Origin of the sequence: Algoriphagus sp. Y33 (assembly GCF_014838715.1) — a bacterium.
Lineage (GTDB): Bacteria > Bacteroidota > Bacteroidia > Cytophagales > Cyclobacteriaceae > Algoriphagus.
This window is the reverse complement of the sequence record NZ_CP061947.1, coordinates 288,356-403,698: the sequence shown is the minus strand read 5'-3', so window position 1 is coordinate 403,698 and position 115,343 is coordinate 288,356. Positions and strand designations below refer to the sequence as shown.

The following is a 115,343-nucleotide window of genomic DNA, read 5'->3' as shown; positions in this document are numbered from 1 at the left end:
ATCATTTTTGCCGATTCATAATCAAATTGCTCTTCAATATTATTTGCGAACTGAATAGAATGAAACTTTTCCAGTTGTTCAGGAACTGCTTTTTTATTCCTTAATCTTTGAAACACCTTGTATTTTACAGCATTATACAAATAGGCTTCAATATCCTCTATCTTAACCTCTTTGTTCCTATTCCAGAGGGAGATAAACACCTCCTGCACAACGTCCTCTGCTTCATTTGTGTCTTTGAGGATATTGACTGATACCTTAAGCAATTTTTCCCAAAAGGCATTGAATATTACCCGGAATGCCTTGTGACTCCTTGTCTCATCGAAAATACCCCATAGGTCATTGTACCCCTCCACAACTTTTCATTAATAAAGATGAAATTATTCTGCAATAAGATTAATAAAAAAACAACAAAAGCAGAACAAAATTGAAATATTTTTAATTGAGGAAAAAAATGTTTTTACCTCGCAAATTTCAATACAACAACTAAATAGCGTGAGGCAGGATACAGAATTCCCGGCCTCTCCACCAAATCTACCCTACCGTACATTTTCTTAACAGCCGATCCTAGGGTGCTTTTCACTTAAAAGCCAGAAAGCCTTACACATTCTAGAGGAAATAGCAGCGTTAGGGGACGGCAGATGGCAAGGTTTGTGTTTACGGATCAGCTCTATCATTACTCATCTACAGGAGTTGATGCTTCCTTTTTTCGGTAACCGCTCACTACATCCATGTTTCCACCAAATGCAGCGTAAGGTGGTTTACTATTCCTGAAAGCAGTCACAAAAACTGCTGGCCACTACCGAAAATATCGATTATGAAATGATTATGATAAAAATGTAAAGTTCATTTTCTGATAATACACCTACCGAATTGATTGCCTGAAATTGCAGTGCTCAATGGTAGTTTATCCGTTTGTTCCTTAAAAACCATTGAGTTCTTTCTTGGCTCTTATCCTTATCGGAGAGAATATAGGGAATTGAAAGAATAAACAAATGGTGTTTCAATTCGGATCTCAAAAATCTGAGGGTCTGTCACATCTTATTATGCACAGTCTGTGGGGCAATATTGAGCTTGGCAGCTATTTCTTCGGCACTGAGTTCCTGAAACCTGCTTAACCTAAACACCTCCTGTTCCTTGGAAGGAAGGCTATCCAGTAGATGGTTTAGTTCTTCATACAGTTCCTCAAATACAAGAATATCCCGGAGATACTTGGACTTCTATCCTGATGCCCCTGTAAGGAATCTGTTAATCTACTGTGCTCAATTTGCCTATAGACTTGTACTTCACAACACTCAGTAGGCAGCCCCTAAGACTGCTCTGAACATTCAATCTGTAAAGTAAGGACCAAACTGATTGATTACATTCAGATCTCCTTCATTCAAAATAAACACATAGAACTCTTTTCCGCCGGGCATCACCCGTATTACAACATGGCCTTTCATGCTTTTGTAATTATCATTGAACCAAGGGCCATAGGTGATCTTAGTCTCCGGATGGATGTAGGTAGCAAAAATATCCCTTTCTTCATTTTGCTTCGATTCGTATACAAGTCTGGAGTACACCTCCTGGCCTGGATGATCAGAGCACCAAGTCTGCTCTACCACAACCTTAGGATCCAGTTTTTCCACAAAATTACTATTGGTAGCATCTCTGTTTCCATGATGATTGAGGGTAGTAACTTCTACTTTACCAACAGCATTTGCCATTGGTGTTTCCACGTCAAACCATTTTGGCAAGCCAAATCCCTGCAGCCCGGTATTATCTCCTCCTGTAAAATAATCAAAGTCACCATAGGAGATTTTAATTGCCAAACTTAACGGGTTTTCATTGTATTTACCCTTATAATAATCCACCATGTCGGTTGCTTGGAAATACTGTAGGGTCTTATTTCCTTCTCCAGTCCAAATCGTTGCACCTGCTTTTACATTTCTTACCTTAAAATCGAATTCTGTGTTACTAAGCAGTACAATTTGATCATCCCTTCCTACCCTAAGAGCTTCTGCGGAAACCTCGTTTTTCTCCAAAAACCGAAGGTATCCCATAAACATTTTATCGTTTTTCAGGTACTCCTTCATATCCAACGGGAAATCGTAATCAGGATAATTCCTGTCGATCATTTTACCAAAAGGAATCAGTTCTCCAAGCGCCACAATACTTCCGTAATGATCACTGTGAAAGTGGGAAATTACACCATAGTCAACCCGGATATCCCTCCCATTTGGACTTACCTTTCTGATGTAATCTGCTATCCATCCTCCGGCAGTTTTCGAGTCATCCGGAAATGTGGATGTCGCCAAAAGGGGAGCATTCTTCTTTTGGAAAGCTTCCTCATCCAAATCGCCTGCATCAAACAACATGGTGGTGCCATCGGGAAAAACCATAAATGCAGCATCCCCATTGCCTGTATTGATGTGATGGATATCCAGATACCCATCCATCCATGGAGGAAGAGACTGGGCATATGCTTGGGATAAAGTAAAAGCGGGTGCTAAAACCAACATACAGGCATACACCTGAAGTGAAAATGGTAATCGATATTTTTTCATGCTTATATATTGAAAATAAGGAGTTCAGGTAAAATCAAACCCGAACCCCTTTTATGGAAAAAAGTCAATAAAGAAAACAAACTGTGACCGGATTGTTCTTTAGTCGAGGCATTGGGACAATACCTAGTTATGCAATCCTCTTGCTCTCAAATAATCAAGTAAAACCCGGGGTCTGTCAGTCTGGATAATATCTATATTATTATCAACGAACCAATCATATACGGTAGGATCCAATGCTGCCTTTTCATCATCATGCCCGCCGTTGTGATGAGCCCAAAGGGAGTTAACCCAAACACTGGCTCCTTTATCCCTTAATTCGCCGAACCGGTTTATAAATGCAATGGTATCCTGTGGTATGGTGAATTCAAAAGCGACAGGTGCCCCGCCAACCAAATAACTATCCACAATCTCATTCAATTTTGGATCATTTAAGATGACGATGGGCATAAAATAAACCCGGTCTAAATACTGACCGAATTCCTCCTCCACCTCTTTTTTTGATTTAGCCCCTTTTATTACTATTTGATTGAGTGTGCCGGTCTTTTCGGCTATTTCAAAGCATTTGTCAAAAATATCATAACTCTTATCCAAGTTGACCAATATTTTACCTTTACACAGTACCAATGCTTCTTCCAGAGTCGGTATTTTATGGGGAGTGACCACTCCCAATCCGTCTTTTAAGCCAAGGCTTTTAAGGCTGTCCAATGTCCAGTCCTTAACCAAACCTGTGCCTTTGGTCGTGCGGTCGATAGAGGAATCATGCATGAGCACAAGTTCTCCGTCTTTGGTTTCCCTCACATCTATTTCCACCATATCCACTCCCATATCGATGCAATTTTGGATGGCCTGAAGTGAATTTTCAGGAGCATTTCTCCAGTCACCCCGATGTGCAACTACGATGACCTCCTTATTTTTAGAATCTTCGAGATTTGCGATTAGACCTTCAATATCAGGAGTACTTCCTGAGGCAACAGAACCGTGCTCTGGCATTGGTTCCGCATTAGGGCTATCCTTGGCTTGACAGGCAAAAAGCGCCAGCGCTACACAGACAGTGGAAAGACAATTCTTTATCTGTCCATTTATGAAAGTAGAGAGGGATCTATGCCCCCCTCTGTTTATACTATTTTCCATCAGTAGCCGGGATTTTGAACCAAAGCGGGGTCTGCGGCAATCTGACTTGCCGGGAGCGGCATCAAAAGCTTATTGTCATCGGTGATGCCCAAAACAGTTTTTGCCCTGCCTTGTCTCAAGAGGTCAAACCACCGGTGTCCTTCCCAAACCAACTCCAGCCTTCTCTGCAAATCGATCTCTTCGAATATTGAATCCTTATCCAGAGAACCGCTATAGGAACCCAACCCTGCACGGTTTCTAATCATATCCACATATGACTTAGCCTCAGATGATTTCCCCAATTCATTTGTAACTTCTGCCAACATCAAAACCACATCAGCATAGCGTAGGACAACCCAGTCACTCGGAGAGTCACTTATGGTAGTATTTGGTGCGGCAATTTTATTGTTAAAAGCCAGTCCGGATTCCAAAATCCCCACATAAGTGTCTTTCCTTTTATCTGTTGTCCGGTATAAGCTGTAAAAATCTCCCTTCAATACACCATGCCCTTTTGTTCCTGCCATATTTCCCACCAGCCTTCCGGTAGGATTGAACATCCTATACGCATCCGAACCCTCGCTGTTGGAATTAATGCCGGAAGCAAACTGTACCGCAAAGATTATCTCCCTGTTCAGTTCATTGTCTTCTGAGAAGATAGCATTCAGGTCTGCAAGCAATTCATGCGATCCGGAAGTGACCACACTTTTTAAGTAAGTTTCGGCGGCTGTATAATCTCCCAACGTCAGAGCCACTTTTCCCGCCAAAGCCTGCGCAGCTGTTTTCACTACCCGCATTTTATTGGCATCCGAGCGTGGGGCAAGCATTTCAATGGCCTCATCCAGATCATTCCGGATTTGTGCATATACTTCTGCTTTGTCAGTTCTGCTCTGTCCAAAAGAATCTTGGGGGTTTTCAATCTCAACGATGACCAGCGGAACATCTCCATAGATTCTCACTAGATTGAAATAAAGTAGGGCCCGTATAAATTTCATCTCCCCAATACGTGATTTCTTGATAGCCCCGTCAACGTAATTGATATCTGCGATTCTATTGATTACAATATTCGCCCGTTGAATCCCGATATAGGAGTCCTGCCAGATATCCTGGATAATAGCGTTTTGGGAAATTACGTTGAACATGTCAAGTTGCCCGTAATTACCTCCGTCATTTGCCGGAGTTTCATCATAAGCATCTTCTCCAGGCAGCTCACTCATGGCCGGTAACCCGGTATCATAAAGCCCGGTGAATTGCAAAGCCGCATAGACAGCATTAACCGCTTCCTCCATTTCTGACTCATTGGAATAGAAGTTATTCGCTGTTTTGGTCGTAACGGGATTTTGAACAAGTTCACTTTCGCAACCCCAAAGTATCATAAGAATGACCGGAATTATATATGTAAATCTTTTCATTTCAATTTTTGGATTTTAATAAGAAATTTTTAATCCTAGAATAAAGGATCTGGCAATTGGATAATTTCCACCGGTATTGTAACCGGAAGTCAAAATATCATTGGAAGTACCATCCGGGTTCCACCCTCTAAAGTCAGTTTTGGTAAAAAGATTATTACCCGATGCATAAATTTGTAGCTGGGATAATTTGAGGGAACTCAAAGCTTCCTGTGAAAAATCATAGGCAATCCGTACATCTCTTAGACGAAAGTAATCCCCGTTATTTTTAGTCACTACCGCTGAGCTTCGGGTAAGTTTTCTTGCATTGGAGAAGTTTCCGAAGTTCGGTTGCCCCAAGAAGCCCTCAGGATTGTTTTCAGGGTGGTATCTATTTTCAAAATAATAGGTGGTTGGAACCGCAAAACCCTCCCCTGCTTCAGTCAATGAAGTCATATCCCCATCCAGCAGAGTTCTTCCGGCAACTCCCATAAAGTTGAATGCAAAAGACACTCCTTTAAGGGACAACTCTGAACCAAACCCATAAGTCATTTTTGGGGCATAGGTGCCTTTGGACACCTTATCATCCACGGTGATAACTCCGTCGTTATTTACATCCTCTACGATTAGATCACCTGTCAATGTACCGTCCAAATGAGGTGTACTATCAATTTCTTCCTGCGTCTTGTAAACCCCTGAGATGTTGTATCCATATATTTCTGCTATTGGACGACCTACTTGTGTAATAAAAGCCTGATCTGTACCGGTAGCAATTCTCTCCTGCCCCGGTCCAAGTGCTACCACCTCATTTTTGTAAGTAGTAAGGTTAGCGTTGAAACCAATTCTCACCTCACCTATTTTAAAGTCATTTGCACCTACCTGCATCTCAAAGCCCTGATTTTCCATCTCACCGATATTTGCCAAAACCGTATTATATCCGGTTTGCTGAGGAACGGGAACATTCAATAATAAATCCTTTGTATTGGTTTTATAATAAGCGGCGCTTACACTCATTCTGTCACTGAAGAATCCGAAGTCAACGCCCAAGTTAAGTGAGGAGGCTATTTCCCATCCCAAAAAAGGATTCGGAGCTGAAGTACTGATATATCCAGGCGCAATAGAATTGCCGAATACATAATTGGAATTAGTGACCAATGCTTGAGAAGAATAATTACCAATTTGATTATTTCCTGTTTTACCCCAGCTTGCTGATAGCTTGGTAAAAGTCAAAAATTCATTTTTAGGAAAAAAGCCCTCATTGCTCATAATCCAACCTGCGGATAAAGAAGGGAATTTTCCCCAACGGTTTTCAGATCCAAAACGCGAGGATCCATCCAATCTTAATGCTGCTGAGAGCAAATATTTTCCTTTAAAATCATACTGTAATCTTCCAAAATAAGATTCCAACGCCCAAACATCAATGGTAGAGGATACGGAATAGGCACTAGCTCCTGCTATGTTCTGAATATTATCGTCAGGAAAGCCAGTCCCAGTAGTTTTTGTATAGTTTCTGTTTTCTTTCTGAAAAGTGTAACCGGCCAAAAGATTGAATTTATGGTCATTGATCTCCCTACTATAATTCAAGGTATTTTCTATCAGGTAATTGACTTTGGTGGAGCGGGTTTCGCTGGCATCGGCATCAGACCTTGGTGCAGGAGTACGATAAGAACCAACATAAGCCGGATAATAATAATTAAGTATAGAAGCATCATAATCACCGCCTACGGAGAGCTTATACTTCAATCCCTGAATAATTGAGGCCTCCAAAAAGATATTTCCAAACCCTCTGAATTGTTGTAGATTGTTGTTGACCTCGTTAGCAGTAGCAACAAGATTTTCCACAGGCGTTCCATTAATTCCTACTCCTTCAATTTTTCTGGTTTCATTGATTAATTGATCACTGATATTTATTGACCCATCTTCTGTGTAAGGGCTGTATTGCGGAAAACTCAATGGAATTAATCCCAATGCTCCTGAACTTCTGCTTCCCTGATCAGAAAAATTTTGATTTGAGTAAGACGGCTTTACATTCAAGCCAACGTTGATCCGGTCAGTTACTTTACTCTCCAAACTTACAGATGCAGAATATCTTTTCAGATCCGTACCGATAACTACTCCTTCCTGATCAAAGTACCCCAATGAGGAGTAGTATTTAGTTTTCTCGTTTCCACCCGCCATAGAAAGAACATAGTTTGACATAGATGCAGTCCTAAATGCCTCATCCATCCAATTGGTATTTGTAAGCCCAGGATTTCCATTCAGATAAGGAATCATATCATCCAAAATCAGCTCTCTCCCATCGATATTCTTACCGTCAATCTTCTTGGTGACACGTACCGAATTCAGATCACTATCACTTCTGTTTGAAGGATCTTTTGACACATATCCCCAGTCTCTGGCCTCAGATAGAAATTGGGCAAATTGGTAACCATCAACCAACTCAACACCTGAAGTAGCTTGCTGAACACCCCTGTAGACATCTAAGGTCACTGTAGTCTTATCGCTGAATGTTCCCCTCTTTGTAGTCACCAAGATAACTCCATTGGCAGCTCTTGAGCCATAAATAGATGCAGATGCCGCATCTTTAAGAATACTTATATCCGCAATATCATTTGGATTCAACGCATTCAACGTGCTTCCTTCGGTCATAGGGAAGCCATCAACAACGATGAGGGGGTTTACCCCGGCAGTCAGTGTACCAATTCCCCTAATTACAATTTGGGCTCCCTCACCGGGTTGTCCGTTGGAATCGTTGATCTGTACACCTGAAAGCTTTCCTGCCAGCTGTTTTTCAAAACTTCCTGAGTTGTATTGCACCAGATTTTTTGAATCGATTTTGGCAACCGCCCCCGTAATATCCGATTTGATCTGAGAACCGTATCCAATTACCACCACTTCGTTTAGGGCAGACATGGTCGAGGCTAGTTGAACATCAAACTTTACTTGATTGCCAATAGACTGCTCTACTGTCTCATAACCAATATATGAAACAATCAAAGTAGCGGCATTGTCCGGAACACTAAGTGTAAATTCACCGTCCAGATTTGTAATCGCTCCTATTGTAGTGCCTTTCAGAAGCACTGCTGCCCCAACAAGAGGCTCTCCGTTTTCATCGCGTATTGTACCTGAAATGGTTTTATCGACATAAACTTTGGCTGAGGTCTTATGGACGACTGTTGACTTGACAACCGAAATATTTTTATTGACCTGCTTAAACTCGACGTGTGCTTTTTCAGAAATTTTGCCCAAAGCTGTAGTAAGAGGAACATGGTCCAAGTCTAAACTAATGCGGGTTGGTTCTTCGAGCACATCATTTGAATAGGAGAAAACAAACCCTGTTTGTCCCTTCAAAATAGCTAAAATGTCTTTCAGTGACTTGTTTCTCACGTGTATTGACACGTAAACCTCGCCGGTATCATTTGCGTAAAGGGTATCCGCAATCAAAAATTGCATACAAAATGTCTGTACTAACAAAACACAAAAGGCAAGTCTGATAGCAAACACTATTTTTTTTGATAAATTTGAATTCATAGATTTAATTCTTAATTCGTTAAGGATTGTTTATTGCCCGAGCTGTTGCAGCAGTTTCGGGCTTTTTTTAGGAAAAAAGCGGCAATCACATAGTTTTTAGTTCATTGGCAGTTATTGGTTACAAGGTGGTCCTGATAGTATTACCCGGTTGTCTGAAGTCTTTGTATAGTTGATTTGTGTGATGAAATGAAGATTTTCCATGATGTTCTCCAATGAATCAAAATAAAATTCTCCGCTAACCCTACAGTTTTTGAGTGCCTCATCTTTGAAAACAAACGTGACATCGTACCATCTTCCAAGTACATTTATCGCTTCCTGAATAGAGAGATTCTCCAACAGAATCAGCTGCTCTTTCCATGAGAGAACATTGTCCAGTGATACCTCATTGACTTCAAGCTTGGTGGAATTTTGATCAACCAGCACCTGCTGGCCCGGGGCTAAGTCAACAAAATTTGACGCTGAAGTAGCCACCTGTACTTTTCCGCTTGCTACACTTACGGCTGTTTTTCCGGAATCCCCGTAGGCCGAAATATTGAAAGATGTTCCAAGTACTTTGGTAGTCACCTTCCCTGATGTTACTACAAAGGGCTTTTGCTCATCCCTTGCCACTTCAAAAAATGCTTCTCCTTTAATAGATACCGCTCTCTGGTTTAGATTTTCAAAACTTATCGGATATGTGATGGAGCTCCCAACATTTAACAATATCACAGAGCCGTCTTCCAGTTCCACGGTTTTCTGCTCTCCTATCCCTGTACTTTGGGTAACGAACTCAATTTTTTCGGTACCGAAAAACTGTTGATAAGCCACAAAAGAAAATGACAAAATCAGCAATAGGGAAGCAGCAATCTTCCAATAAGAAACCAAGGACTTTACTTTTCGCTCAGATTCACCGGATTTTGCAGGGGAAATAGTCTCAGTAATGCGCTGATATATCCTTTCTTGGATTTCCTTATGCTCATCTGCGTCCCAACTGTTGGATATTTCATCCAATTGAACTTTTTCACAATAAGAAATCAGAATTTGCTTCTCCGCTTCAGAACACGTGCCGTTGTTGAATTTGTCAACTAGTTTTAATAATTCCTTCTTGGTCATTTGTATGCTTTTCAACAACAAGACGTACTTTGAAAATTAACTCACGGTGGTATGGCATCAAAAAGCCACAATTAACAAAAGGGTAATAAACACGCCTTTTTAGCTAACACAGACTTAAACTTTGCTTAGCAAATAGTCACAAAAAAAGTATAATGCCACAGGTACCACAGATTCCCTTGCATACTGCCTGATGTATTTCATTGCAATAGTCAACTGATTTTCCACTGTTCTTCTCGAAATGTTCAGGAGTTCAGAGATTTCCGATATCGGGACATACTCTATCCTACTCAGGATAAATATTTGCCTACATCTCTCCGGAAGTTCTTCGGCGGCTTTGACTATAAGTCCCAATTTTTCCTCAATTTCCTGATGTTCTTCAGCTGTTCTGCTCTCACTTGGAAGTCCTTCAATTATTTCCTGCTGCAGTTCTGAAAATTTAACCTCCCGAAGTTTGCTTATTGACTTGTTTCTGACTGCGTTGAATAAGTATGATTTGAAATTTTGGATGCTATCTTTCCCACTCCGTGTCCAAATATTCAAGAAAACTTCCTGCAATACATCTTCAACCATCTGCCCCTCAGATAGAATATTGAAAGAATAATTAAAAAGTGGCTTCCAAAACTCAAGATAGAGATAATCAAAAGCCTTTTTATCTCCCTTTTGAATCAATAATGAAATCTCATAATCGGGCAAAGAAGAGTAATCTATACTATTCATATCGCATTCATTACAGTATCAAAACACGAGAAAGGAACCGGAAAATTGAAATTAAGGAGGTTAATTTTTCATTATTATTCCCATAGAAGTTGGTAGGTTCGTATAGGTAAGAGTAATAAAGGGGCCATTATCAAAATTAAGATCTATATATACTCCATACGGCCATATACCTATAATAGTCATTCTGAAAAATTGCTAACTTCTGTCCCTTTTGCGATGAAGCCGTTTATTCAGGCTTAAAATATTTTGAAGAAATATCACCAAATCCAGTGTTTGAAACCATTATTTTGTTGATCCTATCCTTGACAGTCACATTCTCAAATGATTTTAAACCTATGCGATTTCTTGATGTAGAAGCCGGGCTTTTCAAGATAAGCCAAAAGCCATTGGTTTTTTGTTCCAATGGCTTTTGGGATGAGTTTATTTCAAGTTTTGGTAATCAGTAATTGGTTTTATTAATCCTGTTGTAGTCGGCAACTTCCCCGGGACTCAATTTTTCCAACCTCCCTTTTGGTAAATTTACTCTTTCGGGTGTGAGCTTTGGTAGGTTGTTCTGTGTGTTTGTTCCCTGTATTTTCCAGATTAAAACGACTGCGGACAGCACAAACAGGTTGAGGTTTTTCATGCTTTATCAATAGGTTTTGAATCTTAACCCCAAATTTCCCCATCTTGAATAGTAGGCATCATTCTGTGGTCTCCCATCTCTGAATACATCTGAGATAGGCTGGTTAGTGATGTTGTTGATGCCTACAAACAAACTAATCCTATCGGTAAGTTTTTGGGATGCCGAGAAGTCCAATTGGTGACGCCCTTTTTCCAGAAGATCATTGTTGGGGTCTTCACTCAGTTCTGAATTGAACGTACCATAAAAATACATGGATACCCTTCCCGAAAATCCGTATTTTTCATAGGACAGCGAAACATTGCCCACATGCGGTCTCATTTCCGGAAGCTTTACTTTTCTGGTTGAGTTTTCTCCTGGAACCTCAAACTTGCTGTATACATAGGTGAAATTGGCGTATACACCCAAGCCATTCCAAACGCCCGGCAGAAATGTCAATTGTTGCTGCCATGCAAATTCAAACCCCCTGGCCAAAGCATCAGCCCCGTTAATGGTCTGCCGGACCAAATAGCCGTCGTAAGTTCCTCCCTCTTGGGTAAAGGAGGTGTCAAAGATGTAATTCTTCAGGTTTTTCTGAAACACCCCGCCTGAAAGCAGGCCTACAGACTTGAAATAATGTTCAAACAGTAAGTCATAATTGACAGAGGTAGCCTGAACCAAATCAGGATTTCCTTTTGAGATTCTCAATCTGTTGGTTTCTACTTCTTCCCAGGGAACCAAATCGTAATAGCTGGGTCTTGCCAAAGAGCGGGTCACCGCTGCCCTCAAGTTGGTATGGGGTGTCACGGCAAGTTTTAGATTCAGTGAAGGAAAAAACCCGTCAAAGCTTTTGTCGGTATCGACGGAAACCGTATTGACATAATTCCCGGTATCGTCAAAGTTTACCTGATTTCCATTGTATTTGAATCCGGTGCTTTCGTAGCGTAACCCCGTGATTACTTTCAGCTTTTTGTAGTTTAATTCAGTCATGGCATAATATGCCAGCAGATACTCATTGCCGGTAAAGGAGTCCGGGTCTGTATTTTGTCTGGTGTAGTTGTCATTCACCTTAAACAGTTCAGGATTTTCCTGATAATATCTTTCCATGGATTTGGCTTCCGGAAAATTGAACATCTGATATGCCCCCAGGTAATGGTCGTCTTTTTGGTAGGTGGACAAGTAGTCTGACAGTAAGAATTGGCCGTTTATTAGATCATGCTGAAAATAATTCCTAAACCGGTCATTGTATTTGTACTTCCCCCTGCTTCCGAATTTTAGATTGCCGGTGACTTCACCCAATTTGATTGTCTTTTGAAGATTGATGGAGTATTGACCATCCCTGTCCATGGAAGAGTCATGCCTGTTGATGTACCGGCTTGTCGTATACTCCGTGGGATCATAGGGGTTCTCCTGGGTGAAGTTAACCTGAGGTGCCTTTGGATCACCCAGATCTAAAGTTCCCTGTAAACCATTTCTTACAAATGCAGCACTGTAATAGGTAGGCTGGTCATATTTCCCCAATGAATAAGTTAAATCATAATCCAGTTTCCAATCTTTAAAGAATTGCATTCCACCTATTGAAGCCTGGACCAAATCCCGGTGATAATCCCTCCAGTTTCCGGACTGGGTGATTCTGACATCCTTCAGCCGGCTTTCTGTTTCATAGGAACGGATATTGATGATCCGCTCCAACCTATTCTGGATTTCGTAATATTTGTTGTACGATGCCCTTAAATAAAATGTGGAGCGTTCGGAGGCATAGTATTTAATCTCGCCGTTGAGTGCCAAGTTATCTCTTTTGATCTCGTAACCGTCCAGATCGATGTTGCTGAGCAACACCCGGTCTTCTTCATTAACAGAATATGTTGAATAGCTTTTGTCAACCCGGTCTTCTGCCCTCCAGTTTCTGGAATAACTGGCTCCCGCCAGATAACTCCACTTGTTTTTCCTTTCTCCGTAGGTCAATCCCAAATCATACGTTCCTTTTCCAAGAAGCCCGTTATATCCGCCTGACACCTTGGCATCAACCATCCTTTCATTGATTTTGGGAGATTTGGTTACGATATTCACTGCCCCTCCTGTGCCATCGGCATCTCTGTCAGGGGTTAGGGTTTTTATGACCTCTATACTTTCTATTGAATTGGCCAATATACCGTTGAGGTCCGTTGTCCTACTTCCCGCACCGGTAGATGGAAGTCTGTTGCCATTCATGGTCACACTGCTCAAGCCTTGTCCCAATCCCCTGATAATAACATCTCTTGGAATACCATAGCTATATCCCACGGCTACGCCCGGAACCCGCTGCAATGACTCTCCCACCGTAAGGTCGGGAAAACGCTCTATCTGTTCCTGTGACATCACATATTTTATATTTTCCGCATTCTGCATTTGGCTCAATGCCTTGACCTCTCCCAATCTGATTCCGGAAATGGTTACTCCCTCTAACTCATTCATCTTGGAATCCAATTGAATCCTGATTGGAGGATTTTCCCCGGCATTTACTCCGGTTTTCACAGTTACCGACTCGTATCCCATACAGGACACCTGAATAGTCACCTCACCCTCTTCCAAGTCTCCAAAATAGAAACTGCCATCTTCTTTAGACAATACAGTTTTTTTCTGTTGCGGGAGACTTACCACAACAAATCCCAAAGGGATATTTTCAGGCATTCCGATCAAGTACCCCGAAATACTCCCTTTCAGGACTTTGGCCGATGGCAGCTTGGATTCGGTAATTACCAGCTGGTTTGAAATTACCCGGAAGGAGAGGCCATTGGGAATAAGGACTTCATCTAACAGGGCTTTTACAGGCCGTTGCCCTGAGCCTAGTGTGATGGGTTGTTGCAGTTTTGATTTTAAAGAGTTGTCGTAAGAAAAACCAATTGCCAACTGCTCAGTCAGTTGACTGATAATATTTTCCAAGGGCTCAGTGCCTGACCGGAGCGATATGGTCCGGTCCAATAGATTACCGGCACCGGCGTTGTTTTGTGCAAAAGACTGACTGTAGCCCATACCCAATATCAGGGGAAGGCAACAAAGTAAAATTATCTTAGTTGTGAGTTTTGTAAATAATGTCATATTTTTGATTGCTTTTAAATGTTTGCATTTAGAACTTGGATTTTCCAAAATCCATAATCCGGGTGTGCGCCAACACACTCGGATTTTATCCCGCTTTTACTGATTTACATAGGCTTCCGGTTTACTGCTTGTTTTACATGCTTTGCCTGTGATGGAAATTCTCCGATTGCTCATCGTGTAGTCCAATCCCATGGTATTGCTGATTACTTCCATAATCTGTGAGATATTCATTCTTCCCAGTTTCCCGGAAATTCGGCATTGTTTCAATTCGGGGATTTGAAAACCGACTTTTACCGCATAGGTCCGTTCCAAGATTTTGGAGAGGTCGTCAAGGGACATTTCATTCAGATAGATCTCACCGCTTATCCAGGCCAAATCCTCTTTAAGATCAGCCTTATCTTTCGTAAGGCCCCCATCATTGGCATCAATGTAGGCGGATTCGTTTGGATACAGAATCACTTCATTGAGTCCGCTTTCTATGGCTTTGCCGCCCTGCTGGACCAAAACTTTACCCGACTTCACGGATACGGATGCGCGTTCATCCGGATAGGACTTGACATTGAATTCAGTTCCTAATACCTGTGTAACAAACTGCCCGCTGACGACAATAAACGGCCTGTCCTTGTCATGTGAAATCTCAAAGAATGCCTCGCCTTCCAATTTCACACGGCGTGTAGAACCCTGAAAGTCCCTCGGATGCGATAGCATGCTGGCCGAATTTAAGATAACGGTACTACCGTCGGGAAGAGTAATAGTTGACCTTTGGCCGGCGACGGTGTGATACTCCTTCCATATCTCCTGGCTCCGGCCGCGACTGTCCGATCGGTCGATCAAAATATAGAGGCCTGCAAAAATCAAGAGAAGTACCACAGCCGCAAATTCCAGAGGGATTGTTCGTAAGTGGGTGGCTTTTTGTTCGATTTTCCCGTTTTTCAGGATCCTGCCCCAAATTTTATCCGATACTGCATCCTTATTGCCCATAGACTCCGGATCCCACTCCTTGATGCGAAGTGACTCCCTTTCAAAAAAAACGTCGAGCCGGTTTTTCTCCTTCTCAGAAAGTGAATTGTTGAGATAGCTGTAAAAAGGGTTCTTTGGATCCATGCCCATTTTGGTGGTTATACCTTAGAGAGCATCTTGGCAGGCAAATCACCCACGCAAAAAATCCATTCTGAGCGGAATTAACACAACGTTAAAATTGACCCGAATTCTTTAATGGGAAGGTCTTCAAAAATTAACAGGAAGTAAACGGCCAGCAATTGTGGCATCAACGTTTTCAGTGACTTCAATGCCCTATAAATTTGATTCTCTACAGTCTTGGTGTTAATACCCAATTTTAATGCAATTTCCGGGTTGCTCATGTTTTCGAACCTACTCATCACAAAGATTTCCTTGCAGCGTTCGGGAAGACGGTCCAAATGGTTGAGTATTGCCTGTTCGATCTCCCGGGTATCCATACTGGCTTCAGCCTGGACAAGCAAATCAATGGAATTCAATGCATTAAGATGTCTCTCCTTTAGCTTCTCTTTTTGAAGCACCTTGAACACGGCATGTTTGACGCATGTGAAAAGATACTGGCTTGGTTTTTCAATATTCAAGTCCGTTCTCCTGTTCCAGATTTCCAAAAATACATCCTGAACAATATCCTCAGAAATAGAGGAGTCCTGCAAGATGGAAAAAGCTTTTAAAAAAAGATGTTCCCAATGCCTCTGATAAAATTCATGAAATGCTAGATGGTTGGATTGTTTGATCATTTCGATCAAAATGCCGTCTTGTAGGTTTTTCACGGTTTAGTGCTGAATATGCTACAATTCTAGAATTTTAAATGGGATGGGAGAATTTAAACCGTTTATCAAAACATTAAATAATCCTGCAGATGGTTACGGGAAAATCTTTGTCAAATGCTCTCAAATCTCAAGTATGGAACCAAAAATCAAGGTCAGTTCTCATTACCAATGACGGAACGTATATCCTTTGCTGACTGATATTTCCTTCCTAAAGACCAATAAAAACTTTCTTTTCTATAGCAACCGGGCATTGTCATTTTTGTGGTGTCATTCCCAAAACCTACCGCTGTATTCCTGCAGCCTTTCATGACTAAAGAATCTCTCAACTCATTTTTATCCGAAATTTGAAAACCAAGAATTGGCAGTATTTGAAAGAGAAGTCGGTTCCGGGAATGTTTTTTTATCAGATGGCCCAAAAATGACTTCCAAAATGATCTCAAAGATTTAATTACGATTTAGGTACGGTATTATGAAATTCTATCCATCTACATCCGAAAAAAAGGTCTATAATTCTACCAAGTAGGTCGTGATGGATTTAATTTTTGCTCCTTTGGCTCCATTAAATATGAAAAACTCAGCAAACGCAACTGATTTACCATTCTTCCCAGTGATTTTGCCATTGATTGCTCCCCCTTTACCATGTGACAATACCTGATCAATAACAAGTTCATCAACATTTGCTGATGTTCTTTTCTTCAGTTCATGAATAAAATTCCCCTTGCCCTCTGCTTTCTTGTCACCTACTATATTCCAGACAATTTCATCTGTTACGCTTTCAGTCAGGAACTCCAGATCTTCTTTCACGCAGGCAGTTTTAAACTCTTGTAAGAATGCCATTTTTGGTGAGTTTCCGCAATTTGGATTAGTTATTATGTTAGTCATGTCCAGGTCTATCATGGTTGAAATTTCATGCCCATTAATTTATAAAATTCAAATTTCGCCCAATTGATTAATCAGTTTCTCCGCATGGGCTTTTGCCGTACTTTTTATCTCTTCATGGGTGTAACCATCAGCCTGCGAGGTTCTGAAAGAATAAACAGGATCTATGAAGTTCATTTGGGCAAAATAAGAGGTCTGTTCCAGATTCTTGCAAAATTCATGCACCCTAAAATGATGCTTTTCCAAGAGCGTATAATCTTTTTCTTTACCCCCTACGGTAAAACTCGCCAAGAAATTTTTCCCTTTCAGTTTATCCCCTTTTGAACCGAAAGCAAACTGATGCTCAAATACCACATCAAACCATTGCTTCAAAATAGCCGGCATGTTATACCAATAAAACGGATATTGGAACAACACCGTATCATGCCTCACTAAAAACTCTTGTTCTGCTTTTGGATCAATTTTAAAATCAGGGTACAACTCATGCAAATTCCTGATCTCCAAGTCAAGTTTACTGCGCTGCAACTCCTCAATGATTGTTTTGTTGGCAATTGACTTCTCGAAAGCCGGATGTGCCAGAATGATTAAAGTCATACTATAATTATTATAGTTGCAAAACTATTCCCGGCACTTTACTTTTACAATAACTATCCTTTTCGATAGGTTAATATCAGTGAACGATGAAAACCGAATGTCTAAGTGATCATGTGAGACTAAGCCAAAAAACTTATCCATGTACGGTAAGCCTAACTATGGATTTGGTGGGAGGAAAATGGAAGGCGGTAATCCTGTATCATCTAAAAGACGGAGCCAAAAGATACAGCGAACTTCGGAAGGAAATGCCTTCTGTAACAGAAATGACCTTAAGTTTACAGCTCAAACAATTGGAAAAAGACGGATTGGTATCAAGAAAGGTATATGGCAAAAAGCCTCCCATTAAAGTCGTTTATAGTCTGACTGAAATGGGAAAAAGTTTTGTCCCGATTCTGGAGGCAATCACCGAATGGGGCAACAGGCTAGTCATTGACAGGGGTGAGTTTATCAATGAATAGCCCTACTTCTTTCCTAAAAACCTAACTGAGATGAGTAGGAAATAAACTGATATCCGAACATCCCGGTTTAATACAACACGTTCCCAAAGCAATGATTGCTTCCTACCTTGGAGTTTGCCGGGAAACCCTGAGTCGGTTATCAAATCCCGTTGCCTGGCCTGTGACATACTGAAGCATGATCACAGCTTCACGGAATAGATTTCCCGTCCGATGTCTATGTAGAACGCACCATTACCTTATCCGGTAGAATTCCCGGTTTTTAGTGCCCTTTTTACCGCTTTCTATTTCATCAAACCTGAACTGTGCCCTACCCGTTTCATTGAATCGCTGCAGGATGAAATCGCCGGAAGACATGGTCCGAAAGGGCACAAAGCAGTCGGGAAGTGACAGAGAACCGAAAATTAAAGGTGGGGTTTCGGATCTGATTGAATAAATTGGGTAGGCCTCCTATGGTCTCCCTTCTATCCCAACAATCTATTTATCTCCCCTTTATAAGTTTGGCCGACGGGAATTTCAGCTCCCTTTATTTTGATCCGATTACCTTCTACAGCTTCAATTTTAGCCGTGTTGACTATATAGGACTTATGAACTCTTAGAAAGTGGCCCTTCCCCAGTTTACCTTCCAGCTCTGAGATTTTCTCAGGGCAGATTACCATCCCGTCTTGATGAAACACTTTGCAGTAATTACCCAGAGCTTCTACATATAACACTTTGTGCAGTTCCAACTGTACATGTCTCTTATCCGATTTGAGAAAGATTCTTTCCGGCTCAACTTCATGCTGTAATCCTTCAGGTTTACTGACAGCCACTTTATTTATCGCCTTGATAAATCTATCCAAGCCAAATGGTTTGAGCAGGTAATCTGAAATGTCCAGTTCATAGCCCTGCAGCGCAAACTCCCTGTGTGCGGAAGTGACGATGACTTTGGGAGGATTTGTCAGGGATCTGAGCATCTCAAAACCCGAGAGCTTCGGCATATTGATATCCAAAAAAATCAGATCAGCCTTCGCCGTTCTAAAAAACCCAAGTGCTTCAAAGCCATTATAGAAATTCCCCACTTTTGACAAAAAGGAAAAATTCTCGCAATAGCCCTCTATAATCCGATGCGCAATGGGCTCATCATCCACTATGACATAGTTTAACTCCATAGGATTTCCAATACCAAAGTATAGATACCGTTCTTTTGAGTGATTTGCAAGGAATGTTGGCCTGGATAGGTCAGTTCCAGCCTTCTTTTCAAGTTGTCCAAACCAATTCCCTGCCCCCGTATTTCTGTTTCCAAATCGTAGTTGTTCTCCACCCGAAACCTTAGTTTTTTTTGATCTGCTTTCAAAGCAATTCTAACAAATGCATCCTGGGTAAGCTTTTCCACCCCATGTTTGAAAGCATTCTCAACGGGCACAATAAAGAGCAAAGGGGCAATTTTCAACCCGTTGGCCACATCAATTTTAAACTCTATCTCCGGCATACTTCGGTGTCGCAATTTGTGCAACTCCAAAAAGCTCTCCAGATAATTGACCTCCTTGCTTAAGAAGACCTCGTTTTCCTTTCCCTCATAGATCGTGTATCGCATCATATCCGAAAGCATCAAAACGACCTCCGGAGCAGCATCTGATTTTTCCACACAGAGTCCATACAGGTTGTTTAGGGTATTGAACAAGAAATGCGGATTGATCTGATTTTTCAGCATGGCCAGTTCCGCCGCATGGTTCTGAACTTCCAATTCTTTCATTTTTTTCCATTGCTCAAAAACCCAGAGCAGCAAGAAAAATGGAATCGGAACCAACAAGAGAAAAACAGCCACTTCGTGGTGTTCCCTAAGGTAACGTTCATTTAGCCGAAGTATGGAAAATACCAGCCAAATGAGCCCGTAAGTCACCATAAGGGCGACTTGGTATTTTCTAAAAAATGCCGGTGCTACGAACCTGGCTATCCCCATCCAAAACACAATAAGCAAAAAGATCGAGACCGGATTATCCGGAATAGCAAACCATTGATCTAAAATCAACGTGCCGGAAAGGAAAAGTGCCAGAAAAAAAATCCAGCGCAAACTCCGTTTTTGAAGTCTCACTTTCTTGCTATAGTAGAACACAAGACTGGTCAGCATCCACCAGGATCCCAGAATCAAGATGTTTTCAACATATGCCTTGAAATCGATCAGGATAACTCCCATTCTATGGAGAAGGAAGGTAACGCTCAGGGTAATCCCCAGCCCCCATGCCAAGGCTTTGATTAATGCTGATTTTGGAAACATCCTTCTAAGATAATTTCCCGGACTTTTGAATAAAACAAAGATGACCAACACATCGAAATCCATGACGAACGTCTCAAAAGCCTGACGTACCCCAATACCCTGAATTTCCCCAAGTTCGTCCCCAATTCTGGGCAATTGGACATCTTAATTATTCCAGTCCGGGCAAATAGGCAAGCTTCGTCAATCCGGAAATAAAAGGCTATGAAGAACACTCTTGAAATCAGCAATCTCAGCAAAACCTATCCAAATGGCGTAAAGGCGTTGGATGGTATATCCCTCACTCTCGAAAATGGAATGTTTGGTCTTTTAGGGCCAAACGGCGCAGGCAAATCCAGTCTGATGAGAATCCTGGCCATGCTTCAAGCCACAGAATCCGGAAAAATTCTTTTCAACGGATACAATGCGCACGATCAACCTGAGAAAATCAGGTCTGCGCTAGGCTATCTCCCTCAGGAGTTTGGGGTGTATCCCAAAGTCTCAGCACTTGAATTGCTCGATCACATCGCCATCCTAAAAGGAATTACCAATTCAATTCAGCGAAAAGAACAAATTGATTTTTTACTCCGGCAGACCAATCTCCATGAACATCGTAAAAAGGCCGTTTTTTCCTATTCGGGAGGAATGAAGCAGCGATTTGGGATAGCTCAAGCCCTACTTGGAAATCCCCGGCTAATTATCGTGGACGAACCCACCGCGGGTCTGGATCCTGAAGAGAGAAACCGCTTCTTAAATCTCCTCAGTGAAATCGGTGAAAATGTAATCGTGATTCTGTCCACACATCTGGTGGATGATGTCCTGGAGCTCTGTCCGAAAATGGCTATTATGAATCAGGGAAAAATTCTAATTCAGGGAAATCCTGCCTTGCTCACAGCAAGTTTGGAAGGGAAAGTCTGGTCTAAAAAAGTTTCCAAACCGGAGTTGGCTCAATACCACCGACAGCTGAATATCATCTCTTCCAAACTCATTGCCGGAGAAACCCTCATTCATGTAAAAGCAGATGAATTGCCGGGGGAGAGGTTTGAACCCATCACACCCAGTTTAGAGGATTTCTATTTTTCCACCCTTCACACTTCCAACAAATGAAAGGCTCAAGTTTTTTCTCCTTACTCCGGTTTGAACTTGGTTACCAGCTCAAAACCAAGGCTGTTTACATTTTTGCATTAGGCTACTTTGGATTTGCATTCCTCATGGGAAGCCAAGGGGCTACTCCGGCCGGCGTGAATTACAACTCGGAATATGAGTTGTTTTTGAAGATGGGATTGATAAGCCTAGGTGCAGTATTCTCCATCATGTTTTTCGTCGTCTCCGCAGTACAGAGAGACAGTAAATTTGGGATGGAAGCACTTATCTTTTCCACTCCTCTGTCCAAACCGGCCTTCTTTTTCAGCCGGTTTCTGGGAGCTTGGTTAATAGGAATTCCTGTCTTGTTGATTGCGATACCTGGCTTCCATCTGGGAATTGCCTTTTCTGATCTGGATCCGGACAGAATTACAGCCTTTTACCTGAGAGACAGTATCCCGGTAGCATGGATGCTTTTGATCCCATCGGTGACTGTCTGTACCGTGCTTCTTTTCGCAATTTGCCTGCTTACCAAAAACTCCCTGGCAACCTACGCTATGGCTGTGTTGATCTATGCACTCTATTTCATCAGTGCCCTATTTTTGAATTCACCATTGCTGGCCAATGCTACTCCGGTAACAAGTGATGATCTGGTTATCGCGGCCCTTGCAGATCCTTTCGGTCTTTCGGCCTTTTTTGAGCAGACGAACCTTTGGACACCCTTTCAAAAAAACCGACAACCTATCTCCTTCTTAAGTTTATTGGGTTGGAACAGGATACTGTGGATGAGTATCAGTGGACTGCTTCTTGCGCTTTCCTATTTTAAATTTTCCTTCAGAGCTACTCATCAGCCCCATGGAAAAAAGAAGGGGCAATCCACTAGTGCAAGAGCTAAGTCCGCACCAAATCCTCTCTCATCCCCAATACGGGTTGATATTTGCCTCAACCATTATAGGACAATCTTGCTCTCCCTACTCAGACAAAACCTACGCTTCATTCTAAAAAGTACTGCTTTTTGGGCAGTGATGGGAACTTGGTCTGTACTTGCCATTACCGAGATCTATTCTAAAATCTATGCCGGTGGGGCATACGATGAAAGCTATTTCCCTGCCAGTCAGCTGCTGTTGGAGCAAGTGCAGCAACCTATGTATCTATTCGGTATTTTATTGCTGGTATTTTTCTCAGGGGAACTGGTATGGAGAGCGAAATCCATGAAGTTTCATGAAATCCTAGGGGCAACTCCTACCCCAAACACCTATTTCTTCCTCTCCAAACTTCTGTCACTGATAAGTATGACTGTCCTGATTATTGGGGTGACAGTGGTAATTGCTTTATGTTTTCAACTGGCCCAGGGGTATCTCAGCATGGATAGTTTGGCACTTTTCAGCCTCTTTGCTTACCCGGGATTTCCGCTATTCTTCTATGCGGCACTATTTCTCCTTATTCATAATTTTAGTAAAAGCAATTACCTAGGAATGGGGATCTCAGCCATCGGTTTCGCATTGTTTGCCGGTCCGCTCGGAACAGCGTTGGGGCTTGACCATCCTTTACTTAAAATTGGAGACCTACCTCCATTGAACTACAGTCAGCAGGCAGGATGGGGGATGAACCCGGTTGGCTTCCGGATTCTTGCTTTACTTTGGACATTTCTTGCCTGTAGTGTGATTTTATTTTCGATAAGCAATTGGAGGGGATCACTCCATCGGATAGCAGAAAAATTTAAATGGAACAAATCCATTAGAGCCGGCTTAGCTTCTTTCACAGGATTTATTGCATTGGCTTGCTTCTGCTTTTATCAAATCAATTATGTAGAGGACTATCAAAGCAGACAAGGCATCCTAGATGCAAAACAACGCTACGAACTGAATTATAAGAAGTTCGAAAAAGATGCCGTTTTGAACTATTCTGCTTTGAAAATGAACCTTGCTCTTTTCCCCTCAAGAGGAACCTATCATGCTGTGGTGGAAGGTACTATGAAGAACAACAGCGGTAGTCCCATCAGCAAAATGCTACTTACCGAAAAGCAGGAATTGAAGAAGTTAAGCCTACAAAATGCAGCTGAAATCATAAAAGAAGAAGAGTCCGGAGTTTATCAGGTAGTGTTTGAACTCCCGATCCTTCCCGGGGAGGAGATTGGATTCTCTTTTGAAATCCAGACCAATCCTTCCCTATTTTCCACCAATCCCTCAATCATCAAGGATGGAAGCTACCTTAATTTCAGGGATTTCTCCCCCTATTTTGGCTATTCCAAAGCCCGGGAAATAAGTGACAACCAGGAAAGGAAAAGGCGCGGTTTACCGTTAAAGCCTGACAGTTTCAGTTCTCCCGAACATGAGCTAAGGTTGGAACATAGTTTGATGAAAGTTGATTTTGAAGCAGAGATCAGTACAGCATTCCCGCAGATTGTGTTGACTTCAGGGGATTTGATAGACCAAAAGACCGAAGGAAACCGTACCATTTTCAAGTATAAAAGTGCCAAGAAAATGATGCCCGTGCCGGCCTTTTTCTCGGGAAATTATCATGTAGCCAGTTTGAGATCGGGAGGAAAGCTTCTAAAAGTATATTCACTTCCGGCACATGCATTCGCTTCTACCGAGACACTGGCCATCATGAAAACCAGCCTGGAAATGCTTTCTGGCACTTTTGGCGATTATCCCGATGGGGAGTTGAAAATCGTAGAAGTTCCTTCCTACTGGGGATTTGGAGGCTTTGCGCATCCGGGAATGATCAGCATGGTGGAGGATAATTATTTTCTGGTAAAACCCGAACCACAATTTCAATTTGATTTACGGCATAAGCGGGTCATTCATGAAGTGGCACACCAATGGTTTGGGCATCTATTGGCACCCAGGAACATTCCTGGGGCCACACTTTTTGTTGAGGGATTTGCCAAATATGCCGAGGCCCTGGTGATGGAGAAAGAGCGGGGAAAAGCGGCTCTTTGGCATTTGACGGACAATGCCAACCGGACCTATTTCCGGGGTAGGGCATTCGCCTCGGAAGCTGAGCCTCCGCTCGCCAAAATGCAAAGCCAACATTACCTTGCCTATGGAAAAAGTATTCTGGGTTTATTGGCTATTGAAGAATTGATTGGCCCTGAAAAACTCAAGTCGGTCATCCGAAAAATGGTGGAGGAAAACCGAAACAATCCACTTCCCAACGTACATGTTCAGGATTTTTTGGGAGGATTAAAAGCGATCAGCAGTCCAGCCGAAATTTTGTTGATCGAAGATTGGTTTGAAAAGGTGGTGCATTACGAAATCAAAATCAAAGGAGTAACTACGGATTTGCTAAGCAGTGGAGCGTTCGAATTGAAAATAGCTTATTCAGCTAAAAAACTGGAAACACGCTCCGATGGATCAATTCAAGAAATAGTTATGGATGAACCCATTACCCTATCGTTACTTTCTGCCCATCCTCAAGAAATCACTTCCGGTTCCGAAATCATAGCCTCCCGGCTATATACTTTGCACTCCGGTGATGGCGAGTTGACTGTTGTTTCCAAAGTGAAGCCAAGATGGATTGGAATCGATCCATGGGGGACCAGACCAGATGCCAATCGAAGGGATAATTTTTATAGGATAGATTAGAGAACTAAGGATTAAGGGGAGTTGGAGGTTGGATGCAGAGTGTAGGATAATAGTTAAAGGTTAAAGGGTTAAAAGTTTAAAGGTTAAGGGGCACAGAGAGACACGGAGGGAATGAGAGATACACAGAGAGATTGGAGGTTAAGGGGGTTGGATGCCGGATGCAGGGTGTAGGATAATAGTTAAAGGTTAAAGGGTTAAAAGTTTAAAGGTTAAGGGGCACAGAGAGACACGGAGGGAATGAGAGATACACAGAGAGATTGGAGGTTAAGGGTTAAGGGGGTTGGATGCCGGATGCAGGGTGTAGGATAATAGTTAAAGGTTAAAGGGTTAAAAGTTTAAAGGTTAAGGGGCGCAGAGAGACACGGAGGGAATGAGAGATACACGGAGAGGTTGGAGGTTAAGGGTTAAAAGATTAAGGTTAAAGGTTAACCTGTACAGCGTGGTGAGAACTTGAATTGATTTATTTCATACGCAAGTCCTGTAGAAAAGAAGCCTGAAGCCAGCAAGACAGAAGACGGAAGAAAAGTCCGATGATTGATGATTGATGACGGGTGTCAGGTGATAGGTGATAGGTTAAAAGATTAAGGGTTAAAGGTTAACACAGAGGAAATGTGAGATACACGGAGAGGTTGGAGGTTAAGGGTTAAGGGGGTTGGATGATTGATGACGGGTGTCAGGTGATAGGTTAAAGGTTAAAAGATTAAGGGTTAAAGGTTAAGGGGCGCAGAGAGACACGGAGGGAATGAGAGATACACGGAGAGATTGGAGGTTAAGGGTTAAAAGATTAAAGGTTAAAGGTTAACCTGTACAGCGTGGTGAGAACTTGAATTGATTTATTTCATACGCAAGTCCTGTAGAAAAGAAGCCTGAAGCCAGCAAGACAGAAGACGGAAGAAAAGTCCGATGATTGATGATTGATGACGGGTGTCAGGTGATAGGTTAAAGGTTAAAAGATTAAGGGTTAAAGGTTAAGGGGCGCAGAGAGACACGGAGGGAATGAGAGATACACGGAGAGATTGGAGGTTAAGGGTTAAGGGGGTTGGAGGTTGGATGCAGGGTGTAGGATGATAGTTAAAGGTTAAAGGGTTAAAAGTTTAAAGGTTAAGGGGCACAGAGATTCACAGAGGAAATGTGAGATACACGGAGAGGTTGGAGGTTAAGGGTTAAGGGAGTTGGGGGTTGGATGCAGGGTGTAGGATAATAGTTAAAGGTTAAAGGGTTAAAAGTTTAAAGGTTAAGGGGTACAGAGAGACACGGAGGGAATGAGAGATACACGGAGAGGTTGGAGGTTAAGGGTTAAGGGGGTTGGATGATTGATGACGGGGGTCAGGTGATAGGTTAAAGGTTAAAAGATTATGGGTTAAAGGTTAAGGGGCGCAGAGAGACACGGAGGGAATGAGAGATACACAGAGAGGTTGGAGGTTAAGGGTTAAAAGATTAAAGGTTAAAGGTTAACCTGTACAGCGTGGTGAGAACTTGAATTGATTTATTCCATACGCAAGTCCTGTAGAAAAGAAGCCTGAAGCCAGCAAGACAGAAGACGGAAGAAAAGTCGGGTTCGATTGAAGGATTTGAAAATTGAAAAATTGGAAGATTAGTGGTGTTGTTGGAGGTGGGGTGATAGAAGACCGAAGACGGGAGCCGGAAGAAAAGTACAGTGTCGGGTGTCAGGTGATAGGTTAAATGTTAATAGTTAAATAGTTAAAGGTTAAGCTGTAGTGAGGAGAGAATTTAAGATTGAATAATCTCCCAAAGTCCTGCAGAAACAGAGCAATGCCGTAGGCATGGCAGATTTTATAGCACCGGGTTTTAACCCGGTGAAAAAAAGACCAAAAGGCCATTTCCTCGGACATGAGGTATAGTGATATTACGAAGGCTTATCCCGAGGAGGTCAGCAGAGTATGTGAGTCTATATAAGTGGAGACGGAAGACAGAAGAAAAGTCCGATGATTGATGATTGATGACGGGTGTCAGGTGATAGATTAAGGGTTAAGAGATTAAAGGTTAAAAGTTCACTAGTAGTGTGTGGTAAGAATTTAGATTGATTGATCTCCAAAATCCTGCAGAAATGAAGCACCCCCAGAGGCCCGTCCGAGTGGATTGATCCGGGCGGAGGCGGCAGAGTCTGTGGATTGTCGGATTAGAAATCCTACGATAACAGCGCAACACTTATCGGGAGTCGAGCACCAAGTAGCGTTTGAATTGTAAAGTTTACCTATCAACTAAATCCGGTCCGGAGACTGCATTATCCACCGCATAAGTCAAAAGACTTGCGCGAGTTGGGTATGGAAACAAGGCCATTGTCTTCTACCTACGGTAGACAAGCCTGCCTACATATATCATTTGAAAATGAGAGTCAGTGCAGGAGGTGCCTGCCTACCGTAGGTAGGGAAAAGGGTTTTTGTATGTATTTATCAATCCTCAATTCCTCTATTGGCCAATATCGATAAAGTTGAGGTAGTTTTTCTTCGATACTTTTGAAGAGCAAAAGTATCAAGGCAAAAGCCAATCCGCTGCCTGGCCCAGTCCTAAAATCTTTCACTGAAAGATTTCTCCACGGACTGTCCGACCCGAAATCAGCCTTGAATTGCCTGCGGACAATTCATTTATTGGCTCATAGTCAGGCTAAAAACAAACGGATCTCGCTCGCCCACTCGCGAGCTAGTTTGTTTTTTTAACGCCTTCACCACCCCCAAGCCTGGCCCAAGCCTAAATTCTTTCACCGAAAGAATTTTCAACGGCTTGTCCTCCAATAAACCGGATGCTTCCAAGGGCATTCCCTAAACACTAAACCAAGGTGCTAAAAACATGAACTGTCTTGTGTAGGTAGCACAGATAGAAGCTCAAGCAAGCACTACGCCGCTGTTCGTGTCGTCACGAACGGCTAACGCTAATTCTGACCAGCGTTCTGGAAACCAGCGCAACTCCCCCTTCAGCACATATATTGACTTGGAAAATTATCCCTGTCAAAGGGGGCAAGGGGGATTTTGTAGATGTGCTTGTTTTGGAAAAGAGCGTGTAGTCCGAGGAGTAGCGCGTGGTGGAGCACCGGGCAATTCTTTATCCCCCTAACCTCCCCAGACAGACCGAATCTGAAAAGACTACTTTGGAGGAGCGTTCAGAGTAAAAGGAAAAATACACATATACCCCGCTCTCCCCAGCACCCAAATCCAGAGGTTCCCAGGGCAGTGCTATCATCTGGGTTCCCTGCTTTCTATAGGCTTCACCCTTCACAGAAAATACCCGCTGCGCTGCGGTGTCATAGACTGCCACAAAAGTCTTGTCCCCATCGCGGGCAGAACCATCCCAACTATTGGGTGTCCATGCTATGCTGAAACTCGCTGCTACCAGAGCTCCCAGCACTCCATCCTCCACTCCTGTCAGATCCCCTGAGGAGACCATTGCTTTCTGAGGGTGCAGTACAGGAACACCATCCTGCGGATAAATCCCATTCCGGAGCATCAAGCTCTTGGCCCTGTCTATTCCCCGCTTGGTGCCGATTTTAAATGCTGCGAACCCAATCGCCAACTCTCTCTTCATAGGGGACAAAAACTCCTGTACCAACGCAAAGGCCTGCTGGTTATACGACTGTAGCGCGGATGTGCCGCTTCTCCCTCCTGGCTTAGTTCTGACCAACGTCTCTCCATCTACCTGGTAGAAAACCAGATTTCCCACCTTACCGGAAATCCCGCCCAGTACTCCGTCTGTTACTTTTCCCATGATTGTCAAAGATTACGTGTAAATTATTTCTATTCGGCGAGCCGGAATCTCCCAAGATCGGCCAGGAAGACCCAACTACGTATTTTGCCCAATTAATCTCTGTACCTATTGCAATGCATCTCCGACAGTTTATTGTACCTGCATCGGAGGAGCATCGAAGGAGTATCGGTGAAACCCCGCTTTTAGTACTGTTTTTACAGACATTTATCTATCCGTATTTTTACTTAATTCCCGGAGTTTCCCCGGCCCATTTTTACTTAGAGCATGTAGTTGCGGATGATGTCTTCGGGAATACCCGAGAAGAGGGAAAAATCTGAAACGGTCACAAACTGATGGGGTTCTTTGTTTACGAAAGCACGGACCTTGTGCAGAAGTATCTGGGCATAGCGTTCACTTCTTCCCGTCAGGCAAACCACATCCTTGGGGTAAATAACAGCACGTTTTCTGAACATGATATTCCTCCTTCCATTTAATGACTTCCGGAACTTCCATTGATATATCCCTTATACCTGGAGGTATCCGCCGTCCAGGCTCCACTTCCTCCGGCCAACAGCAAGAGGCTACGGATCCAGTCCCTGCATCCATACGATTGGCTCCACACCTGCCCGGCAAGGAGCAATATCCTTTTTCTAAGGCTGTTTATTTCCTGCTGTATTCGGAAGAGGGCTTCATCTCCCATATCTTCCCTAAGGATCATCACTTCATTGTGGACATCGCCTATTGCCAGCTCCTTTTCATAGGATGCCAGGTCATTGGATAGGCAGATGTACCTCACTGTAGTGTATTCCAACAGCTCGGCTTCGCATGCAAGACCCGCTGTTTTCTTTCTGAGAAACTGCAACGCCAAGTATGCACCGGAGGCAAAAGGCCTGTATAATCTGTATTCTTTCAGTGCCGGAGGGGTGCCGTCCAGCTTAATTTGGATTTCCCATTGCAGGGCTTCCAGGTAATCAAACCAGACTATATCCCATTCCCCTTTGGCCCCGGAAAAAGCATTTTCCTGTTGGATAGCCTGATGCAGCAGCAGAAGCGCGCTACCCAAACTTTGCAGCCTGGCATCGGCATGGAAGGATTTGCCTGCTTTCAGATTCTTCAGAAATTCAATCATGCTAGGCTCCATCCGGATATCCAGCAGATCATCCAGTAAAAAGAGGCAGAGGAAGAATTTCATAATCAATTCCATCCGCTTGGGCATCTCCTCAGGAAAAAGATATCCCGCAAACCAGTTCACCTTCTGCAGTCTGCAACGCTCCAGCTCGGCGGGATCTTCGAACAATCCTGCTGCCCATGCCCACTTGAGCACCGCTACGTCCAGCGACCTGCAATGTCTATTAATGGCTACGGGAAATTCAACGACTGCCTTCATGATTGTTCATTATAGCATATTTATACCGCTCTACTGTGCTGATACTGCAATTGAAAAAGTCTGCCAGCTCCTGATTTTTCAGGTACTGACCTAAGCCGGGATATTTCTGGAGCAAGAGAGGGAAACCCACTTGAAACTTTCTCTTTTTTATTTCTTGCTGCTCCACATTCCGCTTATTTATCCGGTGCGCTACTTCCAGAGCCAGGGAATAGAATTCAGGCTTTTTGGAGAGTAATTCAGTTTCTGCGTCCAGGGTGAATCCTAGGTAAACTGTATCTGACAGGACTTTCAGCATAGTCTTGGAAGGCGTATTGCTTCTGAAGGACAGGTCATCAAATGCCACATCGGATTTGCCGAAAACACTAAAGAGCATATTCCTCTCTTTTTCCTCGTGATACAATCCCAGGTATCCTTCACAGATATAGCGGCTTTTGATATCCACCGTATCTAGCTTTTTGAGGATCTCTCCCCTGGATACTTTTCGTAGGATGAGTCTCTGAAAAACTGCCTCATAAGACTCATCCGAGAACTTCCTGATCCTGTTGTAATCAGCAATAAGCTGGTTCATATACATTCGCTTTTCCATTTTTATAACAGTAAAGTGTACTAAATCAAAACAGTAGGGTGAAAAGCTTTTTTAAGAATCCAGTCAAAAAATCAACTAATTCTTGAATGTTAATTTATTGTTAACTCCTATTCCATCCAAGCAAAAAAGAGAGTTTCCCCAATTTTTAGATCAAAAAACCCTCAAATGAAGGTTTTTTAGGAAGAAAATACCAAACACCCTCATTTGACGTAGCACACTGATAGTCAGATCACTAATTTTCTTATAGCGTTTAGGGGCATCCGGCTAGCTTCCTGGAATCAGGCTTAGGCTTGTTCCCATTTGGGTTGGATGTATGGTTAATTACCTTGCTCCTGCCCTTTCCGATACTCAAACAGAAGCTCCCAAATTCACTTCTGTGCCGGGGATCGACCTTGGGCGGGAGCTTAACCCAACCAAAATGCAGATATAACATCTTTACTATATCCAGTATAAAAATGAAAAGCCCAATATCCCTTACCTCAGTCCTAGCCGAAGGAGCCGCCTGGCTGCTGGCCGCCCTCTTTGCCTATACGGCGGTGAGTAAGGTGTATGATTGGAGCGGAACGCTGAGGGCTGTAAAAGGACAGGTATTTCCGGACTGGATGACCCTACCACTCCTGTATGGCCTACCCATCTTAGAAGTATCGCTTGCGGTGATATTGCTACTGCCAAAGACCAGAAAAGCCGCATTGGGGATAAGCTTTGTGCTGATGGCGGCCTTTACAGGATATGTAGCCCTGGTGCTTACCGGGGTTTTCGGGAGAATACCATGTTCCTGCGGTGGAATACTATCCTCTCTGGACTGGAATGAGCATTTGCTTGTAAATCTGGTTTTGATGGCCATTGCAGCTGTAGGCTGGATAATGCAATCCCATTTAATAAAATCAAAACAACCAAACCCATTATGAATTAGCTAACACCCACAGCCAGTGAACCCACGAGGTGGGTGCCTGGCAACAGCAGGGGGCAAAAAATAACCGGCCACCCCTCTCGGAAGGTAGATCTGTCCGGATCCGAGTCAGACAGATATACCAAAGCGACCGGATATTAAGTTGTAACTATACAAATTTAAACAAATGAAATCGAGCATGATCCCGTACGTACGGGATCACACGGAGAAATAATAATCCGCTATGCGAGATTCCATAAGTCAATTAAAAAACAATTATAATCTTATGAAATTAAATATCCTCAACCTCCTACGCGGAGGTGTATTTTCGCTTGCTGTGGTAGCCGCTTTTGCGTTTACCACTCCTATGAACTCTTCCTTTTACGGAACTACAGATAACGGGGTCACTTGGTATGATGTCACGAACGTAGAAGAAGGTACGAACCCGGATGAATACCAATGTCAAAACGTGTCAGGCCAATGCCTGTACTCAGAAGCCGACCAAGGCGCTCCAATCATGGACGCTACCGGAAGATTCTTACCTGGTTCAGGACTTATTCCAATTCCATAAAAGTAATTGGAATTATGGCCGGGTGACATCACCCGGCCTTTTTTAGGGGTTTATATGATCATTTAAATCCGTCTCCATTTGGGGAATGGGAAAATGCATTGGACTATTTTTTGTATCGAGCCTGTAATTGCGACCCTCTATAACCCTTATAATTTCTTTAGAATAATTGGGGTCAAAACTTAGCCGCTTAAGATCCATCCATCTTAAATACCCTCTACAAATCAATTCCCTTCTCCTTTCTTCTAACACCACATCTAGAACATTTCCATCTTCCCAAGCTAAAGGACTATACTTGCTCTCCTCAAAGCGGCTACTTCTTAAAATTTCCAACGTAGCTATTGCTCCTTCCCCATCCCCTTTTCGGGCTAGACACTCAGCTTTATTCAACAAGACTTCCGAAACTGTGATCCCGTTGAAATACCTAAAGTTACCTGTAAAGTGCCCCACAAAATTATTCCCACCAGTGGACGGATTCAGGTAAAAGAAAACCAGCCTGCGAATATCACCTTCCTTATAGGAGTTAATAACTGTAGTATCCGCGAAAAAATTTGCGTTCGAGAGGTAGCTATCTGACACTAACTGATCAAAAAACACAATCTCCTTATTCATCCTTGGTATCAAGTGCCGGGCAGAAGCCATAGGAAATGAATTTGTGCTTAAAATTTCTTCAAAATCTACCAAGTCATTTCCTATGGAAAGTGATGCCTCAGCATGGAACTCCGCCTGCCCATAATTGCCAATAGAAAGGTAAACTCTACTTAGCATTGCGTGGGCCGCTTGCTTCGAAGGTCTGGTCGAATAGTCAGCTTTATCAGGCAATAATTCCAGAGATCGGTTTAAATCGTCAATTATCAATTGATAATTCTTAGCTAACTCAGCCAAGGCCTGATGGTCATTCACGTTGGAATCAGGCTTGATAGGAACTCCCGGTAATGCTCCACTCCCATTTTCTAGATAAGCTGGTGCAAATACCTGACATAACCCAAAATAGGCATATGCCCTATAGAAATATGCACTTCCCTGTACCTGGTTAAAAGTAGGGCTATTCGATTCAGGATTTTTGTCTAAACTCTCGAGTACTACATTGGAATAAAAGATTTGTTGATAGGGACGGATCCAATCAGAAACGAAGTTTTCACCTATGAATAAATCGTCCTGCCAAATGTAGCCTCTTCGCATCCATTCCGAAGAAAATGCCAGGTATCCGGCATCAACTGTAAAGATGTCATCAGAGGCCAACAGTCCCAAAGACCCGCTGTTGTTCATCACATTTGTGTTGTCCAAAAGACCTTGTAAGTCTTCAAGTTCGGAAGGAACTACCAGAGATTTATCCGGTTTGGCATCCAGGTATTCACTACATGAAGAGAGGAGTATGGAGAATAAGAGAAGTATTGAAAAGATTTTCATGTGTTTATATTTTGATTTTAATGGTCATTACCTGTCCCGATCCGCCGCGGCGGACGGGATGGAATCTCGCATTTTTGATAATCATCCCAGTGTGTGACGTTCTCGTCATGCTCGATTTCATAACTATATAGAATTAATGCTGCCGCATTTGGCAGCGAGTGGAATAGTGATTTTTGAAAGCGCATAATTTTGGTAAGCAGCCTTGTAGGATTGAGGCGGGGTTCCCCAGTCTCGGCTTTCGAATCCCCGCCTTTTATGAGCAATGCTGCTTAACCGGTAAATCTTATAGTGTTAGTATGGGATTACTTAATTAATAAACCATTTACCGGTTCGGTGAGTATCACAGATCCAGTCGAACACCTAAAGCAATACTCCGTAAAGGACGCATACTTGGAAAATCAGGATCGAGCTGATAGTCGGACGCTTTCCAGAGTATTCCTATATTATTGACATAGATATATAACTCTGTTTTTTGGAATGGCAGCCAACTTAGTTTTGATCGGTCTGTGAGATAACCGAACCTGATATCTTGAAGACGGACATGGTCTCCTCTTTCTACCAGTATGGAAGAATTGGAATAGAAGTCCTCCATGCTGAAATCTGCACTCTGGGGCATAGCCGGGATCTGAGTTTTCGCCTCATCTCCCGGTTCTTGCCACCTCATAGCATAATCACTATGGGTTATTTTCCCACTGAGCAGGTCATAGTAATTCACAGACGCTCTCCTGAAGTAATAATCCATTCTAAATGTCACATTCATGGATAGACTAAATCCCTTCCAGGCTACCGTATTCCTAATTCCTCCAAAAACCTGAGGTCTTCCTGAACCATGGAAGACGAGGTCTTCAGGCGTGGTAGCAGCTAATATCTGGCTATATTCTGTACTGGGCTCCTCATTCAGATAGCCCATCGGCAAGCCATTATCCCCATTCAGTCCAGCCCATGGATAGCTGAAAATAGCGTACAAAGGTTTCCCCTCCATTGGGGTAGTTTCTGTGCCCAGGTATTGATACACTGCACTAGGCGTGTCGTACCTGGTGACTTCATCCTTTAAGAAACTAAATAAAAAGTTGGTATTCCAGAGAATCCCCTTGTCTATATTGACCGTATTCAACACTACGTCCCATCCTTTGGTATATGTATCTGCATAATTTCCCCTGAATTGGGTGACTCCGGAAGAAGGAGGAAAGGGCATCAAACCAATCAAGTCAACTCCCCTCTTCGTATAAAATTCAATACTTCCCCCAATTCTACTGTTCTTGGATTCGAAATCCAGTCCTATATTGGTGATACCAATACGCTCCCACTTAAGCTCCGGATTGGGCGGATTGACAATAGATGCATATCGTATTCCCGGCACCGGGGAGGAATTGGTGGTATTGCTATACCTGGCAGATGTCAACGCGCTAACCGAACGGTCTACGTTTCCATTGTATCCGAATGTGGCCCTTAATTTCAAATAGGGCATCCAGTCAGCAGAATAAAAACTCTCCTCGCTGAGTACCCAGGAAACACCTGTAGACCAAAGGGGAACTCCCTTTTGGTTGGTAGACACCCCAAAGATATTGGAGGCATCTTTTCTAAAGCTGGCAGAAAAGAGGTATTTGCTTTTATATTCATACCCAAAATTTCCATAGTAGGAAACAAACCTGTCTATGCTACCGCTATGAGAATGATTGGAGGGGATTCTTGACAAGCCATTGCTATGGGACAGCCTATACTGCGTCACAAAATCCACAGGGATACTCAAGCCCAATGCATCATCATACCCGTAAGCGCGGCTGCCATCTGAAGCCCCCTGCATATCCTTTATTTCAAATCCGGCAAGACCGTTTATTTGGTGGGCACCACTCCAGGAATTTTGGTAGACAGACTGTATCCGCAGGTTATGGCTACGGGACGTGCCGTTAGAAAGATCCATAACCCCTCCTTGTGGAACCGCCTGATACAATTCACCGCTGTCATCAAATTGGGTATACCTGTTTACGAGGTTACGGGCGAAATAACTCTCCTCCGGTCTATGGAATCTCTGCTGGCCCAAACTTCGCCAATACTGATATAAGATTTCTGAACTCCAGGAATCCGTGAACTTATACTTCAGATTTGTATTAATCCTGATATCGGTTAAGTTGCTTTTGTTAGAGGACAAGCCTATTTCATCCATAGGAAAGTACCTCCAGTCTGTGAGTCCACGTTCTTCCGCCTGGCCTAGGAACCGGGTATTATAATCACGTATTATCGGCATGGAAATCCCTTCCTCATCTACCAGACGCTCATACGGATACATCACAGGTAAGTCCGTACCGGACTCCCTGGAAGATGAAACAAAATATATCCCGCCTGAGAAGTTTATTTTGTCATTGAGAAGTTTCAAGTCCTGGCGTGCCTGAAGCGTCACCCTCCGCATGTTGTTTGGCCGGACATTATCCAGATTGGAATCAAACCCTGCTGACAATAAAAACCGCTGACGCTCACCACCTCCTGACACATTCACTGCATACTGCTGATTAAGCCCCCGGTGGAGGAAGTAATCCCTCAGATCTCTACGGGAATCGGAAGTTTTGAAGCCTTCCAACCTGCGTAGTGCTTCGGCCTGGGAAATTCCTCCGGTATTTTCAGCGATGAATGTCTCTACCGCCGGAGAAAGAGGAAGCTTAGAGGCAGCACCAATCAACCCATTGTAATAGCCCCGGTCAAACAATACCTTTTCTACCTCTATGAAATCCGCTATCTCCATCTGAGGACTATAGAAGAGGTCCGGAGCTTCAACTACCGTTAAATTGGAAGTAATAGACACGGTCGTAGGCTGATCATATTTACCCATTTTCGTGGTAATGACAATCACCCCATTTCCTGCTCTGGCGCCCCAGATGGATGCCGCCGCCGCATCTTTCAGCACAGTGATACTTGCGACATCATTTGGGTTGATTGATTCCAGAGATCCATCGTACGGAATATTGTCAACAATAATAAGGGGCATGGCAGAGCCAAAGATGGTACTTCTCCCACGGATGGAAATGGGATCTGACCCACCTCCAAAACGATCTCTATTGAAAATCACACCGGAAGTAACATCCTCCAGCCTATCCAGAATACCTGTACTGACTCTCCTGTCAACCAATTCTTGATCGAGTTGGACAAAAGATCCGGTTGCCCGTTCTTTGGGAAGCTGCTGGTAGCCTGTGGAGACTACCTCGTGCATCCCCAATTCCACTTCGTCTTGCTCCAGCCTTATGACCAACTCATCGGTTGTAGGCAAGGTGACCTGAAGTTCCTTTGACTTAAACCCAATAAAACTGATTTCCAAAATATGGCTTCCGGAATCTAACCAAAGCTCGAACTGCCCTATTTTATCAGCAACTGCCAGTTTATCATCTCCCTTCTTTTTGACGATTGCCCCGGACAGTGGTGTATCTTCTCCTTCAATTAGTACCACACCCCTTACCGACAGGCCGCCGTTCTGCTCTTGGGCATCTACATTCCCAAACAGGAAACATAAGAATATGCTCATCACTAAACCTCTTTTCATTGTTCCGAGGTTAAGTGGCCCTGTAATTTCCCTTCAAGAAGCTCTATCATCCCGGCTGCTGTCTTTGGGAAGTTTCCTGCCTGATTCAGGTTACCATCAGGATCGACAAGCATCATGGTAGGAAAAGCCAATATATTATAATGTGAAAGCAGCTCATGTTTCTTTCCTCCTGTCCAGAGATTGATGTTCTCCGCTGAGGTGTATTTTCCTGTCTGGAGCGCATCGGTCCAGCTTTTCCGGTTCCTGTCAGTATTGATGGTAACGATACGTACCTTTCCATTGCCCTGAAAGTAATCCTCTACTTCAGCCAGGAAGTTCTGATAAAGACCTGCACAGGCGCCGCATCCGGAAATCCAATAATCGAAGAGCAGAAATTTACCTTTTAGGTCCGCGGTATTCAGTGTAGTCCCCTCCGCTGTCAAAAGTTCAACATCAGGAAAAGGCGCCCCCACATTAAAACTGGAATACAGCTCAGCTACTAAATTATACACCCAAGGATCCTTAACACTCTGCAATACTTCTCTGAACTTTGGCTCGGGGTCAGGTATAAGTTTGTGGTATTTGACAATATACTTTGCCATCAACCTGTCTGTAAACTGTGAAGGGAATGTGCGATATAGGTCGAATACGGAAATTTTCTCTACTACAGAGCGCGCGGTACAATATTCAAATATAAAATCCAGAAAGCTGGGAGACGCGAAATGGTTAGCGTTCAGCTCTTCAGGAATAGTCAGCGACATGATTCCTGCACGATACAATGAGTCCATTCTTGGAGAGGATGAATAAACGGCGTTAAATGCACCCACCTTCAAAAGCCCGATTTTGCCGAGCAGTTCAGCTTCCAATATCCTGTAGAAATCAGGCTGAAAGACATCCCTATTGGCTGTGAGAATCCCCCACCCTGGATGGGCTTTGGCTTCCAGCTCCATAACCTTGCCCAAGTAAGCAATAGACCGGTCTGATCGCTCCAGGATTTCCAGCAATGGAAGAATGCTGTTGGACCTGGTATGAGCCCTTTCATAAGAACTCGCATTAGTGCCCCTTTGGAGGTATGATTCTTTGCTTTTGGTAAATAATATGGGTGGCAGGCTGCTCTTGAATTCATTTTGTGCCAGTACAAGATCCTGTTGGATTCTAAATTTCGGTCCGGCAGGACCTGCAAATTCAACTTTAGCACCGATTTGGTCTACCAGAAGCCGGAGACTGTCTCCCGGCTGGATAAGAAACCTGTCAAGGATAACTGCACTACCTATGGAAAGCGAGAGGTAAGCAGTTTCTGAAATGGGAGAGCTGATGAAATCAAAGGTTTTTTTGCCTAATGAACCGTGATAAAAAACCCCTGGAGAAAGCTCAATATCGGAGTCTTCTCCCAGTCCTTTGTCTTCCTGCTGATCGAGGTAATGCCCCCAGAGGGTGACAGTGACCTGATCTTGATCCAGCGGACTTCTAACCTCCCCATAAATAACCACCGGAGCAGCCTCCCCCACCTCAGCAGAAGAGCTCACGCCCTCCTGCCCTTGCCCGGAGTGATCAACCAAACCACTATTCTCCGGCAAAGTATCGGAGCGGGTGACCCCGCCCCGATGGGTGTCTCCTTGTTCAGGGGAGACGATGGGGCCTACCACTGTGTCGAGTGGTAATTCATCAGGCACCTGCTTTACGGCAGGCAAGCCCGACCTATGAAGAAAATCCGCCCCGGGTGAATCAGCAACTTGTGCTGGGAGTGTGCTTGTGGGTACGCATAGGTATCCCAGTAAGCAGATGAGTATTAATTTTTTCATGAGATTTATAATTGTTTTTTAATGGCCTCATGGAATGCCTTCAACTGAGATAGAATTAGACATAGCTATCCTGCTTCAGGCATTTCATGTGCTTTTAATGTTTTTATGCTGGAAGACCGAAGACGGGAGACCGAAGTGAGTACCGTCATTGCGAGGAGGTACGACGAAGCAATCTCAGTCGTCAGTGTGACCGTCATTGCGCCTGTCCGCAGTGGCGGGAGGACGAAGGACGAAGCAATCTCAGTCGCAGTGAGCAGAATAGAGAAGTCAGAAAGCTAAAGTCAGAAATCTGAAAACCAGATGTCGGGTGCGAGCACCGTCATTGCGATCCGCCACAGGCGGAGAAGCAATCTCAGCGTACTCAGCACTAACTTCTATGAGATTGCTTTGTCAAGCCACTCTCCTATCGTCGCGTGTCTTTCCTCCCTCCTTCGGCGGACAGGCGCAATGACGTGCATATTACCAAGTCTTGACTCTAGCTTCTTGACTCTAGCCTCTTGCTACTTGATACCTGCTACCTACCTACGGCAGGCAGGCTTGCTACTTATCACAAGGCATAGTCCTTCCACCTTGCTCCAACCGAGCAACCAGCAATTGTTATAACTAATAACTAAATGGTGTCAGCTCTACCGGCTACTGTGAGCTTGCTGACGTGAGTGCGTGGTAACCGATCTGCTCAGGGATGTGCACCTCCCCTCCCGATAGCTATCGGGACACGGTCTTAAAAGTGAAGCCTTTATATAGGATTCTTGGGCTTCAGGGGATACAGGCGATCTGAAGCGATAATGCCCTGCTCCTCTGGTAATGAATAATAGGCTCCGATAGGTATAGCCCCGATAGCTATCGGGGGAGAACAAACTGACCCGCTTACCAACTGAGCATACGCTCCCATCCTGTGGATCCTACAGGCTACTGTCTGCAACAGAAAAGGAAGTAAATCAATCATGCTCGTTTTCATCAGTAATGAAAAATGGTAAAACGAGTCTTTATAACGATAAAATGGAGCACCATAGCCTGGGCACCTACTTTTACCGCATCACAAGGTTCCGACGCCTTCTAAGAACGATATCGATAGGGCCCAAGAGCTATAGTGCATACGAAAGTACGCATAATAATCCCTTGAGCATTAACCTACCGTCTCGTCCTATTACAAATTGTCGGAATTGCAGTCGAGACTCATTTGATTAATGCCAAGTAGAAGGATAAGTCCTTCACTTTTTCTTAAGTGTCTAAATATAAGTAAAGAATGTAAGATCAAAAACATTTTGACCACTTTTTAGACTAAATAATTTAATCCATTTGGTCATGGATGAAGCTATTAATAAAGTTCTTGACCAGATTTCCGCCCAAAGATTTAAAGAGTTTATAAAATTCTTAGAGCTCACTCCAATTGGAATGGCAGCATTTCTTAAAATTTCCACTGATCATATGTATTCTTTAAGAAAAGGGAGAAGGTCAATTAGTGATTCAATAGCCGAGTCTCTTGCCATTAAACTAGGAATTACTGAGGCCGATGTTTACAATTCAAATTTTAAGCTTAAAAAGACTGAAGCGGGAATCGAATACCTGAAAAATTTCACAACCACTAACGGTCATAACCCAAATTTCTTTGTAAACCTGAAGAATGAGAAAAGTCTCACTTTCAAAATTCGTACTTTACTAGTTGAAAATAAGTACTTTGAATCAGAGAAACGAGTAATTCAAGTAGTGGAAGAACTTAAAAAACAACAAATAAAAGTCATCAGCGAAAAGGCTACAAAAAGCCTTCTTTATCTTGTCGATACTGGATATTTAACTTTCCAAAAAAAGACATTTATCAAAAAGGATGGTACTGAAAGCAAACTATCCGTAAACCACTATATTGAGCCGTAAAAATCTCGCTTTGGCAATTCTGAAAGTCACCGAATAGTCCAGGGCAGAGGTATGTGATAACTGACGAGGGGAAGGGAGTGTTTTGTACCCGAGCCTCTTGGTACTACATAGGCAGGATTGAGTTTAGCTAAAACTCCCCATTATTGCATTCATTTATCCAGTTCCTGTTCCAGACGATTCGATATTTTCCATACTGTTCAGGAGTTCCACCGATAATGTCAACCGTTCTTATTCTTTTGGTCGTGTTTACTTCGATTGTGCAGATCAATTCTGGGATTAATCCAGAACTTCTTAAAGATCTAACTCTTTTATCATCTTGATAGACAAACACACGGATGTGCTTGATTGGCAAATACCTCAATATAGATAGTCGGCTACATTCCTGACGAGAATACCTTTTGACCTTCCTTATAATTTTTTTGAAGTTAGTGCGAATTAAAGATTCAAGTTCAATACAGAAATTTTCTTTAACGACTACGCTCGGATCTTGCACGACCGCAAATTTTCCTTTTGAATGAATTCTAGTTTCTCTTATTAAAAAAGGGTTAGGTGAAATGTTCTCAAAATATGCATTTAATGTCAGTGGTATAATGACTTTTATGGACATCATTAGTGAACCTAATTTGTACAATATTTTAGGCAATTTAATTTTTGGAACGAACATCACACCATTATTCTCCATGATTCCAATATAAGATTCCAGTGGAGAATTGTTCAGAATGTTTTCCTTCATTCTAATCCCATCAAATGCTGCCCACCCATTTTTACCAAAGCTTGAATATTTGGAGTCAAGATGCAGGAAAATGCGCTCATAATTATTCGTGAATTTGGTTGCTAAATATGCAGTTCTGAAACTATTAAATTGAACCTTATTATAGTCCCGAAAGAAATTTTCAACATAAATTATCAACTGGCTCCTGTTATCAATTGTTATGCTTTCTGAGGTTGCAGTTACTTCCCAAGCTGGACCATCAGATTGAAATTTCAATTCCCTTAGAAGTATCGATTGAGGAATTGAGATTGAGTTTCTATCAAAAAAATCTAGATTCGTAAAAATGAAGGCTTGGAAAGCAAGTGTAAAACCATTGCAAATATCTACCAAGTAATCAAATTTTTTGACAATCTCTCTTTTGGAAATTTTAGCGCTATTACCCTTTTTGTCCGTATAAATGAGATTAAAATCTTGAAATATTACGCTCCCATGGGCTATTCCGTTTCTAATTGTATTTTCATAAGCATCTGTTATAAAAGAAGCATTCTTTTCAATTTCTTGAACACAATTGAAAAGGTCTAGTCCTTCATTTTTTTTTCCTCTTTTTGTTCTTGAATACTTTGCTATTAGAGATATGTAAACAAAGTACGGACCCTCTAGTAATCGTAAATAATTGTAGTGTATATCCTTATCAATGAATTTGTATAGCTGAAGATCTCCTTCTGGAAGAAACACATCATGAATTGGCTTCTTGTTGATTTCATTCAAGCTAGTAGTAGCCCGGCTTATTGCGTTTTGATTCTGTGTGATAAATTGTTTTAGAAGTTCTGAATTTGATCTTTTTAGATCAGTCAGAAGTTCCATATAAAACTGGTAAGCCTTTGCCGAGTAGAATTTTTGCGGACTATTTTCGATGTAGTCTATAAATGAGAGAATGTTGCTATCGGAGAATTGAAGTTCAGGGAATCTATCGCTTATTTTCTGATACCAATTATCATGAAGAACTTTTGTGATCGGGTTCGCAAATAGATTCATAGTGTAAGTTTAACATTTTGAAGGATCATTGTGTCATGGAAAGGAATTTCGTCCTCGCTCAAATGGTTCTGACGAACAAATCACAAAACCCTAAATATCAGTTGTTATCCACTTTCATTTTAATCAGTTATTAGTCTTTCAACCAAGTACAAACTTTGCCATACGCAAAAAGCTTGATATAACCACTGAACCACTACTTTTAGGTAGGTGCTTATACAAAGTGATTGATTATTTAAGCAATATTTCCAGATTTTTTAAAGCCCTTTTTATATTGCTATCAGTTCTTAAAAAATCCAACCTGCCAGGAAACTTTTCTACTAAATCAAGTAATTCGATTGTTGAGGCATTAGTTATTTGTGGACGTAAAAAGACTAATAGTTCTTTAAATTTATTTTGGCACAAAGAAAATTGAAGTCTATTAGTAATGTTGTCGTCAAGAAAAGATAATAAGGCAATTGTCGCTTGTCTGCTGTCAAAATTTCTAATGCAACCTAAATAAATTGGCTGTGCATCTCTAGTTACACCATTACCATTTGTAATAAATAATTCCACAATTGATAGTACATATTGCTTGTTTAATTTTTTAGGCACCTTTGGCGGTATTCCAATAACCCTTAATAGTGCTCTCGCGAAGGGTGGCTCATTATAAAAATTATTCATATTTCTATGAGCATTAATCAAATTGATTAAACTATTTTCAACTTCTGGGATTCGCAAATCATCTGGTATATGCTTTTGCCCATTAACTATTTCTAAAAACTCTTTTGCTAACTGTTTTTGTTGTGCTTGGTGATTAGCGGAAAAGTGGGCATATTTAACTCCGAAGCCATCTTTGGTATCATCGTTTAAAGCTCCCCAAACTAAAGGTAATAATAATTTGACATTGTTCCTAATGAATATTTCAGTTTCAATTCTTGTATATATTCCAAAAAATGCGGCTGCGAGCGTGTCAGCTTGATCTTGATGCAGTTCGGTTAAGAACACGCCAATTTCGTCGGCATCACTAGCTTCAATTGCACTTTTGCGAATATTGGAGAGTAATTTTTTAATTTCTACTGCCGCTTTTGGTAATGGAATGGCGATTACTTCTTTTATACAAGTCTCTAACCAAGATATTAACTGTAAACCTGTTATTTCATTTTGATTGGGGTGAGCAGCGCTGGCCCAATTTCGCATGTAGTTTATTAAACTTAAATGTTTATGTCCAATTTCAGATATTAACTCAATTTCTTTAGAACCTTGAATTAGTTCACTATCTTGGAGTTTAATCAAATCTTCTTCAGTTCTAAAATTACTTCTTCTTTCTCCTCCAACTGCGTTATCATAAAAGTATTCAATGTCAAAATGCGCAACTCTTTTTCTTAATTGTAATATCGTTTCATCCCATAAATAATTAAGTGCTGCGTCAAATAACCCTGCGGCAGTTGCTGCTAAATATTTAGATAGGTAAACTGATTTTGATGACAATTGAGGATCTAATAGTTTTATAACATAATCAATATTATTGAATACTCGTAATCTTTCATCAACAGAAACAAATATGCCAGATGTCGGCAAATTATGATTTCCTAAAAAAGTTACTAATCCAGCTTCAAATATTGATAACTGAGCAGGATAATTATGTTCTATTGGGCTTAAGTTGTTATTTTCCATATAGTTGTTTTATCATTGTGCATAACATTTGGCGGCTATAAGAAGTTGGCGATTACGGAGACGAAAACTGTCTGCCAGCACAAAACTTGATACGAAGTTGAAAGCTTCATTTAATTCAAATTTTTTAATCTCGTGAATGACCTTCAGGGTTTTCAACAGTTTTCCACCTACGGTATGTGTTAGTATATTTGTTTCTATAATTATCCATTGATGCTTTAAACTGTCCTATTATCAAAATAGCATCACTATTTGTTGGAAGCGTTTCATCATCAAGTAAGTCTAAAAAGTTTACTGTTGGCTCATCTTTTAAAAATTCTTTTAACTGAGTAAGTACTCTATTAACATTTTTTACCTTAAATGCGTTTAGTGCATCATCAGGTTTCTTCTTGGAAAATTCTTTCATTTCCGTATAAATTGAATCTGCTAGTTCATTAAGCATTTCAAAATTAACAACTTGTTTGTCAGTTGGTAAAGATTCTTTTTTAGCCATTATTTTTTAATATTTTTAGGTGGATATGTTTCTCTTTTGGTGTCATTCCAGTACCAATAAGTTTTATCAATTCTCCCGTGGGAATAGTCAACTTTTGAAAAGATATTTTTCTCGCGAAAACTCTCCATGCAATTAAGGTATTGTGATAACACCAGTGCTACGTCACTATTAGAAGGCAGATCATTCTCATCAAAATTTTCGAAATCAGAAAAAGGTTTATAATCTTTTCCGAGCACTCTATTTGACTGTATTAAAACTTGATTTACAAGTTTGAGTTTGAATGTATTGAGTGCATCATTTTGTGATTTCTTCGATAATATAGAAATCTCAAAATGCAGACTTTCAAGTTGGCTAATTGTTTTTTCGAAAACATCAATCTCTTCATCCTTCATATTCTCCATTTTAAGAAGGACAAGCCCTCGTAAATTCTATATATTTCTTTTTAATTACTTCAATAGGATTTCTTTGCTTACTCTCAAAAACTGTTGTCATCATTTTCAAATCAGAATCATCGAGTACAAGAATACACTTTCTATGAGCAGACCATAAATCTATTATGTTTTTTGTCACTTTAGTTGGAGGTGGATTTCTAGTTATAATCACTCCAAATCTTCCAAACTGCTCCTTAAGGTATCTGTTCAACTGTAAAATATGCTCTTGCTTTACTTCTTTCACATTCTTCAATTCCATAACAATTTGCTTGCAATCATACGTTTCATAAATTTCTTTAAGAAAGTCACTTGTCTGATTGTTATAAAATATCATATCTCTTATTTGCACACCTGAATCTGTTCTGCTCTGCTCCTTTGCAAAATCTAAATGAGGGTATAATAAAGATGCCATTAATAGGCAAACATTATCTTCATACTTTCTATCAGCATTATCTGTTTTCCCGGTAGGTAGTTTTGTAATGGTGGATATTTTCCTTTTAGCAGAAGTTATTGGTATCTGATTAAATAATGGGTCGTTTTTACAATTTTCAATAGTTTTTTCCTTTATTGCTGTATAGGCTTTGACAATGTCATAATTATGCCGATTGAAATCTAAAAGTTTAACCCTTTCAGGAAATTCTTCATTAGGATTATGAATATTTTTGATGTAGTAGTTAGTAAAATAATCATCTGTGTTTATCCAAGGAACGTATTTCAACCATCGCTTAGGCACAAATAGAATTGGTGATTTGGTTTCAGGGTTTACAGGTAAGTGAGTGACCTCCTCACTGAACTTAAAAGATTTGGGACTATAAACATTTTGAAGTGTGACCTTTTCTATTGGTATCCCGAATTTTTCAGATTGTTCAATAGTAAAGTCAATTAAGAATGACTGAATAAAATTACAAGCAATATCACTAACCCTGTCTTTTGAAAAGTTGTCAATCAAAAGCTGAATTTCTTCAAAATGAGTAAATCCACTTTTCTTCAATTCAGGAATTAAAGTAAAAGGGCTTAATACATTTGTTGCCAACTTCTCACCAATTTTTTTACCTGTTTTGCTTTTTGAATTTCCAAGTCCAACTTCGTTACATTCAGATGCCCTTATTAGTAATTCTAAGGCTTCTTTTTCTCTCCCACTAGTAAACAAATATCCCAAATGATTAAAGCTATTTGTAATTAAAAGATGTAAAGAGTTGTCTTGCATTGATGGTGATTTCCAAAGCAAGAATGGGTCAACATATAGAGGTATATCTTCGTCAATGAATGGAATAGCAAAATTGACATCCTCTTGTGTCAAAGGAATATTGTGATAATCTGTCAATCTTGGTCGTATTATGCTCATTCGTTCTTAAATGTTGGGTAACATGTTATAACAGCAATTGCGGTTATTTCCTCAATATCCTTAAAGATAATATTTTATTAAACCTGTCTCTATTCTTTTATTTTGAGGGTATCCGACATTAGCCGCTTAAATATATTTACTATCGCTTTTTACGGTTTACTATCTTTTGACCTTTTTTCTACGTGATCCAACTTAATTCCCATGCTGCCAGCAATAACTACATCCGACAGCAGATTTCCTTGAGCATCTGGAAGTACCTCCTCCCATCCGTCCCGATATCGCTGTGCTCATCGGGACGGGCTCTTCTTGAAGAGGAGGCGATCGGCTCTGCCCCAAATGGGCTAAAGAGTAAGAAGTTGGCTCATACCATTACTGGATTTGAAGAAAGCTACGGTCGCTTTTAATTCTTTTAATTCGCTCATATTATCAGTTTCTTTTTGATCCAAAACTATAGCTGGTATAGGACTGGTTAAAGATGTACTTGGAGAGGTGGATACTAATTGTCGAAGACCAAGAGCCAAACACAACACCCACAGAACTAGCATAAATCCTGGTATCCAGAAAATAAATATCTTATCAGAACTAGGCATAGCGGTGAGAAGCCATTTAGCAATTTTTGGGAGAGGACTGTTTCTATTTCTCAATGGGGAAAGGTGCTGCCTTGTCTCTATGCCGTCAAGATAACGTTTCCGAGCTTTAAAAATATCAAGGTCGTTATCAAATCTTGATTTTATCGGATGCCAAAAATCGATGTCGTCCTCAATAAGTCCAATGCTACTTCTCCAGAAATTGGCTACCTCTTTTGACCTTGCAATAGATACTGAGTGGAGAAAACACATGGCTATGCCAATTACAGATAATACACTTAGGATTATGCTTACCTGAGCAAGCTCACTCTTGGCATTTTGTTGAAATAATAGGCCGTATCCTGCAAAAAAGACACTACTAAATAATAGAAAATTATTTGTTCTATTAAGAGTAATTATAGCTTCGTTAGTTATTAATTGGATGAGATTACTATATGTTTCTTGCAGGCGAGAATACCTTTGGACCTGATGTAGAGGGTCAAGCGCTGCAGAGTCTTTCCTCATGTATTCTCGTCGTGTTATAAGCTCACTAACACAATTAAATTCAAATCCTGTGTGCAAAAGATTATCATCCCTAAGCTTTAAAATTTCCGTAAATGTAAACCACTTAATCTGCGAGATTTCGTTTGTATCATACCAAGTTATATCATTCTTGGGTTTTGCTGCGAATATGCGATACCGCCTATTCCTGTAAATTCTGTCTCCTATGAAAATTAAATCAATTAGCTCTGTCTTAGTCTCTTCATAAATTTCACGTAGCAATGCGGCTTCTAAAGAAGCATCTTCAGGTTGAATTAAGCCACCTAGGAGAGACCATTTCCCGTAGTTTTCTGGCAACGGTTTACTATGTTGCGCAAGTAAATACTTTTCATTTTTGTAGATTACGCATCTAACGCCTTCTAAATGCTCTTTCATAATAAATTTTATGATTTTTAACCTGTATTAAATAGTATGATATAATAATGGGTTCGTTACAAAAATTCAATTTTACCCCCCCTCTCGGTGTAGTCAAAATACTCGTGCTGACTGGGTGGAATTTGCCTGCCCTACAAGCTGGCCCAAGGCTAATTTACAATCGGCATGATTTCCTTGAAAACATCAGTGAATCCAAATCTTTAATTAAGCCCCTTCTGAATCCTTTTTGCTTCAGCTAAATCAATCCTTGCTTTGTGCCCATGTTTTTCAAGTAAGTAAAGTAAGTTTGATCCATTCATTAGAGTAATTGGTTTATTAGAAGCAAATTCATAAGCGTCCGGCCCATAATCGGCTGTGGTAACCAAAATACCTTTAGTAGCCCCTTCATTCAGTACAGTCCCGTATAAATCCCTCACTGCTGCCACCCCCACTGTATTGGTGTACCTTTTAGCTTGGATTACAATTTTACCACCTCTTATGGGATCAGGATCAAAAGCAATAGCATCAACTCCACCATCTCGACTTGCTTGAGTTACCTTTACCTCTCCCCCATTTGAATTGAATTCTTTCCCAAATATTTCCCGTAGAAGGTGTTCAAAATCTTCCCAATCCATGGAAGCCAAATTATTTCCTTCATTAATCCTGTCTGCAACATCATATGAAGAAACAAACCTCTTATCTTCTTTATTGATCTGAGCGATGGGTTGAACTGCTACTATACCACTTAATTTACTGCTTCCTATTCCTTTTAGATTTTTAAAGCAAGTTTTGGGATCTACATGTGCAAGATTTATCTCCATAAACTCTGGTTTCCCAGCTTGAATGGAAACTATACAGTTATTCACTAATTTCCCTGTGGCTTTATTGATTGCTTCAACCCAACCATTAAATATTATCGCATCCAAAGCATCGGCCTGATCCGCTTCAAAAAGCTCATGTATTGTCCTCAAGGTAATTTTGTAAATCGACTCGTCATAAATTCGTGCAACTTGTGCCTCTGACAAATGAGATTCCTTTAGCTCCTTTCTGGTAGCTATGTATTTGACATCTAGCAAAGTTGGAATTTGAGATGGCGACGGTAAAACATATTCTACCAACAGGATTCTTGTTTCGGGGTTGTAGTCAATGTCAAAATCCTTCGGAAAACTATCTGGATATTCTGAGTTATTCAGTACCATTTCACAATACTCAATAACTGACCTTGGATCACAAGAGAAATACCTTCCTTTTAAAATGTCTATATTATCATTATGCTCTTTTTGATTAGCATAATGCTCCTCTTGCTGCAATAGCCATTCTTTTTCCAATTCTTTGAAATGAGACCTTACCTTGTCTTTTCCATCTTCAACAGCTAAAAGTTTTCTTTCGAATTCGGATTGCAAGGAAACATTATAAGCTTCCGTCTCCTGTACGCTTTTCTTCCATGATTCCAACGCCATTTCAAATTCCTGATTTGCTTTATCTTCCTTCTTTTTTCTAAATGACGGAATGACTTTATCAATGAAGGATAACTTTGGACTAAAATAAGAACTTTGCGGCTGAGCACTTTTTTCTCTAAAAACGGGAGGGGTTGGTTCCTTATGCTTTTTCAATTCACTGGTTAATCCATTTATGGGATTAGGTATTTTGAATTTTCTGAAATCCTTCAAACTCTCCCAGTCTACAGTATCATCAATATCCAGTGTATGATGAAGAAGGTTTGAGACAGCATCTTGCAGCGTTTTAGCCTCTAAACTTTTTTCCTCAGCTGTACTTAAATTATTTTCCTTTTCGGAATTTGCTTTATTTCTGAGCTCTACTTTATTCCACTGTTCATCCCACTTAAAAAATTGAGCTTCAATCTTTTTGTCCAGGATGTAACTATCAAGATCCTTTAAAACCCTGTATGTCCCCAAGCCTAAATGCTTAATCTCTGCTATGTATCTAGTATCATAGCTTCTTGTATACTCTGTAGACTCGTCAATTTCGTGAAGACTTGAATAATCGTAACTCATAAAGATTAATTTATTAATGCATTTTTCAGACTACTTCAAACAGGAATAACTTGAATGCTAGGTAGATTAAATGAATTTCCCTGTTCTACCCTATTACTTCTACTTAATTGTATATGACTATATCTCTCTCTACCCCTCATGCTGCCAGCAATAGCTATTTCCAGCAGCAGATTTCCGAGAACATCTAGCTCCTGCCTTTGTGGTGGCTCTGCATTGAGAGGAAGCTGTCTGGGTTGGTTTAGTTTCTTTGCTTGGCTCTACCTTTTTTGGTTCTGATCTTAGCGGGATTGGCTTGGCCTCTCTCGTTTCTGTACTGGAAGGCTTACATACCAAGCAGGCAGTCAAGCCTTTCTTTTTGGCGGTGGCAAGATCCGAAGCCCAGCCTGTTTTGGCGTAGCGGCAGGATTCCTTGTGGAACCTCGCTCCTGTCTTCGTGATATAGACAGTCTGCGCCTGAAGCTGAGCCGCAAGTAGGAAGAAGGCTGTGAACAGGAAGCCTAATAAAACCTTTTTCATCCAGTTAAGAATGGGTGACAGGTGGGTTTCCGGGTTTATGCCCAGAAGGATGCTATAAAAGTTGGCGTAGTAGTTCTCTACTAAAAGGTTACTGCAAGAAAAGGGAAAAATCGGAAGTTTCCCAGCCCGCAGCCTGGCTACTTTGCTAAATCTCTTCACAGAAGAGATTTTTAACGCTCGTACCTCCTGTACAGGGTATATTTTGATTGAAAGACAGAAAGTTATCCACATTTCAGGCTGTGCCAGGGAGTTTCCGGGAGTTGGGGATAGAAGGTGGCCTATTTACTGGCACCGTACTACTGGCACTAATCGAAACGTTTTTCCCAACATTCTCACGGTTCAGCATTTACCCATTCTCCAAAGCCGTTAAAATACTTTCTACTGAGCTTTTGTCCAGTCTGGTAAAGGCAAACCATTTTTTACCCAAATCCTTTAGAGAAGCTCCCAAATGATATACTTCGGTACTATCAATAATTAAAAAGCGGTCATGGCTTTTGGCAAAGGGTTTTATTTCAAAATAGCCGTATTGCTCATCTGCTCTCCTTACATCCAACCCCATCTGCTTCGAGATATTTTTGGAGTACAAAAGGACTTTTACCGATGCTGACTTTTTGCTCAAATGCACTAAGGTGGACTCATCCAAATAATTGTCGATCAGTGTAATACTTCGCACAGCAGAACGAATGATTCTGGAGACTAATTCGTAGGCATCAAACACTTGACCATCAAAAAACACTCCCTGGCGGGGAATAGTATTTTTGCTCTCCAGTGCTTTAAATACCTGCTCAAACTTATTGTCGGTTTCCAGTTGCTTGCGCTCAATACCTTCCATTCGCTGCAATAAGCCACTATGGTTGGCTATGAGTTTACGCATCTCCACAAAAGCACTCATAATTTGTATGCTTACTTTTATGGCGGTATCACTCCGCAAAACAGCTGAAAGCATCGCCACTCCTTGTTCTGTAAATGCGTATGGGTTGCTGGAAGAATGTTTTAGCATTTCAAACCGGTCGCAATTTGCGACAAGTTCATTTTTCTCGGTGTTAGTCAACTGAAAACGAAAGGATTCCGGAAACCGGTGAATGTTTCTTTTCACTTGCTCATTCAATCGCTTTACTTCAACCTCATACATTTCCGCCAAATCACGGTCAATCATTACCTGTGCGCCACGAATGCCGAATATCCGGTTTTCAATTTGTTTTAAGGTTATGGTTGTTTTCTTACTCATAAGCTGCCAATTCAGAATATTTGCCACTATGGGCTTAGTCGCATATCTTGTGCGTCTAGATTGGAATTTGCTTCCTTTCCTCATCCCGTCCTTCCCGATACGCTTCGCATAGGGACGATCGGCTCTGCTATCATTTTACTATCGGATTCAGAATAAAGTGTGTTCCGGATTTAAGCCCGGATGGGTGCTATAAAAGTTGGCTGTTCTATCTCACCCCTCCCTCTCCTTGAAGAGAGGGCGATCGGCAGCGGTGACTGATAGTTTTCAGTATTTAAAAGACATCTGCAAGAAAAGGAATAAAATGATACCATCCCAGCGCGCAGCCTGGCCCCTTCGCTAAAAATGTCCTCAGGACATTTTCTTTACGCTCGGTCCTCCTTCCCTACATGCTGGCCCCTCACTAAAACAGTCCACCGGACTGTTTTCTAACGCTCGGTCCTAGGGTATTTTTTGGGGAAATGGGAGGAAATGTGAAGGAATTGTGGTGTTTTTTGGTCAATCAGCAGAATTATCTGCATCGCTCTGTGGCATTTTGCAGATAAAAACTGAAAGTGAGTCATAGGATTCTGTTCCAGATCTGCAGTGCGGGTGATGGGTCTGGTTCCCTTTTTCTAACAGTGAAGAAGTGTCCTATGCTAGTATTAGAGAGGTAGTCAAATACTACCTGATCACAAGATCACACGATGCGACACAATGGAAGACGATGATCTATTCGTTCTTTAACATTCCGAAGCTCGAGACAGCTTCATAGTGCAAATACGCAGAAACCAACCACAGCAATGGCTTAAGTATGTTTTCGACAATATCACGGAAACCAACATCCAGAAAATACAAGAATTCCTGACGAAAAATTTCAAATTGTCACTAGCGAAAAATCTTAATAAGAACGGGATTGATCGCCTTGATACATTTTAACTGAAAAGTTCAGTTGTAAAAAAACTTGAAAAGTAAAAATAAATGTAATACTTTAATTCCTAATAAGTATTCAGATTATCGCAATAATGGCCAATTTTCAATACTTGCGCCTAGATTGAGCATAAGTGATTGTAAATAAAATGATTCTGTAGAGGAGATACTCGGAAAAGCCGCTCCCTTCCGCCTTGCGCAGAAACTTAGTCGATCAAGCGTAGTTGAAAAAGATTTCCCAGTTAAAAAATCAATTCAATTAAAAACCCCAAATGAAGTCGAAAGATTAGTTCTTAAGATAAACTAATACTAGAAGTAAAGTCGAATTACCTGATTATTTCTTTCAATTCGAATTTAATATTTAAATATCTATGAAGAGACAAGAAATTGCTATAGAGGAACTTAAGCTGCTTCAAACTATAATTTCACGTCATGATGACATATCCTTTAAAATTAAAGGTTGGTGCATAACTCTAAACATTGGAATTATAACAGCAATATATGGAATGCCAGATTTCACATTTCTAAATTCGAAGGCTTTGGCTTTATTTTTACTGCCTCTAGCAAATGTTTTTTTTATTTGGGTCGGAGCTATTTATAGAGTAGCTATGAATCGAGCAATTGAAAGAAGCACTAAGATTGAAAAAGAAATAAGAAATAATAGATTAAAAAAATATCCACAATTAAATATTACTTTAGGAAGAAGAAACAGGCTAAAAGATCAGCTTAATTCATTAAAAAATATTAGAACGACAGCACCATATATAATTATATTCATCATAGATATTCTGGCCATATTTATCAAATACATATAACATATGAAAATCACAACAACAAGTAATGAAATCATTGATATAATTAATAAATTATCCACAGACATTCAAGGCATATATTTATTTGGGTCATACTCAATAGATAATCAATCGATCAATTCTGATATTGACATATTGGTTAAAACCAATAGTGCCATTATGGAAAAAGAGCAACTGCTTTGCAAATTAATACCGGGTTATATTGATTTATTCTTTTTTAAAGAAGACTTGTCAATAATAAATCCTATATCAAGATTCCAAATAAAAGAAGATTCAGAATCTGCTTTATGGAATAGGTTAAAACCTATTCAATTGTGGAACAATATAATTTATAAAACAGCGATAAACAGAACTTTCAAAATATCGGATCTATCAAAAGTTAAATTAACTGGACCTTAGAGATTTTGCAATTAACATTTACACTCTGTTTCCTAAGATCGTTTGCGGAATATTATCCCAATCTGGGTACAGTCAGATCAATCATAATGACTGGGTGGAATTTGTAATTCCACCTTATCCCATCCTTCTCCTTTATGAGAAGACGCTCTTTTGTGCTATCATCTAGATATCAGTCTCAAAAGGTGTTTGATGGTTTCCGGATTTAAGCCCGGATGGGTGATAAAAGTTGGCTGTTCTACCTCACCCCTCCCTCTCCTTGAAGAGAGGGAGATCGGCAGCGGTGACTGATAGTTTTCAGTATTTAAAAGACATCTGCAAGAAAAGGAAAAAAATGATGCCATCCCAACGCACAGCCTAGCCCCTTCGCTAAAAATGTCCTCAGGACATTTTCTTTACGCTCGGTCCTCCCGCCCTGCAAGCTGGCCTCTCCTTAAAAATGTCCCCTGGACATTTTCTTAACAGTCGATCCTAGGGTATTTTTCATGAAAATGGGAGGAAACGTGAGGGAATTGTGGTGTTTTTCGGTAGATCAGCAGAATTTTCTGCATCTCTCTGTGCCATTTTACCAGATGAAAATAGAAAGTGGGTCATGGGGTTCGGTTCCAGATCTGTGATGGGGGTGATTGGTTTGGCTCTATTTCTTGCTCTTTTGTCTTATCGTTGATCAACCCCTAAGCAAACGATAACTGAAAAAATACAGGTGGTCAGTCAGAATGTACAGTACAAGCTGACCAAGCTGGATCAGGATATACATTAATATACGATCAGGACTGATCTCCAAGCATAATATAAAACTCTAGGCCATTTAGCTTGGGCCTGTTGTTCTATTCTCTTTTCTCTACTGTTACCCACGACTTATCAAAACCGATTGCATCTAAGATTTTTGATTTATCAAGAACTTCAGGTTGTTTCAGTTTTAAAATCAAACTACACTTAGGGACTTCTTCTATGATTGTGAACTGAGAGCCATGTGGCTGCCAAACGAAACGTTTATTATCAGTACCTCGATCAAACCCTACTAGATTCCCATTTGTATTCCATGAAAAGTCGAATAGTTCAGGATCATAGCGAATTGTGTCAAATTCAAAAACAGCAACTTGAGATAAGTCATTCGATTTGACAAGTACAACAGTTCTTAAATGCTTATACTTTTCCCTTATTGAAGACACCCTTTCGTTCCAAATTTCCAGCACTTGGCCTCCAACTTCATTTGGATCAGCCGAAGTGTCAATAATTCCACCATAAGAGTACACGATGGAGTTTCTACCTGATATTAGACGAATCTTTTTTAAATCTCTAAAATCCTTGACTCCTGATTTCACCGTTTTCGCTCCCCATGCAGTATTGCCAAACACAACGTCATCAAGACCTACATTTGAAGGTTTCCACTCCGCTCCGATACAATGGGCAAAAATCTCTTCCCATTCAGATCCTTCCAGAACTCCCCTTCCTTTTGAAGCCAATAAATAAACAATTTCCCTTCCGAGAATATAGGGAAATTCAGGACCAAATTCATTGAGTATATATGGCGGAATAGATTTGTTTACTGTCCTGAGTTTTGGTGATAACTTAGCCATTAACTAGGATTATATTTTAAATCATATTCTCTTAAAACGGCAGATTGATCCAGCGAATTGGCAACGTAAGGAAGAAGCTTTTGCACGACTGCTTTTATCATATTCACCGGAACTGCATTTCCGGCTTGTCTCCTGGCTTGTCCGTCACTTACCACGATTTTATACCAATCAGGAAAACCCTGTAATCTAAACATTTCACGAGGTGTCAACCTTCTTTCCCCATTCACGAGAAGGTAGTTATATGACGCTCCTGCTCTTAGCGCACATGAAAACGGATAAGAACAAATATTCCCTGATTTGTTTTCATGCCAAATTGAGGGGTAGAATGAAGATTTGTGACTTTCCTCTCTTTTTTCTCGGATGTATTGAGAAGCATAATGCTTTTCATCTACTCCCTTTTCCAGAATTTCAGTCAGAGGCTTATAAGGCCGGATGGGGTCAGGGTAAGTAAACATAATTGATTCCTTATGGCCTACTATTACTATTCTTTCCCTTTTCTGGGGAAGACCATAGTCGAGTGCATTAAGAACACTATACTGCACATGATAACCAAGCTCTTTCAGGGTCTTTAAAATCACCTTTAACGTATTCCCTTGGTCATGTCCTACTAGCTGCTTGACGTTTTCAAGAATGAAGGCCTTAGGCTCCTTTTCCTTGATAATTCTGGCAATATCAAAAAATAAAGTGCCTCGGGTATCACTCAACCCCTTCATCTGGCCAATTATGCTGAACGGCTGACAAGGAAATCCGGCAAATAGAATATCGTGATCAGGTATGTCCTTTTCATTTACTTTGGTGATATCTCCATAAGGACGCTCTCCAAAATTCGCTTCGTAAGAATCCTGACAGAACTTGTCAATATCAGAGGAAAAGACACACTCGGCATTTAGGTCAGTTTCTTTACAAGCTTCTTCAAACGCTATCCTGAAGCCTCCTATTCCGCAAAAAAGGTCAATAAACCGGATTTTTTCTCTAGTATCGTACATTCATCAAATATAAATTTTTGTTCTATTATTAAAAAATTATCTTTCCCTTCTCGGCATATTTACATTGCTAGTGGAACTGAGCGTGATTTGTAATTCCACTCCGGTATCCTTATTAACCTGCAATTGGCTTCTCTACCTCCTCCCATCCTTCTTCCCGATACGCTGCGCTATCGGGACAGGCTCTTTAGGAGAAGGCGATTGTGAGATTGTATCTTTCAATCTAGTGCTTCCACTAGATTGAGATGTTCTCCGGATTTAAGTCCGGACAGGTGCTAAAAGTTGGCGTAGTAGTTCTCTACTAAAAGGTTACTGCAAGAAAAGGGAAAAATCGGAAGTTTATATACCCTATACAGGGTATTTTTCATGAAAATGGGAGGAAAAGTGAAGGAATTGCAGTGTTTTTCGGTTGGTCATCAGAATTATTTGCATCCCACGGCATACTTTTTCAGACAAAAATAGAAAGTGGGTCATAGGATCCTGTTCGAGATCTGATATGGGGTGATTGGTTTGGCTACTTTCACTATCTATGAAGTATTGCCGTGTGCTATTTCTAAATTCTCCATTTTGGTTTACCAACCTTGGAATGATCGATAAAAAAATGGAAATTGCTAAGCATGACATTTTTTATCGGCTGACTACCCATTCCGATTGGTGGTTAGATCATAAACCAATGAATTTCTAAGATTTACAAGTCCTTCATCGTTTGGCTGTTCTGAAAGTCCTTGGTTTGCTGTTTCTAGTGCGTTCTGAAGTTTGTCCATGTCAATTTGGATTCCAGCTTTTGACTTATATGCAAATGCATATTTTGGATATTGATTAATCAATTTGTCTAGTCTTTCCAGTGCAATTGAGTACTTACGTTGTAATCGAAAAACATGCGCAATCCGGAGCTCAGTTTCCTGTTCATATTCCTCCATAATCTTGGGAAACTTATTTTTCTTGAGATTAATCAAAGCAGATTCAAAATCGCTAAGTGCCTCGTCAAAAAACTTAAACTCAGTGTTGCATATTCCTTGATAATAGAATCCAAAGAAGTCATTCTCTTGGGCAGAAGTCAGTTCTTTAGCTAATGAAATACAGTCTAACCACTTTCTTTCCGAACAAAGCTTATGTACTTGCTGTAGTCGTCTCCATTGCTGAGAGACTCTTTTTAAGTTCGATGGTAGAGAGAGAATTTTCATATAACAGGTCTTGCCGATAATCGGGTCAGTCAAGGGAATTTCACGCTCACCTGCCCACAGAACTCCCGAAGATCGGGAAAGGCTGTGCGTGAGATTCTCATCCGCAGTAGCGGGAGTTCTTCATGCCTGCCTGTCGGCAGACAGGTTTGTAAATCGCTTTGTACTAAAAGTACTTAAGGTTGGACCACTTTCCAATGCTCAAACAAGCCCGGTGAGATGAATCACTAAAGGCACTTCATCAGCTTCTTGCAGCTGCGTTTTCATTGTTCGTGCTTCGCTCGCGACGAAAGTTTAGTTGTTGGCTGCAGTTTTTTATTTCCAGTTTTCATATAATTCATTCAATGTGTCTTGAGAGCCACTGAATTTAAAAAGTTCAGGTTTTGAAAGAATGGAGCTTTGAAATAAGTCTCTTGCTTCATCCTTTAGGTTGTTTTCAAGTAGGATGTTCAGATGATTGAGCAGCACTCCATAATAGTTTCCCAAATGTCTTGTGTTGTAGGATTCTACCTTTTTATATCCAATCCAGTCAAAGTCAGGATAGTTGAAGTCTGTGTAATGAAAATATTCTTGCCCATTAATTTTTGGTAGTCTGTTTATTACGGACTTTAGATTTCCTTTACCAGTAAATCCCATTACCGAAAGTCTTTGTCCGCAAGAGTTTATCATAAATAGAAAGAAGATTGCTTTTTCGGTCTCGGTCTTAAACCCAAGCTCGTCTATTTTGAAGTCATAATCACTTAAGTCTGCTTTATTGAAAAGGAACTTGAGTCGCCCCGAAATTCTGTAGTAATAATTGTCAAGAAGCCACCGGCTATCAATAGTGTCTTTGAGAATCCATTCAATTATCTCCCCTTGAGTTTTCTTCAAGGAGTCGGGCTCTGAGTTGTTGTAATGAAATTCTCGAACTACGTACCAATAAATCAGTTCCTCATGAGTTGGCCTTTTCAAGTATTTCGTTTCAAATATCTTTTTAGGCTTGTCTTTAGTTGCTATCAACTGTTCAATGAACCCTTGGAATCTGACAGGAGCAGTTTTTTGTAAGTTCTTAAGAGAACTTTCCTTTAAAGCAACATTATATTGATTACAGATCTCCATAAGGGTCTCTTTTTCTGTACCAGATAAGGTCACTTGTCCAAATGCGAAACCTGAAAGCAGGAGTCCAATAATTGTTAGTGTCGTTATTTTCATTTTTTCAAATTGCAGCCAGCGTGTTATAACCGCAATTGCGGTTATTTCTTCTATATCCTTAAAGATAATATTTCATTAAACCTGCCTCTATTCTTTTATTTTGAGGATTATCCGACTTTAGTCGCTTATAAATATCTACTATCATTTTTTGGGGTTTACTATCTTTTGGCCCTTTTTCTACGTGATCCAGCTTAATTCCCATGCTGTCAGTAATAGCTACTTCCAAGAGCAGCTTTCCTTGAGAATCTGGAAACTACCTCCTCCTTGAACAGGAGGCGATCGGCTCTGCTATCATTTCACTATCAGATTCAGAAATAAACGGTTTCCGGATTTATGCCCAGAAGGATGCTATAAAAGTTGGCGTAGTTCCCGGATCCTTTCAGGCACGGTACTTGAGAGCTTCAGGCGATAAAGAACAGTCACAATAAAAGGAATAAAATGATACCAGCACATACCCTGTACAGGGTATTTTTCATGAAAATGGGAGGAAATGTGAGGGAATTGTGGTGTTTTTTGGTAGATCATCAGAATTATCTGTATCCGCTTGTGCGCCTGCTAGATGAGAACCGAATTTTTTGGGTATTTAGACCATGTATAAAATTTCGACCCTATCCCCATTAAGAGCCTCACCGGGTTCTTATGAATAATCAAAACAGGTAATGCAACAGCAGTTTACCTCCTTCTCTTATTAATTACTATAGTGTCGGTGAATACCTTGCATTTCATTGATCGTGCTACGTACGCAACGAAAACCTAGTTGTTGGCGGTAGTTTTCTTTTTTCCGTCATTGGTTGTCCTCCTTGATTACCATGTAGTTCGCTACAAATTGAAATGCTACAAATCCGAAAATAAAAACAATGGTCATTAGATTAAACATTTCACCTGTAGAAAAAGTCAGTCCGATTGCAATAAGTCCTACGAGAGCCAAAGCAATTGTATAAATCATTAGTCCGTATTTATTTTTTGAGGGTAAAAACATTGTACCTAAAGGCAACATCATAGCAAAGCCAAATACAGCAATGGTTAACATTTTTTCGTTAGTTAAAGCAGTGTATAAAAGCAGTCCGACAATAAATGCTCCCAAACTTATAGCAACAAAATTTGAACTCATTTTTTCCTTTTCGTCAAGCAGTAATTGACCGTATTTATTAAACCTCAAAAACAAATTACTTATTGGCGTTATTATCCATGTTGAAAATGCAATGAGAGCCAGAGCAATAATTAGTGGTATTAAATAAGGTTGAAGAACTTCATTATTACTGGCAATTGTTCTTAATGCTCTAAAACCGAGATAAAATCCAATAATTACACCCCACTGATACTTTGCAGTAAGGTTGCTCATAAAAAATGAATACTTCAAAAAAATGCGATAAACAGGGTTTGTTGCTTTAAGTGCTTCAAGCATTCCTGATTGTGCATACTCAAAAGTCGGATCATTGGTCAGCGCTTCCTTAAAATGTTGTAATGCTTTTTTATGGTCACCTTTTTCAAGTAAACCCCAACCATAATTTGCATGAGTATAAGCATTGTTTGGGTCTTCACGCAATGCACCCTCAATGGTTTCAAATGATTCCTCACTTCGATTTAGTTTGTTTAATGCAGTGCTTCTTGTATTTAATGCCAATAGATTTTCCGCATCAATTTCCAACGCTTTATTCGCTGTTGCGAGTGCTTCTTCAAACTGTTTACGTCCCAATTTAATATTTGCCAGTAACGCAAAGTAATCAGCATCATAAGAATAGAGCTCTATTGCCTGATTTATGTTTTCTTCAGCTTCCCTCAATTTGTCTTGCTGAATTGCAATACGGGATTTAATGTAGAATAGATAAGCAGAATCGGGCGATAGCCCGATTGCATTTTTAATTATGCTATTAGCATTATCAAATTTGCCTTGTTGTAAGTTTACTTCTGCTAACAATGACAGGAAGTGAATGTTATTAGAATCCTCAGCGAGTAAATCCGAAAGGATTCTTTCCGCTCCTTCAAATTTTCTCTGTTGAATTAGAATTTCAACTTTTGATAGTCTGCTTTCTTCTGTCATGTTATTTCTTTATTTTCAAATAGGTTAAAATATCGTCATAAAGCCCTGAATCATTTGCAAACATTGCAAAATTTTTGGCTGTCGAAAACCATTCTTGTGTGCTTGCTTTATGCTTTTTCAAAGCACTTAACAAGTCGCTTGTTTCAAGTGGTTTGGGAATACCATCGCTAAATGAAGATTCAAGTTTTAGTTCAATTGCTATGTCAATAATTGCGTCAATGTCTGCACCCGAATAATTCTCTGCTTTTTTAGAAATGGTCTTCAAATCAATTGTTCCAGTCGGTTTGTTGTTCAGTTTTAATCTTAAAATTGACTCTCTGCTCGTTACGTCAGGTGGTGGAACAAACACAATTCTATCAAACCTTCCAGGTCGCCTGAAAGCTGGGTCTAAATTCCAGGGTGTGTTTGTAGCACCAATTATTAACACGCCTTCATTTGTGTTGTCAATTCCATCAAGTTCTTGCAAAAATTGATTTATTAAGTGTCTTCCGCTTGATTGTTTCATGTCGCTTCTACTTGCACCCAAAGCATCAATTTCATCAATGAATAAAACACAAGGCGTGTTGTTTCTTGCTAATTCAAAAATTTCATGCAGATTTTTTTCGCTGTTGCCAATCCACATATCTAAAATGTCATTTAAACCAACACTTATAAATTTTGCGTTTACTTGACCCGCTGTTGCTTTGGCAATAAATGTTTTACCACATCCCGGTGGTCCATAAAGCAAAATACCGCCACCCACTTTCTTGCCATATGCTTTATAAAGCTCAGGGTGAAGTAGCGGTTTAATAATTTTTAGTTCTATCTCTTTTTTAACCAAATCCATACCACCAACATTGTTGAAATTGATATTTGGTTTTTGTAAAAAGCGGTCATCAACTTCTTCTTCTGTTTCTGCAAACTCATTACTTCCTCTTTGTCGTAATTGGTTGTCAAGTTCTTCGTCAAAATATTTTGGGTCTATAGCTAATGCTTTTCTGTATGCTTCAATAGCTTTTTCGATTGAATTTTCCTTCAAAAGTCCCTTTGCATATAGGGTAAAAACACCTATTTCATTTGTTCCTTTTTCAATCACTTCCTCCAAAACAACATTACATGCTGAATAGCTACCCTTTTTAAAAAACACTGTTGCAAGTCCAATTTTAGCTTTGTTGTCACTAGATATTTTGAGAAGTGCAGAATACTCTGTTTCGGCTTCTTCTAGTCTGTTCAATGTCAAAAGTGTCTCTGCCAGTAAAAGTCGTAAAGGTGTGTTGTCGGGCGAATGTCTTAAGGCCTCACGTAAACTGTCTATTGTATTCTCGTTCATATTTTTAATGTTACTGTGTCGTCAAATAAAAATACCGCCAACTACTCTGGCATCTTTATTCTCTTTTTAATTTCAGTATAAAGGTTTTCTAATTCTTGTTTTTCAAGTGATTGCCCAAATGAAATTTTCTTTCTTTTGGATTTTTCAATCGTTATCATCCCATATTTCATTTGGGTAAACATATTAGATGACTGAGAAATTTTGTCAGTCCCTAGTGGGATCAAATCCAACTTTTTAATCTTATTCAATTTCATCGACAATGCCTTTTTAAAGATTCCAAATTCACCTTTATAATTAATGCACTCCTCATCGATTTCAATTTCTTCTCTACCCTTGACGAACACTAAAACTCCCCGAAGTTGTTTGTTTATAGACCACAGCATAATTAAAGCGAAGATTACAAAAGCAACTTTAATAGCGAAAATCCCATCATTACTTATGGAATTGAAAATGAAGAGTCCGATAATCACATGTCCAATGGTCATAATACTCAGCATGAACATATGAAAGAAGTTAAATTCTGAACCCTTTTCAATTTGAAACTTCAAAAATTCAGAGTTCGAAATTATTTTTAATTGACTGTTTTCCATTTTCATATTACTGCCAATGATGTGGCTTGCCTAAGGCGGGGCTGGTAACGAGCCGACTGACGGCAAAGGTAAAAGTTTATTGATTTTGCGCCGCAGTGTCAACTCTTGAGTTTAACTCAAACAATTGCCCTGTAAAGTCCATGGAAGGAAGTGCTAAATATTCATTTGCATCCGAAACAGTTTTATCGATGAGATGTCCGATTTAGTTTTCTCAATGGATTGAGCACTTACCGAAAAACTAACTAAAGTCAAAAATGTCAAAATATATCTCATGGCTGGGTATTCTCAATTAAGTGTCACCTAACATTTGTGGTTACAGTACTCCCGCTACCCCTATTGCGTCTATATTTCAATTGTACACAGGTATTCGGATTTATACTGTGACTAAATTAAGGATTTCGTCGATCCCATCAAGTGGGCATTGGATATTTTTGTCGGAAATTGATATGATAGCTGCTCTGCCCAAATTTTGGGATCATCGGAGGCCCTTGATTTCTCCATAGTCCTCCATCCATTTCAAAGCATTGGGCCTACTTTCAAGGTTGATTCAAGTCACAGTCGGGTCAGGCGGGGGAATTTCACCTCTGCCTTCCCATAGAACCGTGCGTGAAAATCTCCCTTCACACGGCTCTTCTTGTCCAGTCCCGTATGGCTTTCCACAATTTGTATCCTCACGCCTTTCGGCTTGATCGGGACTTCGTCTCCTTTGTACAGATCCTCCCATCGCTGGTTGTCTTAACTTAGAAAACTGACAAGCCAAATCCTTCGCTCCAGTACCATTACAGTACCTTCAACACTACTACGATTTAGTCCGCCACCACTGCCTCATTGATCCCCAATATTTGCATCCCTGTGAAAGTTAACAAAACGGCAATGACTTCTTTTGTTCCATAAACTACCCCACATGATGTTCCTGCCCACTTTACCCCGGATGCCATGTAATCAGTAATCAAGTCGCCCATTACACCTGCTTCACAATCTAAACGTGAGAGATTGCTTTTGACATCACAATTTGCGCTTTCGAGGCTTCATAGTAGGTTCAATTTATTCAGCTCCATCATGCACACCTTCGGGAATCTTTGTCCCCGTTTTTAACATCATCGTTCACCACAAAGAATGTTTCCATCCATGCAGCATGATGCGGTTTGCCAACTACTCTTGACAGTCGTAGGCAGAAGGCCAACTCATTGCTCTTGCGAACAATGTCTTCCATGTAAGTTTACAGCATTCGTCCCTTTCATCAAAAGTTGAAAGGTAAGATTCAAGACACACCACGTGTTTCAGCTTGGAGATGGTGGGCATTTCGAAGCGTTTAACTGTAAATCTAAGATAAAAGTAAATTCGAGAAATACGCTTTACCTTTACGAAGACCCGCCCGATGTTTTCTTAGGTGCTGTTATAGCGCGTATTTCCTTTTTCAGAGTTCAATCGAAATCTTGACCTTTCCTCCCAATCCTTTTTCTACAATTTCATAAAGGGTTTTCAATGTTAGGTTGCTTCCATTATTTTCAACTCTAGAAATATAGGTTCTTTTTTTATCTACCAAATCCGCTAGTTGCTCCTGGGTAAGATTCTTGTCCTCTCTTGCCTTTTTTAATAGCAAACCAATTTTAAATGACTCAAAATCCCTATCCAATTCATCCCTGCGGTCAGTTCCTTTGGCACCGTATACTTCATCTTTGATATCCTTCCAGCTCTTCGTATTCATATCTTTTTCTTTTTTCCTTTTTGAACTTCCTTTTCAGAACAATACTCATTCATCAGTTTGGCTGCCTTTTCTATTTCATTGGTTGGTGTTTTTTGGGTTTTCTTTTGAAAGCCATTGAGAAGTATCACAAGCTTTCCTTCATCGAAAAAACAAAACACCCTCCATATATTAGATGCCAACTGAACCCTTGCTTCATATAGCCCTTTCTTTGTTTTGATAGGTTTCAGGTAAGTCTCTGGAACTCTTTCCAAAGTTTCAATCGCTTCAATGACCTTAAAAATCTTGTTTTGAACTTTTTCTGTTTGGGCTTTTAAAAATTTCTCAAAATGGTCCTGATAAGCAATGACTTCTCTTACTTTTTCCATAACGTAAATGTAACTTTAAAGTTACTATTTTCAATAGTAAAAAAAAATATTGTCTATGATTTGGGGTTCTTAATATGTGGTATAACCTCAATTGCGGTTATTCCTTCTATATCCTTAAAGATAATATTTCATTAAACCTGTCTCTATTCTTTTATTTTGAGGGCTATCCGACATTAGCCGCTTACAACTATTTACTGTCGCTTTTTACGGTTTACTATTTTTTTTCTATGTGATCCAACTTAATTCCAGATCTGCAATGAGGGCTATTGGCTTGGCTTCCCTTTCTTATCTATGAATTTAGTGTCGTGTGTTTTATCTGGTTCAGCTATTCAGCTTTTCCAGCCATGGGATTATAGCTAAAAAACCAAAACCATCGATCAGAGGAGGTTAATACTCTTGAATATCCCCCAACCATCCCACTCTCGAATATTTACAGCTGGATATTTCGGGAATGTTGTTTTACTCATTACTGCTCTGCTTTAGGGTTTGTTCTATTTCTTCAATGGTAGGAAGGCTGGATTTTAAATTTTCCGGTAACACTTCTGTCAGTTGAAACTCACTGACTCCTATAGGTTTGTTGATGTCTCGCAGCGCAAACTCAGCTTCAATGTTGTTTTTATCCCTGCACAGCAAAATTCCAATCGTGGGTTTGTCGTCATCCGCTTTGAGCAAACTATCCACTGCCGAAAGATAAAAGTTGAGTTTACCGGCATATTCGGGTATAAAGGCGGTATTTTTAAGTTCAATCACTACATAGGCTTTCAAGACCACATGGTAAAAAAGCAAGTCTATGTAGTAGTCTTTGTCGGCAATCTGTAAGTGGTACTGCCTGCCTATGTAGGCAAAGCCCTTGCCCAGCTCCAGAAGGAATTTGGAGATATGCTGCACCAATTGGGTTTCTATGTCCCGTCCGTTGTAGGTCTTGGCCAAGGCTACAAAGTCAAACACATAAGGATCTTTCAGGCTTTTCCGGGCCAAATCTGCTGTGGGTTTGGGCAGTGTATGTTCGAAGTTACTGATGATTTTACCGTTACGTTCATACAGGTTTGTTTTTAACTGCAATCCCAAAGTGTCCCTGCTCCAATTGTTGTGAAGCGTTTGTTGTTGATAGAAAATGGCTTCAGCTATACTTTTTGATTTTGTGAAGATGAGCACATTATGTCCCCAAGGCAATTGGTCAACAGTGTGTTGACCGAAATCCAGCACCGTCAATTGGTCAACAGTCTGTTGACTGATTTCTGATTGATAAAACCGGTAAAACTGCCTGCAATATTTCAAGTTGGTTACCGAAAATCCTTTCATTTCCGGAAATGCACTACCCGAATCTTTTGAGAGTTGCTCTAGTAACTTATCCCCCCAAGCCCCCTTCATCTGCTGCTCGCTGATCATTCTACCCAGGTCGAAATAAAAGTGGATTAACTCTTTGTTGGCCGCCAAAAGCAGCTTTCACACTAGCCACACTTACTTTCGCTTTTAATGCTTTTAGCCAATCCTGATATTCTTGATTACTTTGTATATCCATTGACCTACAATTGATTATTCCTTCATTTTCCCGCTCTAGAGCCAGTATTTCCACACTTACTTCCACAATATGACAATTTGTAATTGGCTTTCCTACCTCACTCCTCTTCTCGATTCCCTTTAATATTGGGCAAGCACTTTAGGAGAAGGCGCTTGTTAGGTACTATCCTTAAGATTTCAGAATCAAAAGGTATTTGATGGTTTCCGGATTTAAGCCCGGATAGGTGCTAAAAGTTGGCTGTTCTACCTCACCCCTCCCTCTCCTTTAAGAGAGGGCGATTGATCCTGCTCCAAATGGGCTAAAGAGCACGAAGTAGGTTGATCGTTTTCAAAAACTTAAAAGACTTCTGCAATAAAAGGAATAAAATGATATCATCCCATCACGCAGGCTGGCTACTTCGCTAAAATGATCCAAAGGGATCATTTTTTAACGCTCGTCCCTCCTGTACAGGGTATTTTTCAGTTGAAACACCGAAAAAGGAGGAGGTTATACGATTTTAAGTAGTGGAATGAAAAATAAAATCCGAAATAGTTTATCGCATATCCTGCTTGACCATTCTCTTTTAGGACCGAAAAAGCAGATCCGACGGAAGCTAAAGACCGTGAGAAGGTGATGTTCGCCAAGGGTTTGCTACCGATCAAGTAAATCATCAAACTCTGTAAACGTGATTTATAGGCTTTATTAGCGTCTGGGCATTTCTTCCCTTCTTTTCAATTATTTGTTTATTTGCAGGAGGATCCATTGGATTGTACAAAAATGAAATGAAGATTAAGAATCCCGCTATTACAACTGTCACCACGGTTGAAAGAATGCCTAGTCCCAATACTCCAATCCAGTTTATTCTTTTATCCAGAATTTTGCTTAGAAGTCGCACAGACCAATAAGTCAGGCACGGAATGCAGATCACTATGCCGATAAAGTTCAGATAATAAAGAAATACAAATGCATCCACGGAAAACCATAGCATGAGCCCACCAAATAGCACTGTCAGCATAACTGACGAGTGCAACGCTGTCCTCTGTTTCTTTTGTACTCCCAACGTTAATAATGTCATCGTCAGTAGGAAAACACAATTAGTCGGAAAAATCACAAATGCCCCCATGGACTTGTCCTACATTTCATCTGTCGCAAATTATTGAATGCTAACGGTTTGGCTACATACCGTGCCGCTTAGCGAAGTACACTTGTTTCCAAAGTTTCCAAATGGAGTTAGTAGTTTCTTGTGTAATTGGCAAACTGTCACGCGGCATGGTATGTATATATTGTTGGGCGCTGTGGCTTAACTCAATTTCATTCTTTTTATCCTGTCCAAGTAGTCCAAGGTTTTAGTTTCTGTCTGTGTCCTACGTTGGATTGTCGAGGGGTACAAAATGTCTCGGAGTTCGCAATATAGTTTTATTGTGTTATCCAATGAGTCAAAAATTGATTGAGTATTATATGCGGGAATAGTCCCTACAAGCTTACTTAAATCGTCATTGTTAAAGTTAAACTCAACTTTTCTCAGTGCTCTAGGAAGTCTTCCGTTTTTAACTTGAAGCAATGGAGAGGTTACCGTTATTCTCACAAATGATAGAAAGTCCAGAGCTTCAAAATTCTCTCCTCGTCCTAACTTTAAGGCAGCATAGTGAACCCATATCCAAAATCGGTCTTCAATCCATTGATAGTCTAATTTTGGCCATTCGGACTTTGTGGTTGTGATTATTTTCTCCAAGGATTTGTCACGGTCAAACAAAATTATTGGGTCTTCAACTCTTTGCTCAAATTCATCTAAGGTGATGAATTTGATGTCAACGTGAAGTAATGGATTATCGTAAAGACAAATCAAGACTCGTCTTTCACCAACATGTTCACCGGTAAATCCATTTAAGTAGTTGCCAAACGATTTAGCATACTTCTCCATTTTGTCGAAATCTGGAGCAACTTTGTCAACCGTAACGAGAATTAGGTCAACATCTGAAAATTCATCAATTTCTTTTGTGATGAATGAGCCTGCTACCGCAAGGCCGATTACATTTTTGTCGTCTTTAATTCTTTCGACAGCTTGTTTAATAAATTGTTTTTGTATCATTAAGGAATTGACCAAAGTCATTTGTGATTTGGGCAATTATCGGATTTACGACATTTAATTGACTGGGTTTCAAAAGTGGTCAACTTTTTTAATTGTCCACCGTCATCGCGCCCAAAGGTCTAGGCTAAAAAATGTAGGGCTTTCGAAGCGATTACTTGTCCACCGAAACCGAAGTTTTCTAGATGAAGAAGCTTTTAGGAAAGCCTTATCTGCCCTATGTTTTCTTAGTCATTGTTGTGGTTAGTTTTATTCATAATTCTGTTATTACTATTATAATTAATATTAGTCCTGCAAAAGTGATTCAAATCGTAGTCAGCATAGGTTCCCCGTCTGGGTGTAGTCAAATCGCTCGTGTCGACTGGGTGGGATTTATAATTCCACCCTAATATCCATACCAATTTGCAATTGGTCAAATCGCTTTCATCCATATGCTACCAGCAATATCTACTTGCAGTAGCAAATTTCCTTGAGCATATGGAACTTCCTCGTCTCATCCCTCAATATCACTTTGCTTCCCTAATCACTTCGTTCTCGGGATTAGAACATCGGGACTGGCTCTCCTTAAAGAGGAGGCGATTGTGAGATGGTGTTTTTATAGCTAGTGCTTCCACTAAATTGAAGATTCTCCGGATTTAAGCCCGGATAGGTGCTAAAAGTTGGCTATTCGTTTTCCCGCATCCTTTCAGTCGCGGGACAGGTCTACTAAAAAGTTAAACGTTATTTCTCATTTTGTAAAACTTTTAAAAGTTTTACCGGGTCTTGTCGATTGTCCCAAAATGCTGAAATTATAATTTGTTCATCGGAAACTTTGTAATAAATACTGAAATTCCCCAATGAAGCGACTCTAACATCTTTGAAATCAGTTGATTTGTAAATAAAAGGTTTTTCCGAAATTTGCTTGGTTCTTTTGGAAACTAACTTTACAAGTTTTTTAGAATAGGTATTTGACTTGTTTCTTTGAACCCAATATTCCAAAATTCCGACAAATTGAAGGTCTGCTGTTCTTGTCCAAACTACATTGCGTTTAGCCATTCTAGATTTCTTTTGTCCATTGCTTCTTGAGAAATCAGATTTCCTTTTTTCAAATCCTGCTCACTCATCTCCAACATCATTTTTTGTTCATCTGTCAATTCCACTCTATCCAATTCTGCTGCACTTGAGGAAATCAGTTTATCAAGAGCCTCTAAAAAATCCCTGTTTTTAATTGAAAGAATTTTATCAATCAACCCGTTTCTTATGTTGTCAACTGTTGCCATTTCTATTCCGTTTTATATCTAAATGTCGTAAATATTATCTTTTTTCCCAATGGTTCACAATTGAATCGGCGTAAGAAACCGCAATGAAATTCCTCGGTGCGTTCAAATTGCCTATGAGACCGAGTGGGGAATTTTAGTTCCAGCCGAAAAACATTGCCAATTTGCTATTAGATTCCGGATTTAAGCCCGGATAGGTGCTAAAAGTTGGCTGATCGTTTTCTACTAAAAGGTTATTACACGAAAGGGAAAAAATCGCAAGAATCAATTGGATGAACTACCCGAATTTTAAGAAATGGGTGAAAAGGTGAAGGAAGTGTGGTGTTTTATAAAGAAGTGCCCTGTTTTCCGGTTGGGTAGCAGGATTAGCTGCATTCTACTGTGCCTTTTTAGCTATAAGTAGAAAGTGGGTCATAGGATCGGGTTTCAGCTCTGTGATGTGGGGGATGGGTTTGGGTTCTTTTGCTTGGCTGTTAGGTGGGATCGTTTGCTTTATCCGGATTTTTCTCAAAGAGAGTTTCCCTTTTTTCAAGTCGAGCGAAGGAGAGGTTTTTATTTGATTTTCTTCCTTCATTTTCTTGCTAGCACTCAGCCGTGCGTTGGCTTTTGCTCTTTGTCACCGCAGGAACGAGGATGGCAATGTGCAAAATAGGATGGCTTTGAGCCAACTATGAACCAACCGCCAATTTATATATTGCACTTGAACCCTTTGTTCCTATGTTTTTTAATTTACAGCCAATAAATAGGGATGATATTATTAACAGTATTGGGAACATGTAAACCATTATGCTATCTTTTCCATCGTTTATGTGTCCACAGCCAACCATACGGTTCTTCCCTGATGTTTTCGGTTAGTAAGTCTATGTACTTTTGGGTTATTTCACTATCGCCCATGGATTCTGCTGTGGAACATACCGGCAAGCAGACTATTTTGTAATTTCCTTTTGATAGCTGTGTAATATTAAGATATACAACAGCCGTCCGACCTTTTTGGGCCACTTTCTCCATACCGGAAAAAACATATGTTTCCTGATTCAATAGCGTAAACCTATACTTTTCTTTTTTTATGTGCGGGCACTGGTCCGCAATAAAAAGATAGACGGCCGGAGGTGAGTTTTTAGTTAAAATATGGCGTATAATTTCCCTGTCTGGTATTAACTTCATGCCAAAACGGGACCGCAGCTTAACCATCAACCTGTTCATAATCTCAGATCCAAGGGGTTTGTAAACGGCAAACATTTCGTGGCGTATCTTATATGGCATAAAATTCAGCATCTCCCAATTGCCACAATGTCCCATACAGGCAATAACATTCCGCCCGGAGTTTATATATTGGTCTATCAACTCCAAGTTCTCAAATACTATTTTTCTATCAAGTACTTCTGGCGGAACAGAAACACTTTTTATAATTTCGGCAAAATAAGAAACAAAGCAAACGTAGAACTTTTTTACAATTGCCTGAATCTCCCCATACCGCCTATCGGGAAAGGAACGCGCAATGTTTTGAATTACTACCGCTTTCCTGTACCCAATAATGTAATAAGAAAGGAAAAAAGTAAAAGAAGCTATTGCATACAGGAATCCCATCGGTAGCAGACTCAAGGCATAGACAATAATATAAACACTTCTATATACAACAAATTGCATGGTCTGCTTCATTTTCACGGATTAAAACTTCATTTTTAAACCAACTGAGCCATACGGGGAAACAGAAAAATAATAATCATTATCTCCCGCAAACACACCTTTCAAAGTTCTATCGCTGAAAGATGCAGGACGAAATAGATTAATTCCTGCCATACCCGTCACAGAGAGCCCTTTTGCGCCAAGTTTTAGCTCAGGACGAAAACCTGTAACGATATATTGATGGGAAAATATTTGATCCTTTCCATCCTTTTCCAATAAGGCAGCCTGCCCGTTCATTTCAAGAGCATACGACAATTTTAATCTGTCATTATAATCAAAGCCTGTCGATATATCCAAGCCCTCCACCAGTTCAATATTCACATCGAATCTCCCGTTATGCCTCCAGTTCAAGTAAACGGCAGGAAATATCATCGGATAACCCAGTGAACTATTTATTGCAACACCCGCACCAATGTCAAGATTGGGATTCAGATGGCGGATAAAAACAACGCCTCCACTTCCAAGCACATTCTTGAAGCTGATTTTAGAAAAATCAGTAGAGGGAGTAAATATCCCTATTCCAGCACTTGCCTTCATCGACCACTTGTCGTTTAATGGCCGTAGATGATAAACACCTACCTGTAAGTTCATGATTTCGGATACCATGTATTCCGAAAAATCTTGGTTCCTCAAAGAAACGTAAGCCCCACCAAAGGCGACTCCCCAAACAGTCGGCCGTTCGTTCTCATCTACTTTCATGGATAAGGGCATAGTGAACGCTGCCTGATAAATCATGGCAGAACCTTTGCTGTCACCGGTTTTCTCTCTGGGCTTATCTCCCGGAGGCAGGTAATAGTAGCCTGAATTTCCAATGTATTCCGTCTTGAAAGACACTTGCTGAGCTTTTCCCTCCTGACACAGTAGCATAACCAATGCTGTTAGGAATAGTGATATTGATTTCATGATTTTGAAGTTGAATTGGAACATATTCGTTATGTATCCGGCTAAATAAATGGTGAAAGAAGCTAAAACAGAGGGTGGCAACCTTAGACTTCAGCATCAGCCAGATGAAATCTAGAAGGAAGAGGATAACATAAATTTTAAGGTTTTTCAGATGCGGCAGGAAGCCATTGTGCCGAAATTCAGGTTTTACCTATTTGACATGAGCATAAACTTCGGTACACAATCTGCTTTAGCTTTGGGGTGCTTAGAATTTATGCACTATTCCAATAGCTGCGCCGTGACTTTTCATTGAGCCAGCTTTGGCTTTATGGAGATCTGCAAGTCCAAATTGGTAACTTGCATTTATTTGCCATTTTTTATTAAAGTCATATCCGATAATACCTCCGACACCATAATCAAAACGGCTCATTGCAGACTCACCTGTCTCACTATTCTCTTTAAATAAGTTCACCCCATCAGATTTTGCATAGAGTCCATAGCCAACATAAGGGCCTGCTCCTACAAAAGCTTTTCCGCTTCCCAAATCCCCTTGGATAATCCCATATAGAGGGATCTCTACTCCGATAGATTTGAATTTGTCGGATGATTCATCTGCCTTGGATTCCAACTTCGAGGACTTATAATATACATCGACCCCGGATTGCAGCGCAAAATTGTGGCTCAGGTCATACTTTAGGAAACCGCCCACAGAGCCGCCTATACCCATTTTACTCTTGAAGCCATTCATGTCACCACCTTGCCGGTAATTGGAAAGACTTGTTCCGGCTTTGAAGCCAATTGATACAGATTTGTCCTGTGCGGACAATTGCGCAGAGAAAATAAGTGCTCCAACTGCAATGACAAATGTTACTACGTTTCTTTTCATTGTTCTTAAATTTTAATTATAAAACAAAAGAACCGCGTAAAGCGCGGAGGCGGAAGCTATAAAGGATAGGCTTCAGAATTCACTGAATGAAATGCAGCTTGAAGGCATTGGATTTTCAGCTGAAGCTAATCTACAATCCCATCCATCCATTTGAGGAAGTCCGGAACCCGTACACGACTTACCAAAACTTCATGTGGGCATTCAGGTAAAAAGGTAAGTTTCAAACGACTGTTGAAGTATCTGGCTACATTTTCAATCGCTTTTACATTGGCGATACAATTCCTTGAAACACGAAAAAACAGATGGTTATGAAACTGTTGTTCTAACTGATCTAGGGTGTAATTAATGATATACCGCCTGTCGTTAAACGTATGAAGGAAGACGACGCCGTCTTCACTGTAAAAATGGGCAATATCTTTCGTTTCTATATAATGATAATTTTCTCCTTTAGAAATCAAAAACCGGTTTTTGGTCTTGAGCGATTGCATCTGCACAAAATTCGCAGAACTGGTTTTATAAGTGGGATTATGGAAAATATTCTCAAATTTGGTTAATGCCGCCTCTAATTCATTCTCCTCAAAAGGCTTCAATAGGTAATCAATACTGTTCAGCTTAAACGCTTTGATGGCATGCTCATCATAAGCTGTGGTAAAGATAACAGGCGTGGCAACCTCTACATGGTTAAAAATCTCGAAGCAGTTGCCATCTGCAAGACGAATATCCATAAGAATTAAGTCAACAGTCGATTCTTTTAGAAACCTAATGGTATCAACGACTGTTTTGGTATGCTTTTCTAGCTGATAATCGGGTCGTAATTTCGTCAACATGCGCTTCAGTTCTTCATAAGCAAACCGCTCGTCTTCTACTATCAGGTACTTCATGGCTATATGTAAGGGATTTTCACAATAAATAGACCTTCCGTCTGCTTAACGGTGACTTCCTTAGCATAGATCCTGTATTGCTTAGTAATGTATTTCAGACCGATTCCCCCCTTGTCCGCACTGCTTGAAGGCTGGATGTTGTTTTCAACTGTGATGTAATCGCTGTCGATGGTAATTTTGATATTCAATAGTGATTCTTCGGTCGCAACATTATGTTTGAACGCGTTCTCTATAAGTAATTGGAGAGTTAGAGGTACAATCTTGTTCCTTTCGCCATCCGATATTCTGTCTATTTGAAAAGTAAAGGAATCCTCAAACCTTGTTCTCATTAAATAAACATAGGAATCCAATGCGTCCAATTCCTCCGAGACAAACACCAGAGGCTGTTGAGAAAGAGAAAGGACGTACCGATACGTCTTTGATAGGGCTTTTGTGAACTTGTTTGCATTGTCCGGATTAATGTAAATTAAAGAAGACAATACATTCAGTGAATTAAACAGGAAATGTGGGTTTATCTGTGATCTTAAAGTTTCGTGTTGAAACAACAGGATCTTACGTTTGGCTTTTTCGGAATCGGCTATGGCCTTTTGTTCGGATTGGAAGTAATGGATCAACTCGAAAACCAACAAAATAGGGACATTGGTTGTCATTGCAAATGCGAATTTGACAATGAAAGGAGGCAATCCCTCCTCGGGAACAAGGAACACATTATATATTAAAAGATTAAATATCCATAGTAGCATCAGGCATATAGCTGAAATACCTACAATATCTGCCATAATACGCAAAAAGATATTTTTGGAGTATGGCAAATGCTTATTAAGGAGCAACAATAATCCGTAGTCTGCCATACACATGGCAAGGATGACGACATAATGCGCAGAAAGCTGTATGTGAAAGTTCTTCCATAAATCTTCCTTCATCACAATAATGCTAAAAAGCATTTGGCAGAGGGCATAGACCAGTGATGAGAAGAAAAAGATAAGCAGTCTTTTACTATTTACTTTTTTTTGAATCATTATTCAAAAGTAAAATTTCTCTATAAGATTCATCACTAACTCCCCCTGTTTTCCGATGAACTTCATTATTTGGAGGATGAATTTAACAGATGATGTTCTTTTTCTTTTTATAAGTATATCCGCAATGAAACCAGTAGCCAAATAAGTTCTAACTGACAGTTAGTGACAAACGGGAACTCGGCAGCAAGGCAATTAGTATTTTGACTTGCACTTAATGAATTAGAATTTTGTTTTGATGGAACCGGTCAACTTCATCATAGTGTCATTCTCTTTTTCTCAAACCTATATTTTCGGGTTTCTTCCTCTTTGAAATTGGACTTCCTTTTGTCGATCTACCCCCTCTCAGCGTAGTCACAATGTTCGTGATGACTGGCTGGAATTTTTAATTCCAGCCAGATAGCCATACCAATTTGTAATTGGATTTCTTACCTCATCCCATCCTTCTCCTTTAGGAGAAGGCGCTTGGCTCTGCTCCAGATGAGCTGAAGAGTAAGAAGTAGGTTGGTTATTCTCAATAATTAAAAGGCTTGAGCAAGAAAGGGGAAAAAATGATACCATCCCAACCCGCAGGCTGGCTCCTTCGCTAAATCTCTTCACTGAAGAGATTTTTAACGCTCGTCCCTCCTATACAGGGTATTTTTTGGGTAAAAATTAGAAAGTTATACACATTTTAGGGGAATAGCGGAGTTCTGAGGACGGTGGATGACAGGATTGGGGTTTACGGATCAGCTCTATCTTTACTCATCTACCGGAGTTGATGTTCTCTTTTTTCGGTAGCCGCTCACCGCATAGGGATTTCCGGCAAATGCAGTGTAAGGCGGTTTACAGATGTTGTGATTTGATTTATTTTGAATCTGCGATTCGCTACGCTTAACTGATGGCTGCTCCGGCAAGCCCCTCTCATCCCGCATATAGCCAAGCCTTTATTTAAATTTAAAACTTGTGGCAGACTTTCCAAGTATCACCAAACTTTCCTGACTGATAAACCCCTTTTCATTCATAGCTGATGTTACAGGGCGTCTTATCTATTTTCATACAGTTCGATGGCTTTTAGGTAATTTATAGCACCATTCATTGTTAAGTCGTGAATAAATCCATCAAGTTCGGGATGGTTTCTTTTCGTCCAGTTTACCAGTGAATCTCTTTTGGCTTGCCATACGTTCCAGTCAGCATCTAAACACTCAAGTGATTCCAGTTTTGTTATTCCGTCCGAATTAAAGGAGATTTCAAATCTACAAGTCAAAGGATCGTTTTTTAGAAATTTGTAACGTATAGAACTTGATGCCACAGTTGCAATTATCCGGTTGTTTTGACCTTCCAGTTCGACAATCTTATAAGTTGGCCGGAAAATGGAATCCCACTTGAATTGCTCATGAAAACTTTTCTGCGAGTATGGCATTACATATTCACCTTCTACAATGGTAATACTATCGGCTATTACAGCGGTTATTCGGTTAAAGTCAGAATCGTTGAACGCATGATAATATTCAGTTACCAGATCGCTGGGAGTTAGTCTTTTGTTGGCACATCCAGTTAAGAGAGTGGTAAAGAAGAATAGAATAAAATACTTTTTCATATTGATGCTATAATGCCCTGTAACGTGATTCATCTTGGAGACGGCGGGCATTCGGAGCCGTTCTCTTCCAGCCTACTACTGACTTCTTAAAGATACTGATTTTCATATTTACTCGGTACCGCCCGCTGTATCCAAGATGAGGTGGCAGTAGCTTATAATTTAATTTTTCTCCCTAGAAGCAGGTAATCTATAGAAAAATAACCTCCTCCGCTTATTAATAAACTGACGTAGGTGATTAAATAAATAAAGCTCTTTTCTTGAAAAATAAAACCTTTCCCTGCATTAATTACCCAAGTAGCAACAATCATGGTAATAATCAATGGAATACAACTCCATCTTGTAAACAGTCCAGTTATCAAAAATAAAGAACAAAAGAATTCTGCGAACACAACAAGACTTAAACTTGCCACAACTCCTACTCCTAACGGGTCAGCAAATTCAGTACTAATATGACTGAAATTGATGAGTCTTTGATACCCATGCAAATAAATCATTGAAAATGATACCCCAATCCTTAGTATAAGTAAACTAAGGCTTATACTTTTCTCTGATGTAGTCCAAATTGATTTATTTAAAAATGATAGTGATTTCATTACCTCAGTCTTTAAATTTTTCAAGTATAATATTCCTTGTACCACTTAAAACATTGTTTTCATCTTTTGTTAGGGTTACAATATTGGAAAACCCACCGTCTCTCTCTATTTTATTTCTGTATTCATTCACTCTAGGGTCATCAGAAAACCATAGTCCAGTTAGCCAATACTCAGGATAGTCAGGAGCTTCAATATTATAATGGACATGAGCTGGCTCTCCATCATGACTGTGATATGGAGCAGGGCGAATGGTCTCAAATTCGTATTTTCCATTTGAATCTGTTTTCATCCATCCCCTTAAGTATCCATGGTATTTCCCATTTCCTTTTTCATTTCCTTTTTTAGGATAGCCCCCTTCATTATTGGTGTGATGAACGTAAATGATAACATCTTCTGCAGGTGTTTTACCATCAGGTAAATATACTGTACCAGAAATAATAAGCTTGTCTCCTGGCTCTCCGTTTGGAGGAATAATAGTCCTCCATGAAGCATTCTCTGGGACTTCGAAAGTTCCACACCAATTACAATCTTCTTGATTAGTTTTCATTGAGGGAATTTGTGCTTTTAAATTTATTTCATTTTTTTTAACAGGCTGTGATGCATTAAGAGTAAAAAAAATGCCCACGATGTATAATACTATTGTGTCTTTCATAAAAAGAATTTTAAATTTTAATGATTTCCCAAAAGTCAAAAAAATCTAATATTCTAAAAAGATAACTACCTGCAAATAGGCTGACTGGAGTGGTTTTAAAGCTTAGTGGCGTAGTAGTTCAATCCAATTTCCACGATAATGTCTGCTGAACCTTATGGCTTGACCATTGGATAAAACACCATCATAATCACCATTTTTTCTTGATTTTAATTCTGTCAAGTGGTTTTTATTGATAATTACGGAACGATGAACTCTTAAAAATATTTGAGGATCAAGTGAGTCTCCAAGCTCTTTTAAACTCTCCTCATGCAGAATTTTTTGGCTAGTCGTATGTATTTTTGTATAGGGTCTGTCAGTTTCAATAAATATAATTGTAAAAGTGTCAATCCTTATTCTACGATTACCATTTTTAGCAGTAAATATCTTATTAGTCTTTTCATTTTGGGAATATTTATTTAACTGTTTTCTCCTTTTAATATATTCAAAAACAAAAGGACTAAATAAATAAACAATAATTGTTATATGCAATTGATTTGAGACTGCATTCTTAAGTATTGTTAAAAAACGGTGAGGTATCGAATAGATAAGATTACTTATCAAAATAAAAATTGAAGTAAAGACAAGTACATGTAGTACACTAAATATAAACCCTGTACCAAAAGAGTAAAGTACTTTGCTAGTTAATGATTTGAATTGAACTTTATTGTAACATGAATTTGCAATTTTTATAAATGGAATAAATAAAAACCAATAAATATTATAGAGCATAGTATCAGTCCAATAAAAGCCAGTGGGTTTAATTTTGGAGAAAACGTAGTCTTGAAAAATTGCCACCCCATAAACTAAAACACAAAACACAATCATTATCCCAAAATTTGGGCGAAGTAGTATGCTGATTGTTTTATTAGTTTCTTGTGTTCTCACTTCTTTTTGGAGTTACTGCCAACACTTGTATTTATCGAAGTCCCCCGTCTGGGTGTAGTCAAAACGCTCGTGCTGACTGGGTGGGATTTGCCTGCCCTACAAGCTGGCGCAAGGCGTGAAGAAATCTTCCGGAGGAAGATTTCTTCACGCCTTGTCCTACCCTAATATACTTACCAATTTGTATTTGGCTTATCTACCTCACCCCTCCCTCTCCTTAAAGAGAGGGCGATCGATCATGCTCCAGATGGAGGTTAAGGATAAGAAGTTGGTTGTTGTCAAAAGCTAAAGTCCATCTGCAAGAAAAGGAATAAAAAGATAGGAAACCAGCCCGCAGCCTGGCCCCTTCGCTAAAAATGTCCACTGGACATTTTCTTAACAGTCGGCCCTAGGTTTTTTCATGAAAACGGGAGGAAAAGTTAAAGAAATGCAGTGTTTTTTGGCCTGTCCATATAATTATCTACACCCTACTATATTATTTTTCAGACAAAAACAGAAAGTGAGGCATAGGATCCTGTTTCAGCCCTGTGATATGGGGGTGATGGGTTTGGGTCCTTTTGTTCGGCCATGAAGTAGTATCGTTTGCTTTGTCTGGGTTATTGGTTTAGGAGTTTAAGTGATGGGAGTATAGTAAGCGGTTATCGAAAATGTCCGCTAAAAAACCAAAACTACCGATCAGAGGGGTAAATGGACTGGAATAACCACCTTCAGTTTTAAGATATCCAGAGTTGATGTTTTATCTTTAGTTTCCAGGTTCCGTCAGTTCGTTCGACGAAGACCAAATAACCATATCCACAATTGGGTCCACAGTGCTCCCTATAATAGTAGCACACCTTTGTCCTATCTTGGTTGAAAACGACTCTCGAAAATGTTAAGCTAGCGACCATTCGATCATTTTCTGTTGATTCGAAGTTCATACGTCTGAGTTGGTAATGTCCTACGTTTGTAAGGTTTTTAAAATTCAGATGCTCACTTCTTAAATCAGACCTAACGAGTTTGATGACCAGTTGACTCCAAGAATCTTCAAGTTGAATGTTGGCTCGAAACCCTTTTTCAGTTAACCTAGTTGTCAAGTCAAGGTTTGGAATCACTAAAGAGTCATACACATTAAGAATAATGTTCCGCCTATCTTTTTTAGGATTGCTCAGGAGGGTCTGCCATTCGACTGAGTCCTGTCTATATTTCTCCCAATCGAATTTGTTGAACTCGTTTATTAGGCTATTCCGTTCAAGTTCCAATTCATTCGCTTTCGTCAAACTATCCTTTGGTTCATTTCTCTCTCCATCCAATTCAATTGTCAATTCGATTACAGTTTCAATTTCGTTGTTAACTGAATCGGGATGAATAGGTCTGTAGGGTGCTGGCGGGGAAGGTTCATTATAGTAATAGGTTCCTACCATGTCCATGAAAGTTGCATTAATCACCTCCAATTCAAGAGACTTTTTTTGGTACAGCTTGCTATAATAGCGGCTATAAATAGCAAAATGACAGGTTTGCTGTTATTCGTCATCAAGCAATTTGTTCAGCTCGTTCTCAAGTTGTTTTTTGTCAGGCAGATAAAGCTGATAGTTGCTGATGAGTAATTGATTGCTTATGCTCTCTGTTGCGTATTCAACTAAAACATGGTCTTTGTCTGCTCCCAAGACTATTCCGATGGGTTCACTGTCGCCATCTGTGCTTACCTCCTTCTTGAAATAGTTGAGATACAAATTCATTTGCCCAACGTTCTGATGTGTTACTTCCCCGCGTTTCAGATCAATCAGCACAAAACACTTCAAAATACGGTGATAGAAAACCAAGTCAACATAAAAATGCTTCCCGCTTATTGAAATTCGGTATTGCCTTTTTTCAAAAGTGAAGCCTTTGCCCAATTCCAACAGAAAGTTTTGTAGGTTAGAAATCAGTTTTTCCTCCAATTCACTTTCAATATATTGATATTTTTCAGGCATCCCCAGGAATTCCAAAACGTAAGGATCTTTTAAAATATCTTCTGCTTTTTGAATTTCCTGACCTTGTCCAGAAAGTTCCCCCCTTTTTATCTTTGCTCAATGCCAACCGGTGGAACAACATACTTTTCTTTTGGCACCTCAATTCCCGCACACTCCAATTTTCCTTTTCGGTTTGCTTGGCGTAAAACTGATCTCAAGTTCGCTATCAGAGCGTAAAATCTCAAAATAATGGCTCCAGCTCAAAACGTTAGACAGTGTCTCACTTTTTGGAAAATTCAGATATAACTTTCTCATATATAGCAGATTTGCCCTGCTAAATCCTTTCCCGTAAAGCTTTGTCAAGTCTTTTGAAAGTTGTTCAAAAAGAAAACTTCCGTATTCGGCCTTTTCTTTACCGCCCTGCTCCTATTCCACAATATGTCTGCCGATCGTCCAATAGGTATTTACCAAAATGGTATTCACCGATCGGGCAACCTGTTCTCTGCCTTGTTGTAATGGATCACCGGTCTGAAGAGGGATTTAATTCCCATATTTACTGCATTCCCCGCCATTTGCTATGATTGAGTGATTGCAATTGTATGTGTTCCCCTATTGGTTAAATCTCAATTACGTAGGAAGTCAATGATTTTATATCAGTTGATTTGGTATTCTTAAACACATAAAAATCAGAGAATTCGCATTTTTTCCCGTTCTGAATTTTATTTAGCTTGTTGCCAACAGATTGCCAGACTTTAAGCTCATTTTTATCTATTATTTACTCCACTCTACTACTCCATTTTTCATCACCATCTTCACCTCATAAATAGATTTTTTAAAGTCTGCTTTCATATTACCTTCAAAAACCACAAGGTCGGCAAAGCTGTTTTCTTTGATCACGCCAATCCGGTCCTTCATTCCCAAGGCAGTTGCCGCATTGACGGTGGCTGTTTGCAGGACATCTTCCGGAGAAAGCCCTGCATCAGCATACCCCCAGATGGTTTGTTTGGCATAATCTCCCCTGGCCATTTTTAGATCTCCATAGGCATCCGAACCTGCTACAATGATCACTCCTGCTGATTTGAGTTCACCAATCCATTTTTTCCAACCGGCAACATTGTTTTCCAAACCTTCTTCAGTATAGGGTAGATTTTGCGTTTCATAGAACTTCCTGACCGTTTCGGTGGAACCATACGTAGGGACAACATAGATTCCTTTTTCTACCATTTTCTCCAGCGTAGGTTGTTTAAACCCATAGGCATGTTCTATTCCATCCACCCCTGCTTCTATTGCATTTTGTGCTGCCCAGTCCCTGTCACAATGGGCAGTAACAGGTATGCGCTCACTATGGGCGGTCTCCACAATCGCCTTCATCTCATCCAGACTCAGTACGAGTCTACTCCCTATAGCAAGAATCTTGATAACGTCAACCCCTCTTGCGATATGTTCTCTTACCGCTTTTCTGGCTTCCTCTACCCCACTTACCATACTGTATTCCTGTCTCGAAACCCTATCAAAATCAGCTAAGGGTATTCCGTCAATCTGTCCGTCCATTGAACCTATGATTGGCCCTGAAACCAGCATACGCGGTCCTGTTATATATCCATTTTCAATGGCAATCTGAACCTCCCGATCCAGGTATTGCCCGGAATTTCCCAGATCCCTGATGGTGGTAAACCCGGCGTCCAGATAGCTTCTGGCGAATTTGGCCGCCCTCAACACCCTGCTTTCCGAAGAAAGCATCATAGCATCTACAGCAAGCGGTTCATCGGTTTGTTGTTCTAGCAGAATATGCGAATGTGCATCTATTAAACCCGGGGTAATGGTGGCATTTCCAAAATCAAGTATTGCTGTATTTGGCGGAACTGTCAGCCCGACACCTACTTTAACCACCCTATTGTCCTTTATCAACACCTCCTGATTTTCCAAGAAGGCATTTTTATCTGAATCGTAAAAATGTGCTGCTTTTAGCAGGGTATAAGCATCGGTATTCTGGGAAAAAGCGAAACTGCAAGTTAGGAACAGAAAGAAGACCGTAGTAAGAATTGCCTTAAACATAGAAATAGAAAGTGAGTAATGGATAGTCAATTTAATCAGGGCATGAGGTAAGCCGCGTTGTAATACCGTTATCCAGCTTCCAGCAATTGCCATAAACATCTGAATAGGTGATTATCAGATTTACTGCGTCACTTTCCCAGAGGGAAATAATATCATTGATCAATGAATCTGGCCGGTTCACCGAAAGCAATGAAATGCCTTCTCCTGATTTTACAATATAATCCTTGTTTGTTTCACTAAATCCTACCCCTTTGTTATTGTCACCGAACAAAGCTGCGAACACCTTTCTGGTATTATCATAACTTGTCCCTTTGTAAGTATAAGCAAGATCCTTAATAATAGCGGGACCAACACCTTTGTTTTCGATACCATAGTTATAAAAACCACTGGAGAAGCTAGTTGTAGCCTGAAAATAGGGCCATACAGAAGTATGCTGTTGCTCTCTTAAAATGGACGTCTGAATAATGGAAACAATTAATGCGGACGCACTTAAAAAGACCGCAGATATGCCTAGCAATAGACTTATATTGATTTTTTTCTTGGGTAAATGTGACTGCTCATCCATAAACTCTTGGGAATTTTCTAAAAATAAATCAAAAATAAATCACTTTTGCTATCTGATTAAAAATAGAATGAGAACATTTTTTCCCAGACCTAATATACCAACTACACACCCTTCTTTTAGCTTTAAAACTTAGAATAAACATTGATTCCTTTACAATCGATTAGTAGTTAAAAAGTCGATAGCTCTGCCTAAAACAGGGGCTATACCTGCGGTAAGGTTATCTTTGGTATTGGCTATTTCAATAGCTACCGGTATTCCAATTCCCTCATAATTAGTCCCATCCTTTGTCAGATGTGTTTTGTGGGAAAGTTAAAATTCCCAGCCATTTGGCATTGTTTTGCCCATCATGCCTGAAAACATGCCTGCGGTGCGTTCACCTATGATGGTAACATTTGGAAAATTCATCAGATTCATGGCAAAATTGTCAGCCGTATTGATAGATGCCCCGCTGGTCAATAAGACTGTTTGATGGCTTCCGGATTTATGCTCAGATGGGTGTTCTACCCCACCCCATCCTTCTTCCCGATTCCATTACCAATTTGCAATTGGCTTATCTACCCAGTTGATGGATGCATTTATAGGAATAATCAAAGGATGAAATAAGTGGCAATTACATGATCAATAAATGGTATACTTGTTACTTTATTTATAAGGGATATATTGTGGGCCAATAGGGTGAACCTAATCGTGTTGACCTGACTTTCTCAGTGGCAAAAAGTTTCCATCCACCACTGTCGGATTGGCTGCGGAAGCAGAATTGATCAGCTCACAAAATGATAGCAATTGAGACAGGATGCAATTACTCCCAAAACCTTGGGTAGAAAAGTCTACCCCCTAACCCGACCAATAAAGGCTAGGTCTTTATGAACTACTTCTCAACTATACCCAAAAAGAGATTCCTGCGGCTCTGATGACCGCTTTTTCCCATATCGGCGCAGGAACAAATATGATCTAGGTAGATCATGAAAACAAATTGGCAATAGTCGCAAGATGGATTCCGGGCAGAGATAAAAAAATCAGTGAACTTGGCGTTGGAAAGTTTGCCTAAGTAACCGGAGATTTTAAAAAAAAGAGATTAATTGAACCCGATTTTACTGCAATAAATGCCGAAAACTTCCTAAAAAACATAAAAACAACCAGCCACATTAGAACTAGAAATAATTATGTCGAATATTGAGAAGAAAGCTTCCTCCCCTATAGAACAAGAGAAGGAATTGGCAGCAATAGCCGCTGTCTCTTACATCCAAGATCAGCAGGTGATTGGGCTTGGTTCAGGCTCCACCGTGTATTATGCCATCCGTGAAATAGGAAAGCTTATTCAGAATGGTTTGCAGCTAAAAGCAATCCCAACTTCGAAGAAAACCCAAGCTTTAGCCGAATCCTTTAATATACCCATTATAGACAGTAATAGTGTGGATTACATCGATGTGACGATCGATGGCACGGATGAGTTTAATGAGGATTTTGTACTGATCAAAGGCGGAGGCGGGGCGCTGTTTAGGGAGAAAATCGTCGCGTCTATGACGAGAAAGATGATTATCATCGCAGATTCCGGCAAACAGGTGATACAGCTAGGCTTGGCGTTCAAATTGCCGATAGAAGTAATTCCTTTTGCCTCCAATTACGTAATCACTCAAATCAAGCGGTTAGGGGGGACTTGTAGCATCCGCTCGAAAGAAGGAAATACCTTCACGACTGATCAGGGGAATTGGATTTTGGATGCAGACTTTGGTCACATAAACGATCCTCTCTCCCTCTCGAAATCTCTAAATGAAGTTGTCGGAATTGTTTGCCATGGTCTATTCATAGGGTTGGCTGACATAATTCTAGTTGGAGAAGGGGACGTTACGCACACTATTCTTCCATGATGCCACTTCTTAACCAGGGCATACTGAAAAACGCCGGCAATAGGTCTTTATCCATGCATCAGAAAAATCCCAAAATCGGGATTTTCAAGCTAGTCTCAGTCATTCTATTATATCCGGATTGGCGTAGGTGCGATCCAGCCAATCCACTACCTGCAGCCAGCTTTCACGTGGGATTACCGAATGGGTAGTATTCTCCATGACCAAAAACTCCTTTTTATTGCCGGGGATCAAGTCATACAGTTCTTTAACTTTTTCTACCGTAAATAATTCGTCCTCATCACCAATACCGACCAAAACAGGGATATTCATATCCTCCGGCAGCCTAAGTGTTTTCACATCAAGCATCATCATAAATCTAGGGGTATATCGCATGGTAAACAGACTGTCTTGGGTGACTGTCATTCCTTCTCTGTAATATTTAATAGATTGATGAGCCGGTCGGAAGATAGCACTTGCCAAAAATTTCACTTTCTTAAAAAGTGAAGGTGGCTTTGATACCCCTTCCCTGCCCTCATACGCGCCGGACAACATAACTAACCCTTCAATATCATTCGGAACAGCATTTGCCACAGAAAAAGCAGCCGCAACCCCCAGGCTGTGCCCAAGTACGACCACTTCCGAAAAACCCAAATCTTTGATATACGCAACCGTCTCAGCCATATCAGCAACCCATCTGTCCAACCCCGGCGCATCACCCCGATTACCACCCGACAAGCCGTGCCCTCTGTAGTCCAATCCAAACGTAGTATAACCACTTTCGGAAAATGGTTTTCCTGCCATGTCATACGCACCACTATGCGCTGTGATACCATGAAGAATCAGTACTGCGACTTCCCTTTTGTCTGAAAGTACACCGTCCGGATTCCATCGGCGCAAAAACAATGTTTCTCCATCAGTAGTCTGTATTAAATGGTGTGGATCTTTAAATTCATTCCTCATGGCGGCTGCTCTTTCTTCGGAAATACCAGTATGCTGCGCTTGGGATTGAACAGGATAGTATACTAAAATAAATACCATTCCGACGAAAGCAATTACTACAATAAACAGAGACTTCAAGATCTTTTTTATTCTCATTTTTTATGTTTTACTATTTTTTTACAAAGATTGACATTGGCTCGATCAAGGAGCTTGGCCAATTAGATTGTTTAATATGATTATCCGCAATGATGCCAGTAGCCTCATTTTCTTTGGTGTAACAGCTGGAACACCGATGACAGAAGACCGAAGTGGCCTCGGCGCTAGTGTTTTCCAAATCCTATAATGCTTTAGTCTCTTTACTTGCAGAAAAGCGGATATACATATTGTTTAATCCACCCAAATGGATTTAATGTTGACAAATTCGCGGATTCCATAAGCGGAAAGCTCTCTTCCATATCCACTATTCTTAATCCCTCCAAAAGGCAATCTAGGATCTGAAGTCACCAATTTATTTACAAAGCAGCTTCCGGCTTCAAGTTGTAATGCCACTTTTTCTCCACGTTCTCTATCTGATGTGATCACTCCCGATCCCAAACCAAATTGAGAATTATTCGCCAGTGCAATGGCTTCATTTTCATCTTTGGCACGGATCACAGAGGCTACCGGACCAAAAAGCTCATTGTCAAAAGCTTCCATGCCGGGGTGTACATCGACCAGGATAGTGGCCGGATAGTAAGCTCCTGTTCCTTCGGGAATTTTTCCTCCGAGTATAAGGCGGCCACCTTGTGCTATGGTTTTTGTGACTTGTTCGTGTATTTCATCGCGCAAATCCAACCTTGCCATAGGACCATAATAGGTAGATTCGTCCATAGGATCACCCATTTTTGCCTCTCTCATCTTTTTGGTGAAGAGTTCCAGAAACTTATCGTAAATGGCATCGAGCACCACAAAACGCTTGGCCGCTATACAGGTTTGCCCGTTGTTCTGCAATCTTCCGAACGTAGCCAGATCTGTCGCTTCTTCCAGATCCGCATCATCCAAAACAACATAGGCATCGCTTCCTCCCAGTTCCAATACAGTTTTTTTCAAGTTGGCTCCGGCAACCGATGCAACGGAACGTCCTGCGGGGTCACTTCCTGTAAGGGTTACCGCTACGATATTCTTATCTTCTATGACATCTTTTACATTGCCTGCATTTATATTCAGATTGGTAAATACGCCTGCCGGAAATCCCGCTTTGATAAAAGCAACTTCCAAGGCAAATGCACTTCCCTGTACATTGGATGCATGTTTCAGTACCCCGGTATTTCCGGCCATTAGTGCAGGTGCGGCGAAACGGATCACTTGGTAAAACGGAAAATTCCAAGGCATCACCGCAAGAATGACTCCCATTGGCTGGAAGGTAACATAACTCCTGGCCGCATCGGTATCCACTACCTCCTTTCCAAGAAAACTTTCCGCATTATCCGCATAGAAGCGACATACCCAAGCACATTTTTCAATTTCCTTTCTGGCCTGTACAATAGTTTTTCCCATTTCTGTCGTAGCCAGCCGTGCGTACTCTTCCTTATTAGCATCAAACAGATCTGCAAGCGCATGCATAAGCTGCGAGCGTTCCGCAAAGCTTGTTTCCTTCCAGGAAGCATACGCTTCCCTAGCCATAGCTATCTTTTCTTTAGCTTTTGAAATAGCTATCCTTTCGTATTCGGCTACAGTTTCTCCGTTTGCAGGGTTAATCGTTATTGCATTACTCATGGTGTTGTTTTTTTAGGTTCACTGGAATATTTCTTAATCAATACATTTAAAATTTCATGGTTTAGAGAATAATCGACGGCTAAATCGATAAGCTGTACCCCTTTGGAACTCAAAGCCTCTCCCAAGACCTTTTGGAATTCTTCTACAGAAGTCGGCCGATATCCCTGTGCCCCGAAGCTTTCGGCATATTTGACAAAGTCCGGATTTCCATAATCCAACCCATACTTCTCAAATCCGAGATCCTGCTGCTTCCATTGGATCATGCCGTAAGCATGGTCATTTAGGATAATGACCACCAGGTCAAGTTGCATGCGTATGGCGGTTTCCAATTCCTGGGAGTTCATCATAAACCCTCCGTCTCCGTTTATGGATATTACTTTTTTCTCCGGATTCATTTTTTTTGCCATCATAGCCGAGGGGAGGCCTGCGCCCATAGTTGCCAAGGCGTTATCAAGTAGCAAGCTATTTTGCACATAGGCCGGATAATTTCGTGCAAACCATATTTTGTACATTCCATTATCTAACGTCACGATACCGTCATCGGGGAGAATATCTCTTACAATCTTCACCGCTCGCTGGGGCAAAACCGGAAAACGATTGTCGTTCCCGTATTTTGCCAGGCGGGTCGATACGCTGCTTTTTATATTCAGAAAAAAATCGGTATTCCAGCTATTGGAATAGGGCTTTAAAGAATCGGTCAATTCCAAAACACTGTTTGCTATATCTCCGATGACATTTAATTGGGGAAAGTAAACTTCGTCTATCTCAGCAGGAAAGAAATTGAGATGAATCACCTTACGCTTGTCCTCGATATGCATGAAAAAAGGCGGTTTTTCAATGGTATCGTGCCCTACATTAATAATGAGATCCGATTCGTCAATGGCTTCATGCAAAAAATCATAATTGGACAAAGCCGCAGTGCCCAGGTATAAGGGATGACGTTCGTCAATGATTCCTTTTCCCATTTGTGTATTGAAAAAAGGTATCCCTATAGAATCAACAAAGGCTGTCAATGCCATACTGGCTCTTTTTCTATTGGCTCCGGCACCGATGAGCAAGAGCGGTCTGCCGGCCTTTTTGATCAGATCTGCTGCCTGTTGAATAGCATCTTTCCCTGCATTGGGAATTTTAAAATCTACCACCTCAAATATCCTCGGATTCTCTACATCTTCCGCTGCAATGTCCTCAGGCAATTCTATATGGACGGCTCCAGGTCTTTCCTCCTGTGCGAGCCGAAATGCTTCCCTGACCATAGAAGGAATATGTGAACTATGGGTAACTTGTTTGGTGTACTTGGTAAGCGGATGCATCATTTTGACCACATCGATGATCTGAAATTTCCCCTGTTTGCTCTTTTTGATCGGCTTCTGCCCCGTAATAATAACCAATGGCATAGCCCCTAATTGAGCATAAGCTGCAGGAGTCACCAGATTGGTAGCACCCGGTCCCAGGGTAGAGAGGCAAACTCCCGGTTTTCCTGTCAGTCTGCCATAAGTCGCGGCCATAAATCCCGCACCCTGTTCGTGCCGGGTAAGGATCAACTCTATTTTTTCCGATTTCCTGAGGGATTCGAGGAAATCGAGGTTTTCTTCTCCAGGCAGACCGAATATATATTCAACACCCTCATTTTCCAGTGCCTTGATAAATAAATCTGATGCTTTCATCTGTTTATAATTTGATTTCCAATGGTCATATGGAATCTCGCTTCACAGATAATCATTCCTCCGTGTGACTTGAGTCATGCTCGATTTCTATGGCAATTTTACCATAGAAATTATCATCACCGGACTTTGTCTCCAAAAGGCTATGCGCTTTACCAATATCTGATAACGGAAAAGTTTTGGTCAAAATAGGTTTTAGTTTTTTGTTTTCCACTAGTTTAGTCAGTTCATCCAGTTTATTTCTATTCTGTCGGGTAAAAACAAAATGATAGGTTGCATTTTTCCCCCAAGCTTCAATAAGATTTTGTGGCTTATCTATATCAACTATAGTAACTACCTGTCCTAACTGACTAAGTACTTTTCCGCTGTCAGAAAGTGTATTACCTCCGATAGTGTCAATGATTACATCTACCCCTTTATTGTCAGTTAATTGGTTAATCACCTGAATGTAGTCTTCATTTTTATAGTCAATGACATAATCAGCCCCCAATTCAAGAAGAAACGGGTGGTGAACTTTTCTCGCCGTTGTAAAGACAGTTGCTCCCATAGCTTTAGCTATTTGAATAGTTGGTATCCCCACTCCACCTGCACCTCCATGAATCAATATAGTCTGGTTAATTTTAAGTTGTGCCCTTGAAACAAGCATTTCCCACGCAGTACCGGCAGCTAGTGGAAGCGTTGCAGCTTCCAAGTGGCTTATGCTTTTAGGTTTTAGACCGATGATAGATTCGTGGGCACAGTGATATTGTGCATAGCTTCCATGTCCATTAAAAATTTCCGGTGAATAATACACTTCATCACCGACTTCAAAATTTTCAACCCCGGGGCCAGTTTCCACAATTACACCTGAGATATCGTGCCCTGTAATCAAGGGCAAGGTCAATTCATTTTTATAATCTCCACGACGGACTTGAAAATCCAAAGGATTCACGGAAGAGGCAAGTACCTTTACTAAAACTTCTTGAAATTTTGGTTTGGGTGTAGGTACTTCTGTAATTTTAAAACTATCAAAAGACCCGAATTCATTTAATATTGCTGCTTTCATGTGTTTATAATTGTTTTTTATGGGGCACATGGAATCTTTGACGATTAAAATAATCATTGCCCTGTGTGTTTAATGATGATTTTAATCGTGTCGATTTCATATGATTATAATTGTTTTTTAATGGTCATATGGAATCTTTGACGATTAAAATAATCATTGCCCTGTGTGTTTAATGATGATTTTAATCGTGTCGATTTCATATGATTATAATTGTTTTTTAATGGTCATATGGAATCTCGCATGGCTTATAATCATCCCAGTGTGTGTCGCTTGCTTCATGCTCGATTTCATTATATTTAAGTTTATAAACATCTATTTTTTTGGTTGCTATTTTATTTGGCCAATAATCCAATCGGTTACATCTTGGAGAACGATAGGGGCTATTGTCTGTTCTATGACCGAGTATTCAAGTGGGGAGCCTGTGTCAGATTCTTGAAAAAGATGGTTTAAATTTTCGTACTCTTTAATAGTAACCCTGTCATTACCTCCTTTCTTCAAAGCATCTTTAATCGCAGATAGATTTTCTTTTGGAGGAACCTGAAGATCTTTTTCGCCATTGATTGCCAATACGGGACATTTGACGTTTTCTAGGGTCTTGGATGGGTCGTATCTCAGAAAGTAGGCTACCCAAGGAGAGGTAAATAGATTTATCTGTGCGGAAATAAATTCTTCTTTTGTCATTCCATCCGGAATTTTGACCGCAGAATCTTCTTTAAGAGATTCATCCAACATATCGTTGAGTTGTGACTTTACAGTTACATCGTTATCTGAATTCACAATGATATCAAAAATTGAAGAGTTTGTCCGGAGTATATTCCTGATCTCTTTTTCAGAAGTTCCCAATGCTTTTTCTATCAATTCTTCTTGCAACAACAGCAATTTATCTCCCCGGATTCCAGATCCCGCCATTAAAACGACAAAACCAACATCGGCTGTTTCAGCGGCAACCATCGGTGCTATCAAACCTCCCTCACTATGCCCTATTAGTCCAATATTAGTTGTATCGATTTCTTTTCTGGACTTTAAATAGGCAATTGCACTTGCTACATCGGTGGAAAAATCAGCTGTGGTGGCGGAGCTGAAATCTCCCGTGGATTCCCCGAACCCCCTATCGTCAAACCGTAAGACGGCAATTCCATTCCTGGTCAAATAATCAGATAATACCAGAAAGGGCTTGTGCCCCATCAGTTCCTCATCCCTATTTTGTGGACCACTTCCTGAAATTAAAACAACCGCAGGAAAATTGCCTTTATCATGGGGAAGTGTAAGGGTTCCGGCAAGGGTAATTTTCGCTTGGCGGTTTTCAAAGGTTACATTTTCTGAAATGTACGGATAAGGTTTTTTAGGCTCTTGAGGTCGTGGTGCTACTTTTTCTTCAGTTAACTGTTTTGTAAGGTTAAGTGGAAAGTCCTGATTGTTTTGTGTGAATGTCCCAACGATTAAACTATCCCCCTTGTAAACTCCTTCATATAAAATACCTGCCATCGGAACCTCAAAAACAATAAGCGATTCCTTAAACGTTGTTGTAGCGGGTATATCTTTTACTCCTTGATCAGGGCTGTCCATAGTAGTTCTATAGCCATTTTTGCCCTCAGAAACGTTAAAACCAACAGTCAAGCGAGTTCCTTGAATCGTAAGCTTACCACTCCATTTACCTGTTATTTCCTGGGCTTTAAGCGATTGAGTTGATAATAAAATCAACAACGCTATTATAAGTTTATGCATAATTGCTTTTTTTGATAATTGAGACATCTAATCCTTATTTATTAACCTAGAACTTATGTGATATCCCAACACCTAAAATCCCATTTCCATAGTAAGTTCTATCGTATTGAAAACCCAATTCAGTCCCAGAAACTATTTTATTATACCGCCTCAGAGACCTATCTAGGATAATACTTGATCGAATGTTAAAAAAGGCTGCAACTAAACCTGCAGTACCCAATATAGCCCAATAGGAATCACTATTCCGTCTATCCGGCCTAAATAAAGCATACAATGATAAACCGGAGGAAATTAAGCCGATAGCCTTAGCTGTTTTCATTGAGTTCTTAAACTTATTAAAATCCCTTGTAACCTCTGAATCATTCACCTGCATTAAAGGAATTTGCAACCCATAAGGACTTTCAAAAGTTTGACCATTATAGAAATATTTAGTACTAAACACTCCTTTCTTTACTTCTATGGGATGAAAATCCTTAGTGGATTGAGTGAATGAATTGAAATGGAACCCAACAAAAAAGAAGATTAGAAGGTTAAACTTCATAATTAAATATATCAACGTTATAATTTTAATAGTAAATAGTATTATTACTGCCTTTTAGCAGTGTGGCAACCTAGACTTTATGTTTTCATTAGTCAAGCTTGAAAATTTATTCTATAAAATTTTTCAAGCTTGACTATTCATATGATTATAATTTGACTTTTAAATGCCTTGTAGCCTGTTCCGTCCGCCGTGGCGGATCGGGAGAATCCCGCAAGGCAAATAATCATCCCAGTTTATATAGCCTGCGCTGTGTCTGCATGCCTCGGGCAGGCTCGACACCATAACATCATGAGCTTTACTTTCACTTCACTACAGTCGCCTCAAGTTCAACTGTTAAGGTCTCGAAAAGACTTACTACTTCAAGTAAGGTAAGAGCCTGTTTTATATCATTCTTTTCTATCCAATTTTGTAGTATATTGAAATGTGGCCAAAGCTCCTTTGTTGAAGTTGTATAAATATTAAGCCTTACGATGTTTTTGCACTCATAATCAGCCTCAGAAATTACTTTTTCCAAGTTTCTAATTGCCAATTCCAATTGGGTTTTCATATCTGCGGTGCTGGATATACCATCATCGTCAATAGCAGTTTGACCAGAAACATAAAGGGTTCCCGCTACATTCTTTACTTCGACCGCTTGATTGTAACTACGTTCGTTTTGCCAAGCCCATGGGTTAATTATGCGTTTTTCCATTTTTTATTTTTATTTTGCGATTAAATCGCAGTTTTTGGATTTATTAAAAAAAACATTAATACACTGTTATACTTTTACAATAAAAATTACATATAATACATTCTCATATTTATAATATATATATTATAAAATTAATTATATCGTTAGCGTTTTTACCTCACTCATAAAAGCTCTAATTTTACGTATTATTTCATCACCATCTTCTTCCAGCGCAAAATGCCCTGTATCGTAAATATTATAGTCAATATCCTTAACATCTTTTTTAAATGCTTCTGCACCACTTTCGGGAAAATATTCATCATTTTTTCCCCAAACGACCAGCAAGGGTGGCTGATTATCCCTTAGGTATTGTTGCCATTTTGGATATTGTTCTAAATTGCTTTGGTAGTCGTACCATAAATCTAGATTTACCTTATGCGCATTAGGACGACTCATTCTTAGGTAATCCAACTGCCAAGTATCAGGATTTACGTTTTCGGGATCTCGCGTTCCGTGGGTATATTGCCATTTTAGTCCCTCCAATGTAAAAGCCGGCAGCAAAGCCTTTTCGGTACTTTCGTTTCTGTCAGCCCAAAAATCCTTTATCCCTTTCCACGCCTCCCCGATGCCTTCCTCATAAGCATTTCCATTTTGTGTTATTATTGCAGTTACCCTTTTTGGATTTGCTGATGCGATTCTAAATCCGATAGGGGCACCGTAATCCTGCATCATTATCGCATATGAACTAATACCTTTTAGCTCTAAAAAGGAGTTCATCGTAACGGCAATATTGTCAAATGTATATTCATACGCTTCGGGAGATGGAAAATCACTGTTCCCAAATCCCGGGTAATCGGGTGCTATTAAATAAAATTCATCCGAAAGTTGATTCAACACTTTCCTGTATTGATGGGAAGAGGAAGGGTAACCGTGCAGTAATACGATCACTGGCTTTTCGGCATTTCCTGTTTCACGATATGCGATGTTTACGCCATTTACCTCTAATGTTTTATATTTTATTTGTTGCATTTTATTTTCTTTTTTAATTGGCACTTTATTTTCCATAGTTGAATTCTCTTGACATCCCGAAATGACATCAATAACTTCACTATCAGGATCGATTCATTTTCAGTATGTACCGGTGCTTTTTTTATACACTAGTTACAATTCTTGGATTTGTCTAACCATTTGACTGGTAAACCCCCACTCATTGTCATACCAGGCCATTACTTTCACTAGATCTCCATCTACTACACGTGTCATTTCAAGATCCACAGTAGCGGCAAATGTACTTTTTATCATATCCGAAGAAACCAAGGGCTCGTTGCTAATATCCAGGACTTTTTTGTAACGCGGGGTTTCAGCTTCACTTGTTAAAATCATATTTATTTCTTCCGCAGAAGTTGGACGCTCTGTGACAAATGTAATATCTGATATAGATCCTATAGGCACTGGTACACGAACAGCTATTCCATCAAATTTGCCTTCATATTCCGGAAGTGCTTTTGTTACTGCTATTGCAGCTCCTGTTGATGCCGGAGCAGAATTGATAGCTGCACCCCGTCCCATTCTCCGTTCTTTTTTTGATGGAGCGTCAACTAATGACTGTGATGCCGTATAGGCATGTGTAGTGTTTAAAATTGCCTTTTTAATACCTACTCTACGACCTATAATTTCAATAATAGGACCTATGTTATTTGTTGTGCAGCTGGCGCATGAAAAAACCGATACTTTTCCTTCTTCTGTATTCACACCATGAATTACGGTAGGTGTATCCTTGGTAGGCCCTGAAATAACCACAAATTTAGCACCAGCTGAAATATGCTTTTCAGCATCCAGTTTGTTAGTAAAAAAGCCAGTACTCTCTATAGCAATATCTACATTTAGTTCGTCCCACTTCAATGCAGCAGGGTCTTTAATCATGGTATATCTGATGAACTTCTCATTTATAACTATATGGTCATCTTGTATAGTTATTTCTTTGTCAAATCTCCCATAAATACTGTCGTATTTAAAAAGGTAGACTGCGTTTTCAATAGTCATAAGATCATTTATCCCCACGACTTCCAACTCTGGAGTTTCCAATATAATTTTGAGGGATGCTCTTCCTATTCTACCAAAGCCATTAATTCCGATTCTCTTCATATGATTATATTTTACGATTAATTAAATAGATGCTGCTTTTAAATTAGCTATTGAATTTAAGTTTATTCAACATTTCATTTGTCACCTCATTAGAATAGATACTAAACGAATTAATTAAAGTACCCTTTAGGCTATACTTATCCGAAGTAATTACATATAATATTGCTGAATTTTCCGGGCTCGAGTCATCATCTTCAAACCTATAAAAATGATCTATATTGAATTCATCATGAAATATTCTATATCGCCCATCTCTGCATTCTAGGCAATTTTGCTTTAAATTAAAGTCCTCCACATAACCTTCTTTCTTTAGATCGCTTAATGCCTCAATTAAATTATCGTATGAATTCATCTGATTATAATTTGATTTTCAATGGTCATACCTGCCTGCCGGCAGGTGGAATCTTTGACGATTAATCCGCCAGTCGGCGGAGCCCTGTGTGTTTTAATGATGACTTTAATCGTGTCGATTTCATTTTAGAATGTTATTGGATTAAAGCTTGTCGTAGCCTTTAAACTTTTTACTTACAATGCGTTTCCATTCAGGAAATCTTTTGATATAAGCGAATACAAAAGGACAGAAAGGCAATAACTTTAGATTATGATCTTCGAGATAATGTAAGGTCTTTTCAACTACAGCACTGGCTGCGCCAGTCCCTTCTAATCCAGGGTCAGTTTCGGTGTGGACAAGAGCTATCTGGCTCCCAAATTCACCGTAATTGGTAAAGGCATATTTCTTCTCTATTTCTATTTCGAAGCGCCTTTTACCTTCGTTTTTTATTAAGGGAATTTCTACAAATATTGGCTTCATAAGTTTCTTATATTTAAAGTGAGTAGTTCCTGCTATCTAAATCCTTTACTTTTAGCTATTACTTTTTCAATAAACCACCCTCATTTTTTAGCCATTCCTACGTGGGCCTGTCTACGGATAGTTCAGTGCCATTTTAAGCGGGATCATCAAGATAAATTGCATGGGAAATCACGTAGAAAGTGAACAGGCCCTATACCCTATATCGGTGACATCTTAACCTCATTCCATTTTTGATTTTTGGTAGCAATGCCAGCGTAAGCTGACACTGCTTATGACCAAATTTTACTCAATGAACAATGCTTCCCGCAATACTGCAGAAGCCTGGGTCAATGCCTCCTGTACACCCGGAATATGTGATAATGGATTCAACATACCATAATCATGTATCATTCCTTTATACACAGTAACAGTAGTTGGTACACCGGCTTCATCCAGTTTACGGCCGTAGTCAACCCCTTCGTCAAATAAGATGTCATTTTCAGCAACCTGAATTAGTGCGGGTGGCAATCCTTGTAATTCCTCCAGGGATGCATTAATAGGAGAAACATACTTTTGCTTCCGATCTTCAGGATTAGGTATATACATATCCCACATCCATTTCATTATCGGAGTAGTTAAAAATCTACCCTGTTCAAATTTTTTATAAGACAGCCGGCTAAAATCCGAATCCACAAGCGGCCATAGCAAAAGCTGGAAAGCTATTTTGGGACCATTTTTATCTTTGGCCATCATGGATACGACTGTGGACATATTACCGCCCACACTGTTTCCTGCAACTGCCAATCGGGTACCGTCTACTCCGATAGTGCTTCCGTTTTCGGAAACCCATTTGGTAGCAGCATACCCTTGGTTAATAGCCACAGGGAATTGGGCATCGGGAGTCGGGGTATAATCCGGAAAGACCGCAACTGCACCGCTTTTCACTACCAGATCCCTCACCAAGCGCCTGTGTGTGGGATAATCCCCCAGTACCCATCCGCCACCGTGGAAGAACATAAACACAGGCAGATTATCCTTGGCACCTTTCGGCTTCACGATATGAATGGTTACCGTTTGACCATCTTGTGTTATGGTTCTTTCCGATTCTTCAATGTCACTATAGTCATAGGACACTGAATTTTGTGCTCCCACAAGAACTTGACGGGCATCTTTTGGGGATAATTTTTCCAAAGGCGGCCCATCTCCACTGTTCAATGCCTTTAAAAAAGCACGTGTATCTTTTGAAATGTTCGGATCCTTTTCCCCAGGAATTGATTGTGCCATAATACTTGTATTTAAGTTGAGTAAAATGAAAATAAAGGCTGCTATTGATGATTTGATGTGTTTCATAATACGTTGATTAATGTGGTTGAAATTGAATAAATACATGGGGTTAGTTTAAAGGTCTTTTGAGCTTATCTTTATAACACCAAGCAAATTTTGACCAAGGCTTGGGAAGAATTGAAGTAACTACCGGGTGGCCGGTCGTCTCAAAATGTTTTTGAGCGTGCTGATTTTGGGATGAATTGCAACATAGTACTGTTCCGCAAGTTTGGCAGAGTCGCAGATGAATCCATTTGCCTCCAATCTTTACACATTCTTCACACACTTTGATCTTGGTGGTTTTGAATTTCCCGCCATTCAAATGCTCACAATATTTTTCTGCTTCCTCCATCCCTATTGTTCTAACCTGCTCATTTTTAGCTCAGCCAAGTATTGATGAACCTGACTAATGGCCATGGAACCTTCACCGACGGCGGACGCGACGCGTTTTACAGAACCTTTCCTTACATCACCTACAGCGAAAAAACCCGGTATGCTCCCCTCCAGGGATTGTGGTTTTCTTTGTTCAAAGATGGAACATGTGGTCATTGCCGCTTCCATGACATCTACGCCCGTATGAATGAATCCCCTATCATCCATCGATACAATTCCATGCAACCATTCTGTACAGGGTTTTGCACCTATGAAAGTGAATAAGTTGGTTATCCCTATGATTTGAGTTTTCCCATTGGTATCCAGTACCAAATACTGTAAGTGATGCGCGCCGTTCAGTTGGACCACATTGCTGTTTTTATGCACAATAATATTGGGCGAGGAATAAATTCTCTGGACCAAGTAATCGCTCATTTTATCCCCTAGATCATCCCCTCGGATAATCACATGCACCTCGGCGGCGTGGTCAGCCAAAAACAATGCAGCCTGACCTGCGGAATTTCCACCTCCTACCACACCCACCAATTCATTTTTGCAGGCAGAGGCATTCATTCCGGTAGCGGAATAAAAGACACCACTGCCTTCGAACCGTTCAATACCCTCTACAGGCAGACGCCTGTAGTTTGCCCCGGTGGCAGCGATGAGTGATTTTGCCTTGATATGTTTTTCATTTGACGCGCATAATGTAAAGTACTCGCCATTATATTCTACTTTTTCTGCTTTATGCGGAATGGAAATCGTACACCCAAATTTCTGCGCTTGGAGGTAGGCCTTGTTGGCAAGGTCATGTCCCGATATACCCGTTGGAAAGCCTAAGTAGTTTTCAATTTTTGTGCTTTTCCCTGCTTGTCCACCGGGGGCATTGCCATCAATGGTCACTACGCTTAGCCCCTCCGAAGCGGCATACACACTTGCCGCCAACCCGGAAGGTCCCGCACCGACTACCAAGACATCATAGATCGTATCCTCAAACTCCATTAATACCCCTGTTAATCTCGCCAGTTCAGCAATAGTGGGATTTTTATAAATTTCACCTGACATACTGATAAGAATTGGCAGATCCGCATAATTAAGGTTAAAGCTTACAAGCAATTCCTTGGCTGCAATTGATTCATCAATGTTGAGAAAGGAGTGCCAGATGTGGTTTTTATCCATAAAGTCACGGAGACCATAGGTCTCTTTGGATTTTTCGGTACCAATCACTTTTACTCCCCCACTTAGCTCTTTTAGCATAACCTCTTGCCTTAGAAGAAATGCACTTAAAAGCACATCACTTATACCGCTGTGTTTGGAAATAATTCCTTTCAGGACCTCAGGCTTTATGCGCAGCACGCTTGCTCCTTGGGACGCATAAGCACTAAACGGTATGCTCCTATTTGACAACATACTGCTGTCGCCGGTAAACTCATTGATCATATGTGTAGCCAAAACACGATTATCATCATGTGGGTCCCTCATATTTATCTCACCATCCAAAACGACATAAAAATCATAGTCGCTGTCACCCACCTGAAAAAGCACAGTTTCCTTATCAAAGGTTATTATAGTACCAAATTCCTTTAGGGTGCTGATTTGTTTTTGTGTCAAAACAGGAAATCTAGGATCAGTCATTATATATAGTTTTATTAGTAGTAAAGATTGAATTATTGTTTATCAAAATCACCGTCATCATAGATCGATATTGTGCTTCAGTAAAAATTCATTAAGTTGTGATATTGTTGGATTTTTAATAAAATCTTTGTCAACCATAACTGTAGGGAATTTTAATTTCCCATCATAAAGTGTACGGATCCTAGTATTTGCCTCAGTATCAGTTTCCACATTAAAATCATCAAATTCTATCCATTTACTTTGCATATAATTGCGTAGCACAGCTGACTTGGGACACCAATCGGTGCCGTATAGTTCTAATTTTGGCTTATCCATTTCTAGTATTTATTTTTTTAAACATTGGATATATTCGTTCAGCATTCGTCACGATAAATGGTGTAAGAGACATTAGTATGATAGATACCGCCAAAAATATTTGATAGTTGTTTGCACTTATCAATTCATATTTTAATCCGCTTTGCGCAAGTACAAAAGAAAACTCACCTATTTGTGCGATAGAGAACCCGACAGCAAAAGCTGTCTGCCACTGAAGTCCCAAAACTTTTACGGCAAGGATACCTGCAGCCGCTTTTACAACAAATGCAAATAGTATCCAAAACACAATCCAGCCAAAATCAGTCATAAATACTTCATAATTAAGCAGCATGCCCATAGAGATGAAAAAGAAACTCATAAACACATACCGAAAAGGTAAAAAACAGGTAATGGCCATATGGTTATAGTCCGTTTCAGCAATAATCAGCCCTGCGATAAAAGCACCTAAAGCAAGGGACAACCCCAACTGTTCAGTAAGTAATGCAATACTGGTTACTATAAAAACCGTGGCAATTAAAAACACCTCTTGGCTTTGTACTTTCATTACGGTTTTTAAGAAATAAGGAATTATAAAACGAGTTAGTAGGTAAGCAATACCACCCATTAACATTAATTTACCCAATAGCCAAGCTAGTGCCTCCCATAAATCCCCCCCTTCACCGGCGATAATGGGTGTGAATAACATGAGTGGAACAATCATAATATCCTGAAATAGTAAAACTGCAAGGATAAATTTACCGTGAGGTGTAGCTATTTTATTGGAATCTTGCAATGTTTTTATCACAATAGCAGTACTACTCAACGCATATAAAAATCCCCAAAACACACTTTCTTCCCAGCTGGGCCGCATCACAAGCCAAATAAGCACTGAAGTTATAATTATAGTAAAAAATACTTGTGCACTACCACCGCCTAAAACATATTTTTGAATCTTTCTGAGGTTAGTAAACGAGAATTCAAGCCCAATAGTAAATAAGAGAAGTATAATCCCAATTTCCGCATATACTTCTACCTCTTCCATGTCTGCAAAATAGCCTGAGGTATTTGGACTAAGCAAAACCCCGGTAATAAGATAGCCAATAATGTATCTTATTTTAAGAACCCTGCAAATAATGATAACAGCTGTAGCGATGCCAAAAATGGCACATATGTTTATAAGAATATGGTGTTGCATAAGGCTTGCTTTATAATTCCCGGTAACTTAATGCTTTTGATGGACAAGCATTTATTTGACTCTTTAACGCTTCTAACGAAGCATTTTCAGGCTTAATCCATGGTGATGTCTTAGGGTCATAAACCTTAGGCAATGTTTTTACGCACACACCGGAGTGGATACACTTTTTGGGTTTCCATATTATTGTTAAATCATCTTTTTGATATTCTTTGATAGTTTCCATAATTCAGTGATTTATTGCTCATATATATCCCTTTTCTGCCAGTAAAGAGACTTGAGCATTAGAGGGTTCGGAATGCACAACGCCACTTCGGCCGGCCCGCTGTAGCGGGTCTTGTAGCCAGCAAAACAAAGAAAATATGGCTACTGGCATTATTGCGGATAATCAAACAATTATTTTAAGACATCCCTAATATCATCCGACTTTCGGAACATAGCTGTGGCAAAAGGACACAAGGGAATAATCTTAATATTTTTCTCTCTGGCCATTTCTACGATTTTGTATAGTATTTGCTTTCCTACACCTTTGCCATTATATTCAGGCTCCACATAGGTAGAATCTATAATGATCAATTCCTTTCCTGCTATGGAATAGGTCATTGTCCCTATACTTTTGCCATTCTCCTGTGCAGTTGCAGAGCCTTTGGCACCTTCTTCTTTTACTAGTATTTCCATAGTTTATTAGTTTTAAAATTTTATTTCTGAAGTAAACACAAAATGATATAATGTATCTTCTCTATTACTGTTTGCAAGAAATTCCCCTGGAAAAATCACATTAGATTCCAGTTCAAAGAAAACAAACTTGTTGAGCCGGTAATTGACTATTGTTCCTAATTGATGTGCTATAAATCTTCCGTTGCCAATAGCCGGATAATCCAAAGTCAATGCGGCTCCATATACTCCATCCAATAAAGAATACCGCCAAAAAGCAGCATAATCAAATGATACTTCCCACTTATTAAAATATGTATTGATATAAGGATGAACATCTATCAAGTTGGATGGCCCGAACCGTGCAACCCTGCCAAAATAAGCCCCTCTGGGATACAGGGCATCAAAGGTGTTCATTTTGTTGTCAGCAGGATCTTTATCCCCACTTATAACCTCTGTTTTCAAACCCAAATTGACTCTTTCCCCAACTAGATTTACTTCTCTTTCAACATTAATGGAAAGTGTCCAAGCCGAAATTGTCTGATCTCCAAACTTCCCAAATTGATAAACTACTTCATTATTGTATGCTAGCTTTTTATATTTACCAAAGTGTCTGATTCCCACAGATGCCCTCCGCTCGTTTTCCTTACCACTGGCATAGATTGCATCATTTTCTTTTTGATATAAAACATAAGCATCCAAATTCGTTGTGCCGGAAAAGCCGGTCGTCGTGTAAACACCTGAAAAGGTTTCCTCAAAATTCAAGTAACCATTATTAAATACGCCAGAAACCGGTTGTACAGGAATGGAGTAAAATGTTTTTGCCTTAAAATTGTTGGTTTGATAATTAAACTCGACAAGATCAAATGCTCTTCTGACATTGGGGCCTTCCCGTATATCTACTAATCTTCCGGAACCTAACCGCATGTTATATCTCCCCCCGCTAACATCCCACTTTGGAGTGAATTGATATTTGGCAAACAACTGGTTTACATAAAGCTCGTCTTTATCTACAGGGCCAATATCTTCTTTGTCCGTTACCAAACTGCTACCAAGTTCTGCAAACAGTTCAAAACTCTTACCTACTTTTAAGTGAGTATGTAGCAGAAATCTATTTAAGTACCAGCTATTATCCTGACTTATATTGCTGTCAAATTCACCATTTATAAATGATTCAGCCTGAAATCGCCAGCTTCCTCCAACCGAAAGTGTCGTTTTTTGAAACAGATTTATTGCTTTTATATTTTGATACATAGTATTATTCCCGAGTATATCCAACATCTCCAAATCATCATTTTGACGTAACAAACTAAATTCCTGACCGTAGGCAGTAAATTCAAACGTAATGAAAATCAGGACACATACTATTAATTTCACAACTTAAGACTCGTGTAGTATTTACAAAATAAGAGCCCATTGAAGGATACTTATTTTATATATGACAATTTAAACTTTCTTAATAAATTGAACATTTATAATTAATTTCACAGTATCACTTACTACAATATTTCCAGATTCGGTCACAGCACTCCAAGTAAGATTAAAATCCTTTCTGTTAAGAGTTCCGGTAGCTTCAAAACCTGCTTTTGTTTGGCCATAAGGATCTACAGCTATACCATTGAAATCAACATCCAATTTAATTTCCTTAGTAATATCCCTGATAGTTAAATTCCCCACTAAGATTTCTCCATCAAAGGATGTTGACTTAAATACTAATTCAGGATACTTTTCTGCATTGAAAAAATCATCTGATTTTAAGTGTGCGTCCCTATCCCCGTTTTTTGTGTTGATAGATGCCGTTTGGGCAGAAAAGTCAAAATCCGCATCAATGAAATCATCATTACTACTTTCAGCTGTTGCATGAAAATTTTCAAAATGACCGGTCACGGTAGAAATCATCATGTGTTTTACCTTGAAGCCGATTTCAGAATGTGCTGTGTCAATAATCCACTTAGTTTTTGCTGTCATGCTCATTACATTTTTATTTAAATAATAATTAATTTATTTGTTTTGATAACCTCCGTAAAAATTTATCGGAGACCAGTTTGGCATTACCTCCGGCAACTTTGGGTTCATACCTACATATTCATCTGAAGCAAAAACCACTTTCCCTCCCACTACAGTAAGTATTGATTTTATATTGTTGATTTCTTTCTCGGGAATTGTAAAATAATCATCGGATAATAATGCAAAGTCTGCAAACATCCCCTTTTCCAACGTTCCTTTTACAGTTTCCTCATCAGAAATCCATGCGCTTCCATGCGTGTATAAGCGCAATACTTCTTCCCTTGATAACTGGTTTGAAGGTTCAGCCAATTGAAAATCCCCTACAGTCTTGCCTGTAATCAACCAATATAAAGCCGGCCATGGATTGTAGCTTGCCACTCTGGTACCATCCGTCCCAGCTCCTACAGGGAGTCCAATATCTATCATCTTACGAACCGGCGGCGCCTGTTTTGCTTTTTCAACCCCATAACGTTCGACAAAAAACTCACCGGCGTATGCAAGACGAGCCTGAATTGCTATACCACCGTTTAAGGCTTTTATCCGGCTTAAATCCTCATCCTTAACTGTTTCCGCATGGTCAAAAAGCCATCTTTTGGAAGCCAGTTTTCCATTGGTTTCCCGATTTACCTCTTCAATTACATCCAACATATTGGCTATGGTTTCTCCATAAGTAGCATGGATCCGAAATGGCCAACCCTTGTCCACGTGAAGCCTAATAATTCTCTTAAAATCTTCTCTCCAGGTTGTCCTGTCTTCCAGCATGGGCTGGGGAGCCAAAAAATTTTCAAAATCGCCCGCGCTCCAAGTCAAAAACTCCCCGCCTCCTTCTAGCTCATACCCGTGGTCCAAATGCAGTTCCCCATTATGACCAGCCTCATTGTTGGCCATCCATTCCTGAAATTCAGCATATTCTTCTCCCTTGTTTTGGGGAAACAAATAATAGGAAAGACGGATGGGCATCTCACCTGCTTCAGCTAAAAGCCGGGTTGCTGAATAGTCTTCGGGAAATTGATGACCTCCCCCGCCGGCATCGATACCGCTGGTAATCCCAAAGCTGTTCAGTTCTCGATAAAACTGTTTGGTGGAGTTTATCATTTCCTCCTTGGGCAAGGGAGGTAAAGCAGCAATCCTTTGGTATAAAATTGTAGGATTTGGTTCTGCCAAAAGAACCCCGGTCAATTTACCATCCGGTCCTTTTTCAAAACTACTTCCTTCCGGTGCTTCTAAATTTTCATCTATACCCATCGCTTCTAAACCGGCAACATTCAGCCAGCCTCTGCTGTATAAAAACAGTACAAAAGCAGGGACCTCACCGGTTGCTTCATTGATTTCTTCGGAGGTAGGAAAGCGTTTTTCTTCAAACTGAAAGGGGCTCCATCCTCCGATTACCCTCACCCACTGACCTTCCGGGGTTCTTTCAGCCTGCTCCTTAAGCATTTGTAAGGCTGTTTTCAAAGTTCTTACCCCATCCCAGCGCAGTTCTGTGTTATAAAACCGTCCACCTCTTGTCAGATGCAGGTGGGAATCATTGAGCCCTGGAATTAAAGTTCTTCCTTTGGCATCAATGGTTTTGGTGTTTTCATTTACAAACTTGAAAATCCCTGCATTTGATCCTGTCTCCAAAACCATCCCATCCTTAATGGCGATGGCTTCAGTGAATGTTTTATCAGTATCCATAACAGCAACTTTAGCATTGTGAACAATCAGGTCAGCATACTTAATATTCTTGTTTCCCTTAATAGAACACGAAACAATGGCCAGATAAACAATAGAGGTCGATATAAATTGTTTCATGTGATTATAATTTGTTTTTAATGGCCACATGGAATCTCGCATATGGGATAATCATCCCAGTGTGTGTCGTTTTAGTCATGCTCGATTTCATGTGATTATAATTTGATTCTTAGCGGCCACACCTGCCTGCCGGCAGGCTCGATTTTATAACAGGTTCTCCATGTAAAGTGCCACCTGCATTGCTGCAGGCTACTTTTACATATGGGACTAGTGTTTAAGCATCTCTCTGGCATATTGTACACCTATACCGTATGCACCACCATATTTCACAACCAGATCATTTACAGGCTTGTAGGTTTCCTGTCTGGCCCAATCCCTTTGTAACTCTAGTAGATATTGCAACGAAGTAATTGGTTTCGCACCTGCCTGAACCATACGGGTAATTGATTGGTCGTGGGCTTCTTTTGAAATATCACCTGATGCATCAGTAATCACATAAACATCATACCCTTCGCTTATAGCAGACAAAACCGGCCCTACGATACATACACTGGTCCAAAGGCCTCCCATAACCAATTTCTTTTTTCCCTTTTCCGTTATGGCTTTATGAGCGTTAACATCTTCCCATGTATTCATTGTAGTACGGTCCATGTAGGTTGTTTTATCCGGATATGCCTCCAAAATTTCCGGAAACACCGGACCGCTAAAGGATTCTTCTGCCACGGTGGTTATTACCGTAGGTATTTCAAATATTTTGGATGCACCCACCACTAGTGCAACATTATTCCTCAATACATCCATTGAAATACTATTAGTTGCAAAAGCCATTTGACCTTCGTGGTCTATCATCACCAACGCATGGTTAGTGGGACTCAATAACTCCGGGCTTGGCTTTTGTGCAAAACCTGATACGGATAAAAATCCAACTGCGATAAATAAAATTGTTTTCTTCATTTTTTTTGTATGTTCTGACGGTTATAAACAGTTATTTTACACATATTATAAGCATATATTATTCTCTACCCATAAAGCGAAATAAGGATATTACAATTGAGTAAATCGCTATTACCTACCATATTACTATTCTCAAATTGTCCCGAACTATAAAATCCAACACTAGAAATTAAACTTAAATAACAGATGATCATAAATCACTCACTATTCATTTCATTGGAATAATAAAACTGCATTTACAATGATGCTATATAACAAGTATTACTAATCACGTGCCAACTTTATATTAATTTGATTTTCAATTAGTTAGATCATTTTCTTGACAAATAATTTTCTTAAATATTTCATTTTTCTGATATTTAAGAAATTTTTATGTGCATTTTAATAGCCACAGGAAATAAAAAATCCAATGTGTAAATTACTAGGCAGACAAAGTTTGAATGTCTGCTTTTTTTGATTGGAAAAGAGTTGATCTGGGAATTTTCAGTAATACTAAAGAATTTATCTTTAGACTGTGACTTCAGAAATTCATACTTCTGCCTAGAATTTTACTTGGGCACTGATAAATCCAAATAAAATATCATTACCTACGGTAACGCTCTTAAGGTATTTCCCAGAATTAAACCAACTCATACCTGTGGTCAGGGAAATATGCCTAGTAGGTTGAAAAATAAATACACATGAAATCTGACTGCCTATATAGCGGGCAGGTGTATCATCGAATTCGAAATACGGGATCATATTTGGTCTATAAATCCCGTCACCTATACTGTATCGCCACAGAAAGGAATAATCACAGGAAAAAGACGTTGTATTACCTAATTTCAGACTCACACTTGGGTGGACATCAATAAGGTTGCTTGGCCCTAATGGTGCTGCCATGCCAAAATAGGCACCCGGAGCAAACAAAGGATTCAATGTTTGATGCTTCCGGTCTGTATTACTTTTATCTCCACTGATTATATCAGTCTTAAGACCAATCACAGGAGAATATGCCATTTCATTAAATCGATATGAGGTGGCAAAGGCAGTACTCCATGCAGCTATTTTTCTGTCTCCTATTGTTCCAAATTGATACCCTCCCTCTAAATCATAGCGCCATCTTCTACCGTATTTAACTATCCTGGCGGCCAGGGTATGCCTTTTTTCTATTCCCGCACCATCATTAAACAGCGCTTCGGCATTGTAAAATCCCAAGTAATAGAAATTAAGATTTAGGTTCTCCTTCGATGTTGAAATATCAGAAAAGGCACCCCAAAGTCTTAAGTCTGAAGAAGAGGTATCGTCAAAAATCCCGATCTTATCTTCCACGGCGTGCATATAAAACACATCAGTATTGACCTTTTGCTGCCTTATGATAGCCTTAATCCCATCAAAAGATCGACGGCTATTCGGAGCATCCCTAACAGAAATCAACCGCTGTGATCCATAACTGAGTTCTTGCCTACCAGCTCTTAGCGTCAGTGATATGCGGTTAAAAGGCTTATAATCTATAAACAGCTGATGAGCCTTCAATGGATTCTCTTCAACGGGCACGAAAATCTTCCTGCTGTTTGCAAGGGCGCTTTGCACTTCTGCAAAAATGCGTACCTTCTTTGAAAGGTGCAGGTCTGCGTGAAGCAACCATCTTGTCAACATAAACCCGTCCTCATCCCTCAAAGCAGGATTCCAGCCCTCATTATTCATAATCAGGTACTGGACTCTAAAACTGCCACCAAAACTGACATATATTCCCTTATTGATCTTCAAGTATTTTAAACTAGAATACCAGTCGTTTACTGTATCCTTCTCCAATACGGAATAATCTTCGTCATATCGCATTTGTTGAAAAGGAACAACTTGCTGCCCGTGCGCCGAAAAGCAAAAAAATACTAACAAAAGAAAGACTGTACGCACGGGTAGCAAATCTTTTATACAGCGTGCTTAATAAGCGGGATAACCTTCGCGCCGATCAATTCAATGGAGTGTAACAATTGCCGGTGAGATAATCCTGCATTATCCATTTGAAACGTAAACCGGTCAATGCCGCCAAGAGCCTTACTGTGCCTTAGCAATTTTTCAGCAACCTCTTCCGGACCACCAACTACCAATACTCCTTTGGGAGCGACCAGTGAATTGAATTGCGTCCGGGTTACCGGTGGCCATCCACGCTCTCTCCCTAATTTGGTCCACAGCTCGGCATACCCAGGATAATAATCTGCAATCGCCTGTTCACTCGTTTCAGCCACATACCCGGGAGAATGAAGTCCGACTTTCAGCTGTTCCGGCGAATAGCCCGCTTTTCGACCAGCTTCGCGATACAGATCGACCAGAGGTCGGAACCGTTCTGTTTCACCACCTATCACGGCTACCATTAAGGGCAATCCCAATGATCCGGCACGCACAAATGATTCAGGAGTACCTCCCACTCCCAGCCAAACAGGCAGTTTTTTCTGCATTGCTCTGGGATATACAGGTAGGTTTTCAAGAGAAGGCCTGAATTTACCTTTCCACGTAATGAATTCATTCTCACGTATCTCAAGCAGTAATTCCAGTTTTTCTTTAAAAAGGGCATCGTAATCTTTTAGATTATAACCGAACAGCGGGTAGGCTTCTATCGCAGATCCCCGGCCTACAACCAGTTCTGCCCGGCCCTTTGAGATAAGATCAAGCGTTGCAAAACTTTGATAAACTCTCACGGGGTCATCAGTGCTTAACACTTTAACAGCACTGCCAAGAATAATCCTTTTGGTCCTTGCCGCCGCTGCGGCAAGGATTACTTCCGGGGCAGAATCAAGAAATTCCCTTTTATGATGCTCACCGATGCCAAATACATCAAGCCCGGCTTCATCGGCAATTGAGATCCGATCCAATAGCTGCTCCATTGCATCGACGTTACTAAGCGAATTACTGCCATACATTGCCGAAGCAAAACTATCTATTCCTATTTCCATTTTTTCTTCTTTTTAGTACTGTTGTTGAAAACTCTTGTTTTTAATACTGATCTTAAACTTCTCTCTTAATACTAAGAACCTGAGTTCGATTAATTAATCGATAATTATACCGCATGGCATATGTTTTGACTTACTTTAAACAAACCTTTCCCAAAGATTCAATTAATTTTAAGAGTCTAATGCAACTATAAACTCTGACAGATATTAAGAAATGTCAACTAAACATCAACTTTGGAAAAGTTGATCAATAAATTAAGGTCGAATTCAGGTTAAGAGCTTGTTTATGAAAGTGCATTGGGAGGCGGACCTCCTGCCGGCCTGCTCTTCTCTTCAGGCAAGGGAACATATTCTTCACTGTCCATAGGTGGCAAAACAATGCGTCCCTGTTTCCAATCCTCCTTGGCCTGTTCAATCCTTTCTCTTCTACTGGACACAAAATTCCACCAGATATACCGATCACCCAGGTGTTCGCCACCAAGCATCATCAACGTGGTCTTTTCCTTGGCTATAATCAATGGGTCAACTCCTTTGGTGAACACCATCAGATTTCCCGCTGCATAGGTGATCCCGTTTACTTCCACGCTCCCTCTGACAATGTAGGCTCCCCGCTCGCTGTGCCCAGTAGGCAAGCCAAAATGAGTCCCCTGCTCCAACACCACATGCACATAAAACATGGGCGAATGTGTCTTGACATTGCTTTTCAAGCCATAGGCATCTCCTGCAATCAATCGCATCCAAACCCCTGTATCCGTAAATACAGACAATTTTTCCGGCTTATAGTTTTCGAAGGACGGATCGCTTTCTTCATCCTTTTCAGGAAGCGCTACCCAAGTTTGAATCATTTCCAGTTCCCCTCCGGCCAGCATCGCCGGATCTTCAAACCGTTCGCTATGTGTAATCCCCTTTCCGGCAGTCATCCAGTTTACTTCACCGGGAGTTATCACCTGCTCTATTCCCAGGCTATCCCGATGAGTCACATTTCCGCTGAACAAGTAACTGACTGTGGATAAACCAATATGGGGATGTGGCAATACATCCAGACTACTTATGGATCCTTTCGGCATAGTTAATGGACCGCCATGGTCCATAAAAATAAAAGGCCCCACCATCCTGCGAAGCTGATAGGGAAGAATACGTTTAACTGCAAAGTCTGATGAGATTTTAGCCTCTCTGGCTTCTATAACAATATCCAGCATAATTAATAAATTATTGATAATGATAAAGTAGATTTCATATTTGTTATTTAGCTGAAATTGACTCTCTATTTTTAATAGTACTTACAACACCCTCATCAAATCACTTATTTATGGAGCGTAAGGGTACAGTAATGATCCAGAGGCATAGGCTGGAGGCTCTACAACCACTTGCACCCGGCTATCTTTAAAAGTTTCAATTTCATGGTCATCGATGTGTTGAAATTGTACTTGCAAAACCCGTGGTTCTGCCCACTCACCTCCTTCATCAAAACGCACGCTGCCCATTACTGTTTCAAAGGTATTTGCCCTGCAATATGCTGCAAGAACCTCATCATCCAGACTAGCTGTCATCTTAACCGCCTGCTCAAGTATTTGCAGTTGCGCATACGCCAAGGGCGCCATATAGTAACCCAGTGCATCTACATTATTTTCAATTGCCCTTTCCTGATAGATGGCTAACATATCAGCAACCCCCGGAAAGTCCATCTTTGGTACCGGCATCCAATATTCATAATTGACGAAACCATTTAAAAGCGGACCCAGTTCCGTTTTTACGGAAGCACTCTGGGGGCCAATCATAGCTCCTCCAACCATCTTCGGACGATAGTCACTTTTATGAATCGCACGGACCAAACCTATAGAATCCTTCAAATAAGAACATATGAAAAATAGATCAGCATTAGTAGCTTGTACCCGGTCTATCAGGGATGTGAAATCTTCTGTTGACAGTGGGTAGGTTTCCTGATAAACAACCTGAAAACCATATTTTTCTGCATTTTCTTTGGCACCAATAACCGGATTTTTTGAAAATTCCGCATCGGCAGAAAGTATGGCGACGGTGAGAGGTTTAGGCCTTTGGGAAGCTGCAAGGGCAAAAAAGCCTTCCGTAAGCGTTGAATTAGGCTTTGGGCCTGTAGGAATCATCGCAAAATAATTCGCGTATTTCAGGTTTAAATTAACCCCTAACCCCATCAGTCCGACCAAAAAACGTTTACGCTCCATAATAATGGGCATCGAAGCTGCAATAGTATTGGTTCCATAACCTCCAATAACCAAATCTACTTTATCCTCATCCAAAAGCTTTTTATAGCTATCGTATACTTGTAAAGGATCTCCATTGTCGTTGTAACAGACCAATTCTACTTTACGACCAAGAAGCCCTCCTTTACTGTTGATGTCTTCTTCCCAAATGCTGTGTGCTAGCATTACTGCTTTTGTATTCTCTGCCACTGGACCGGAAAGTGAAAGGCTGTAACCAATGCGAATAGGATTATAGACTATTTTGTTTGACTGCATATTCAAATTCACTTTAAAATATTTTGAATTCCTTACTGTTTATTTAATGGTTATCACAAAATCTTCTTTTGGCCACCTTACTTTTTTCAGCAGGGCATTGGAATCATTTTCTTCATCACGATAACCCAATGCCATCAACACAACACTTTTCAACCCCTTTTCTTTTAATCCCAACAACTCATCAAAATGCTCCGGGTTAAACCCTTCCATAGGTGTTGCGTCAACCTTTTCCGCTGCTGCGGCTATCAATCCGGTACCCAAAGCGATGTAAGCCTGTTTTGTCGCCCAAATAACATTTTCTTCGTCAGTTTTCAGTAATAATCCATTCAGTGCTTTTTCCTTGAAGACTGCCAAACTCTCCACAGGTATTTCACGCTCCTTGGAAATCAACTCAATGTACTTTTCAATTGTCTCCGGTTTGATCGAATCGAATGCGGCGAATACCAATAAGCGGGAAGCTTCTGTAATTTGTGGATTAAATGAATAGGCACTCAATTTTTTCCTTACATCAGGGTTTTCAACTATCAAAATCTTATAGGGTTGGATTCCAAATGAAGATGCGGAAAGGTTGATCGCCGTGATGATCCTTTCCAATATGTCTTCAGATACTCTTTTGCTACTATATTTCTTGGTGGCATACCGCCATTGTAATGCTTCTATTAATTCCATTTTCTTCCAATCTTTAATTCTATGATGGCTTAATTGTTCCTTTCATGGTATAAAAACTACCATCCGGCAAGGTTGCATTGCTATAGATGATGCCATTTTCATGATCTTCCACATGCGTTACGGTAGCACCGGATATTTCCTTCCATGCCACCATATATACCTGCGGACGAACTTCAGCAATGGTAGTCTCTACCTTCTCTACATAACCGGTTTCGGTTAAACCTCCTCCTTCTATTACAGTAAAGACCATGGATTCATCAGTTTCGAAGTAGAGTTCGGTTTTCAAAACGCCTACATCCATTATATATCTGTTTCCTGTTAGTTTGTTTTTCATTTTTAAATCTGTTTAAAATAATCGTTAATTTTATATGGTTAAATTACTGTGTACTATTGTCATCACCATTGATATATTTTTGACAGATCGGCATTCTCAGTTAAGCTTACTTTCGGTATATTATCGTTGAATTCAATACTAAATTCATGAATAAGTTTTATAGTATTAAAATCAATGGGCTGTCCTGCTATCATATAATGTGCTATCTGCTCTTCCAGCTCTTTTTTATCCAGGTATGTTGCACCTATGTTGATAAAATCATCAACCGTTAACACCTCATCCTGCTTTTTTTCCTTTCTAAACTCATACAGGTCAAGTAGCATATTCCTAATGGTGAATTTTCCATTCGACGCTAACCTGATCTGGTTATCAAGGTAAAAAGCGTAGATGCATCCCCGTCTGTAAGGAAGCACACCGTAGTTGCTATAATCCGTCCAGTATTTCGCAGCAATGGAGTCATTGTGTACACCTTTGACGTTGCTTTCGTAATGTCGTTTTAAAGTCTCTTCATTCAGGTAATATAGAAAGTCCTCCTCATCGTAAATTTTGCTGTTTGCCAAATTAATGATGGTGATATAATCGTTAAACCCTTCACCAAACCATTGATTATCAAAGCTGTCATTACCTAACATCATCTTGCTTCCTATCCAGCTGTGAGAAGTTTCATGCGCCGTAACGTACTTTACCCTTGTGTCAAATTTTTTTCCCAGCTTCATTACAAAGCCGTTCTTGATCCCAAAACCGCCAGCTCCAATTTCTTTTTGATTGTTTTGTAGTGCCGTGACGGCTAAAAAATAGAACGGGAAATCGGCATCCTTCCAGAACCTGTGGATACTCGGAAAATAGCTTTCAAAAAAAGGAATGAAATTTCCTTGAAGATCATTTCCATATTTATCTTCATTAGTGGTGACGCAATAGTAAGGGACACCCATCACGTTGTATTCCTTCACCTCAATATTATCTCCTATAACAAAGTATATGAGATCTGAAAGGTCGTCGTATTGAGCTGAAAGTTTTTCTAATGGATTTTTCTCGGACGGATGGACGGAATTGAAATAAGTGAAATTTTCAGGATATTTACGCCATCTGAAAGATACCAAAGGATTACTTTCATCAGTTACGTCTAAGGCAAACTGTAAATTTACCAAGGTCAATATTCCTTTGGTGATTACAGGTCTGAACAGTTCCGTTTGTGTTGTTACAGTCGGTTTGTCATCATTAAATGAACTGTGTATTTCATAGCTGATACTGTGTTTTTTTGCACCGTTATGGTATGTGGTGATTCGCCTGTTCGCTTCATCAATCCTGAGCACTTCAGGTTTGGTAGCACGAATATTTTTGACCACGTTAAATATATCATGTTGTCCACCAAAATCCGGGTCTCCGAATATAAAGACGGTACTGTCTTTTTGAGAAGCAGAATAGGTGAGTTCAACCTTTAAAATAGAAGATTCACCATCCCAGCTAAGCACATAATCCATGAAGGGCTTTTGCTCAGCATAAGAATAGCTGCTACAGATTAAGAGAAGTAGTATAACGATCTTGATTATTTTCATTTCACTGAGCTTTATTATGCATTTTTACAGCCTTACGGAAGTCATCCCATTTCCATTGGCAGATTTTGAAGCAGGAATCTCTTCTTGCACCACATCCCAATGCTCTGCGATTTTCCCATCTTCTAATCGGAATATATCAACCACTATAACGGGAGCCGGACCCCAACCATGTACCAGGCTATGCGTGATCACGATATCATTTTCTTCCACTATAATACCGGGCTGCCACTTAAAACCTGAATCTAAAACAGGTAAGAGCTTTCTAAGTCCTTCATGGCCATTGATCATCGATGGGTTGTGCTGTTGGTAGGATTCATGCCAATACCGTTCGATGGCCGTACTGTCTTTTTCGTGGAACAATTCATTCATTGCTTTTAATACGATTTCTTTATTGTTCATAATTCTTAATTTACAGTAAGGTTGTCTTTAGTGATATTTTTAGATTGTATGCGTTGCTTACGGGACAGGTTTCTTCTGCAGATTTTGCTAATTTTTGAAAATCCTCTTCCGTAATACCTGGAATTTTTGCAGTCAAAACCAAATCAGATTTTGTGATCACACCATTATCCAATGTGATAGTTGATGTCGTGGTCAGTTCCTCAGGAGTGTAGCCTGCGGAGGTGAGATCAGCACTCAGTTTCATAGTAAAACAGCCTGCATGCGCCGCTGCCATCAGTTCTTCGGGGTTGGTGCCTGTTCCGTTTTCAAAACGGGAGACAAAAGTGTAAGGAGTCTGTTTTAAAATCCCACTTTGGGAAGTCAGGTTTCCTTTGCCTTCTTTAATCGTGCCGTTCCATACGGCTGTTGCTTGTCTTTGCATGTTCATAGTTGTATAATTTATTTGAGAAACTTATTAATGGTTATAGTTAGTACTCCAATACATAGATTTTTTTATGCTCATAATCCCAAACCGTTTTATACTTAGCCAGAAATCGGAAAGCGAAGGTTAAATCATTATCCTCTGTTATCCCCAAAGCTCTTCTAACCGGGCTATCATAATCTGTGGAATCTCTATAAACACCTATGAGATTGACAGTCAGCTGTGGGTTCATTTTAACTTTATTCAAAGAATACAAATTGTCACCGGAACCATCTTTCCCATAATCGATAAGAGCTTTTTTCTTCATTAGTTTTTCAGCATCGCTATCAGTTATTTCTAAACTTCCATTAGAACCTCCTGTGTCAAATGATGCAAGCATCTCAACATCATATACTTCTACTT

At 40.3% G+C, this 115,343-nt stretch carries 105 protein-coding genes and 1 pseudogene (2 of these 106 running past the window's edge); 9 read left to right on the top strand and 97 right to left on the bottom strand.

The window, feature by feature from the left end; all coding sequences use genetic code 11:
- From ID165_RS01630 to ID165_RS01565, 14 genes are all read right to left on the bottom strand, one after another.
- Nucleotides 1-353, bottom strand: partial view of an RNA polymerase sigma-70 factor gene (locus ID165_RS01630; protein ID WP_192348668.1) — the 5' portion only. It extends 178 nt beyond the left edge of the window; the window shows 353 of its 531 coding nt (coding positions 1-353); it begins with the start codon at nt 351-353; the stop codon falls past the left edge of the window.
- Nucleotides 354-1,031: 678 nt separating this feature from the next.
- Nucleotides 1,032-1,178 carry a sigma factor-like helix-turn-helix DNA-binding protein gene (locus ID165_RS26995; protein WP_225587173.1) on the bottom strand — a complete coding sequence of 49 codons (147 nt, stop codon included), beginning with the start codon at nt 1,176-1,178 and terminating at the stop codon, nt 1,032-1,034.
- 147 nt (nt 1,179-1,325) lie between these two features.
- A complete protein-coding gene (locus tag ID165_RS01620; protein ID WP_192348667.1) occupies nt 1,326-2,546 on the bottom strand; it encodes a ComEC/Rec2 family competence protein in 1,221 nt (406 codons plus the stop codon).
- Nucleotides 2,547-2,669: 123 nt separating this feature from the next.
- Entirely contained in the window at nt 2,670-3,677 is a 1,008-nt protein-coding gene (locus tag ID165_RS01615) for a glycerophosphodiester phosphodiesterase family protein (RefSeq protein ID WP_192348666.1), read from the bottom strand.
- Entirely contained in the window at nt 3,677-5,065 is a 1,389-nt protein-coding gene (locus ID165_RS01610) for a RagB/SusD family nutrient uptake outer membrane protein (RefSeq protein WP_192348665.1), read from the bottom strand. The genes ID165_RS01615 and ID165_RS01610 overlap by 1 nt, the downstream gene beginning before the upstream one ends.
- Nucleotides 5,066-5,080: 15 nt before the next feature.
- Nucleotides 5,081-8,494 carry a TonB-dependent receptor gene (locus tag ID165_RS01605; protein WP_225586943.1) on the bottom strand — a complete coding sequence of 1,138 codons (3,414 nt, stop codon included), beginning with the start codon at nt 8,492-8,494 and terminating at the stop codon, nt 5,081-5,083.
- Between the two features lie 189 nt (nt 8,495-8,683).
- On the bottom strand, nt 8,684-9,664 hold the full coding sequence (locus ID165_RS01600; protein ID WP_192348663.1) for a FecR family protein: 981 nt from the start codon (nt 9,662-9,664) through the stop codon (nt 8,684-8,686).
- Nucleotides 9,665-9,778: 114 nt separating this feature from the next.
- Complete coding sequence (locus ID165_RS01595; protein ID WP_192348662.1) at nt 9,779-10,381, bottom strand: RNA polymerase sigma factor; 603 nt, start codon at nt 10,379-10,381, stop codon at nt 9,779-9,781.
- A gap of 439 nt (nt 10,382-10,820) precedes the next feature.
- Nucleotides 10,821-11,006: a hypothetical protein gene (locus ID165_RS01590; protein WP_192348661.1), complete on the bottom strand. Its 186-nt coding sequence runs from the start codon at nt 11,004-11,006 to the stop codon at nt 10,821-10,823.
- 6 nt (nt 11,007-11,012) lie between these two features.
- Nucleotides 11,013-14,060 (bottom strand): TonB-dependent receptor, encoded by a 3,048-nt coding sequence (locus tag ID165_RS01585; protein ID WP_192348660.1) that lies wholly within the window; start codon nt 14,058-14,060, stop codon nt 11,013-11,015.
- 96 nt (nt 14,061-14,156) lie between these two features.
- Entirely contained in the window at nt 14,157-15,164 is a 1,008-nt protein-coding gene (locus ID165_RS01580; protein ID WP_192348659.1) for a FecR family protein, read from the bottom strand.
- A 77-nt stretch (nt 15,165-15,241) separates the two neighbouring features.
- Entirely contained in the window at nt 15,242-15,847 is a 606-nt protein-coding gene (locus tag ID165_RS01575) for an RNA polymerase sigma factor (RefSeq protein ID WP_192348658.1), read from the bottom strand.
- 504 nt (nt 15,848-16,351) lie between these two features.
- Complete coding sequence (locus ID165_RS01570) at nt 16,352-16,684, bottom strand: nuclear transport factor 2 family protein (protein ID WP_225586942.1); 333 nt, start codon at nt 16,682-16,684, stop codon at nt 16,352-16,354.
- Nucleotides 16,685-16,777: 93 nt separating this feature from the next.
- On the bottom strand, nt 16,778-17,320 hold the full coding sequence (locus ID165_RS01565; protein ID WP_192348656.1) for an NAD(P)H-dependent oxidoreductase: 543 nt from the start codon (nt 17,318-17,320) through the stop codon (nt 16,778-16,780).
- An 86-nt stretch (nt 17,321-17,406) separates the two neighbouring features.
- Here ID165_RS01565 and ID165_RS01560 point away from each other — a divergent pair, with 86 nt between their 5' ends.
- The gene (locus tag ID165_RS01560) at nt 17,407-17,778 is read left to right on the top strand and encodes a helix-turn-helix domain-containing protein (protein WP_192348655.1); all 372 of its coding nucleotides are present in this window, start codon (nt 17,407-17,409) and stop codon (nt 17,776-17,778) included.
- Nucleotides 17,779-18,239: 461 nt separating this feature from the next.
- Here the strand turns inward: ID165_RS01560 and ID165_RS01555 are convergent, their stop codons facing one another.
- Together ID165_RS01555 and ID165_RS01550 are read right to left on the bottom strand one after the other, a co-directional pair.
- A complete protein-coding gene (locus ID165_RS01555; RefSeq protein WP_192348654.1) occupies nt 18,240-18,926 on the bottom strand; it encodes a LytTR family DNA-binding domain-containing protein in 687 nt (228 codons plus the stop codon).
- Nucleotides 18,917-20,167: a sensor histidine kinase gene (locus ID165_RS01550; protein WP_192348653.1), complete on the bottom strand. Its 1,251-nt coding sequence runs from the start codon at nt 20,165-20,167 to the stop codon at nt 18,917-18,919. Before ID165_RS01550 ends, ID165_RS01555 begins: the two co-directional genes overlap by 10 nt.
- 66 nt (nt 20,168-20,233) lie before the next feature.
- Here ID165_RS01550 and ID165_RS01545 point away from each other — a divergent pair, with 66 nt between their 5' ends.
- On the top strand, nt 20,234-21,115 hold the full coding sequence (locus ID165_RS01545; RefSeq protein ID WP_192348652.1) for an ABC transporter ATP-binding protein: 882 nt from the start codon (nt 20,234-20,236) through the stop codon (nt 21,113-21,115).
- Nucleotides 21,112-24,681 carry a M1 family aminopeptidase gene (locus tag ID165_RS01540; RefSeq protein WP_192348651.1) on the top strand — a complete coding sequence of 1,190 codons (3,570 nt, stop codon included), beginning with the start codon at nt 21,112-21,114 and terminating at the stop codon, nt 24,679-24,681. The genes ID165_RS01545 and ID165_RS01540 overlap by 4 nt, the downstream gene beginning before the upstream one ends.
- Nucleotides 24,682-27,741: 3,060 nt before the next feature.
- Here ID165_RS01540 and ID165_RS01535 read toward each other — a convergent pair.
- The 4 genes from ID165_RS01535 to ID165_RS01520 form a co-directional block, all read right to left on the bottom strand.
- Entirely contained in the window at nt 27,742-28,401 is a 660-nt protein-coding gene (locus ID165_RS01535; protein WP_192348650.1) for a DUF6266 family protein, read from the bottom strand.
- Between the two features lie 257 nt (nt 28,402-28,658).
- Nucleotides 28,659-28,853, bottom strand: coding sequence for a hypothetical protein (locus ID165_RS01530; RefSeq protein ID WP_192348649.1), 195 nt, complete (start codon nt 28,851-28,853; stop codon nt 28,659-28,661).
- Nucleotides 28,854-28,870: 17 nt separating this feature from the next.
- A complete protein-coding gene (locus ID165_RS01525) occupies nt 28,871-29,767 on the bottom strand; it encodes a terpene synthase family protein (RefSeq protein WP_192348648.1) in 897 nt (298 codons plus the stop codon).
- Nucleotides 29,751-30,353 carry a hypothetical protein gene (locus ID165_RS01520; protein ID WP_192348647.1) on the bottom strand — a complete coding sequence of 201 codons (603 nt, stop codon included), beginning with the start codon at nt 30,351-30,353 and terminating at the stop codon, nt 29,751-29,753. Before ID165_RS01520 ends, ID165_RS01525 begins: the two co-directional genes overlap by 17 nt.
- A 455-nt stretch (nt 30,354-30,808) precedes the next feature.
- Here ID165_RS01520 and ID165_RS01515 point away from each other — a divergent pair, with 455 nt between their 5' ends.
- Entirely contained in the window at nt 30,809-31,261 is a 453-nt protein-coding gene (locus ID165_RS01515; RefSeq protein WP_192348646.1) for a MauE/DoxX family redox-associated membrane protein, read from the top strand.
- A 267-nt stretch (nt 31,262-31,528) separates the two neighbouring features.
- Entirely contained in the window at nt 31,529-31,813 is a 285-nt protein-coding gene (locus tag ID165_RS01510; RefSeq protein WP_192348645.1) for a hypothetical protein, read from the top strand.
- A gap of 42 nt (nt 31,814-31,855) precedes the next feature.
- Here ID165_RS01510 and ID165_RS01505 read toward each other — a convergent pair whose 3' ends face one another.
- From ID165_RS01505 to ID165_RS01490, 4 genes are all read right to left on the bottom strand, one after another.
- A complete protein-coding gene (locus tag ID165_RS01505) occupies nt 31,856-33,220 on the bottom strand; it encodes a RagB/SusD family nutrient uptake outer membrane protein (RefSeq protein ID WP_192348644.1) in 1,365 nt (454 codons plus the stop codon).
- A gap of 340 nt (nt 33,221-33,560) precedes the next feature.
- Nucleotides 33,561-36,749: a SusC/RagA family TonB-linked outer membrane protein gene (locus ID165_RS01500; protein ID WP_192348643.1), complete on the bottom strand. Its 3,189-nt coding sequence runs from the start codon at nt 36,747-36,749 to the stop codon at nt 33,561-33,563.
- A complete protein-coding gene (locus tag ID165_RS01495) occupies nt 36,746-38,530 on the bottom strand; it encodes a thioredoxin family protein (RefSeq protein ID WP_192348642.1) in 1,785 nt (594 codons plus the stop codon). Before ID165_RS01495 ends, ID165_RS01500 begins: the two co-directional genes overlap by 4 nt.
- 736 nt (nt 38,531-39,266) lie before the next feature.
- Complete coding sequence (locus tag ID165_RS01490; RefSeq protein ID WP_192348641.1) at nt 39,267-39,488, bottom strand: hypothetical protein; 222 nt, start codon at nt 39,486-39,488, stop codon at nt 39,267-39,269.
- 347 nt (nt 39,489-39,835) lie between these two features.
- Here ID165_RS01490 and ID165_RS01485 point away from each other — a divergent pair, with 347 nt between their 5' ends.
- Complete coding sequence (locus tag ID165_RS01485; RefSeq protein ID WP_192348640.1) at nt 39,836-40,402, top strand: hypothetical protein; 567 nt, start codon at nt 39,836-39,838, stop codon at nt 40,400-40,402.
- 127 nt (nt 40,403-40,529) lie between these two features.
- Here ID165_RS01485 and ID165_RS01480 read toward each other — a convergent pair whose 3' ends face one another.
- From ID165_RS01480 to ID165_RS01440, 9 genes are all read right to left on the bottom strand, one after another.
- Nucleotides 40,530-42,149 (bottom strand): hypothetical protein, encoded by a 1,620-nt coding sequence (locus ID165_RS01480; RefSeq protein WP_192348639.1) that lies wholly within the window; start codon nt 42,147-42,149, stop codon nt 40,530-40,532.
- Nucleotides 42,150-42,377: 228 nt separating this feature from the next.
- Nucleotides 42,378-43,802 carry a hypothetical protein gene (locus tag ID165_RS01475; RefSeq protein WP_192348638.1) on the bottom strand — a complete coding sequence of 475 codons (1,425 nt, stop codon included), beginning with the start codon at nt 43,800-43,802 and terminating at the stop codon, nt 42,378-42,380.
- 124 nt (nt 43,803-43,926) lie between these two features.
- Nucleotides 43,927-44,292 (bottom strand): hypothetical protein, encoded by a 366-nt coding sequence (locus ID165_RS01470; protein WP_192348637.1) that lies wholly within the window; start codon nt 44,290-44,292, stop codon nt 43,927-43,929.
- The gene (locus tag ID165_RS01465; RefSeq protein WP_192348636.1) at nt 44,292-44,684 is read right to left on the bottom strand and encodes a hypothetical protein; all 393 of its coding nucleotides are present in this window, start codon (nt 44,682-44,684) and stop codon (nt 44,292-44,294) included. The genes ID165_RS01470 and ID165_RS01465 overlap by 1 nt, the downstream gene beginning before the upstream one ends.
- Before the next feature lie 10 nt (nt 44,685-44,694).
- Nucleotides 44,695-46,068 (bottom strand): hypothetical protein, encoded by a 1,374-nt coding sequence (locus tag ID165_RS01460; RefSeq protein ID WP_192348635.1) that lies wholly within the window; start codon nt 46,066-46,068, stop codon nt 44,695-44,697.
- A gap of 341 nt (nt 46,069-46,409) precedes the next feature.
- On the bottom strand, nt 46,410-47,570 hold the full coding sequence (locus ID165_RS01455; protein ID WP_192348634.1) for an NUDIX hydrolase: 1,161 nt from the start codon (nt 47,568-47,570) through the stop codon (nt 46,410-46,412).
- A 200-nt stretch (nt 47,571-47,770) separates the two neighbouring features.
- A complete protein-coding gene (locus ID165_RS01450; RefSeq protein WP_192348633.1) occupies nt 47,771-49,564 on the bottom strand; it encodes a restriction endonuclease in 1,794 nt (597 codons plus the stop codon).
- A gap of 129 nt (nt 49,565-49,693) precedes the next feature.
- Nucleotides 49,694-50,080 (bottom strand): hypothetical protein, encoded by a 387-nt coding sequence (locus ID165_RS01445; RefSeq protein WP_192348632.1) that lies wholly within the window; start codon nt 50,078-50,080, stop codon nt 49,694-49,696.
- A 346-nt stretch (nt 50,081-50,426) separates the two neighbouring features.
- A complete protein-coding gene (locus tag ID165_RS01440) occupies nt 50,427-51,308 on the bottom strand; it encodes an ORF6N domain-containing protein (RefSeq protein ID WP_192348631.1) in 882 nt (293 codons plus the stop codon).
- 1,277 nt (nt 51,309-52,585) lie between these two features.
- On the opposite strand from ID165_RS01440, the gene ID165_RS01435 reads away from it, so the two are divergent.
- Both ID165_RS01435 and ID165_RS01430 read left to right on the top strand, forming a co-directional pair.
- Nucleotides 52,586-53,029, top strand: coding sequence for a hypothetical protein (locus ID165_RS01435; protein ID WP_192348630.1), 444 nt, complete (start codon nt 52,586-52,588; stop codon nt 53,027-53,029).
- A gap of 3 nt (nt 53,030-53,032) precedes the next feature.
- On the top strand, nt 53,033-53,425 hold the full coding sequence (locus ID165_RS01430) for a nucleotidyltransferase domain-containing protein (RefSeq protein WP_192348629.1): 393 nt from the start codon (nt 53,033-53,035) through the stop codon (nt 53,423-53,425).
- Nucleotides 53,426-54,249: 824 nt separating this feature from the next.
- Here ID165_RS01430 and ID165_RS01425 read toward each other — a convergent pair.
- From ID165_RS01425 to ID165_RS01280, 33 genes and pseudogenes are all read right to left on the bottom strand, one after another.
- Nucleotides 54,250-54,888 carry a hypothetical protein gene (locus tag ID165_RS01425; RefSeq protein ID WP_225586941.1) on the bottom strand — a complete coding sequence of 213 codons (639 nt, stop codon included), beginning with the start codon at nt 54,886-54,888 and terminating at the stop codon, nt 54,250-54,252.
- Nucleotides 54,889-55,001: 113 nt separating this feature from the next.
- Nucleotides 55,002-55,988 carry a DNA cytosine methyltransferase gene (locus ID165_RS01420; protein WP_192348627.1) on the bottom strand — a complete coding sequence of 329 codons (987 nt, stop codon included), beginning with the start codon at nt 55,986-55,988 and terminating at the stop codon, nt 55,002-55,004.
- Between the two features lie 635 nt (nt 55,989-56,623).
- A complete protein-coding gene (locus ID165_RS01415) occupies nt 56,624-57,169 on the bottom strand; it encodes a M48 family metallopeptidase (RefSeq protein WP_192348626.1) in 546 nt (181 codons plus the stop codon).
- 312 nt (nt 57,170-57,481) lie between these two features.
- Complete coding sequence (locus tag ID165_RS01410; protein ID WP_192348625.1) at nt 57,482-58,357, bottom strand: hypothetical protein; 876 nt, start codon at nt 58,355-58,357, stop codon at nt 57,482-57,484.
- A gap of 784 nt (nt 58,358-59,141) precedes the next feature.
- Nucleotides 59,142-60,398: a lipopolysaccharide assembly protein LapB gene (locus ID165_RS01405; RefSeq protein ID WP_192348624.1), complete on the bottom strand. Its 1,257-nt coding sequence runs from the start codon at nt 60,396-60,398 to the stop codon at nt 59,142-59,144.
- Between the two features lies 1 nt (nt 60,399).
- Nucleotides 60,400-61,707 (bottom strand): ATP-binding protein, encoded by a 1,308-nt coding sequence (locus ID165_RS01400; RefSeq protein ID WP_192348623.1) that lies wholly within the window; start codon nt 61,705-61,707, stop codon nt 60,400-60,402.
- Between the two features lie 41 nt (nt 61,708-61,748).
- Nucleotides 61,749-62,297, bottom strand: a complete 549-nt coding sequence (locus tag ID165_RS01395; protein ID WP_192348622.1) for a hypothetical protein — start codon at nt 62,295-62,297, stop codon at nt 61,749-61,751.
- Nucleotides 62,298-62,849: 552 nt separating this feature from the next.
- A complete protein-coding gene (locus ID165_RS26845; protein WP_255505121.1) occupies nt 62,850-62,972 on the bottom strand; it encodes a hypothetical protein in 123 nt (40 codons plus the stop codon).
- A gap of 131 nt (nt 62,973-63,103) precedes the next feature.
- Nucleotides 63,104-63,259 (bottom strand): hypothetical protein, encoded by a 156-nt coding sequence (locus ID165_RS01390; RefSeq protein ID WP_192348621.1) that lies wholly within the window; start codon nt 63,257-63,259, stop codon nt 63,104-63,106.
- Nucleotides 63,260-63,354: 95 nt separating this feature from the next.
- Nucleotides 63,355-63,510 carry a hypothetical protein gene (locus tag ID165_RS01385; RefSeq protein ID WP_192348620.1) on the bottom strand — a complete coding sequence of 52 codons (156 nt, stop codon included), beginning with the start codon at nt 63,508-63,510 and terminating at the stop codon, nt 63,355-63,357.
- A gap of 204 nt (nt 63,511-63,714) precedes the next feature.
- A complete protein-coding gene (locus tag ID165_RS01380; RefSeq protein WP_192348619.1) occupies nt 63,715-64,005 on the bottom strand; it encodes a helix-turn-helix domain-containing protein in 291 nt (96 codons plus the stop codon).
- Nucleotides 64,002-64,370 (bottom strand): type II toxin-antitoxin system RelE/ParE family toxin, encoded by a 369-nt coding sequence (locus ID165_RS01375; protein ID WP_192348618.1) that lies wholly within the window; start codon nt 64,368-64,370, stop codon nt 64,002-64,004. Before ID165_RS01375 ends, ID165_RS01380 begins: the two co-directional genes overlap by 4 nt.
- A gap of 459 nt (nt 64,371-64,829) precedes the next feature.
- Entirely contained in the window at nt 64,830-65,759 is a 930-nt protein-coding gene (locus ID165_RS01370) for a YhcG family protein (protein WP_255505120.1), read from the bottom strand.
- Nucleotide 65,760: 1 nt separating this feature from the next.
- The gene (locus ID165_RS26505; RefSeq protein WP_225587183.1) at nt 65,761-65,958 is read right to left on the bottom strand and encodes a hypothetical protein; all 198 of its coding nucleotides are present in this window, start codon (nt 65,956-65,958) and stop codon (nt 65,761-65,763) included.
- 1,213 nt (nt 65,959-67,171) lie between these two features.
- Complete coding sequence (locus ID165_RS01365; RefSeq protein ID WP_225586939.1) at nt 67,172-67,960, bottom strand: nucleotidyltransferase domain-containing protein; 789 nt, start codon at nt 67,958-67,960, stop codon at nt 67,172-67,174.
- A gap of 717 nt (nt 67,961-68,677) precedes the next feature.
- Nucleotides 68,678-68,992 carry a type II toxin-antitoxin system RelE/ParE family toxin gene (locus tag ID165_RS01360; RefSeq protein WP_192348617.1) on the bottom strand — a complete coding sequence of 105 codons (315 nt, stop codon included), beginning with the start codon at nt 68,990-68,992 and terminating at the stop codon, nt 68,678-68,680.
- On the bottom strand, nt 68,974-69,216 hold the full coding sequence (locus tag ID165_RS01355; RefSeq protein ID WP_192348616.1) for a hypothetical protein: 243 nt from the start codon (nt 69,214-69,216) through the stop codon (nt 68,974-68,976). The genes ID165_RS01360 and ID165_RS01355 overlap by 19 nt, the downstream gene beginning before the upstream one ends.
- Before the next feature lie 786 nt (nt 69,217-70,002).
- Nucleotides 70,003-70,872: a lysophospholipid acyltransferase family protein gene (locus ID165_RS01350; protein ID WP_225586938.1), complete on the bottom strand. Its 870-nt coding sequence runs from the start codon at nt 70,870-70,872 to the stop codon at nt 70,003-70,005.
- A 9-nt stretch (nt 70,873-70,881) separates the two neighbouring features.
- A complete protein-coding gene (locus ID165_RS01345; protein WP_192348614.1) occupies nt 70,882-71,802 on the bottom strand; it encodes a DUF6268 family outer membrane beta-barrel protein in 921 nt (306 codons plus the stop codon).
- Between the two features lie 244 nt (nt 71,803-72,046).
- A complete protein-coding gene (locus ID165_RS01340) occupies nt 72,047-72,667 on the bottom strand; it encodes a porin family protein (RefSeq protein WP_192348613.1) in 621 nt (206 codons plus the stop codon).
- Nucleotides 72,668-72,792: 125 nt separating this feature from the next.
- Nucleotides 72,793-73,548: a LytTR family DNA-binding domain-containing protein gene (locus ID165_RS01335; protein ID WP_192348612.1), complete on the bottom strand. Its 756-nt coding sequence runs from the start codon at nt 73,546-73,548 to the stop codon at nt 72,793-72,795.
- Nucleotides 73,549-73,550: 2 nt separating this feature from the next.
- The gene (locus tag ID165_RS01330) at nt 73,551-74,471 is read right to left on the bottom strand and encodes a sensor histidine kinase (protein WP_225586937.1); all 921 of its coding nucleotides are present in this window, start codon (nt 74,469-74,471) and stop codon (nt 73,551-73,553) included.
- 447 nt (nt 74,472-74,918) lie between these two features.
- Nucleotides 74,919-75,164, bottom strand: a complete 246-nt coding sequence (locus tag ID165_RS01325; protein WP_192348610.1) for a hypothetical protein — start codon at nt 75,162-75,164, stop codon at nt 74,919-74,921.
- 424 nt (nt 75,165-75,588) lie between these two features.
- Nucleotides 75,589-76,143, bottom strand: a complete 555-nt coding sequence (locus ID165_RS01320; protein WP_192348609.1) for a lipoprotein — start codon at nt 76,141-76,143, stop codon at nt 75,589-75,591.
- 152 nt (nt 76,144-76,295) lie between these two features.
- Nucleotides 76,296-76,736, bottom strand: coding sequence for a DoxX family protein (locus ID165_RS01315; RefSeq protein ID WP_192348608.1), 441 nt, complete (start codon nt 76,734-76,736; stop codon nt 76,296-76,298).
- A 4-nt stretch (nt 76,737-76,740) separates the two neighbouring features.
- Nucleotides 76,741-77,388 carry a protocatechuate 3,4-dioxygenase gene (locus ID165_RS01310; protein WP_192348607.1) on the bottom strand — a complete coding sequence of 216 codons (648 nt, stop codon included), beginning with the start codon at nt 77,386-77,388 and terminating at the stop codon, nt 76,741-76,743.
- 102 nt (nt 77,389-77,490) lie between these two features.
- Nucleotides 77,491-78,312 (bottom strand): LytTR family DNA-binding domain-containing protein, encoded by an 822-nt coding sequence (locus tag ID165_RS01305; protein WP_192348606.1) that lies wholly within the window; start codon nt 78,310-78,312, stop codon nt 77,491-77,493.
- Nucleotides 78,313-79,022: 710 nt separating this feature from the next.
- Nucleotides 79,023-79,739, bottom strand: a complete 717-nt coding sequence (locus tag ID165_RS01300; RefSeq protein WP_192348605.1) for a hypothetical protein — start codon at nt 79,737-79,739, stop codon at nt 79,023-79,025.
- A gap of 69 nt (nt 79,740-79,808) precedes the next feature.
- Nucleotides 79,809-80,294, bottom strand: a complete 486-nt coding sequence (locus tag ID165_RS26500) for a PDDEXK nuclease domain-containing protein (RefSeq protein WP_225587172.1) — start codon at nt 80,292-80,294, stop codon at nt 79,809-79,811.
- Nucleotides 80,295-80,396: 102 nt separating this feature from the next.
- A pseudogene (locus ID165_RS26990) lies at nt 80,397-80,642 on the bottom strand (DUF1016 N-terminal domain-containing protein); the annotation flags it as partial.
- A gap of 366 nt (nt 80,643-81,008) precedes the next feature.
- Entirely contained in the window at nt 81,009-82,292 is a 1,284-nt protein-coding gene (locus ID165_RS01290) for an amidohydrolase family protein (protein WP_192348604.1), read from the bottom strand.
- Nucleotides 82,293-82,323: 31 nt separating this feature from the next.
- On the bottom strand, nt 82,324-82,857 hold the full coding sequence (locus tag ID165_RS01285) for a hypothetical protein (protein ID WP_192348603.1): 534 nt from the start codon (nt 82,855-82,857) through the stop codon (nt 82,324-82,326).
- 309 nt (nt 82,858-83,166) lie between these two features.
- Nucleotides 83,167-83,313 carry a hypothetical protein gene (locus ID165_RS01280; RefSeq protein ID WP_192348602.1) on the bottom strand — a complete coding sequence of 49 codons (147 nt, stop codon included), beginning with the start codon at nt 83,311-83,313 and terminating at the stop codon, nt 83,167-83,169.
- 707 nt (nt 83,314-84,020) lie between these two features.
- Between ID165_RS01280 and rpiA the strand changes: the two genes are divergently transcribed.
- Nucleotides 84,021-84,725, top strand: a complete 705-nt coding sequence (gene rpiA, locus ID165_RS01275) for a ribose-5-phosphate isomerase RpiA (RefSeq protein ID WP_192348601.1) — start codon at nt 84,021-84,023, stop codon at nt 84,723-84,725.
- Between the two features lie 99 nt (nt 84,726-84,824).
- Here rpiA and ID165_RS01270 read toward each other — a convergent pair whose 3' ends face one another.
- The 31 genes from ID165_RS01270 to ID165_RS01120 all read right to left on the bottom strand — a co-directional run.
- Complete coding sequence (locus tag ID165_RS01270) at nt 84,825-85,799, bottom strand: alpha/beta hydrolase (RefSeq protein WP_192348600.1); 975 nt, start codon at nt 85,797-85,799, stop codon at nt 84,825-84,827.
- Between the two features lie 231 nt (nt 85,800-86,030).
- Nucleotides 86,031-87,398 (bottom strand): NAD-dependent succinate-semialdehyde dehydrogenase, encoded by a 1,368-nt coding sequence (locus ID165_RS01265; RefSeq protein WP_192348599.1) that lies wholly within the window; start codon nt 87,396-87,398, stop codon nt 86,031-86,033.
- Nucleotides 87,395-89,062, bottom strand: a complete 1,668-nt coding sequence (locus ID165_RS01260) for an acetolactate synthase large subunit (protein ID WP_192348598.1) — start codon at nt 89,060-89,062, stop codon at nt 87,395-87,397. The genes ID165_RS01265 and ID165_RS01260 overlap by 4 nt, the downstream gene beginning before the upstream one ends.
- Before the next feature lie 52 nt (nt 89,063-89,114).
- Entirely contained in the window at nt 89,115-90,104 is a 990-nt protein-coding gene (locus ID165_RS01255) for a zinc-dependent alcohol dehydrogenase family protein (protein ID WP_192348597.1), read from the bottom strand.
- A gap of 327 nt (nt 90,105-90,431) precedes the next feature.
- Nucleotides 90,432-91,829: a S9 family peptidase gene (locus ID165_RS01250; protein WP_192348596.1), complete on the bottom strand. Its 1,398-nt coding sequence runs from the start codon at nt 91,827-91,829 to the stop codon at nt 90,432-90,434.
- 46 nt (nt 91,830-91,875) lie between these two features.
- The gene (locus ID165_RS01245; protein ID WP_192348595.1) at nt 91,876-92,370 is read right to left on the bottom strand and encodes a hypothetical protein; all 495 of its coding nucleotides are present in this window, start codon (nt 92,368-92,370) and stop codon (nt 91,876-91,878) included.
- Nucleotides 92,371-92,671: 301 nt separating this feature from the next.
- Nucleotides 92,672-93,061 carry a RidA family protein gene (locus tag ID165_RS01240; protein WP_192348594.1) on the bottom strand — a complete coding sequence of 130 codons (390 nt, stop codon included), beginning with the start codon at nt 93,059-93,061 and terminating at the stop codon, nt 92,672-92,674.
- Nucleotides 93,062-93,196: 135 nt separating this feature from the next.
- Nucleotides 93,197-94,105, bottom strand: coding sequence for an alpha/beta fold hydrolase (locus tag ID165_RS01235; RefSeq protein ID WP_225586935.1), 909 nt, complete (start codon nt 94,103-94,105; stop codon nt 93,197-93,199).
- Nucleotides 94,106-94,201: 96 nt separating this feature from the next.
- Nucleotides 94,202-95,185 (bottom strand): type I glyceraldehyde-3-phosphate dehydrogenase, encoded by a 984-nt coding sequence (locus tag ID165_RS01230; RefSeq protein ID WP_192348593.1) that lies wholly within the window; start codon nt 95,183-95,185, stop codon nt 94,202-94,204.
- A 493-nt stretch (nt 95,186-95,678) separates the two neighbouring features.
- Nucleotides 95,679-95,996 carry a GNAT family N-acetyltransferase gene (locus tag ID165_RS01225; protein WP_192348592.1) on the bottom strand — a complete coding sequence of 106 codons (318 nt, stop codon included), beginning with the start codon at nt 95,994-95,996 and terminating at the stop codon, nt 95,679-95,681.
- A gap of 282 nt (nt 95,997-96,278) precedes the next feature.
- Nucleotides 96,279-97,259, bottom strand: coding sequence for an alpha/beta hydrolase (locus tag ID165_RS01220; protein WP_192348591.1), 981 nt, complete (start codon nt 97,257-97,259; stop codon nt 96,279-96,281).
- Between the two features lie 109 nt (nt 97,260-97,368).
- Nucleotides 97,369-97,650 carry a UBP-type zinc finger domain-containing protein gene (locus ID165_RS01215; RefSeq protein ID WP_192348590.1) on the bottom strand — a complete coding sequence of 94 codons (282 nt, stop codon included), beginning with the start codon at nt 97,648-97,650 and terminating at the stop codon, nt 97,369-97,371.
- Nucleotides 97,651-97,652: 2 nt separating this feature from the next.
- Nucleotides 97,653-99,302 carry an FAD-dependent oxidoreductase gene (locus tag ID165_RS01210; protein ID WP_192348589.1) on the bottom strand — a complete coding sequence of 550 codons (1,650 nt, stop codon included), beginning with the start codon at nt 99,300-99,302 and terminating at the stop codon, nt 97,653-97,655.
- A 57-nt stretch (nt 99,303-99,359) separates the two neighbouring features.
- On the bottom strand, nt 99,360-99,617 hold the full coding sequence (locus ID165_RS01205) for a glutaredoxin domain-containing protein (RefSeq protein ID WP_192348588.1): 258 nt from the start codon (nt 99,615-99,617) through the stop codon (nt 99,360-99,362).
- The gene (locus tag ID165_RS01200) at nt 99,610-100,791 is read right to left on the bottom strand and encodes a cation:proton antiporter (RefSeq protein ID WP_192348587.1); all 1,182 of its coding nucleotides are present in this window, start codon (nt 100,789-100,791) and stop codon (nt 99,610-99,612) included. Before ID165_RS01200 ends, ID165_RS01205 begins: the two co-directional genes overlap by 8 nt.
- Nucleotides 100,792-100,801: 10 nt before the next feature.
- Nucleotides 100,802-101,014 carry a (4Fe-4S)-binding protein gene (locus ID165_RS01195; protein ID WP_192348586.1) on the bottom strand — a complete coding sequence of 71 codons (213 nt, stop codon included), beginning with the start codon at nt 101,012-101,014 and terminating at the stop codon, nt 100,802-100,804.
- Nucleotides 101,015-101,184: 170 nt separating this feature from the next.
- On the bottom strand, nt 101,185-101,466 hold the full coding sequence (locus tag ID165_RS01190; RefSeq protein ID WP_192348585.1) for a GNAT family N-acetyltransferase: 282 nt from the start codon (nt 101,464-101,466) through the stop codon (nt 101,185-101,187).
- Between the two features lie 12 nt (nt 101,467-101,478).
- Complete coding sequence (locus tag ID165_RS01185; protein WP_192348584.1) at nt 101,479-102,819, bottom strand: alginate export family protein; 1,341 nt, start codon at nt 102,817-102,819, stop codon at nt 101,479-101,481.
- 69 nt (nt 102,820-102,888) lie between these two features.
- Nucleotides 102,889-103,410: a YceI family protein gene (locus tag ID165_RS01180; RefSeq protein ID WP_192348583.1), complete on the bottom strand. Its 522-nt coding sequence runs from the start codon at nt 103,408-103,410 to the stop codon at nt 102,889-102,891.
- A gap of 33 nt (nt 103,411-103,443) precedes the next feature.
- Complete coding sequence (locus ID165_RS01175) at nt 103,444-105,243, bottom strand: amidohydrolase (protein ID WP_192348582.1); 1,800 nt, start codon at nt 105,241-105,243, stop codon at nt 103,444-103,446.
- A gap of 207 nt (nt 105,244-105,450) precedes the next feature.
- Entirely contained in the window at nt 105,451-106,137 is a 687-nt protein-coding gene (locus tag ID165_RS01170) for a hydrolase (protein ID WP_192348581.1), read from the bottom strand.
- 540 nt (nt 106,138-106,677) lie between these two features.
- Nucleotides 106,678-107,958 carry an alginate export family protein gene (locus ID165_RS01165; RefSeq protein ID WP_192348580.1) on the bottom strand — a complete coding sequence of 427 codons (1,281 nt, stop codon included), beginning with the start codon at nt 107,956-107,958 and terminating at the stop codon, nt 106,678-106,680.
- 89 nt (nt 107,959-108,047) lie between these two features.
- The gene (locus ID165_RS01160) at nt 108,048-109,070 is read right to left on the bottom strand and encodes an Atu2307/SP_0267 family LLM class monooxygenase (protein WP_192348579.1); all 1,023 of its coding nucleotides are present in this window, start codon (nt 109,068-109,070) and stop codon (nt 108,048-108,050) included.
- 281 nt (nt 109,071-109,351) lie between these two features.
- A complete protein-coding gene (locus ID165_RS01155) occupies nt 109,352-110,266 on the bottom strand; it encodes a pirin family protein (RefSeq protein WP_192348578.1) in 915 nt (304 codons plus the stop codon).
- Between the two features lie 108 nt (nt 110,267-110,374).
- Nucleotides 110,375-111,562, bottom strand: coding sequence for an amino acid ABC transporter substrate-binding protein (locus ID165_RS01150; RefSeq protein ID WP_192348577.1), 1,188 nt, complete (start codon nt 111,560-111,562; stop codon nt 110,375-110,377).
- A gap of 39 nt (nt 111,563-111,601) precedes the next feature.
- Nucleotides 111,602-112,231, bottom strand: coding sequence for an NAD(P)H-dependent oxidoreductase (locus tag ID165_RS01145; RefSeq protein WP_192348576.1), 630 nt, complete (start codon nt 112,229-112,231; stop codon nt 111,602-111,604).
- A gap of 19 nt (nt 112,232-112,250) precedes the next feature.
- On the bottom strand, nt 112,251-112,565 hold the full coding sequence (locus ID165_RS01140) for a hypothetical protein (protein WP_192348575.1): 315 nt from the start codon (nt 112,563-112,565) through the stop codon (nt 112,251-112,253).
- Between the two features lie 62 nt (nt 112,566-112,627).
- Nucleotides 112,628-114,121, bottom strand: coding sequence for a hypothetical protein (locus tag ID165_RS01135; RefSeq protein WP_192348574.1), 1,494 nt, complete (start codon nt 114,119-114,121; stop codon nt 112,628-112,630).
- A gap of 24 nt (nt 114,122-114,145) precedes the next feature.
- Nucleotides 114,146-114,520 carry a nuclear transport factor 2 family protein gene (locus ID165_RS01130; protein ID WP_192348573.1) on the bottom strand — a complete coding sequence of 125 codons (375 nt, stop codon included), beginning with the start codon at nt 114,518-114,520 and terminating at the stop codon, nt 114,146-114,148.
- A gap of 10 nt (nt 114,521-114,530) precedes the next feature.
- Nucleotides 114,531-114,947 (bottom strand): OsmC family protein, encoded by a 417-nt coding sequence (locus ID165_RS01125; RefSeq protein WP_370539725.1) that lies wholly within the window; start codon nt 114,945-114,947, stop codon nt 114,531-114,533.
- A 40-nt stretch (nt 114,948-114,987) separates the two neighbouring features.
- A protein-coding gene (locus ID165_RS01120) for a hypothetical protein (RefSeq protein ID WP_192348572.1) crosses the window boundary here: on the bottom strand, nt 114,988-115,343 show its 3' portion. Its footprint extends 598 nt past the window's final position; 356 of the gene's 954 nt are visible here — the last part of the coding sequence; the start codon falls outside the window, past its right edge; the stop codon is at nt 114,988-114,990.

Coding starts and splice junctions, on each gene's coding strand:
- ID165_RS01620 (WP_192348667.1), bottom strand. CDS start 2,546: ATGAAAAAATATCGATTACCATTTTCACTTCAGGTGTATGCCTGTATG.
- ID165_RS01615 (WP_192348666.1), bottom strand. CDS start 3,677: ATGGAAAATAGTATAAACAGAGGGGGGCATAGATCCCTCTCTACTTTC.
- ID165_RS01610 (WP_192348665.1), bottom strand. CDS start 5,065: ATGAAAAGATTTACATATATAATTCCGGTCATTCTTATGATACTTTGG.
- ID165_RS01605 (WP_225586943.1), bottom strand. CDS start 8,494: ATGCAATTTTTGATTGCGGATACCCTTTACGCAAATGATACCGGCGAG.
- ID165_RS01600 (WP_192348663.1), bottom strand. CDS start 9,664: ATGACCAAGAAGGAATTATTAAAACTAGTTGACAAATTCAACAACGGC.
- ID165_RS01595 (WP_192348662.1), bottom strand. CDS start 10,381: ATGAATAGTATAGATTACTCTTCTTTGCCCGATTATGAGATTTCATTA.
- ID165_RS01590 (WP_192348661.1), bottom strand. CDS start 11,006: ATGAAAAACCTCAACCTGTTTGTGCTGTCCGCAGTCGTTTTAATCTGG.
- ID165_RS01585 (WP_192348660.1), bottom strand. CDS start 14,060: ATGACATTATTTACAAAACTCACAACTAAGATAATTTTACTTTGTTGC.
- ID165_RS01580 (WP_192348659.1), bottom strand. CDS start 15,164: ATGGATCCAAAGAACCCTTTTTACAGCTATCTCAACAATTCACTTTCT.
- ID165_RS01570 (WP_225586942.1), bottom strand. CDS start 16,684: ATGGCATTCTTACAAGAGTTTAAAACTGCCTGCGTGAAAGAAGATCTG.
- ID165_RS01565 (WP_192348656.1), bottom strand. CDS start 17,320: ATGACTTTAATCATTCTGGCACATCCGGCTTTCGAGAAGTCAATTGCC.
- ID165_RS01560 (WP_192348655.1), top strand. CDS start 17,407: ATGAAAACCGAATGTCTAAGTGATCATGTGAGACTAAGCCAAAAAACT.
- ID165_RS01555 (WP_192348654.1), bottom strand. CDS start 18,926: ATGGAGTTAAACTATGTCATAGTGGATGATGAGCCCATTGCGCATCGG.
- ID165_RS01545 (WP_192348652.1), top strand. CDS start 20,234: ATGAAGAACACTCTTGAAATCAGCAATCTCAGCAAAACCTATCCAAAT.
- ID165_RS01540 (WP_192348651.1), top strand. CDS start 21,112: ATGAAAGGCTCAAGTTTTTTCTCCTTACTCCGGTTTGAACTTGGTTAC.
- ID165_RS01535 (WP_192348650.1), bottom strand. CDS start 28,401: ATGGGAAAAGTAACAGACGGAGTACTGGGCGGGATTTCCGGTAAGGTG.
- ID165_RS01530 (WP_192348649.1), bottom strand. CDS start 28,853: ATGTTCAGAAAACGTGCTGTTATTTACCCCAAGGATGTGGTTTGCCTG.
- ID165_RS01525 (WP_192348648.1), bottom strand. CDS start 29,767: ATGAAGGCAGTCGTTGAATTTCCCGTAGCCATTAATAGACATTGCAGG.
- ID165_RS01520 (WP_192348647.1), bottom strand. CDS start 30,353: ATGGAAAAGCGAATGTATATGAACCAGCTTATTGCTGATTACAACAGG.
- ID165_RS01515 (WP_192348646.1), top strand. CDS start 30,809: ATGAAAAGCCCAATATCCCTTACCTCAGTCCTAGCCGAAGGAGCCGCC.
- ID165_RS01510 (WP_192348645.1), top strand. CDS start 31,529: ATGAAATTAAATATCCTCAACCTCCTACGCGGAGGTGTATTTTCGCTT.
- ID165_RS01505 (WP_192348644.1), bottom strand. CDS start 33,220: ATGAAAATCTTTTCAATACTTCTCTTATTCTCCATACTCCTCTCTTCA.
- ID165_RS01500 (WP_192348643.1), bottom strand. CDS start 36,749: ATGAAAAGAGGTTTAGTGATGAGCATATTCTTATGTTTCCTGTTTGGG.
- ID165_RS01495 (WP_192348642.1), bottom strand. CDS start 38,530: ATGAAAAAATTAATACTCATCTGCTTACTGGGATACCTATGCGTACCC.
- ID165_RS01490 (WP_192348641.1), bottom strand. CDS start 39,488: ATGAAAACGAGCATGATTGATTTACTTCCTTTTCTGTTGCAGACAGTA.
- ID165_RS01485 (WP_192348640.1), top strand. CDS start 39,836: ATGGATGAAGCTATTAATAAAGTTCTTGACCAGATTTCCGCCCAAAGA.
- ID165_RS01480 (WP_192348639.1), bottom strand. CDS start 42,149: ATGAATCTATTTGCGAACCCGATCACAAAAGTTCTTCATGATAATTGG.
- ID165_RS01475 (WP_192348638.1), bottom strand. CDS start 43,802: ATGGAAAATAACAACTTAAGCCCAATAGAACATAATTATCCTGCTCAG.
- ID165_RS01470 (WP_192348637.1), bottom strand. CDS start 44,292: ATGGCTAAAAAAGAATCTTTACCAACTGACAAACAAGTTGTTAATTTT.
- ID165_RS01465 (WP_192348636.1), bottom strand. CDS start 44,684: ATGAAGGATGAAGAGATTGATGTTTTCGAAAAAACAATTAGCCAACTT.
- ID165_RS01460 (WP_192348635.1), bottom strand. CDS start 46,068: ATGAGCATAATACGACCAAGATTGACAGATTATCACAATATTCCTTTG.
- ID165_RS01455 (WP_192348634.1), bottom strand. CDS start 47,570: ATGAAAGAGCATTTAGAAGGCGTTAGATGCGTAATCTACAAAAATGAA.
- ID165_RS01450 (WP_192348633.1), bottom strand. CDS start 49,564: ATGAGTTACGATTATTCAAGTCTTCACGAAATTGACGAGTCTACAGAG.
- ID165_RS01445 (WP_192348632.1), bottom strand. CDS start 50,080: ATGAAAAAGGTTTTATTAGGCTTCCTGTTCACAGCCTTCTTCCTACTT.
- ID165_RS01440 (WP_192348631.1), bottom strand. CDS start 51,308: ATGAGTAAGAAAACAACCATAACCTTAAAACAAATTGAAAACCGGATA.
- ID165_RS01435 (WP_192348630.1), top strand. CDS start 52,586: ATGAAGAGACAAGAAATTGCTATAGAGGAACTTAAGCTGCTTCAAACT.
- ID165_RS01430 (WP_192348629.1), top strand. CDS start 53,033: ATGAAAATCACAACAACAAGTAATGAAATCATTGATATAATTAATAAA.
- ID165_RS01420 (WP_192348627.1), bottom strand. CDS start 55,988: ATGTACGATACTAGAGAAAAAATCCGGTTTATTGACCTTTTTTGCGGA.
- ID165_RS01415 (WP_192348626.1), bottom strand. CDS start 57,169: ATGAAAATTCTCTCTCTACCATCGAACTTAAAAAGAGTCTCTCAGCAA.
- ID165_RS01410 (WP_192348625.1), bottom strand. CDS start 58,357: ATGAAAATAACGACACTAACAATTATTGGACTCCTGCTTTCAGGTTTC.
- ID165_RS01405 (WP_192348624.1), bottom strand. CDS start 60,398: ATGACAGAAGAAAGCAGACTATCAAAAGTTGAAATTCTAATTCAACAG.
- ID165_RS01400 (WP_192348623.1), bottom strand. CDS start 61,707: ATGAACGAGAATACAATAGACAGTTTACGTGAGGCCTTAAGACATTCG.
- ID165_RS01395 (WP_192348622.1), bottom strand. CDS start 62,297: ATGGAAAACAGTCAATTAAAAATAATTTCGAACTCTGAATTTTTGAAG.
- ID165_RS01390 (WP_192348621.1), bottom strand. CDS start 63,259: ATGGGCGACTTGATTACTGATTACATGGCATCCGGGGTAAAGTGGGCA.
- ID165_RS01385 (WP_192348620.1), bottom strand. CDS start 63,510: ATGGAAGACATTGTTCGCAAGAGCAATGAGTTGGCCTTCTGCCTACGA.
- ID165_RS01380 (WP_192348619.1), bottom strand. CDS start 64,005: ATGAATACGAAGAGCTGGAAGGATATCAAAGATGAAGTATACGGTGCC.
- ID165_RS01375 (WP_192348618.1), bottom strand. CDS start 64,370: ATGGAAAAAGTAAGAGAAGTCATTGCTTATCAGGACCATTTTGAGAAA.
- ID165_RS01370 (WP_255505120.1), bottom strand. CDS start 65,759: ATGATCAGCGAGCAGCAGATGAAGGGGGCTTGGGGGGATAAGTTACTA.
- ID165_RS01365 (WP_225586939.1), bottom strand. CDS start 67,960: ATGATACAAAAACAATTTATTAAACAAGCTGTCGAAAGAATTAAAGAC.
- ID165_RS01360 (WP_192348617.1), bottom strand. CDS start 68,992: ATGGCTAAACGCAATGTAGTTTGGACAAGAACAGCAGACCTTCAATTT.
- ID165_RS01355 (WP_192348616.1), bottom strand. CDS start 69,216: ATGGCAACAGTTGACAACATAAGAAACGGGTTGATTGATAAAATTCTT.
- ID165_RS01350 (WP_225586938.1), bottom strand. CDS start 70,872: ATGAAGCAGACCATGCAATTTGTTGTATATAGAAGTGTTTATATTATT.
- ID165_RS01345 (WP_192348614.1), bottom strand. CDS start 71,802: ATGAAATCAATATCACTATTCCTAACAGCATTGGTTATGCTACTGTGT.
- ID165_RS01340 (WP_192348613.1), bottom strand. CDS start 72,667: ATGAAAAGAAACGTAGTAACATTTGTCATTGCAGTTGGAGCACTTATT.
- ID165_RS01335 (WP_192348612.1), bottom strand. CDS start 73,548: ATGAAGTACCTGATAGTAGAAGACGAGCGGTTTGCTTATGAAGAACTG.
- ID165_RS01330 (WP_225586937.1), bottom strand. CDS start 74,471: ATGAAGGAAGATTTATGGAAGAACTTTCACATACAGCTTTCTGCGCAT.
- ID165_RS01320 (WP_192348609.1), bottom strand. CDS start 76,143: ATGAAAAAGTATTTTATTCTATTCTTCTTTACCACTCTCTTAACTGGA.
- ID165_RS01315 (WP_192348608.1), bottom strand. CDS start 76,736: ATGAAATCACTATCATTTTTAAATAAATCAATTTGGACTACATCAGAG.
- ID165_RS01310 (WP_192348607.1), bottom strand. CDS start 77,388: ATGAAAGACACAATAGTATTATACATCGTGGGCATTTTTTTTACTCTT.
- ID165_RS01290 (WP_192348604.1), bottom strand. CDS start 82,292: ATGTTTAAGGCAATTCTTACTACGGTCTTCTTTCTGTTCCTAACTTGC.
- ID165_RS01285 (WP_192348603.1), bottom strand. CDS start 82,857: ATGGATGAGCAGTCACATTTACCCAAGAAAAAAATCAATATAAGTCTA.
- rpiA (WP_192348601.1), top strand. CDS start 84,021: ATGTCGAATATTGAGAAGAAAGCTTCCTCCCCTATAGAACAAGAGAAG.
- ID165_RS01270 (WP_192348600.1), bottom strand. CDS start 85,799: ATGAGAATAAAAAAGATCTTGAAGTCTCTGTTTATTGTAGTAATTGCT.
- ID165_RS01265 (WP_192348599.1), bottom strand. CDS start 87,398: ATGAGTAATGCAATAACGATTAACCCTGCAAACGGAGAAACTGTAGCC.
- ID165_RS01260 (WP_192348598.1), bottom strand. CDS start 89,062: ATGAAAGCATCAGATTTATTTATCAAGGCACTGGAAAATGAGGGTGTT.
- ID165_RS01255 (WP_192348597.1), bottom strand. CDS start 90,104: ATGAAAGCAGCAATATTAAATGAATTCGGGTCTTTTGATAGTTTTAAA.
- ID165_RS01250 (WP_192348596.1), bottom strand. CDS start 91,829: ATGCATAAACTTATAATAGCGTTGTTGATTTTATTATCAACTCAATCG.
- ID165_RS01245 (WP_192348595.1), bottom strand. CDS start 92,370: ATGAAGTTTAACCTTCTAATCTTCTTTTTTGTTGGGTTCCATTTCAAT.
- ID165_RS01240 (WP_192348594.1), bottom strand. CDS start 93,061: ATGGAAAAACGCATAATTAACCCATGGGCTTGGCAAAACGAACGTAGT.
- ID165_RS01235 (WP_225586935.1), bottom strand. CDS start 94,105: ATGGAAAATAAAGTGCCAATTAAAAAAGAAAATAAAATGCAACAAATA.
- ID165_RS01230 (WP_192348593.1), bottom strand. CDS start 95,185: ATGAAGAGAATCGGAATTAATGGCTTTGGTAGAATAGGAAGAGCATCC.
- ID165_RS01225 (WP_192348592.1), bottom strand. CDS start 95,996: ATGAAGCCAATATTTGTAGAAATTCCCTTAATAAAAAACGAAGGTAAA.
- ID165_RS01220 (WP_192348591.1), bottom strand. CDS start 97,259: ATGGCACAATCAATTCCTGGGGAAAAGGATCCGAACATTTCAAAAGAT.
- ID165_RS01215 (WP_192348590.1), bottom strand. CDS start 97,650: ATGGAGGAAGCAGAAAAATATTGTGAGCATTTGAATGGCGGGAAATTC.
- ID165_RS01210 (WP_192348589.1), bottom strand. CDS start 99,302: ATGACTGATCCTAGATTTCCTGTTTTGACACAAAAACAAATCAGCACC.
- ID165_RS01205 (WP_192348588.1), bottom strand. CDS start 99,617: ATGGATAAGCCAAAATTAGAACTATACGGCACCGATTGGTGTCCCAAG.
- ID165_RS01200 (WP_192348587.1), bottom strand. CDS start 100,791: ATGCAACACCATATTCTTATAAACATATGTGCCATTTTTGGCATCGCT.
- ID165_RS01195 (WP_192348586.1), bottom strand. CDS start 101,014: ATGGAAACTATCAAAGAATATCAAAAAGATGATTTAACAATAATATGG.
- ID165_RS01190 (WP_192348585.1), bottom strand. CDS start 101,466: ATGGAAATACTAGTAAAAGAAGAAGGTGCCAAAGGCTCTGCAACTGCA.
- ID165_RS01180 (WP_192348583.1), bottom strand. CDS start 103,410: ATGACAGCAAAAACTAAGTGGATTATTGACACAGCACATTCTGAAATC.
- ID165_RS01175 (WP_192348582.1), bottom strand. CDS start 105,243: ATGAAACAATTTATATCGACCTCTATTGTTTATCTGGCCATTGTTTCG.
- ID165_RS01170 (WP_192348581.1), bottom strand. CDS start 106,137: ATGAAGAAAACAATTTTATTTATCGCAGTTGGATTTTTATCCGTATCA.
- ID165_RS01165 (WP_192348580.1), bottom strand. CDS start 107,958: ATGCGATATGACGAAGATTATTCCGTATTGGAGAAGGATACAGTAAAC.
- ID165_RS01160 (WP_192348579.1), bottom strand. CDS start 109,070: ATGGAAATAGGAATAGATAGTTTTGCTTCGGCAATGTATGGCAGTAAT.
- ID165_RS01155 (WP_192348578.1), bottom strand. CDS start 110,266: ATGCTGGATATTGTTATAGAAGCCAGAGAGGCTAAAATCTCATCAGAC.
- ID165_RS01150 (WP_192348577.1), bottom strand. CDS start 111,562: ATGCAGTCAAACAAAATAGTCTATAATCCTATTCGCATTGGTTACAGC.
- ID165_RS01145 (WP_192348576.1), bottom strand. CDS start 112,231: ATGGAATTAATAGAAGCATTACAATGGCGGTATGCCACCAAGAAATAT.
- ID165_RS01140 (WP_192348575.1), bottom strand. CDS start 112,565: ATGAAAAACAAACTAACAGGAAACAGATATATAATGGATGTAGGCGTT.
- ID165_RS01135 (WP_192348574.1), bottom strand. CDS start 114,121: ATGAAAATAATCAAGATCGTTATACTACTTCTCTTAATCTGTAGCAGC.
- ID165_RS01130 (WP_192348573.1), bottom strand. CDS start 114,520: ATGAACAATAAAGAAATCGTATTAAAAGCAATGAATGAATTGTTCCAC.
- ID165_RS01125 (WP_370539725.1), bottom strand. CDS start 114,947: ATGAACATGCAAAGACAAGCAACAGCCGTATGGAACGGCACGATTAAA.